Here is a 115,343-nt window from a genome sequence, read left to right as displayed (position 1 = left end):
GGACAGGATCAGCAAGGTCACACCTGCTTCATATGCCGCATCGGCCTTGTCGAACAGCGCTTCAAGTTCCTGTTCCATCGCTGCCGCTCCGCCTTCTTTTGCAAATAAAATCGGCAGCGTCACTGCCTTGAATTCCGGCAGCTGCTGCTGGCGCAGACGCTCCAATTGCCCGTTCGACAATACGGGCGACTCCAGCCGGATGTGGCGGCAGCAGTCAGGGTCCGGCTGCACCAGGTTCCCTTCTGCTCCGATGGTGGTCCGTGCCGCTGTGATGATATGCTCACGGATCGCATCGATCGGCGGATTCGTCACTTGCGCGAACAATTGCTTGAAATAGCTGTACAAGAGCTGCGGTTTTTTCGACAGTACGGCCAGCGGCGAATCATAGCCCATCGAACCGACCGGGTCTTTCCCTTCCACAGCAAGCGGCTTGATGATTTTCTGCACTTCTTCTGTCGTATAGCCGAAAGCTTTTTGCTGTTCAAACAGCTCTGCCGCATTCGTCGTATTTGGTGAAACTGCCGGTTCCGGGAGGTCCTCCAAATCAAGCATATTCGTTTCAATCCAGTCGCGGTATGGCAATTCCGCCGCAATCTGCAATTTGATTTCTTCATCCGGAATGATTTTGCCGGCTTCGAGATCAACCAGCAGCATCTTGCCCGGGTGCAGGCGCTCCTTGTAGACGATGTCATCCGCAAAAATATCCAGCGCCCCGACTTCCGATCCTAGGACAATCATGCCGCTTTTGGTCACATAATAACGCGCCGGGCGCAGCCCGTTGCGGTCAAGGCAAGCTGCAATCTGATTGCCGTCTGTGAAGACCAGCGCCGCCGGCCCATCCCAAGGCTCCATGAGCGTGCTGTGGTATTCGTAGAAATCCCGTTTCTCCTGTTTGATGGTCGGATCGTTCACCCAAGGCTCCGGGACCATCATCATGGCAGTATGTGCAAGCGAGCGGCCCGACAAATGCAGGAATTCAAAGCAATTGTCGAACATCGAGGAATCGCTGCCGCTTTCATCGATGACTGGAAGCACCTTCGCAAGCTCCTCTTCGTTGAAGTAAGGGGAGCTGCACATCTGCTGGCGCGCACGCATCCAGTTGACATTCCCTCTCAGCGTATTGAATTCGCCGTTATGGATGGAATAGCGGTTCGGGTGCGAACGCTGCCAGCTCGGGAACGTATTCGTGCTGAAGCGGGAATGGACGAGGGCAAGGGCCGATTTGAATTCGGGATGGTTGAGGTCGATGTAGAACGAATCCAGCTGTTCCGGGATGAGCATGCCTTTATAGACAATCGTCCCCGCAGACAGGCTGCTGAAATACACATCTTTAAACACCTCTTCCTTGCCCATCTCAAACTCGATGCGCTTGCGGATAATATATAATTTCCGCTCCACGTCCATACGGCCTGTCAAATCTTCTGAAGCTTCGATGAACACTTGGCGGATCACCGGCTTTGTTTTTGCGGCCACTTTGCCGACAAACGAATCGTTGACCGGCACCGGGCGCCAGCCCAGGCATTGCTGCCCTTCTTCCTGGACGATTTGTTGAATGATCTCCTTCACTTTCATGCGCAGGTCATAATCCTGCGGCATGAACATCATGCCGATGCCGTACCGGCCTTCCGCCGGGAGTTTTATACCTTCCTTTTCACATTGCTTGAGGAAAAAGCGATGGGGAATCTGCGTCAGAATGCCTGCTCCGTCTCCTGTGCTGGTATCGGACGATTGGCCGCCGCGGTGTTCAAGATTGCAAAGAATATTGACCGCATTCTGGACGATGGAATGCGATTTCTCGCCATTGATATTCGCGATCATTCCGATGCCGCATGCTTCATGCTCCTGATCCGGGTGGTAAAGCCCTTGTGGTAATGGATATTCTTTCTTTATCAATCAAACCGCCCCCTTTAATGTGCTAGAGTGTCATATTATCAGAAAATTATATCATAGACAATGAATATATATACATGTTTTATGCGGAAAAAAATTATTTTCTAACTTTTAAATATTTGGATTCTCTTGAAAACGCTTACAAATAGGCTTTATTCGCCACTAAGGTCATATAGTCTTATGAATAATTATGCATTTTAATAATACAAATAAAAAAGGCCAATAGAGAATTGGCCTTTTCGTCACTTCTTATTCACTTGGAAAATTGCGGATTGCTTCCAGGAAAGCTTCTCCGTATTTCTCGAGTTTGTTGGCGCCGACACCGTTCACTTCAAGGAATTCCTCTTCCGTCTGAGGCTTTCGTGCGCACATATCCTGCAAGGTTTTGTCCGAGAAGATGACAAACGGCGGTACACCGGCATCATCTGCCAGCTCCTTGCGGATTTTCCGAAGCTCCTCGAACAGCGGATCGTTCTGGGTGATCTGCTTGGTGACGACCGCGCCTTTGCGCAGCACTTTGCGCTTTCCAAGAAGCACATCGCGCCCGCCGTCCGGCACATAGATCGTCGGAAAAGAACCTTGTTCAACGGCCAGAAGTTCCTGAGAGATCATAAACTCGATCAAATTCGCCACTTCTTTCGCGTTCTGGTGCTTCAAAATGCCATACGTGGACAATTTGTCGAACCCGAAATCGAGCACTTTCTTGTTCCGTGAACCTGTCAGCACTTGGGCCGTCATCATCTTGCCGAATTTCTGGCCCATCCGAACGACGCATGACAACACCATCTGCACGTCCTGGGTCACGTCCTTGCTTTCCCGGTCATCGCTGCAGCTGCTGCAATGGCCGCAAGGTTCTGCGCCGGTATCGCCGAAATAATGGATGATGAACTGCTGCAGGCAATTTTCGGTATGGCAGTAATCGACCATTCCCTGCAATTTCGCCAGCTCGCCCGGAATCCGGCTCGGATCCTGCGCCTGGTCGATCAGAAAGCGCTGCGTCTGGACATCCTGCGATGCATACAGCACGATGCACTCACTCGGCAAGCCATCGCGCCCCGCACGGCCTGCTTCCTGGTAATAGCTTTCCATGTTTTTCGGCAGCTGGTAATGGATGACGTAGCGGATATTCGATTTATCAATCCCCATCCCGAATGCATTTGTCGCCACCATCACGGTCACTTCGTCGTTCAGAAAACGCTCCTGCCCGATTTTGCGTTCATGGTCCGGCATGCCTGCATGATACTTGGCAGCCTTGACGCCTTTTTTGATGAGCATCTCGTACACGGAATCCACCGTTTTCCGGGTCGCCGCGTAAATGATGCCCGCTTCTTTTTCGTTTTTCTGCACATATTCCTTCACGAACCGGTCGCGGTCCTGCCCCCGGATGACCGAGAACGTCAAATTGGCACGCTCAAAACCGGTCATGACGGAATGCTGCTCTTCGATATCAAGCAGGCGGCAGATGTCTTCCCGCACTTGCGGCGTTGCCGTCGCAGTCAAAGCGAGCACGGTCGGGTTATTCGGAAACAAGCCGGCCATCCGGCTGATGAGCCGGTAACTCGGGCGGAAATCATGGCCCCATTGGGAAATACAATGCGCTTCATCCACTGCAATCAACGGCACATGGACGCCTTGCAGTTCGTTCAGGAACATTTCCGAATCAAGCCGCTCCGGCGCAATATAAAGGAGCTTGATCGCACCGCGCTGTACGTCATGCAAGGTCTCACGCACTTCCTCAAAACCGAGCGAGCTGTTTATATACGCAGCCGGGATGCCGGCCGCCAAAAGCGAATCCACTTGGTCCTTCATCAAGGAAATCAGCGGAGAAACGACGATTGTCGTGCCTTCCATGACAAGGGCCGGAATTTGATAGCACATCGATTTCCCGCCGCCGGTCGGCATGACGCAAATGGTGTTTTGTCCGTCAAACACCTGGGATATCGCCTGCTCCTGCCCGGTCCGGAAGGACTCATAGCCAAAGTGCGACTGCAATAATTTTCTTGCTTCTTCCAACAAAATCAAACACTCCTAAGAATCGTATCGTACTAAACAGCTTATCACATCCGGACCCCCTTTTTCTTCTTGCGAAACCGAAGAAAAGGGCCAAAACAAAAAACAGTCCCAAAAGCTCATGCCTCTGGAACTGCCGCTGTTTTCTCCAATATAAAAAAGTAAGGGGCTATGTCGCCTTTTCTGTCCATCATGCCTAAAAGCACCCCTTCTCCCGCTTTGCGGAAATGATCGATGATCGGCAAATTATCGTATACCATGGCAGCACTGGCCTTTCCGCGGTGTTCGATGCGGCGCATGCGCGCTTTTCCGCCTGGCGCCTCCAGCAATTTCCCTTTCTCGTACACCGTTGCCGGATCGACCGCGGCGATTTTCCCGCCGAGGAGCTCGAAAAGAAGCGGGTCGACCCTTTCGGCATCATGGAACGCCTTTCCGTACCAATTCAGTTTTTTCATCACTCCATCGAGCGGGTGCCCGGTACGGAGTTCACGGCCCCGCCAAATACCGAGCAGTTCTTCGGGAGGGACCGCTTCCAGTTCATCGAACAGCCAGCAAGCGGTATAGGTATCGGTTTCGCCTGCTTCAGCAATTTTTAGGAATTCCGATTCCGCTCCCATCGCCGCCCTCCTTAAATGTCCATTTCCCAGCGCTGCGCTTCTTCTTCCTTCATCTGCTTCTCCGTCTCCGGCGGATATGCCGTGCGGAATTTATGCGAATCCTGTGGTATGATCTCCACCATTTTCGCAATCATATCGGCAGGGTCATACTGGTCCTCAAGCGCCTTGTCCGCCTCTTCCATGTCCGCTTTTTTGGTGAAATGGAGATCTTCGTCGTACCATTTCCATTTCGCTTCTGCACTGCGGTCATTAAACCCTGTATCATACGCGCCCGGATTGATGGTGGCCACCTGCACGCCGAATTCCTTCAATTCCTTTTGCATCGTCTGGGCGATGGCTTCGATTGTGTGTTTTGTGGCTGTATACGGACCGACGTACGGCGTCGCCATTATGCCGGCCATCGATGACATGAAGATAATTTTCCCTTTTCCTTTCGCCACGAACTTCTGCGCGGCAATCTGCGCCGTTTCGAGCGTACTGAAAACATTCACTTCAAAGAGCTTCCGGAAATTGGCCATCGGCACTTCTCCGAGCGGGCCGCCTTCATTGATCGCAGCGTTCGCAACAAATATGTCAAAATCATAATCCAGCATCTGCGCCAGATCCTGCGGATTCGTGATGTCCATCTTGAACACCTCAAGCTCCACCCCTTCGGCTTTTGCGGCTTCCCGCAATTCGGTCACCTGCGGCGCTATTTCCACCGGCGCGATGACACGGTGCCCCTCTTTCGCCAGTCCGAGCGCCGCCCCTTTTGCCAGGCCGCTGCCCGCTCCTGTGATAAAAATCGTTTTACTCATCCAATCATCCTCCTATTTTTCTGCTTACCCTTTGCTTTCCCTGCCGCGATGCGAGTAAACCCCAAAAAAGCCGGCCTCTTGGCCGGCTTTGATCCATTTCCTTCTATAATATACTCACGTCCCCCATTTATACATACTGAACTGTTCAGCATACTTCTCGTATTTCTGGAGCGCCCGTTGAAGGTCCAGTTCGTTTTTCGCAAGCATCCGCTCTCTTGTTTTCTTGCGTTTGAACCGAGTGCCGTAGGCTTCCTGTAAAGCATCATTCCGCTCCTTCAAAACACGGAATTCAACAGCCACGTCCTCGTCTGGGTCTGACAGCAGCGAAGCGAGCATCCCGGCTTTCATATACAATTCCGCCGTCTCGTACTGGTCTTGGCGCTGGGCAAGCATGCCGGCTACAATCGAGCTTGGCAGGCTTTGGTCGACGCCTCTTGCCAAATCGGTCAGCATTTCGATCATCGCGCGCCGGTTGCGGGTCAAGGACAGCACATAAAACGCATGCGGTATTTGGTTGACCGGAGTTTCCGTGATGAATGCATCCACTTTTCCAATCAGCTCTTCCGGGCGCACCAAATCGATCAGCATCGCCAAACGGTATGTTTCATATAAAATATACCTGTCCATAACCCATCGCCCGCCTTGCCCCAATGTCTTGATAGTCTGTTATTTTCATTTTACAGGAACCTCTTGAAGAGTTTCAATAATTCCGAATTTTTGAATTAATTATAGTTTTCTGTGGTAATAATTAACAAAAAAAGCCCATTCTTATCGAATGGACTTCTGAATGCTTTTGTAAAATAATGGTTGTTTAATTCGCTGCTCCATAACTTCCCATGCGTCGCTTCACTTGGATATACGAAGCAGCTTCCGCAATCTCTTGTTCGTCCAGCGGCTTATTATCAAGCATCAAATTATAATCATTTATCACAGAAGCATTTTGAAGGTCCAAATCGACAATTTTCTCCGTCCGGTCCAGCAGCCCGTCTACAGATACATCGAAAAAGTCAGCCAAGCGAGAAAGATGGCTTACTGTTATTTGTTTTTTCCCGCTTTCATACGCCCAGATCGCACTTTTAGCAAAGCCCACTTTTTCAGCCAATTGTTCCGGAGACAATTCTTTTGCTTCGCGCAGGTCTCTGATTTTCTTCCCCAAATCATTCATTATTTATTCTACTCCTTTGATTTATATTCTAACTATTTTAAATATACTGTATCTTGGAATATTCCACAATATATTTCTATAATATTCAGACATAAATATGTCTTTTTTATGACCCACTTCGACATTTTTCGCGATTTTTTCCATTATATAGGCAAATTGCTTTACTTTTTTTACTGGTCACTTCTTTAACCGCCAAACCATTTCAAATTCTTTTTTTCTTGCACAGAAAAATTACACTTTTTTAAATTCATTTATTATTTTAAAAAAATAATAAATTATACTAGCGTAAATTGAATCAGCTAGAAAACCTAGTATTTCTGCCTATTTTACTAATTTTCATATTTATTTTGATTTATTTAATTAAAAAAAGTATTATAGTAGCATACATTAAAAGGGGGTAATAAGATGTCTGACAAGTTAAGTCGCCAAGACATCGTGAACAGTGTCCCGCAAAAAGGGTTCTTCGGCCATCCAAAAGGGCTGTTCACTTTATTTTTCACTGAATTCTGGGAGCGTTTCTCTTATTATGGAATGAGAGCGATCCTTGTCTATTACATGTACTATGAACTTTCGCAGGGAGGACTTGGGCTCGACCAGACTGTCGCGCTTTCCATCATGTCCATCTACGGATCTCTCGTCTATATGTCAGGAATCATCGGCGGCTGGCTCGCCGACCGGATATTCGGAACCTCGAAAGCCGTCTTCTACGGCGGTATCCTGATTATGCTTGGGCATATTGCGCTTGCCATTCCAGGCAGCCTGTCCCTTTTCTTCGTATCCATGGTCTTGATCGTCCTGGGTACCGGTTTGTTGAAGCCGAACGTCTCGAGCGTTGTCGGTGAAATTTATGCAGAAAACGACGACCGCCGGGATGCCGGTTTCAGCATCTTCTATATGGGCATCAACTTGGGTGCATTCCTTGCACCATTGATCGTCGGAACAGTGGGCATGAAGATCAATTTCCACTTGGGCTTCAGCATCGCCGCTGTCGGCATGTTCCTTGGCTTGGTCGTTTTTATCGCAACGAAAAAGAAAAATCTTGGCTACGCCGGTACAGTGGTGCCGAATCCGCTTTCTCCTGCTGAACGGACAAAAACGTTCACTACCTTGGCAGTCGGCGCAATCGCCATTGCCGCAATCGTCTATTTCGGCCTGCAATTCGGATTCCTGACATTCGACAGCTTTATCGCGACCGTCGGTGTTCTGGGAATCTTGCTTCCTACCATTTATTTTGTGGTCATGTACCGCAGCAAGAAAACGACAGAAGTGGAACGTTCGCGCATCCTTGCGTATATTCCATTGTTCATCGCTTCTGTTATGTTCTGGGCCATCCAGGAGCAGGGGTCGACGATCCTTGCCGCTTACGCGGATACCCGCACGGATCTGGAATTCGCGGGAATCACCATCTCTCCTGCCTGGTTCCAGTCGTTGAATCCGCTGTTCATCATCACGTTGGCGCCGGTATTCGCGTGGATGTGGGTTAAACTTGGCAGCCGCCAGCCGTCCATCCCGCAAAAATTCTCGCTCGGCCTGCTGTTTGCCGGTATTTCATTCCTGGTGATCCTGCTGCCTGCGTATTTCGGCGGACCGGATACACTCGTGAATCCATTATGGCTTGTGCTGAGCTACCTGATCATCGTATTGGGCGAACTTGCCTTGTCGCCGGTCGGATTGTCAGCAACCACCAAGCTCGCCCCTGCCGCTTTCTCGGCGCAGACAATGAGCTTGTGGTTCCTGTCAAACGCTGCCGCACAAGCGATCAATGCTCAACTGGTGAAATTCTACTCAGCTGAAAACGAAATGATGTACTTCGGTTTGATCGGTGGAGCATCCATCGTCCTGAGTATCATCCTGTTCATGCTAGCTCCAACCATCCAGCGCTATATGCGCGGTGTACGCTAATAGAAAGAAGAAAATCCCGGAAGCAGACTCGCTTCCGGGATTTTTTGCATCAGTTTTCTTTTATGACGAGCCCCATTTGGCGGGCGAACGCCATCGCCTGCTCCGGAGAGACCGTACAGCCTGCCAGCTTTTCGACCGTGACCTGGATGTTCTCGAACGAATTGCCGCTGAGGTCGACGCCGCTGAGCCCCGTCTCTGCGAAATTCACATCATTCAGATCGCAGCGGCCGAATTCCGTGTTCTTCAGCTCTGCTTCGTAAAAGTCGGCATAGCGCATCGAACACCCTTCAAACCGGGACGTATTGCAAAGCGAGAAACCGAATGCCGCATAATTGAGCACACAATCTGCAAACAGCGTGTGGCGGATTCCTGCTTCGGCAAAATTGGTCCCGACCAGCTTCGAATTGCGGAATTCCGTCCGGTGAAAAACGGTGCGGCTGAAATCGGCATTCGACAGGTCGCAATTGATGAAGAGGGCATCGACGAATTCACTGCGCGGCCATATGGCTTCTGCAAAGTTGACGTTCTCGAACACTACCTGGTCTACACGCAGCCCTTCCTGTGCCTCGAAATCAATCGTTTCCTGCGAGATTTTGCATTTGCTTATGTAATGGTCGTCCATAGCGGACGAAAATGGCACCACTTCCAGTTCTTCCGGTATGGACGGTGCTGAACGCTTTGTTTTTTTCATGGGCTGCCCCTTCCTATAGAAACAAGCGGCCGCTTCGCAAGCGAAGCAGCCGCCGTTCCTTGATGCTGTTATTTCAGTGACGGCACTTTTTCAATGCATGAACGGACAACGCCCGGTTCTTCGATGCGATCATCCGTCACTTCCACCTGATACAACTTATTGTTGTGCATGAACTTGAAGATTCCATTGTTGAAATCGGTGCCGATCTCTTTGAAGAAGATGCCTTCATACTGGCATTCCTTGGTTTGGGAAAAGCTGATTTTATATGTGTCCGCATCCTTCACCAAATAACAGCGGACCCCTTTTTCAAATTCTTCGTGCTCGTCGCCTTTGATAGTCCGGTCGACCGATACCACATGAAAGTCCGCAAAAGGGATTTCCCGCAGCAGCGAATTCATAAACGAGCCTTTTGTGATTTCTTCCCAGCGGCTGCGTGCAGTCTGGCCGATGACGATTTGCGTGATATTCAAATCATGCGCCACTTCCGCGATGACTTTTGCAGAGGGCCGGCTCTCATTATCGCGGATGACGAATTCTTCTGCCCCGAATTCATCAGCCAGCTCTTTCCAGCGCTCGACATAAGCTGATTTCTCAGCATCGAATTCATCGAACGGCAAGGCATCCACTGTCAGTATATACAATGGGCAATCCAGCATTTCCGCCAGCTTGTTCCCTCGTTTGATCAAACGCTCGCCGTTCGGTCCGTAAAACACACAAACCAAAATGCTTTCGTCCATCCGTCCTCTGATTTTCTTCATTTGTATTCACCCTCCAGGGTTTGATATTTCCGGATCCATTTATTCAAAACTATGACATTGTACTGCGAATGCCGCCAAAAATCAAGAGGGCAAGGCTGCAATTCGAGCAGCTGTCCCAAGGAATCTTCTCCATTAACTGAACCATAGCTGAGCTGAGGCATGAAAGCAAGCTTTCTTTCCTGTATAATTTATACCGAATGCCTCAGCTGTGCAAAAGCTGTGTTTCGATATTCTTTTTTGGAGGTTTTGCTGTGCATGTTTTGATTCTCGCCATTTTATTTCCGTTCCTGGCAGCTGCCCTTGTCCCCGTCATCCACAGGCGCATCGGGCGCTTGAACATCGGCTGGCTGGCGCTTCTTGTGCCGCTGATGCTGTTCGGGCTTTTCGTTTTCCAGATCCCCTTCGTTTCTTCAGGGGAAACCGTCAATGCCACACTCGACTGGATCCCTTCCCTCGGCATTAACTTTTCCATTTACCTGGACGGCCTCAGTCTGATTCTGGCCCTGCTGATTTCCGGCATGGGTGCGCTTGTTGTACTCTATTCCATCTACTATCTATCTCCAGCGGATTCCTTGCCGCACTTCTATGCTTATTTGCTGCTTTTCATGGGCGCAATGCTCGGGGTCGTCCTATCCGACAACCTGCTCGTCCTCTATGTTTTCTGGGAATTGACGAGTATCTCCTCGTTCCTGCTGATCGCGTTCTGGTATCACAGAAAGAATTCGCGCGCCGGCGCGCAGAAATCCTTGCTCATCACCGTGTTCGGCGGATTCGCGATGCTTGCCGGCTTCCTGATGATCCATTCCATGACGGGCACCTACAGCATCCGTGAAATTGCCGCATCCATTCCGCAATACACGGAGCACGCCCTGTTTTATCCGGCACTGTTCCTGGTACTGCTGGGTGCGTTTACAAAATCCGCCCAGTTCCCTTTCCATATCTGGCTGCCGGATGCCATGGAAGCACCGACGCCGGTCAGTGCTTACTTGCATTCCGCAACCATGGTGAAAGCAGGCATCTACCTTGTTGCCCGTTTCACCCCGATATTCGGCGGGACTTCCGCCTGGTTCTGGACCGTTACGCTGGTCGGCCTCGTGACGCTTTTCTGGGGCTCATTCAACGCTGTCCGCCAAACCGACCTGAAAGCGCTCCTGGCGTATTCGACCGTCAGCCAGCTCGGGCTGATCATGAGCCTGTTCGGGATGGGTTCAGCGGCGATCCGCTTCGGGGCAGGACCGGAAGGCGCGCTTTATGGCCTTGCCACGTTCGCGGCGCTGTTCCACCTGGTCAACCACTCCACATTCAAAGGCGCCTTGTTCATGGTGGTCGGCATCATCGACCATCAAGTCGGGACGCGGGACATCCGCCGCCTCGGCGGGCTGGTTTCCTTTTTGCCGATCACCATGGTATTCGGCGTCATCGGCAGTTTCTCCATGGCTGGCCTGCCTTTTTTCAACGGATTCCTTAGCAAGGAGATGTTCTTCACCGCTTCGCTGAATGCCATGTCCATGCCGGTATTCTCCGCGGAAACGTGGGGCTGGCTGATTCCGGCCATCGCCTTGACGGCAAGCGTGTTGACCTTTGTTTATTCGATGGTCATCGTTTTCCAGACCTTCTTCGGCAATTACCATCCGAAGAAGCTGGATAAAAAGCCGAAAGAGGCGCCGTTGGGCATGCTGATTCCGCCTGCCATCCTGTCGTTGCTGATCATTGCGATTTTCTTCGCGCCGAATCTGCTCGGCGACCATTTGCTCGCGCCCGCACTTGCGGGCCTGTTGCCTGGCATCGATGCCGCACCGCACATTTCCGCTTGGCACGGCTTCAATGCGGAGCTATTGATGACAGCCGGAGTCGTCCTTTTTGGCGCCTTGCTGTATATTTTCCGCCACCGCTGGAAAAGGGTGTACGGGCTCATGCCTGACTCATGGACGTTCAACTCGCTCTACAGCCGGATGCTTTCCGGCATGGAGCGGAATGCTTCAGCGTTCACATCCGCATACATGACCGGACACCTGCCGCATTACTTCGCTTATATATTTGCATTTTTTGCGGCTGCGGCCGGCGGAACGCTCCTGTTTTCCAGGGCGTTGTCGCTCGATTTTGCAAACGACGCACCGGTTCCGGTCTATGAATTCCTGCTGGCGTTCGCCATGATGGCCGCCGCGGTTGCCATCCTGTTCGCCAAGTCCAGGCTGACCGCCACCCTATTGAACGGCGTGCTCGGCTATTCCATCGCAATCTTTTTCGTGCTGTTCCGGGCACCGGACCTGGCGCTGACGCAGCTGGTCATCGAAACGGTCACCACCGTGCTTTTCCTGCTCGTCTTCTACCAGCTGCCGGATTGGCAGCCTGAAACTTCTCCCAGACGGGTGAAGGTCCGCAATGCCATCATTGCAATCGCCGGCGGATTGACGGTCGTGCTGATCGGATTGACGGTCAACAGCACCCGGTTGTTCGAGACGATTTCGAGCTTCTACGAAAATTCCTATGAGCTGGCAGGCGGGAAAAACATCGTCAATGCCATTCTCGGGGATTTCCGCGGATTCGATACGATGCTTGAATCGCTGGTTCTTTTCATCGCCGGCCTCGGCGTATTTACATTGATCCGCTATAAAGGCAAAAAGGGGGCGAGAAAACATGAAAATCAATGATGTCATCCTTCAAACGGTCGTCAAAGCGGTCGTGTTGATCATTTTCACATTCGGCATCTATTTGTTCATGTCCGGCCATAACGAACCGGGCGGCGGCTTTATCGGCGGCCTCGTTCTCGCTTCCGCGTTTGTCCTGATGTTCCTGTCCTACGACTCCGAGACGGTCAGCGATGCCATTCCGTTCGACTTCAAGAAGCTGTCGGCGCTCGGCGTCCTGCTGGCGATGTCCAGCGCTACTGTGCCGATGTTCTTCGGCCAGCCGTTCCTCAGCCAGTCGTTCGGCTATTTCGATCTGCCGCTTTTCGGCAAGACCGAGCTCGCAACGGTGACCATTTTCGAAGCCGGAATCGCTCTCACGGTTGTCGGGGTCGTCGTCAACATAATCTTAAGCATAAGTGAGGATGAATAGCCCATGGAATCTTTGATCATCATATTGGTCGGCGTCCTTACGGCTGTCGCCATCTACTTAGTCCTGTCCCGCAATGTCATCCGCGTCATCCTCGGGACGGCCATCCTGTCCCATGCTGTCCATTTGCTGATCCTGGCAATGGGCGGCTTGAAAAAAGGCACTGTTCCGCTTCTCGGCGAAGAATCCGAGAGTTATGTGGATGCACTTCCGCAAGCCCTGATCCTGACCGCCATCGTCATCAGTTTCGCCGTCACTGCGTTTATCCTCGTGCTCGCTTACCGCGCATACCAGGAACTCGGCAGCGACGACCTCGGTGATATGAGGGGGGCAAACGATGAATAATCTTATCCTGCTGCCGATGCTGCTGCCGATTTTGGCGGGCGTCACGCTGATTTTCCTGCGTACGTTCGGCCGGCTACAGGCTTGGTTCAGCATTGCGGTGATGGTTTCTGTCGCTGCCATATCCACCTTCCTGCTGCACACCATCCAGACCGAAGGCATCCTCCGGCTCGATTTCGGCGGTTGGGCACCGCCATTCGGCATCCTGTTCGTCGCCGATTCGTTTTCGCTGCTGCTCGTCCTGACGACGAGCGTGGTCGCGCTGGTCTGCCTGCTGTATGCCCTGTTCACTACAGGCAAACTGCTTGAATCGATGTACTTCTACCCCACTGTGCTGTTTCTCATCGCCGGGGTCAATGGTTCATTCCTAACCGGCGATTTGTTCAATCTGTTCGTCTGCTTCGAAGTGATGCTCCTGTCATCCTATGTGCTGCTGACGCTCGGCGGCTCGAAGCGCCAATTGCGCGAAGCCGTCAAATACGTGGCCATCAATATCGTGTCTTCCTGGTTTTTCCTGGTTGCACTGGCGTACTTGTACGGAACGGTCGGCACGTTGAACATGGCCCACATCGCCATTCGGGTTGCAGAAGCCGGACAAGGTCCGCTGCTGACGACAATCAGCATCGTCTTCCTGACCGTCTTCAGCCTGAAAGCCGGCCTGCTTCTTTATTTCTGGCTGCCAGGCTCCTACAGCACTCCGCCGACAGTGGTTTCCGCTTTGTTCGGAGCGCTGCTTACGAAAGTCGGCATCTATGCACTATTCCGGGTATTTTCCCTGATTTTCAATCATCATCCCGACATCACCCACACCATCATCGGCGTCATGGCGGCCTTGACGCTGATCGGCGGAAGCCTTGGTGCCATCGCCTATAACGACATCCGGAAAATCGCCGCCTACAACATCGTCATCTCGGTCGGCTTCCTGCTTGTCGGCCTGGCCGTCTTTACACCGGAAGCCATCGAAGGCGCTGTCTATTACCTGATCCACGACATGGTCGCCAAAGCGCTCCTGTTCCTGCTGATCGGCACGATGATTTCCATGACCGACACCACCCAGCTGAGCCAGATGAGCGGCCTCATGAAAAACTACCCGCTTCTCGGCTGGTCGTTCTTCATCGCCATGCTGTCGCTTGCGGGAATCCCGCCGCTCAGCGGATTCATCGGAAAAGTCCTGATTTCCCAGGGAGCTATCGCAGGAGGCAATTACGTCCTTCTGGCGTTGGCGCTGTTGTCGAGCCTCTTTGTCCTGTACTCGCTGCTGCGCATCTTCAAAAGCAGTTTCTGGGGCGAGACCATCATCAGCAAAGAGGACCAGGTGCCGCTTCAAAACCGCTTCCTTGTCCCAACGCTGATCCTGGTCCTGCTGACGTTCGGCATCGGTTTCGGGACAGAATCGCTTTCCGTTTACGTGACGGATGCGGCTGATACGCTGATGAACCCGGACGTTTATACCGATGCCATATTGGAAGGGGATGGCCAATGATGCCTCTGCACCGCCCTTCCCGAAAAACCGATGAAAGGAGTGGCTGCTGATGCCGGCCCAATTTCTGCTGAATATACTGATTGCTGTGCTGTGGACGCTGTTGATGGATGAAGATGCGTTCCACTTATCGACTTTCATCGCCGGCTACCTCGCCGGCATTGGCATCCTGTTTTTCATGCACCGCTTTTTCGGCACCAAATTTTATCTTTTGCGCGTCTATTCGACGGTTAAGCTGCTGTTCATCTTCATCTCGGAACTTGCTCAGTCCAGCTTGCTGATCATGAAGCAGATCCTGAGCCCGAAACTGAAAATAAAACCCGGCATCTTCACCTATGAACACAGCATGGTCGGCCCTTATGAATTGACGACGCTCGCTTTGCTGCTGACCTTGACGCCGGGTTCGGTCGTCATGGAAGTGTCGCCGGACGGCAAGACCTTCTATATCCATGCGATGGACGTCGAAGAGTCGCGCGACGATGTCCTGCGGTCCATCAAAGTTTTTGAAAAAGCTATTATGGAGGTGACCAGAGGATGATCCAAATTATGCTTACCGTGGCGTTATCGCTGTTCATCCTGGCCATCCTGCTTGCGCTCTACCGCATCATCCGCGGGCCATCGATGCCGGACCGGGTGGTTGCACTCGATATGATCGGCGTCAACTTGATTTCAGCAGTGGCGGTTTTTTCCGTCGCCCTTGAGACACGCGCCTTTCTGGAAGTCATTCTGATAGTCGGCATCCTGGCATTTATCAGCACCATCGCCTTGGCCAGGTTCGTGGAAAGGGGAGATATCGTTGAGCACAAACGGAAGCTTTGAATACCTTGGCGCTTTCCTGATTCTGATCGGTTCAATTATGGCCGTCATCAGTGCAATCGGAATACTCCGCCTTCCCGACGTCTATACCCGGTCGCACGCCGCCACCAAAAGCTCGACGCTTGCGGTATTGCTGTCGCTGACCGGCACATTCATCTATTTCTGGGCTGCAGAGAACTTCATCAGCGTCCGGCTGCTGCTGGGTATCGCGTTCGTTTTCCTGACAGCACCGGTCGCAGGCCACCTCATCACACGGGCGGCATACCGGTCGCACGTCAAACTCTCGGATTCCTCGACAGAAGACGCCTTGAAAGAAGTGCTCCATCCGGAGAAGACAGAAAAATGACAGGCAGCCTTTTCAGGCTGCCTGTCATTTTTTTGCGCTTATCGACAAGTTTATATTGATAGGCAGAGGGAAAAGGAAGGGAAAAAGCGGTAGAAGGGGATGCATGATGCAAAATGTCAAAGACACATTCAAAGAAGTCGCCGCTGCTATCCTGCCCGTGACAATCGTTGTCTTGATCCTGCAAGTCACCCTCATTCGCCTGCCGCTCGAAGCATTCCTGCAATTCTTGATCGGAGCGGCATTTGTCAGCATCGGCTTTTTCCTGTTCCTGCTCGGCGTGACTGCCGGGCTCCTGCCCGTTGGCGAATTGATCGGAAAACGGCTGCCGAGGACGAAGAAAAAGTCTCTTATCATTGGTACCGGATTCCTTCTCGGGCTGGTTGTCACAATCGCAGAGCCCGATGTCCGCGTGCTGGCCCGGCAGATCGACGGAGTCTCCCATGGCGAGATTCCCTCAGGTGTTCTGGTGCTATCCGTTGCTCTCGGCCTCGCCATATTTGTTGCACTGGCGATGGTGCGCACTATTTTCAGCATCCCTCTCCATTATTTCCTGGTGGGCGGATACGCCTTAGTATTTGCATTAGCCTCTTTCGTGCCGGACGAATACGTAGCAATATCATTCGATTCAGGCGGGGTCACCACCGGCCCCATGGCTGTCCCGTTCATCATGGCACTTGGCGTCGGCGTTGCAAGCGTCCTGCGCAGCGGCTCGCCGGCTTCGAGTGAAGGATTCGGGCTGATCGGCCTCGCTTCCATAGGCCCCATTCTGGCCCTTATGGTGCTGGGGGTGCTATTCCAGTGAATTTCCATGTATTTGAGGGTTTTGACGAAATCCTCAAAGAAGTAAGCCTGGCCCTGGTCCCGCTCATCCTGTTTTTCACGCTTTTCCAAGTGTTGTTGCTCCATCTCCCCAGACAGCGCATTTTTCAGATCATCCTCGGATTCGTGCTTACGTTCTTTGGAATGGCTTTTTTCCTGCAAGGTGTCCACATCGGTTTTTTCCCGATTGGCGATATGATGGGACAGGCCCTCGGGAAAAGCGATCGCATCTGGCTGGTCATTCCGATCGGCTTTGTCCTCGGATTCGCGGCAACTTTCGCCGAACCCGCCGTCAGCATCGTCAATGGAGAAGTCGACCGGGTGACCGGCGGCTATATATCGGAAAAAATGATGCTGTATACGGTATCGACCGGGGTCGGCATCTCCATCGCCCTTTCGATGGTCCGCATCCTGTATGGCATTTCCCTTTGGTATTTTCTCGTTCCCGGTTATATACTGGCTTTAATATTGATCTTTTTCTCAAGCAAGACCTTCATCGCCATCGCGTTCGATTCCGGCGGAGTGGCGACCGGCCCTATGACCGTGACATTCATCTCTGCCATGTCGGTCGGAATTGCTACCGCAACCGAAGGGCGCGACCCTCTGACAGACGGATTCGGGCTGATTGCCCTCGTGGCCCTGACGCCGATTATCGCCGTGCTCATCGTCGGGTTGATCTTTACAAGGAAAGGAGGCGCCGGCCAAGATGAATCTTAACCACAGACTGATGGTCGCCATCGTAAAACGCGGATACTCAAGGGCCGTAATTGCCGAAGCAAAGAAGGCAGGCGCAGACGGCGCAACAATCCTTTACGGCGAAGGAATCGGACGGAATGAAAAACCGACATTCCTCGGCCTCCCTGCAACCCATGAAAAAGACATCATCTTCATCGCAGTGGACGGAAGCATAGAAATGGCTGTAGCGGAAGCTGTAGCGAGCTGCGCGAAGCTCGGGCTACCAGGCAACGGACTCGGGTTCACAGTCCATTTGAACCAGCTTCTCGGGGTGCCTCACCTGTCCGACCGCATCAAATTCGTGAAACCGAAGAAAGGGGAACGCCAATTGAATTCGACCCAGGAACAATTTCAATTGATTGTCACCATCGTCAACAGCGGAGATTCCCAGAAAGTGGTGGCCGCTGCTGCAGAAGCCGGCGCAGAAGGCGGCACAATCCTCACCGGACGCGGCACCGGCGTGAATGAGCAGAAGAAATTCATGAACTTCTCCATCGATCCGGAAAAAGATATTGTTCTGACATTGGTCCCGGAAAGCTATGCACATGCTGTAGTGAAAAGCATCGAAAATGCCATCGATCTCTATTCTCCTGGGCAAGGCATCGCTTTTTTGATTGATGTCGAAGAAGTCTTCGGAGTCAACCATTCTTCACTGAACAAACCAAGCACTCCGTAAAATGGAAAAAGGGATGGAATCCTGTGGATTCCATCCCTTTGAGTTTTTAAACAAAAGATTAATTTTTCAATTAGATAAATAAAACAAATGGAAGCTGTACTGGATCCTCCACTTCAGGCGGACGCTTTCCGCGGGCTCGCGCCGAACTAACTCGGACTGGCGTCCGAGTGGATTTCGGCACTTCGCTATCCCGCAGGAGACGCCGCCTTCCGTTGCGGATCCTGAAGCCAACGGCTTGTACTTAGCGAATTAAAATTGAATCTATTTCTTCTGCCTCTTCGATTTGATACAAGTGACGCTCCCGAGCGGGCTGGCCACGAGACCACGGAAAGCGAAGTGGCCAGCCCGCTCGGGCTTATAAATCTCTATTCATTTAAATCAGACTTCGTCTGCAGCCTGAAAGGAAAGAAATCCTCTAGATTCCATCCCTTTTATTTCCGCAGGTGAAGAAATGTCAGCAGGACGATCCAGTATGGCGGGCGCGTTTCTTTTTTCGCGCGCTCCGCTTCGCTTTTCATTCGCCCTTTTTCGACTTGCTGCTTGATCGCCTGCATATGCTCGTACATTTCGGTTTCTTCGATTCGGAACATAAAGCTCTCCTCCTTTATTGGCTCTATTGGATTTCAATGTTGAATTCAAATGCCCATGGCTGGTTTGCGGAATATCAACAAGGAAACTGCCCAGAGCCTTTCTTAAAGAGCCAGTTCGCCAATATTCTGCAACTGCGTTTGTTTGGATGCAGCATCTCCGCCTTTGCCGGCAATCTCCCCTTCACTGACGCGGAGTTTGCTGCGCAGCACACCTTTCAGTTCCGGATTTGCTGCGCGGATGCTGCCGAACAGGTCGATTGCTGCCACCTTCTCTTTCAAGGTCTCTGCCGTTACGTCATCGTTCAGAATCAGCTGCCCTTCCACAATGAAGTTCAGTGTTCCGTCTGATTCCAGCAGCTCGCTCTCGGACCATTCTTCCTCCCCTTCGATGTAGACGAACCGGTCTGCATAAGACAGCACTTCCGTTTCCATCCGGTCGAGACGCTCGTAGACCAAGTCCTCAATTTCCTCACTGCAGACAATGAATGATTTGGAATCGATTTTTTCAAATGCACTTTCGAACATTTCCCGGGAAATACCGTCTTCTAAAATCAGCGGCTTTTTCGTTTTCAGCTTTCTGCTTTTAAAACTCCGGATCGAACGGGAATTAAGGCGAAGCATTTTCCGTGCGTTTTCATAGCCCGCAGGAATAATGTCGATTGCTCCGTTAGGCCCGGCATTCATTTTCTGGTAAAGGGTAACGGCCTGCTCTTCATGGACGACCGCCATCCCGTTAATGTCAATGTTCTGTATGTTTCTGCTGAACAATTCCATGTCCAACTCCTTCGGCAACGTCAGCAAACCGTTGACAATCAAATTGAGCGGGGCATCAGCAGCCTGCAGATAGGCATCGCTCAAAACGAGGTGGCCGTTTTCAAAGCGGGGCAAAGCGCCAGTGTAACTCTTAACCGAAAAACTGCCTTCAGTGAAAACCCGGCTTGCGGTTCCTGCCAGTCCGGGCGGTGCATATACATCGCCATTGATATTCAATTGCAGCCGGCCGTTCGCCAGCTTTTCCGAATCGACATCCGGCGCAAGGATCACCAGCCCATTGATGACCATCCTTACTTCTTGATCAATCGCGTCCAGATAAGCTGCATCAATTGTCAAATCGCCGTTATAATAGCCATAGCCTTCCGGCACTTCAATGGCACGGCCCAAGTTCCCGATGTTCAGCAGGGACAGCAGATGCGCTTGGCCGGTCCGGTAAAGCACCGCCCCCACGTTGCCGATTTCCTCATACGCTTGGACGCTTTCAGGTGTTGCGTTCAATAAATTCAGTAGCCCCACATTGCCGATTCGTTGTCCCATCAAAGATCACCCTCCAAATGTTTTCTTAGCCTTTTGATGGCCTGGTGCAGCTTGTACCTGACAGTGGCCGCTGGAATTCCCAGCCCTTCCCCGATCTCCTGGCTGGTCATGCCGAGCCAGTACCGCTTGAATACAAGATCGCTCAGTTCAGGCGGAAGCTTGCCGAGCAGCTCCGCCATTTCAATGCCGCTTGCAGCGTACCGCGGGTCCTGGAAGTCCATTTCCGTCTCCCAAGCCGACAGCCGGTGGTCCCTTCGCCGGTCGTCGATTAGCCGGTTTTTCATCACCCGGAAAAACCAGGCCCGCTGCTTGTGGAGAGGCAGATCCTGAAGCGTGCTTTCCTTCAAGGATTTCTCCCACGCATCCTGCACCAGGTCAAAGGCTTCCTGTTCATGCCGGGAAATGGAACGGGCAAATCGGATCAAGTCATCTTTCAAATTTTCAAGCATCGTATTTGCTTCCATTCCATTCCCCGCTTTCTGTTTTGCTGCCTCTTTCAATAAGATAACGGATGAACCGGGCAAAGTGTTTGAAAAAAATAAAAAAAATACCGGCAAGCTTTTCAGCTCGCCGGTATCTGGAATTTCTATTAATATGGATCTGCTTCGTGCCCTTTGGAAGCTGCAGCTTGCGCTACTTTGCTCGCTGCCGGCTTACCATAGACTTTCGGTCCATTTTCTTTCATTTCCTTGTTGTACTGGATTTTCTGCTCCATGTTTTCACGGACGCGGCGGCCATATTCTTCATCCGCCTGCGTGAAGTGATGGATCATTTCTTCCTGGATCCGTGGATCGCATACCGACAACGCATCACCCAGGTTATTGATCAGCTCTTCGCGCTCCCAGTCCTCAAAGCTGCGGTACGTCTCGCCCGCCTGGCCATAATTGTTTGTGCGGTCGATTGGCTGGCTGACCACCTTGCCGCTGTATTCCGGTTCATGAGGTGCTTTCGGCTCATCGACTTCCTTCACGCCGCCAAGCACTGACGGTTCGTAATTGATGTGCGGGTTTGGTACATGTTCGCTTGGCCGGTCCATCTGGCCGCCGTACTGATTCGTCGCCACACGCTTTTTCGGTGCGTTGACTGGCAGCTGCAGGTAGTTCGCCCCAATGCGGTAGCGCTGCGTATCGGAGTAAGAGAAGGTGCGCCCTTGCAGCATTTTATCGTCCGAGAAATCCATTCCGTCCACAAGGACTCCTGTACCAAATGCAGCCTGCTCAATCTCGGCATGGTAGTTTTCCGGGTTGCGGTTCAATACCATCTTGCCGACAGGAAGGAACGGGAATTTGTCCTGCGGCCATAGTTTGGTGTCGTCCAGCGGATCGAAATCCAGTTCCGGATGCTCATCATCGCTCATGATTTGAACGAACAGCTCCCATTCCGGATAATCGCCGCGTTCAATCGATTCGAACAAGTCTTCCGTCGCGTGGCCGACGTTCTCTGCCTGGATTTCATTGGCTTCTGCCTGCGTCAAGTTGCGGATGCCTTGCTTCGGCTCCCAATGGTATTTGACAAGGACTGCTTCGCCTTTGTCGTTGACCCATTTGTATGTGTTGACGCCGGAACCTTGCATATGGCGATATGTCGCCGGGATGCCCCATGGCGAGAACAGGAATGTGATCATATGCGTCGCTTCCGGGGTACGCGCAACAAAATCGAACATGCGCTGCGGATCCGGCACGTTGGAGACCGGATCGTTCTTGAAAGCGTGGATCATATCCGGGAATTTCATCGCATCGCGGATAAAGAAGATTTTTAAGTTGTTGCCGACCAGATCCCAGTTGCCGTCTTCCGTGTACATTTTCACGGCAAATCCGCGCGGGTCGCGTGCAGTTTCCGGGGAGTGCCGGGAGCCTGCCACTGTAGAGAAGCGCACCAAGAGCGGCGTCTGTTTGCCTGCGCCTGAGAACACTTTTGCGCGTGTGTATTTTTCCACCGGCTCGTCGCCAACTTTGCCGTAAGTTTCAAAGTAGCCAAACGCACCGGCACCGCGTGCGTGTACAATCCGTTCCGGAATTTCTTCCCGGTCAAAATGTGAGATTTTTTCGATGAAATGGTAGTTTTCAAGTGTAGCCGGTCCGCGATTGCCCACCGTCCGGATATTCTGGTTGTCCTTCACCGGATGGCCTTGGCGGGTCGTCAATGTTTCTTCGCTTTCGCCGGTGCCTTTCCGGTTCTTGAAATCTTCATTCTTCTCCTTCATGAAAATCCTCCTCCACATTAGTCTATCACCCTATAATCTTCCCTTTTCCCTTGCAAATAAACATGCGCATTTCCGCAAATTAATAGTTTATTTCTTCCAGATAGACAAAACGGCAGGAATATGAAAAACTTGAAGGAGAACGTTAGAGAGAAAGCAGGGTTGGAAATGAGTGTTGTATTAAAAGAAAAAGGGAGATGGGATCCCTTGAAGGTAGCAGCAAAAGTAACGGCCGCCTATCTGGCTTCCTTTTTCGCCCCACGGAAAGACAAGAAGAAAATCGTATTGATCGGCGGAAACCTGGGAGAAAAATATGAGGATAACGCAGCCGTCTTCCATAAGTACCTGGTGAACAACCACGGAGACCAAGTGACAGCCTATTGGATGTATGACCCGAAAACCTCCTACGCCCTGGACGGCAATATCCAGAATTCCGTTCCCCTGGGAAGCTTCCGGAATTACCTGCTGTTTTTCCAAGCCGATTACACCTTCCACGGACATTCTCTGCTCTATGATATCGCGCCTTCCGTTGATAAGTTTCTGTTCCTCAACCGAAAAACCATCATTACGCATGTCAGCCACGGCATAGAAGGATTCAAGAAGATTCTCATCCAAAAAGAGGATGTTCCTCTCCTGAAGCGTACCAATTACTTTAATTGCGCCTCGGAGTATGAAAAAGAGCTGAAATTGACGAAGTGGAACATTCCTGAACGCAAGCTCATCGTCACCGGCCTGCCGCGTTTTGACCGTTACGAACTGCACAAGCCCGCCAAGGAGGTAAAGAACATCCTCATGATGATGACTTGGCGCGAATGGCTTTTCGACCTGACCGAAGAAGAATTTATTGAAAGCGCTTATTTCCGGAATACGATGGGGCTGATCGGCCACCCTGGCATCCGGAAGCTGATTGCCGAAAACGGCCTCCATATGCAGGTAGCCCTCCACCCGTTCATGAAGAAATTCGAAAAGCATTTCAGCGGGCTGGAAAACAGCGATGCCGGCATCCAGTTCCTCGATGCCAAATACCACACCATCGAAAAAGCCATCGAAGAGAATGACCTGCTGCTGACCGACATCACCAGCGTGTCATGGGATTTCCTGTATCTGAATAAACCCATCATCTTCAATATGTTCGACCGCGATGAATACATCGCAAAGCGCGGAAGCTACCTCGATTTGGAAAAAGACCTGTACGGCTATAAAGCCGATACGATCGAAGAAGTCTACGGCTATCTGAAAAAAATCGTCGAAGAAAAGATCAGCACCAACGATTGGCATCCCTTGGCCACGCAGTACATCGATTTCTTCGACCATCAGAACTGCAAGCGCCTCGCCCAAAGAGTACTTGGCGTGGAATAAAAAACAGAAATCCCGGACGATCTTCGTCCGGGATTTTTTGGTTTGAGCGCTCTTTGCATTTTATGCTATAGTCGTAAAAAACTTATCTGCCATAAAAATCCGCGGAGAGGATGAGCGCCATGACAGAGGAATTGTTTCTAAAGGACAGTTACATAAAGGAATGCGAAACGGAAATCACCGCCATTGAAGGAAACCGGGTGGCCCTTAGCCGCACCCCTTTCTATCCCGGAGGCGGCGGCCAGGAAAACGATACCGGTGTCCTGATCCAGAACGGCAGCCAGACGGCAGTCACCAAAGTCAAAAAGGAAAGCGGAAAGATCTGGCACACCGTCACCGAACCGGAGCAGCTGGTTCTCGGAAAGGCCGTGGCAAAGATCGATTGGCAGCGGAGAGAAAACCTGATGAAGCACCATACCCTCCTCCATGTCATCGCCGCTGTTTTTAATGGGGAACGCGATTCCTTGTGCACCGGCAACCAGATCTATCCCGACAAAGCCCGCATTGACCTGACCGGCATATCAGATTTGGACCAGGAAGAAATCGGCCAATTGGCGGCCAGGGTGAACCAGGAAATCGCCCGCAACCATCCCGTTTCCACCAGGACGCTCCCACGGGAAGAGGCGGAAGGAGTTTCAGGTGCGATCAAGACAGTCGTCAACCTTATCCCCGAATCCGTCAAAGAAGTCCGGCTGGTGAAGATCGGCGACATCGATGAACAGGCCTGCGGCGGCACCCACGTCCGGGAAACCGGGGAAATCGGCCGGTTTGTACTCGATTCAACGAAAAACAAAGGCAAAGGCATCACCCGCCTTGAAGTCCATATCGTTTAACGAAAAAATCCCTCACGCAGCGTGAGGGATTTTTTATAGATCAATAGCCAGCTCCACCGGGCAATGGTCGGAGCCGAGTACATCGCTATGGATTGCCGCTCCCTGGAGTTTTGGGGCGAGCCGTTCCGAAACGATAAAATAGTCGATGCGCCAGCCGATGTTCCGCTCGCGGCAATTCGTCCGGTACGACCACCAGGAATAGCTGTCCGCTTGGTCCGGATAAAAATAGCGGAACGAGTCGACAAAGCCGCTGGCCAAAAACCGGCTCATTTTGTCCCGCTCCTCCGGCGTGAAGCCGGAGTTCTTCAAATTCGCTTTCGGGTTGCGCAAATCGATTTCAGCGTGGGCGACGTTCAAATCCCCGCACAGGATGACCGGCTTTTGCCGGTCGAGCGCTCTGACATAGGACAAAATGGCATCTTCCCAGCCAAGCCGGTAATCGAGCCGCAACAAGCCGTGCTGGGAATTCGGTGTATAGACATTCACCACGAAATACTCCTCGAATTCGAGCGTGATGATGCGCCCTTCCCGGTCGTGTTCATCGATGCCGAGCCCGTATTGCACCGAAAGCGCCTTCTGCTTTGTAAAGATGGCGGTTCCGGAATAGCCTTTCTTCTCTGCATAATTCCAATATGTATGGTAACCCGGAAGGTCCATCTCGATTTGCCCTTCCTGCAATTTGATTTCCTGCAGGCAGAATACGTCTGCATCTGCCGTTTCAAAAAAATCCATAAATCCTTTTTTCATTACAGCCCGAAGGCCGTTGACATTCCATGACACCAGTTTCAATGCCGCACCTTCTCTCAATCTCTTCTTTCCAGTGTACCGAAAAAAGAGCCCCTTCTCAAACTGTGTGTTTTATTGCCATTCGGAGTAAAATTCTGTAAAAATCCAGTAAATTCTTTGAATAATGCATCTTTTTTACGGACCTTCTTGTACAATGGACTTATCTATCACGCAAGGGGAATGAGCTATGAAGAAATTCACAAAAGAAGAGAAAAGCTGGGCGCTTTATGACTGGGGAAGCTCCGCCTATTCCATCATCATCACGACTGCGGTGTTTCCGCTTTACTACAAGGCTGCCGCAACCGAAGCGGGTGTTCCGTTGGCCGACTCCACCGCATACCTGGGCTATACCATCGCCATCTTCACGTTCATCCTGGCCATGATCGGCCCGATCCTCGGCACCATCGCCGACTATGAAGGGCTGAAAAAGAAGTTTTTTACTGCGTTCTTCCTGCTCGGAACCGTCTCCACCGCGCTCCTCGCATTCGTGCCGAGCGATAACTGGCTGATGCTGCTTATTTGTTATACGTTTGCAGCATTGGGGGCAACCGGCGCAAACGTATTTTATGATGCCTTTATTGTCGACGTCACCACTGCGAAACGCATGAACAATGTTTCCGCATTCGGCTACGGGCTTGGCTATATCGGTTCGACCATCCCGTTCATCCTATCGATCGCCATCATCCTTTTGGCATCAAGGGACATGATTCCGGTATCGACGATCAATGCCAGCCGCATCGCATTTCTGATCACCGCCGTTTGGTGGTTCGCATTTTCCATTCCGCTGTTCCGCCGCGTCCATCAGCGCCACTTTATCGAGCGTGAACCAAGCCCCGTCCGCCAGAGCATGAAGCGCCTCGGCAAGACCATCCGGGAAATCCGCCAATACCGCGCATTGTTCCTGTTCCTATTGGCGTACTTCTTCTACATTGACGGCGTCGGCACCATTATTGCGCTGTCCACCGCCTACGGCACGGACCTCGGCCTCTCGTCGACCAGCCTGCTGATCGTCCTGTTCGCCACCCAGGTCGTCGCAGCCCCGTTCGCGATTCTGTATGGCCGCCTGTCCGAACGCTTCACGGGAAAAAAGATGCTGTATGTCGGCATCTGCGTCTATATCGTCGTCTGCATCTACGCGTATTTCTTGGAGACCATCACCGACTTCTGGATTTTGGCGATGCTGGTCGCCACCAGCCAAGGTGGCATCCAGGCACTCAGCCGCTCGTACTTCGCGAAACTGGTCCCGAAAGAAAACTCGAATGAATTTTTCGGCTTCTACAACATCTTCGGCAAATTTGCAGCAATCCTCGGTCCGCTGCTGGTTGCCGTCACTTCCCAGGTCACCGGCAATTCCAGCATGGGCGTCTTCAGCCTTGTCGTGCTGTTCGTCATCGGGCTTGCAATCCTGTCGCGTGTGCCGGAACCCGAAGAGCACCCATCCGTCGAGGAGGCCGTCGCAGAATGAAAAAAACTGTCCAGGGCATGCGCCCTGGACAGTTTTTCATTTTGCCTTTATTTTTTATTCGTATCTTTTGGTGTAATCGTTGCGCTGCCGGAACCGGTAGTTGTTACATCAGAAGCGCCGAATTCCACAACTTCGATGCCGCCTTTTTCCTGTGCCGCTTCTTTTTCAGCTTTCTTAATTTCTTTTTCAGCCTTTTTTTCAGCTTTTTCATGCTCTTTTTGTGCTTTTTCTTCAGCTTTTATTTCTTTTTCAACTTCTTTTTCCTGCTTTTTCAGTTCTTTCTCTTCTTTCTTGTCTTCGCGTTTCGCTTTCAATTCATCGACTTTGCCTTTGGCTTTGTCGGTCACATCGCTGGTTTTATCTTTCACTTTGTCCGTTACGCCGCTGGTCTTGCCTTTTACCTGCTCCACGGTGCCGCTCAGTTTTTCCTTCGAGCCGGACGTCTTCTCTTTCAACGTTGCCTGCATCTCTTTGCCGCTCTTCGGAGTCAGAAGCAATCCTGCTGCAGCCCCGACAATAGCGCCAGTCACAGCGCCTTTGATGAATCCGCTGCCGCCGTTGCCGCTTTCTTCATAAATTTGAGGAGCTGGAATCTTGCCGCTGCGCACAAGGCGCTCTTCGACTTCTTCCACGATTTCATATAATGTACGGCCGTGCGCTTCCACTAACGGCACGTTCATGTGGAAATCCGATAAGCTTTCCTGGTCTCTGACAACGACGCAGTCATAATCCACCGCATCGGTTTTGTCCTTCAGCATCTCGGCATTATATCCTTTTTTCTCAAGTGCATCTTTTACTGAAACAAACGGTTCTTCTACTGCTACTTTGACCATTTTTTCTCCACTCCCTTTTCCGGTAATTGTGTATACTCCTTTATTTCCCCTGATTTACACGGCTATAAACACACCAATGTAAATGAAATATTTTTAATATAACCGCAACTCTTAACAATTCCGCGTTTGAGGGACCCCAAAAACGGCTATAGAAAAAAAGCTGCTTTCCTATAAGGAAAGCAGCTGGAGAGAATTATTGGACAGAAGCAGGCGTTTCCGCCAAACGGTCTGAACTACCTGATTTGATGCGTTCGCCGGTTTTCGGGTCGAAGAAATGCACATGCGACATATCGAAAGCGAGACGTGCAGTATGCCCCGGTTCAATCGAAGTGTTGGCGTCGACGCGGGCGATGAATTCCTGCTCCGCATAGACAGCATAGATGATCGTTTCCGCACCTGTCAGCTCCGACACGGTAATCGTCGCATCAAATTCGCTGACCGGCAGCCGCGACAAGTCCTCGCTGTTGACGTGGATATGCTCAGGTCGGATGCCGAGCGTCAGATCCGCTCCGTCGTAGCCTTGGCTCTTCAGAAGTTCAAGCTGTTCCGTCAGGATGTCCACTGCTTTGTCGCCGAGCTTGAACGTGCCGTTTTCGAGATGCCCTTCAAAGAAGTTCATCGCCGGTGAACCGATAAAGCCGCCGACAAACCGGTTTGCCGGATAGTCATAGACTTCCTTCGGGCTGCCGACCTGCTGGATAAAGCCGTCTTTCATGATGACAATCCGCGACGCCATCGTCATTGCTTCTGTCTGGTCATGCGTTACATAAATAGTAGTCGTCTTCAGACGGTGGTGGAGCTTCGCGATTTCGGCGCGCATCTGGACGCGCAGCTTGGCATCCAGATTGGAAAGCGGCTCATCCATGAGGAACACTTTCGCATCCCGGACAATCGCCCGTCCCAAAGCGACACGTTGGCGCTGGCCGCCCGAAAGCGCTTTCGGTTTGCGGTCCAAGTATTCCTCGAGCCCAAGGATCGCCGCCGCTTCGTTGACGCGCCGCTTGATTTCATCTTTTTTGAACTTGCGCAGCTTCAGACCGAACGCCATGTTTTCATATACGGTCATGTGCGGGTAAAGCGCATAGTTCTGGAACACCATTGCAATGTCGCGCTCTTTCGGCTGGACGTCGTTCATCCGTTTGCCGTCTATGTAAAACTCGCCTTCGGTGATTTCTTCGAGGCCGGCAATCATCCGCAAAGTTGTGGATTTTCCGCAGCCGGACGGACCGACGAAAACGATAAACTCTTCGTTTTTAATATCAAGATTAAAATCGGTAACGGCAACTGCGCCATTATCGTAAGTCTTGCCCAGGTTTTGAATCAGAATCTCTGCCATTTTGTCTGGTCCCCTTTGGTTTTTTCTTTTAATTATAAACGCTTCTCAGTATATTACAAATTCTATCATTTTTTGAAAAGGGCCAGCACTTGGTATATACTTCTAATTAGGTTTGCGAAAAGCAGAATATTCAGTTCTTAACAGTTTTACATTCGGTCGCTGGAGAAGCAACAAGAACTCGAGAGGCTATTTACTTCGTAAGCCGAAGTGGATTTATTTTTTTCAGCATTTATTTATCATATCAACAGAAGGAGTGGAAGAAGAATGAACAAACTAAAAGCATTCGGCATCTTGATCGTCGGGCTGGTTCTGCTGCTCAGCGGCTGTTCCGGCTTCCAGACCAGCAACAACGAGGAACCCGCCACCAACGAAGAAGGCAAGACCGTCATCGATTTTTGGACTTTCTGGGGTTCTGAAATCCGCCGTCCGATCATCGAGCAGATCATCACTGACTTCAATGAGTCGCAGGATGAAATTGAAGTGAAGCACACTTACCTTCCGTTCGGTGATATCTGGACGAAAGAACTGGCTGCTATCGCAGCAGGCAATCCGCCGGATGTCGTAATCAACGACATCAACGCGACCGCTCTCCGCGGGGAAAAGAACCAGGCTATGAACCTGGCGGACCTCCTGAAAGAAGACGACATTTCTGAGCGCTTCTATCCGGAATTGTGGAAAGCGACTTTGCATGAAGGCGATTCCTACGGCATTCCGTTCAATACGGACACACGCATTCTTTTCTACAATAAAGACGCTTTCAAAGAAGCCGGCCTGGATCCGGAAAAGCCGCCTACTACCTGGGCGGAGCTTGAGGAATATGCACAAAAGCTGGATAAGAAATCCGGCGAGGACTACGAGCGCATCGGATTCTATCCGCTATGGGGAATCGGCTATGACGTCTGGCTGCTGAATGCCAACGGCCAGAACTACTTCGATGAGCAGAACAATTTCGAAATCGATACAGCGAAAAACGAACAGGTTTTGAACTGGCTTAAGACTTGGAAAGACCGCTATGGCGAAAACGTCATCAACTCCTACCAGGCACAAATCGACAGCCAGCAGGGCCACCCGTTCTTCAGCGGCGACTTGGCCATGATTGCACAGACACCGACTTTCTACACGCAGATCCGCGATTACGCAAAGGATTTGAATTTCGGCGTTGCGACACTTCCAGAATATGAGGAAGGCAATGGCAATACGAGCTGGGGCGGCGGATTTGTCGCTGAAATCCCGGCAGGCGCCAAAAACCCTGAAGCTTCATGGGAGTTCATCAAATATTTGACCGACGTTGAAGCCCAAAAGTACTGGGCAGTGAAGAACTTTGACAACGTCGCTAACATTGAAGCGGCCGAAGAAGCGGCCAACTCGGATGAATTCACCGAGGACGGGAAAATGGTCTATGAAATGGCACTTGAGAACATGGAACATACGCTGTTGACGCCGGTTCCGGTCATCGCGCCTGATTTCAGCAGCTTGATCAACCCTAACGTGGATGAATTCATGCTCGGCTCCATGACCGCTAAGCAGGCGCTCGAGAAGTCGCAGGCGGATGTGGAAAACCTGATCCAGAAAAACCAGTAAGCAAGGAGGGACCGTCTTGGGGAAGAAAAGACTGACCATGCGGCGCAAAGAAAGCATTTACGGCTACATTTTCGTGTTGCCATGGATCATCGGATTTCTCGCATTTACTGCGGGACCTTTGGTATTTTCTTTTGTGGCAAGTTTTACAAACTATAATATTACATCTCAGATGGACTTTGTCGGCGCAGAGAATTATCAAGGACTCTTTACAGAGGACAGTCTTTTTTGGACCTCACTTTGGAACACCTTGTATTTCGTCATCTTTTCTGTACCGCTGACCACGATGGGCGCGATTTTCCTTTCCGCCCTGCTCAATCAAGACATTCCCGGCATGCGTTTCTTCCGGACGCTGTACTACCTGCCGGCTGTCCTGTCGGGCGTCGGCGTTTACATGCTATGGATGCAGCTTCTGGATCCCGGTACCGGAATGGTCAATCTGGTGCTGGGCTGGTTCGGCATCGACGGCCCGAACTGGCTGTTCGACCCGGATTGGACAAAGCCTTCCATCATTTTCATGAAATTATGGAGCGTCGGAGGTTCAATGCTCCTATACCTGGCCAGCATGCAGGGCGTCTCCAAATCGCTTTATGAAGCGGCCGAAATCGATGGCGCAAACACGTGGAAGAAATTTTTCCATATCACGATCCCGATGATTACGCCGGTCATCTTCTTCGATGTCGTTACGAGCCTGATTGGCGGATTCCAGATTTTCCAGGAAGCATATGTCATGTCGAATAACGGCGAAGGCGGACCCGCCAATTCATTGTTGTTCTATAACCTGTACATGTGGAAGCAGGCATTCACCAACTTCAATATGGGCTATGCCATGGCAATGTCCTGGATCCTGTTCGTCATCGTGTTCATCATGACGATTTTCAACCTGAAACTTGCTCCCCGCTGGGTGCATTACGAAGGGGAGGAGAAGTAGATGGATAAGCCGACAGATAACCTGGATTACCTTGACCGTGCGGATGATCTGAAGAGCATCGAGAAAAGCAATGAGAACCCGAGCTTCTTTGAACACCGCGGAAACCGGAAGAACTTTCTGGTCATTTTCAACTTCATTTTGCTGGCAATCGGGAGCCTGTTGATTCTCTCCCCTCTCTGGTGGATGTTTGCGACTTCCTTGAAGACGATGGCGGAAGTCATGTCTTTCCCGCCTTCTTTCTTCCCGGAAGACTGGCTGTTCAGCAACTATATCCGCACGTGGGAAGCAGCGCCGTTCACCCGCTATACCATCAATACGCTGGTGATCACGACGTTCGTAGTAGTCGGAAACGTGCTGTCCAATTCATTCATCGCCTACGGATTCGCCAAGATCCCCTTTAAGGGCAAGAACGTTTTGTTCGCCATCGTCCTCGCGACGATGATGATTCCGGGGTTTGTTACATTGATTCCGCAATACGTCCTATTCGCCAATCTCGGCTGGATCAATACGTACTACCCGCTGATCGTGCCGGCGTTTTTCGGCAGCGCGTTCAATATCTTCCTGCTGCGCCAGTTCTATATGACGATTCCGACCGAATTGATCGAAGCAGCGAAGATCGAAGGCGCGAGCCATTTCTACATCTGGTGGAAGATCGGATTGCCGCTCACGAAACCGGCCATCGCGACAGTCGCCATCTTCTCGTTCAACGGTGCCTGGAACGACTTCCTCGGGCCATTGCTTTATTTGAACGACGAGAATTTGTACACGCTGCAGATCGGCCTGCAAGTTTTCAAAGGCCAATTGAGCACGCAGTGGAATTACCTGATGGCCGGCTCGCTGCTCGTGCTGCTGCCTGTCATCGTGATTTTCTTCATCTTCCAGAAGTACTTTATCCAAGGCATCAACTTGCAGTCCGGCGGAAAATAAAGCCCGGCTTGCGATACACCCTCTGCGCACTGGGCGCGGAGGGTGTTTTTTTGTTGTCTCAGGCTTTTAAAGTACTGTTGAGCGCGAGATTCTCCATTGGCTTTTCGATTTCGGCTCTCCGTTAAAGAGAAAAGCTTACCGTCGGCGAAAAGCAAAGAAGGTTTTTTAGTGTTTTTCCGTTTTATTTGCGCTCAGGAGAATTTATTTGCGTTCAGAAACTTTTATTTGCGTTCATGCAGATTTATTTGCGTTTAAAAATCTTTATTTGCGTTCAACAGGATTTATTTGCGTTCAACAAAATTCGACACGAAAAAAGGCATCCCCGAAAGGATACCCTGAATGCGCAGATTGCTTACACTGCTGCTGTTTTCTCTTTTTTGATCTGCTTGCTGCGGAGTTGTCCGCAAGCTGCGTCGATGTCCGCGCCTTGTTCGTGGCGGACGCCGCAGTTGATGCCTTTCTTCTTCAAAGCGTCGTAGAAAGCGCTGATCGCTTCCGGCGTGCTCTGCTGGTACTGATCGTGTTCGCTGACCGAGTTGTATGGAATCAGGTTGACGTACGACAGATGGCGCTTGTCTTCGAGCAGCTTCGCGAGCTTGTTCGCTTCTTCGACATGGTCGTTGACGTCGCGCAATAAAATATACTCGAATGTGATGCGGCGGTTGGATTTCTCCAAGTAGTAATCGATTGCATCCATCAATTTCTCGATCGGATACGCTTTGTTGATTTTCATGATACGCGAACGCAATTCGTTCGTCGGCGCATGGATGGAAATCGCCAAGTTGACTTGCAGGCCTTCGTCCGCATAATCGTAGATTTTCGGTACGATGCCGCTTGTTGATACAGTGATGTGGCGCGCCCCGATCGCCAGTCCTTTTTGGGAGTTGACGACTGTCAGGAAGTCCATCAAGTTCGAATAGTTGTCAAATGGTTCGCCGATGCCCATGACCACGATGTGGCTCACGCGCTCGTCTTTTTGCTGCGCATCGAAATGCGCCTGCACTTGCATGATCTGCTCGACGATTTCGCCCGCGTTCAAATCGCGGCTCTTTTTCAAAAGTCCGCTTGCACAGAAACTGCAGCCGATGTTGCAGCCGACCTGTGTCGTAACACAGACCGAGTTGCCGTATTTAAAACGCATCAAGACCGTTTCGATCAAGTTGCCGTCCTGCAGGCGGAAAAGGAATTTGATCGTGCCGTCGGCAGATTCCTGTTTGACTGCTTCTTCCAATGTCCGGATGGCAAAGTTCTCTTCCAAAAGCGCGATGACCTCTTTGCTGAGGTTGTTCATCTGCGAGAATTCAGTGACGCGTTTGATATATAGCCAGTCCCATACTTGTTCAGCACGGTACTTCTTCTGGCCGTTTTCTAAAAACCATTCTTTTAGTTGATCTACTGTCAATCCATAGATGGAATTTTTCATTATTAGTACCCTCATTTCGGAATTTCACAATTGCTTATTATAATACTAAATTTAGAGCTTGACAACAACTATTTTCGTTTAGACTGAAAACTCTGCTTTTATTGCCGGATTAAAGGGGTGGAAATAGGGTAAAAGCTTTATACAGAGGAGGCGATCAAATGGCGGAAATTACACATATCGGCTTGGCTGTTCCCGACCTTGACCGCGCAGCGGAATGGTATTGCAAAGTCCTGGGCTTTTACATATTGTCAGGCCCGTTCGAATTCGATGCGGCCACCGAAGAACCGGACCACATGACACTGGATCTGCAGGGGCCGGAGATCACCAAAATGCGGAACATCCACCTCATGTCGCTCGGCGGAGTCGGCATTGAATTGTTCGAGTTCCAGGAAGCGGACATCAAAGGCGAACAGCTTTTCCCTCACCGGGGCTTTTTCCATGTCTGCCTGATCGTGGAGAACCTGATCGAGACGATCGAGCGGATCGTCCTGCACGGCGGCCGACAGCGCAGCAAAATCCACCAGACGACCAAGGACAAGAACCATTACCTGGTTTACATGGAAGACCCGTTCGGCAATATCCTGGAACTGTCGAGCCGCAACACATCCGAAATGTACGGCAATAAATAAGAAAAGCGCAAGCGCCCGTTTAGGCCCGACAAGCGCTGGAGGATTTGGCGGGCATGGCGTTCTCTGCCATGACTGCCAGAACCGAAGCGACTCGAGGGGCTGGGCGCTGGAGTCTGGACAATAAGAAAAGCGCAAGCGCCCGTTTAGCCCTGAAAAACGCTGAAAAGTTAATTTTTATTGAGCATGTAAAAAGCCAGCCGTCCTCATGGGGACCGGCTGGCTTTTATCATATTTCTATACCGTCTGTTCTTTTTTCACGAGCATCGAGCCGTGTTCGGCCAAATTCGTGTGCCAAGAAAAGGCTTTTTCCAGCACATGCGGTGTCTGTCCGCCGCGTGTCAAGGCTTCCGCGTAGTATTCACGCAGCGCTTCGCGGTACATCGGATGCACGCAGTTTTCGATGATAACGACGACCCGCTCGCGCGGCGCCAGGCCGCGGAGGTCCGCATAGCCCTGCTCCGTGACGACGACATCGACGTCGTGCTCGGTGTGGTCGACGTGCGAAACGAACGGCACGACGCTTGAAATCCGCCCTTCTTTCGCAATCGATTTCGTGACGAATACCGCGAGCCGCGCATTGCGCGCAAAGTCGCCGGACCCGCCGATGCCGTTCATCATCTTCGAACCGGACACATGCGTCGAATTGACGTTGCCGTAGATGTCGAACTCCAAAGCCGTGTTGATCGAAATGAGACCTAAACGGCGGATGAGTTCCGGATGGTTTGAAATCTCCTGCGGACGCATAACGATTTTATTGCGGTAGTTATCGAAGTTGCCGAAGACCTGCTTCATTTTCGGTTCCGACAGGGTGATCGAGCAGCAGGAAGCAAACTCGACTTTGCCGGCATCGATCAAGTCGAATACCGCGTCCTGCAGCACTTCCGAATAGACTTCAAGGCCTTCGAATTCCGAGTCGATCATGCCGTGCAGCACGGCGTTCGCCACAGACCCAATGCCTGACTGCAGCGGCGCAAGCGTCTCGGTCAGGCGGCCGGCACGGATCTCCGAGCGGAAAAATTCCAGCAGGTGGTCCGCCATGATTTTCGTTTCTTCGTCCGGCGCGACGATGTTCGACGGTGAATCCAGTTGTTCGGTGAAAACGATGCCGCGCACTTTGTCCATATCGATCGGAATGCCAATCGTGCCGATGCGCTGGTCGACGGTCGTCAACGGGATCGGCATCCGCTCCCCTTGTTTGCCGGTATCATAGATGTCGTGCAGCCCTTCAAACAGCTCCGGCTGCGCTGTGTTGATTTCAACAATAATGTTTTTGGCGTGCTTCACGAAAACGGAAGAGTTGCCGACGGAAGTCGTCGGAATGATCATGCCGTCCTCCGTAATCGACAGCGCCTCCACGATTGCGAAATCGATCGGTTCAATGACGTTCGAGCGGATCCATTCCGCAGTATGGGATAGGTGGTGGTCCACAAACAGCATTTCGCCTTCGTTGATTTTCTTGCGCATCGCAGGCTCTGCCTGGAAAGGCAAGCGTTTATTGACAATGCCGGCCTCCGCAAACAAACGGTCAATATCCGACCCCAGCGAGGCTCCGGTAAAGACGTTCACTTTGAAGCTTTCCGTTTCTGCGCGTTTGACCAGCGCAAAAGGAACCGCTTTCACATCGCCCGCCCGCGTAAATCCGCTAAGCCCCAATGTCATGCCGTCGCCGATCCACGATGCGGCTTCTTCCGGAGTCACGACCCGGTCCTGCAATTCAGCTGCTCTGATCCGTCCAAGATTGTTTTCCATATCCATCACTCTCTTTCGAAGTTAATAAGTAAACCTTTTCAAAATAAAGCGTTTTCATAAGCGTCCGCTCAATTGAGCGCCGCCGCTTTCCCTGAAAAGGGTATAGGTTGTCATTATCTAATGGAGGTTAATTATTAGATAATTTTAACTTATCTTCTTTCGAAAGAGCATTTCACTGCGCGGAAAAGCGTTATTCGCGCCGAACCAGCGAAACCGGCGGATAGAGCAGCAGATTTTTCAGAAACCAAGCAGTTTCCGGAAATAGCTCGAATAGGACTGGCTGACCGGGATGCGTTCGCCGTTGTCCATGGCGAGGACAAATGTTGAATGGGTATCCGGATGGATTTCTTCTATATGATGGACATTGACGATATACGAGCGGTGGCAGCGGATAAAGGAATCGCGCGGCAGCAAGAATTCGAATTCCTGCAGCGAGTTTTTATTCGTTCCCCAAAAGCCGTCGGCGTGCACATAGGTTTTGCGATCTTTCGCTTCCAGGTATTTCACGTCGCCGAACGGGATCGGCTTCCAGCCGTCGGCGCTTTTCACGGTCACGACCGATTTGCCTTCGGTGAATGCCGGGTAGATCGCCATGACTACGCCCTGAACGATGCCGTCCTGCTCAAAGGGGACTGCCATGCCGTGGTATGGCACCCCGAAAACTTCCTTGTCGATAAACTCCGAAGCTTTCTGCTTCGTTTCGAGCGCCTTGAACGCGATCGTTCCCGGCTTTACCGGATCCCCGATTTGGATTTTCAGGTCGATCCGCTTGCTTGGCCGGTAATAGACATACCTTTCCGTATCCGATACCGCAATTGAAATTTCGTCCGAGAACAATTCGCCGATGACGTCCAGCAGCGAATCGAGTGTCAGCTTTTCCATAATGTGCCCCCTGTTTTTTCTATCATATGTAAATGAACGAATGAGTGTCGTTATCTATCGCTTCGCACGCAGACCCGCCGGCGGTGATTATTTCATTAATATAGAAAATCGTACTTTTAAAACGATTAAGCCAACTTACATTCTACAAATTTTACTGCAGCTCTGCACCTGTTTCCTCCAAATAAAAACAGCCGCCCTCAGTGGGCAGCTGTCCGGTATTCAACTTGCGGTTTACAGCATCGTGCCGGTCTGTGCGAGTTTCGCATGCCACGAGAAGGCTTTCTCCAGCATATGCGGCGTCTGGCCGCCGCGCGCCAAGGCTTCTGCGTAATACGCACGCATCTTTTCCTTATACATCGGATGCACGCATTGCTCGATGATCAGCGTCGCGCGCTCCCGCGGGGCCAGCCCGCGCAGGTCCGCATAGCCTTGTTCCGTCACGACGATGTCGACGTCGTGCTCCGTATGGTCGACATGCGTCACAAACGGCACGACGCTCGAGATGCGCCCGCCTTTGGCAATCGACTTGGTGACGAAGATGGAGAGCCGTGCATTGCGTGCGAAATCCCCGGATCCGCCGATGCCGTTCATCATTTTTGTTCCTGACACATGGGTCGAGTTAACGTTGCCGTAGATATCGAATTCGAGCGCCGTGTTGATCGAAATCAGCCCCAAGCGACGGATGATTTCCGGATGGTTGGAAATCTCCTGCGGCCGCAGGATGAGCTTGTCGCGATAGCGGCCGAAATTGCCGAATACCTGCTTCATCTTCCCTTCCGAAAGCGTGATGGACGAAGCCGAGGCAAACCGCACTTTCCCGGCATCGATCAGCTCGAACACCGCGTCCTGCAGCACTTCGGAATATACCTCGAGGCCGTCGAATTCGGAATCGAGCATCCCGTGGAGCACCGAATTCGCTACCGTCCCGATGCCCGACTGCAGCGGCGCCAGTTTATTGGTCAAGCGGCCCGCCCGCACTTCGGAGCGCAGGAATTCCAGGAGATGGTCCGCGATCCGGTCCGTCTCTTCATCCGCCGGGTCGATCGTCGACGGCGAATCGGCCTGGTGCGTGAACACGATGCCGCGCACCTTCTCCAGATCCACCGGCATGCCCGGAACACCGATGCGGTCATCGACATGGGTCAGCGGAATCGGCACACGCTCGCCCTGCTTGCCCGTGTCGTAGATGTCGTGGATCCCTTCGAACAATTCCGGCTGGGCGGTATTGATTTCCACAATGACGTGTTTTGCATACTGCACAAAAAGAGCTGAGTTTCCGACCGACGTCGTCGGGATGATGAGGCCGTCTTCCGTGATGCCGAGCGCTTCTACGATGGCAAAATCGATCGGAGAGATGACGTCTGCTTTGATCCATTCCGCAGTCTGCGACAAATGGTCGTCGACAAACAGCATTTTGCCTTCATTGATCTTTTTCCGCATAGCGGGATCGGCCTGGAATGGCAGCCGCTTGCCCACAATTCCTGCTTCGGCAAACAATTTATCGATATCCGAGCCCAGCGAGGCCCCGGTGAATACGTTCACTTTAAAGCTTTCCGTCTCTGCCCGCTTCACAAGCGCGAGCGGCACCGCTTTTGCGTCCCCGGCACGTGTAAATCCGCTGAGGCCAAGTGTCATTCCGTCCTGGATCCACGAAGCTGCGGTTTCCGCTTCGATGACCCGGTCCTGCAATTGAATGGCTTTGATGCGTTCCATGGTTTTTTCCATCACTTTCACCTTTCATAGCCTGAATGTCTTCCTTGTATGCTTCCATTATACCTTACCTCCGCCGGCCCCGAATAAACCCCTGCTCTCCATTCCGCCTATACGGAAAGAACCATTCACACCGTTGTAACAAATAGCAGGGAAAATGCGCCGTATGCAGGCGGCTCAATTGACTCCCTTTGCAAGGGTTTACATTCCTTTACTGGCAGGTATCAAGGAAAGCTGCGCGCCGAAGTTTTTAGACTATTCCTATTATAAAATAATAAATAACAACAAAATTGTACTATTTATATCGGATTTACACCTTGACTTTGCCTTTTATCCATCATAATATAGGAAAGTTGTTAATTTCAGAAGAAATAATAATATAATTTTTAGCATGTCATAGTTTGTCTTCCGCTTCTTTTGTTTCTGCCTTGTTCCGCCTTTCTCCCGTCGCTTTGCTCCTGCCAACAAAACCCACGATATAGAAATAGAAATGAGGATTTACCTGTGTCTCCCCAACAAAGAAAGAAAATCACCTTGCTTATGGTGAATATGTTTATTGCCATCGCGAGCTTCGGGATCATCGTCCCGATCATGCCCGCTTACCTTGTGTCCATCAACCAGGGCGGTACAGCCGCCGGATTGATGATCGCCATCTTTGCAGGCGCCCAACTCCTGTTCTCCCCTCTCGGCGGAAAATGGGCGGACCTCTATGGCCGCCGCAATATGATCATCCTCGGACTCAGCCTGCTCGCTGTGTCGATGGGGATGTTCTATGCAACCGACTCCATCTGGGTGCTGTATACTTCCCGCATTATCGGCGGCATCGGCGACGCATTCCTGGTGCCGGCAATCTTCGCTTACATCGCGGACATCACGACGCCTTCACAGCGGGCGAAAGGGACCGGCATGGTGACCGCGTCGATGTCGCTCGGCTTGGTCATCGGACCCGGCATCGGCGGATTTCTCGCAGAGTTCGACTTGAAGCTGCCGTTTCTGGTTTCCGCCATTGTCACGCTCGCCGCCGTGTTGTTCTCGGTTCTCCTGTTGAAAGAAAGCGATGAAACCCGCGCGGCCAATAAAGCCGGCGTCACATTCGACGACGACGAATCGATGCTTGAAGGGATCGGCCGCTCGGCGAGAATGCCGTATTTCGTGCCGCTCATCATTACGTTCGTCATGAGCTTCGGCCTTGTGGCGTACGAATCGGTCATCGGCCTTTATTTGACGGAGCAATACGCGTCCACGTCGAAAGACATCGCCTTGATGATCACCGCAACCGGCACGATCAGCGTTATCGTCCAACTGTTCGTGGTCGACCGCCTCGTGCGCCGCTTCGGCGAAGTGCCGGTCATCATCGCGTTCCTCGGCCTTGCCACCGCCGGCTTCCTGCTGTCGTTCATTGCCGGCAGCTATGTAATGTTCTTCGGCGTCACCACCGTCATCTTCATGGCGATGGCCATTCTCCGGCCTGTGTTGAACATCTTGATTTCCAAGATGGCCAAAGGGGAAGTCGGGTTCGCGATGGGCATGAACACCGCCTATATGAGCCTCGGCAATGTGCTCGGACCGTTGTCCGCCGGCCTGCTGTACGATTTCAACATCAATTATCCGTTCATGCTCGGCCTCGGCCTCCTGCTTGTGACACTGACGATTGCCACCGCTTGGCGCTCGTCGCACGCAGCGAAAGCCGCCGCCCGCATGCGCACAGAACTCCCAGAAGCTGAACCGCTCGTATGACGGTTCAGCTTTTGCTGTTAAGTTTGACAAGATGTGGAAGCTCCTCTAATATGGAAAAGTTGAGCAAATAAATCATTCGTATCACGAAAAGAAAAGAGGCACTTCATGACTGCAGACCAACGCAAGAAAATATATATCCTGATGATCAATATGTTCATCGCCATCGGCAGCTTCGGCATCGTCATCCCGATTTTGCCCGCATACCTGGAATCGATCGGCGAAGGCGGCATGGCGGCCGGCTTGATGATTGCCATTTTCGCAGCCGCGCAATTCCTGTTCTCGCCGATTTCCGGCAGATGGGCGGACCAATACGGCCGCCGCAAAATGATCATCTACGGCCTCCTCGGCCTCACCATTTCGATGTTCGTCTTTTACTTGTCGGACGGCATATGGGTGCTGTACTTGTCACGCGTCATCGGCGGTATCGGCGCGGCTATGCTCATTCCGGCGATTTTCGCCTATATCGCCGACATCACGACATTCGACCAGCGCGCTAAAGGCACGAGCCTGGTGTCCGCGGCCATGTCCCTCGGCATCGTCGTTGGGCCCGGCATCGGCGGATTTCTCGCCGACTACAGCCTGAAGCTGCCGTTCCTCGTATCTGCGCTCGTCTCGCTTGCAGCGGTCCTGTTTTCCGTCGCTCTCCTGAAAGAGCAGGACGCCGTCGAAGCGGATCCGGCCACCGCCATGGACATGACGCAGCAGGAAGCGATGCTCGCCAAAATCGCCCGCTCGGTCAAAATGCCGTATTTCATTCCTTTGGTCATTACGCTCGTCATGAGCTTCGGCCTGCTTGCCTATGAATCGGTCATCGGCCTTTACCTCGACAACCAGTTCAACTCGACCGCGAAAGACATCGCGTTCATGATCACCGCGACCGGCGTCGTCAGCGTCATCGTCCAGCTGTTCGTAGTCGACCGCATCGTCCGCCGGTTCGGTGAAGTGGTGATCCTGCTCGCGTTCATCGGCGTTGCTGCATTCGGCTTCCTGCTGTCGCTGTTTGCGGGCAGCTACGCGATGTTCTTCAGCGTATCGCTCATCATCTTCCTGGCGACTTCGATCCTCCGGCCGGTGCTGAATACCTTGATCTCCAAGATGGCCGAAGGCGAAGTCGGCTTCGCGATGGGTATGAACAATGCCTATATGAGTGTCGGCAATATCCTGGGGCCGCTGCTCGCCGGTGCGCTCTACGACATCAACATCGTTTTCCCGTTCATCCTGGGGCTGATCATGCTGATCATCACCTGGACCATCACAATCGTCTGGCACCGATCCCGGACCGCCAAAACAGCTGCACTCCAATAAAACATAGAACCGGAGCCCTTTCAGTGAAAAGGGCTCCGGTTTTTTCGTGCAAAATCTTGTATAGGTTTTTATTTTTTCGCAAATCCAAGGGAAAAACAACTTTCTGCCGATTCTCCCTTTCGGAGGGGCATCTTTTTACAGCAAGCCTCCGATTTTTATCATGAAACTGAAAACCGCTTCCCCCATTTCCCGGGAGGATGCGCTTTTTAAAGCCTCCCAGCTTTACGGGAACCAAAAGCTAGTTGTATAATTATTATACAAAATCTAAAGGAATGTGGGTAATGCTATGTACAACATCAAAGCAGCTGCCAAAATCTTAGATATGCCAAAAGTGACGATCCGTTCCTGGGAGACCCGCTACAATGCCATCACCCCTGCCCGCACCGAAACCGGGCACCGGCTGTACTCGGACCAGAACCTCGAGGACCTCAAATGGTTGAAGATACAGGTGCAGGAGAACGGCGTCAAAATCAGCGAAGCGGTAAAGCAATTGCATGCGTCAAAGCGGATGCCGGCTGAGAAAAAGGAATTGCCGGAGCACTTCGGCAATGAGGCTTATGAAAAGCAGATCCAGGAGCTCTTTTTGGCGGCGGCGGAAATGGATACAGAGCGTTTCAATTATTTGCTCGATATGAACTTTTCCATGTTCCATTACCGTACGGTGTTCTTTTCCATCATCGTCCCGCTGATGGTGCAGATTGGCAAAGAGTGGGAAAACGGCACGCTGACCGTGGCGCATGAACACATGATCAGCCATATCGTCGAGCAGCGCTTCACGCAGTTTTTCCGCGTGTTTCCGACTTCCCCGGATCTGCCGAAGGTCATGGCGCTGTGCCCGAGCGGCGAACAGCATTACCTCGGCCTTATGCTTTTCACGCTGTTCCTGCGCGAGAACGCATTCCCCGTCATGTTCATCGGTGCGGACACGCCGATCGACGGCCTGCCGGAAGCTGCACTCCAGCAGGATGTCCAGATTGTCTGCATGGCCATCTCGGACCCGGAGCTCCGGCCACTTGCGGAAAAGTACATCGACCAGCTTACGGAGGCAAATCCCCACATGCGCTTCCTTGTCGGCGGCCAAGGCGTGACCGAAGCGCTGGATGCCGGCAGTACCCTGTTCCTCGGCCCAATGTACGAATCCTGGCAGGAACGCCTCAACGACTTCAAAGAAAAACTCCCGTTAAGCAGGGCTTAACGGGAGTTTTTGCGTCTTTATCAGAAAAGCGCAGGCGCTTCGCCAGTCCCTCCAAGACTGAAGCGTCTCGAGGAACTAGGCGCCGGAGTCTAGACAGAAAAGCGAAACCCGGGACTCTCTACTCGTTCTCTGCTTAAAGCAGGTCCAGGTCCTGGTAATCTTTCTGGTACGGGCCATTATCAGTGACTTCGGAATGGTACAACGCTTTGAGCGCAAAGCTCTTCTCGAGGTCCATGTCCTTCATCAAGGTTTTCAAACGCTTTTTAAGTTCCGGATGATCGCTGACCAGCTGTTCCATTTTCGATTTCGTATATTTCATAGGAAATGCAACTCCTTTCCGGTCTCTTTGGTTTTATTATAGCATCGTTCCATCAAAAAACGCATTTGCACAGGCAAATGCGTTTTCGGGTTAGTTGAAAGAGATAAAAATTCCTTATTATCAATAATAATAAACCAAGTTGATAACATGAACTTTTCAATTATAAAGAGCTGATCTAGCGCCGGCGCGTCTATGGGCTGGGCGAAGCTATGAGACGAGTGTCCTTCTCGGCTCATGGAGTAAGCCATGCCCGAAGCGGTTTTAAAAACCTTAGATTCTTTTATTAATATATTTGCAAAGATTTCTCGCCACTTAAAAAAACGCATTTGCACAGGCAAATGCGTTTTCGGGTTTTACATATAATGCAGCACGAAGTTCATGAGGAACAGCCCCGAGATGATGTAGAGCGGAACCGATACTTCGCGCCATTTGCCGATGCCGATCTTGAGGATCGGATACAGGATAAAGCCGATGGCGATGCCGTCAGCAATGCTGTACGTAAACGGAATGAGCGCGATGATCAGGAGCGCCGGGAATGTCTCGCTCATGTCTTTCATGTCGATGTTGCGGATCGTCTGCAGCATCAGCCCGCCGATGATAATCAGGATCGGCGCAATCGCGCTGTCCGGGATCAGTTTGATGACGGGAATGAAAAATGCCGATGCCAGGAACAGGAAGCCAGCCGTGACTGCGGTCAGGCCGGTGCGGCCGCCTGCCGTCATGGCTGCGGCGCTTTCGACCGAAGCGACGGTCGGGCTCGTGCCAAACATCGCTGACGCCATGGCGCCCAGGGAAGTTGCCTGGAACGCGCGCCCGAATTTCTCCGGCTGCCCGATCAAGTTGACCTGTCCGTGGACAAGGCCGATGTTCTCGAACACCATGACCATCGTCAGCGAGAAGACTGCCACCCAGAACGTCATCGACAGGAAGCTGTCGAAGGACAGCGCGCCGAATCCGGCAAACGCCGCTTGCATATTCAGCGACGGCTCGTCCAGGACGCTCGTGTCGATCAAGCCGAAAAACGAAGCGATCAGCGTACCTGCCACAATCGTGATGAGGAAATTCCCCGGCACGTTGCGGACAAACAGGACGATCGCGACGATCAACGTCAGCGCTGTCGCCAGCACTTGCGGCTCTGCCAGCGAACCCAGCGCCAGAATCGACGCTTCGCCGCGGATGACAAGCCCGCCTTTTTCAAGGCCGAGCAGCATCAGGAAAAGCCCGAGTCCGACGGTGATCGCTTCTTTCAGCGAATGTGGCACAGCTGAGCTGATGACTTTCGCAAACCGCGTGAATGCCACGGCGACGAAAATCACGCCGGTGACAAAGACGACGGCGAGCGCTTCCTGCCACGACAAGCCCATCGACTGGACCAGCGTGTAGGAAAACAGCGCGTTGATGCCCATGCCCGGAACGAGCAGGATCGGCGCGTTGCCCCAGAATCCCATAACGAACGCCCCGAATACTGATGCCCCGATGGTTGCGACAATCGCCGCTTCAAGCGGCATGCCGCCTTCTGACAAGATCAGCGAGTTGACCGCGATGATGTAGACAACCGTAAAGAAGCCGATCAAGCCGGCGGTCATCTCGCGTTTCACAGTCGTGCCGTTTTTTTGAAGACCGAAAAACCGGTCCATCCAATGTTTCATTTTTACGACCTTCTATTAAATTAGCCCTCTCCCTACCCGCTTTTCCTATGGAAACCATAGGCAAGCCAAGTCAAAATTGTAATCCCAAAACACCGCCATGTCAAGGACTGGCGCTTGTCACACCTGCTGGTCCAAACTTTTCGGCGGTGGTATAATTCAATTAATTTCCCTGTAGGTGATGGATTGGAATTGTTGAATAAAACCGAAGCGCTCGAAGGGCTTTTATTGCGCCTGGCGGAAAGACATCCGCAGCGTGAGTTTCTGGATAAGCAGCTGTACCGGGCGTCGGGCGGCAAGCGCGGCGAAGGACGGCTGAAGGCGCGTTTCAAGGAATTCTGGATCGAGGAGGCGTTCACTGCATTGTGGGATATCAGCCTGACGCTCGGCGACTGGCCCGTCCAGATTGACGGCCTTTTGCTGACCGAACGCTGCGCGGTGGTCATCGAATCGAAGAACATCAGCGACGAAATCCATTTCGATGAAGCGACCGGCGAATTTTTCCGCATCGCTCCGGATGGCAATAAAACCACTCTGGAAGACCCGCGCGTCCAGCTCGCCAAGCATGTCCGCTTCCTGGAACGCTGGTTCCGGCTGCAGAAGATTCCGCTGCCGGTCACTGGACTCTCCGTCTTCACCGCGAAGCAATGCGAATTCGCTTCGAAGCCGCGCGGCGCACCCATCTGCAAAGCTTATCAAATGCCCGACTACTTGCTGAACATCTGGCAGTCGTATCCCCCAACGCTGCGAGCCCCAAACTCCCGAAAATCAGCAAGCTGCTTCTCAGCCATCAAACCCCTTTTAGACGGAACCCCCTTTGCCAACGCTACTCAATCGATGCCGCCGACCTCAAAACCGGCGTCTTGTGCCGCGAATGCCGCACACTTACCATGAAACGCATGAAGCGCGGCTGGAGCTGCAGCCGATGCGGCGCACGCGACCCGCTCGCACACGAGTTCGCGGTGCGTGAGTATTTCTCGCTCGTCGGCAGCGTCATGACGAACCAGGAATTCCGGCGGTTTTGCGGAGTGGAATCGGTTTTCGTCGCATCCCGCTTGCTAAGCCAGCTTGATTTGAAAACGAGCGGCGAACGAAAATCCAGAAAGTACGAGTTGAAGAACAATGATTAAGCTTCTGCTTAGGCAAGAAGCTTTTTCTTTGTCGAATTTTGTTGAACGCAAATAAAGTGCTTGCGAGCGCAAATAAATTTTTTTGAGCGCAAATAAAAAATCTTGAACGCAAATAAAATCTTCCGAACGCAAATAAATTCCGATAAGCGCAAATAAACCGCCACGCCTCCTATCCCTTTCGCATTTCGCCTGCGAAATGCCGGCATTTCCTCCCTTTTCTGGCACAGCTCCTTCTCTGCTTCACGCCCCCACTCTCCGAACCGCCTTCAAAAGTGTATTCCTCTGGAAAAAACCATCCAAAACCACCCCCGCCCCCAAAACCCCGAACGCCTAAAGCAACCGCTGCCGCGCTTGCTCCTAAAAGCAGGGCGCTTCCCGTAAGCGGAAAGCACCCGACCACCCCCTTCGCATCTGGGATCCGCTTGGAATTTCTCCATAAGAAAACCGCCCGCGGAATCCTCCGCAGGCGGTTGATGAAACGTATTCTTTCCTTACATAAACATCCCGGCAATTGCTGCACTCAGGAGTGAGGCAAGCATACCGGCCGCAACAGCACGGATGCCGAGGCGAGCGATGTCCGGGCGGCGGCTTGGCGCCATCGCACCAAGCCCGCCAAGGAGGATTGCAAGTGAGCTCAAGTTTGCGAAGCCGCAAAGCGCAAAGCTGACAACGAGAACCGTCTTAGGCGACAAGTCTTCGATTTGCGGGGCAAACGAAGTGTAAGCGACAAATTCATTGAGCACCAATTTTTGCCCGATGAAGCTGCCGGCCCGCACTGCTTCTTCCCACGGTACGCCGATGGCGAATGCAAGCGGCGCGAAGATGACGCCGAGAATGCTTTGTATGGTCAGGTCGTCATTGCCGAACCAGCCGCCGATGCCGCCGAGCATGCCGTTCAGAAGCGCGATCAAAGCGATGAACGCCAAGAGCATTGCGCCGACATTCAGCGCCAGCTGCAAGCCGTCAGATGCGCCGCGTGCGGCAGCGTCGACGACGTTGACCGATGTCTGGTCTTTTTCCATGACAAAGTCTTTCTCGATGACTTCTTCCGTTTCCGGAATCATGATTTTCGCCAGGATCAAACCTGCCGGTGCTGCCATGAAGCTCGCAGCGAGCAGGTATTCCAGCGGCACACCGAGAAGTGCGTAACCCGCAAGCGTCGAACCGGCTACTGAGGCCAGTCCTCCTGTCATGACCGCAAACAGCTCAGAGCGGGTCATGCCTGCGATGAACGGGCGGATGACCAGCGGCGCTTCCGTCTGGCCGACGAAGATGTTCGCCGCAGCTGAAATCGATTCCGCTTTGCTTGTTCCCAGAAGTTTGGACAGCGCCCCTCCGAGAATTTTGATGATAAACTGCATAACGCCTAAATAGTAAAGCACCGAAATCAAAGAAGAAAAGAAGATGATGATCGTCAACACTTGGAACGCGAAGACAAAGCCGAAGCCCTGTACGTCAGCCGCCGGGCCGAATACGAAGGAAATCCCTTCACCCGCATAGTTGATGACGTTCTGGACGAGGTTCGAGAGGCCCAAAAGCGCCTTTCTTCCCAGATCCCATTCCAGTACCATGAATGCGAACGTGATCTGGATGGCCAGACCGCCGAGAATCGTCCGCGGCTTGATGGCTTTTTTGCCGCTTGATAATAAGAAGGCGATTCCGAGAACCACGAATACGCCAAAGATGCCCCATAATAAATTCACAACTTCACCTCATTATTTTCTCCGGTTTGAAACGCTTTCATTCCATCCCGATATTTGCCGAAACTAGTCTTCCGTCGTCTGACATCTTACCAAAACCCTGCAAAGAAGTAAATGTACATCATGTGACAAATTCTTATCCAAAAAAGTTGCAATCTCAGGAACATTTCGACTACTGAAAACTCAGCCCTCCTCTTCCGGCTTTTTGAGGAAGAAGGCCAAGATGATTCCGATGCCGCTCAGTACGCCCGCGACCATGAACGAAATGTTGACGCCGCGCACCAAACCCTGCATGCCGTACTCGCTCGCATCCAGTGCGGTCCCTGTCATGATGGTCACAAGCAGCGCAGTCCCGATCGAGCCGGAAACCTGGCGCATCGTATTGCTCATCGCGGTCCCATGGGGAATGAGGTGTTCCGGCAATTGGTTGAGCCCCGCGGTCGTCACGGGCATCATGACCATCGCGACGCCAAGCATACGCACAGCGTGGCTGATGGCGAGATAAGCGAACGGCGTCTCGGTCGTCAGCACCGTGAACTGGAATGTGCTCGCCGTCACGAGGGACAGGCCGACCACCGCGAGCCATTTGCCGCCGACCGCATCAAAGATGCGCCCGGTGACCGGGTTCATCACGCCCATGACAATCGCCCCCGGCAGCAGCATCAAGCCCGACTCAAACGCGGTGAAGCCGTGCATATTCTGCATGTAGATCGGCAGGATCGTCGCGCTCCCCATCATGGAAATGAACACAATGACGCTGAGTGCAGTCGAAAGGGTGAAAATGCCGTAGCTGAACACTTTGAACTCAAGGAGCGGCTCTTTCAGCCGCAATTGGCGGCGGATGAACAGCACGAGCGCAATGGCGCCGATGGCGATCGACAGAAGGAACGGTGCGCTCCCCCAGCCGATCGATCCGGCACTGGAGAAGGCATAGAGGATCCCGCCGAACCCTGCAGTCGATAGGATGACCGAAAGGATATCGAGTGTCGGGAATGTCTGCTTCGTGACATTCCGCAAAAAGAAATAGGCCAGCAAAAGATCGATCAACGCAATCGGGATGACGATATAGAACAGCGCGCGCCACGGATACTGGCCTACGATCCAGCCCGATAGCGTCGGGCCGAGCGCCGGCGCGAATGAAATGACCAGCCCGTAGATGCCCATTGCCTGCCCCCGCTTCTCAACCGGGAAGATGACAAACAGCACAGTCTGCGTCAACGGCATCATAATGCCCGCACCGGACGCCTGGATAATGCGACCGGCAAGCAGCACCGAAAATCCCGGCGCGAGCGCACAGATGATCGTGCCGGCTGCGAACAGGCCGATTGCCGCCATGAACAGCGTGCGTGTGGAAAACTTGCCGATCAGGAACGCCGTCACCGGGATCATCACGCCGTTGACCAGCATGAAAACCGTCGTCAGCCACTGGGCAGTGTTGGCGTTGATCCGGAGATCCTCCATGATATGCGGCAAGGCGGTGGCGAGGAGCGTCTGGTTAAGGATGGCGACAAACACGCCCGCCATCAGCACCCCAAGAAGCGGCCCTTTTCTTATACCCTCGCCTCGCGGGACTTCCTGGATATTCGCCAAAGACACCACCTCCCTTTCTGCCGGGTACCCGTTTCCTGCCGAAACCGCTTTCTATTACCCTACTTACCCGGGCAAAGTCCGATTATGCCGATTTTATTCGCATAGCTGAAAAAAACGCGCAGCCGGGAATGGCTGCGCGTCAGGAGGTCAAGCGGCTTTCTCTTTGCGGTGCGTGAAGCGGTAGTACACCAAATACAAAGCCGGAATCATCACCAGCGTGAACAGGCCAGAGAATGTCAGCCCGGCAATGATCGTGATCGCCAGCGCTTCAAACAGCGGATCCCCCGACAAGGCGACCGGAATCAATGCGACGATCGATGTGATCGACGTCAGTACGATCGGCTTGATGCGGGCATAGCCCGATTCGATGATCGCTTCCTGGATGTTGAAATTGCCGGACAAACGGCGCGTCTCGACAAAGTCGATCAGGACGACCGCGTTCCGGACGACGATCCCGGTCAGTGACACGATCCCCATCACCCCGAGGAAGCTGAGCGGCGTCTGCGTCAGGAACAGGCCGAGGATGGCGCCTGAAATGCCGAGGTACACCGCAATCAGCACAAGGAACGGCAAGCCGAACGATTTGAACTGGAATGCGATGACCAGGTACACCAGCAGGATGACGACAAGGAACAGGACGCCGATCTCGGCAAAGAACGCTTCCTGGTCCGAGTTCTCGCCGCCGGTCGAAATCTCGAAGCCTTCCGCCAGCTCCGCTTTTTCAGCGTCCGCGACGGCAAGCATGCTGTTCTCGAAATCTTCCGCTTCGCCGAACGCTTTCAGCGTGATGGCGCGTTCCGCCGATTGGTGCGGAATCTGCGCGACCACTTCGGCTTCTTCAGCCGTCAGCAATTCTTCGAGGCTGACAAAGGACGGCGGGCCTTCAGTGGACGCTTCCGGCACTTGGAACGCGGAAAGGTCGATCGGCTGGCCTTCCTCGATTCCGCTCTGCTTCAGCGTCACTCCTAAAGGCGTCGCGCCTTCATAGATGCTGTAGAGCGGGACGCCTTGCGTCAACAGCTGGAGCTGGTTGGTCACCGTGCTGAGCGCGATGCTGTTTTCCTGCAGCGCTGCCTCATTCGGCACGTATTCGATGGCCGGAACCGGATCGCCCAGGTTGTCGGTCACCACGTCAGCGCCTTCTGCAAGCATGTTTTCTTTCAGGCGGTCGCGGATCGCTTCCAGTTCAGAAAGTTCCGGCCCGGTGACCGTCACCGTCACCGGTGCGCCAACTGGCGGCCCCTGGACAATCGTATCTAGGAAAATCTCAGCTTCCGGGTAGCGCTCGCGCAGCTCCGGCTGCCATTTCTCGATAAAGTCCGCAGCAGTCGTCGCCTCGCGGTCGATGCGGATCGCCGCCTGCCCCGTATTGGCGCCGGTGTTGTCCATCGACGCTGCGAACAGGCTCGGCAAGCCTTCGCCGGTAAAGACGGCGATTTCATCGATGTTTCCATCTTCATTGCGCAGCTCTTCCGTTACGTCAGCCATGAACGCATCGGTTTCTTCGATGGTCGTCCCTTCCGCCAAGCGGATATCCATCGTCACTTCCCGGCGGTCAGCTGCCGGGAAAAACTCGAATGGCGTAAAGAAGGCAAGCGCAAGGAAGGCGGTCGCAACCACCAGCCCGCCGATGCCGACGAGGAGCGGGCGCTTCATGACGCCGCGCAGGACCCTATTGGAATAAAACCCTGCCAGCTTTTCAAGCGGCTTTCCAAGGAACCCCGGCGTATCGGAAATCGGTTTCCGCCGGCGCTTCGTTTTCAGGTATTGCATCATCGGCACAAGCGTAATCGACAGAACCGTCGAGGCGATGATTGTCGTGATCAAAATACTCGGCAGCGCCTTGATGAACGCCCCATTGCCGCCGGAAAGAAGCAGGAGCGGCGAGAACGTCACGACGATGGCGAGACTGGATGAAATGATTGATGAATACACTTCTTTGACGCCGTTGATGGCGCCGTCTTTCGGCGAATCGCCCAGCTTGTAGCGCCGCTGGATATTGTCGTTGACAACGATGCTGTCATCGACAAGGATCCCGATGGCGATGATCAAGCCGATGACGGAAATCTGGTTCAAGTCGACGCCCATGAACGGGATCGGGATGAGCCCGGCAAGCACTGTAACCAAGACGGTAAGCGCCACGGTCAATGCCCCGAACAGCGTCAGTCCGGCTGTGGTGACGACGAGCACGGCAAGCACGGCGATCAGCAGCGCTTCGTAAAGCCCCTCGAAGATCGTCGTAACATTTTCCGCCTGGGATTCGTAGCGTTCTGCTTCGACACCTGCCGGCAGCCCTTCCGTAAACTCTTCGATCAGTTCCGAAACACCTTTATCGACGCCCGGAACGTCCTGCCCGGTCTGCAGAAAGACCGTATAGGAAATCGCCCGTTCGCCTTCGAACGTCACGATGTCCGTGGTGGCTTCATCGACCCTTTCGATGGTGGCAATGTCTTCGAGCGGAACTGCAGCCGACCCGACTTGGAGCGCCTGCAGTTTTTCGATGCCTTCGCCCTGTTCGACTGTCAGCACTACTTGTTCGTTGCCGTTGTCATGTGTGCCAAGCGACAAGGGCTGATTCGCCCCTTGCAGCGACTGCAGCACTTCAAACGGCTGGAGCCGGTTTTCAGCGAGCGCATCGGAATCGAGCTCGATCAGCACCTGCTGGCTGTTCAAGCCTTTGACCGTCGTGCCCGCAACCCCGTTGACCGCTTCCACTTCTTCGGACAATGCGGCAAGCTCCTCACTCATGCCTGCCAGTTCCGCTTCATCTCCGTAGAACATATAAGAGACGAGCGGGAATGTCAGATCCAGCTTTTCGACGGTCGGCGCCTGCGCGCCTTCCGGGAACCCTCCCGATGCACGCTGCACTTGCTGCTGCATCTCCGTCACCAGGCTGTCCGGATCGAATCCGTCTTCCAGCTCAAGCGTGATGATGGATGCGGAATTGGCGGAAACGGACTGCATCGACGAAATGCCGTCCACTTTCTGCAATTCCCGCTCCAAAGGATTGGTCAGGGAAGTTTCGACTTCCTCCGGCCCGGCTCCTGGCAAAATCGCCGATACGAGCACAAGATTCGGCGGCGTCTCCGGAATTTCCCGCTGCGGCAGTGTCGTAAAGACGTACGCTCCAATCAGCATGAGAATAAAGAATAGGAAAAGGAATAGTTTGCTCCGTTCCAGTAAATAGTTCATATTGCGCCTCCCCACTTTTGTATAACTATTGTATAACTAATTTCCGGAAGACGCCAATGCCAACTCTCCGAAAAAATAAAAAAACGGCCGGTGGATTCCGGCCGTCAACGCTACAAGGAATGGGCTTTACGGTGCTTCATCAAATACGCGGCGGCAAAAATCAGCAACGGCGGCACTATGCTCAATTTGAACCAGAGGCTTCCGCTTCCATCAAATGCAATCAGCCCCATCGGAACCAGGAGTGCCGCCCCGCTCCAAAGCAACGCTTTCCAGGAACGTTTCCATAATCCGTAAACCAGCAGCACGACCGATGCGATGACGAGTGACCAGAGCAGAATCCCCATCAGGAATAAGCCCATGATATTGTTCCTCCCCAACCGTATTTTACTGTCTATCTACTTCTCTATACCCGCTCTGAAATCCTTTCAGCAGAAGGGAAAAAGAAAAATTTCCCTGTGATCGGGACAAAAAAAATACTGCAGGCGCCTCCGGATGGGAGGCCGCCTGCAGCGGACATATTGGCTTATAGGTTTTTCAGGAACAGCCGGATGACATCAGCGCCGCCGATCAGGTTGCCGGCGGAAGTCCCGAGGTTTGTCAGCACGACGACCAGCAGGACGCGCGTGACTTTATTGTCCCAGAAGCCCTTCAAGGTGAAGACGTCCTGGGAAAGCGTTTCGAAATCGCCGACGTTCGGGCGGCGCACCCATGCCTGCATGAGGCCGGAGAACCAGCCTGCTGCGAGCAGCGGGTGGAGCGCTCCGACCGGCCCGCCTACAAATGCCGTCAGGATGGCAAGCGGATGGCCGAATGCAAGGGCTGCACCGATTGCACCGAGCGACGCGGTCCACAGCACCCAGCTGATCGTGCCGTTGATGCCGGCGGCCGGGTTGTTGTAGAATGTGATGGCGAGAAGCACGACCAAAAGAATCGGCAATGCCCAGCCGAGGATCTTCGGCCATTTCGACTTGGGCGGCACCTGTGCGAGCGCTTCGAGGTCATGTTCATTATGGATCTCTTTCGTGATGCCGGGCACATGGGCCGCCCCAAGGACTGCCACCACTTTCTGGCCAGGCGCATCTTTGATCTTCTGCGCGAGGTACTGGTCGCGTTCGTCGATGAGCGGTTTTTTGAGTTTCGGGAACGATAGGGTAAAATCGTTCAGCACGGCGTTCAGCGTATCCTGCGATTTCATCTTCTCGAGGTCCTCTTCGGAGATCGTCTCTTTGCTGAAGATGCTGAAGAATACGGACGTCAGCAGCTGGGATTTCCCCATGAAGCCGATATTGCTCCAGATGCGCGCGAATGTCACCTGGATATTGCGGTCGGCAAGGACCAGTTCAGCGCCCGTCTCTTTCGCCGATTCAATGCCCTGGATCATTTCCTGCCCCGGTTTGATGCCGAACTGGTCGGCCAGCCGGTTCTGGAACGAGGAGATCGCGAGGTTCATCAGCAGCAGGCTCGATTTCTTTTCCTTGATGACTTTGAAAATATCCGTCTCTTTCCATTTGCTGTTTTCGGTCACCGACTGGTAGCGCTGTGCGTCGAGCTCGATGCACACCGAGTCCGGGCGCTCGGCCTCGATGACTTCCTTGACTTGCACGGCGCTTTGCCGCGAGACGTGCGCGGTTCCGATCAGGATGAACTCGCGCCCGTCGATATGGAGGCGCGTAATATTATCTTCATGCATGAGGTAACTTCCTTCATTAGAGTTAAATTTCTTTCCGCGACACCGCGAAAAGACTGTCTATTTCAATAATGAATCACCGGAGGGAAAATATCAACGCCCGGCCCTTCATTTTTGCAGATTTCATAATTGTTCCGTTTACAGATTGCGTACGTTGAACGTATTGCCGTTTTGGATGTCGCCGTATTCAAACCCGCGGTAGAACCAGCGCTGGCGCTGTTCGGAAGTGCCGTGAGTGAAGCTTTCCGGCACGACATAGCCGCGTGAACGCTTCTGGATCGTGTCATCGCCGACCGCGCTCGCTGCACGCAGCGCTTCCTGCAAGTCGCCTTCTTCAAGCACGTCCATGCCTTCCGCATGGTGCGCCCAGACGCCGGCATAATAATCCGCCTGAAGCTCAAGCCGTACTTGCAGCTTGTTGTATTCTTCCTCGCTCAGCTGATTGCGCATCGGCTGGACTTTTTCCATGACGCCAAGCAAATTCTGCACATGATGCCCCACTTCATGGGCGATGACATAGGCCATCGCAAAATCACCGGGCGCCTGGAACTGACGCTGCAGCTCTTCATAGAAACTCAGATCGATGTAAAGCTTCTGGTCTCCCGGGCAATAGAACGGCCCGACCGCCGATCCCGCTGTCCCGCAGGCCGATTCGACGCTATTGGTGTACAGGACGAGCGTCGGCTCGACATATTCAAGCCCCTCTTCCGCAAACACCTGCGACCAGACCGCCTCCGTATCCGCGAGGACGACCGACACGAAATCCGCCAGTTCCTCTTCCTGTTCCGTGGCCACATACGGCTCACCCGATTGCGCCGGCGCTCCGCCGCCCATGCCGTTCAGGACGGCGCCCGGGTCTCCGCCGAGAAACGCCACCAGCAGGAAGATCAGCAAACCGCCGATCCCGCCGCCTGCGGCAATTGTTCCGCCGCCCACTCCTCTTCCCCTTCTGTCTTCGACATTTCCGCTCCCTGCTCTGCCTTTCCATTTCATCGCGCTTCTCTCCTCGCCTGTTAGCCTTTTTTCTTAAGCCTATACCCCGTTCCGTACCTCCCTTAACCCTCAAGCGAGCCGGTAGACCAAAAACCGTTCCCGGAAATCGGCTTCCGACCCGGGCAAAGCGATTTCCTGCACCCGCTCGAAGCCCGTGCGGTACTCCAGAAACTCGATGTAATCCTCAGACGGGAAGAACAGGATCAGCTCGACAGGCCGCGGGGTTTTCTCCACGGACTTCAGCACATTCTGCACCACTTTCATGAAAATCTGGACAGAAAACGGATTGAAGAAATAAAACCGGTTGTCCTGCGGCTGCACGCGGTAGTTCTCCGCAAATTCACATTGGAAGCGGATGCGCCCTTTTGCGCGGGGCGCTCTTTTTTCATAGCGGATCAAATTCTGCATCGCTCCGGCGAACAGGCCAGGGTCCATTTCAACGCCCACGGCTTCCACCCCGAACAGGTGATGGGCATAAAAGGCGAGCCTCCCTTTTCCGCAGCCGAAATCCACAAGGCGGTCCCCCGGCGCTAGGCGGTAGGCCGCAAAAAGGTCGGCAAGCAAAGCGTAAGGGGTCGGCTCATAGCGGTTGTGGTGGAGCGAGTCATGGAATCCCTGTTGGATGCCTTCGGTCCGGATGTTCAAATCGGCGTCTTGCTGTCGTTCATTCATCATCATTTCCCCTTTCCCTGCAAATTCCGGTGCGCTGCTATTGCAATTTTCGGCGGAATTTGGTAAAGTCTAGCTAATTCAATAATTTCTTGCTCCGGTCTTCCGGAGTGAGGATAGAGGTGCAAAGACCATCAGTAGACAGCCCGAGGACGATGAGGTCCGGCGACGGCTGCTGAAAGGGGTTTTTGCCGAAGTGGAGAGGCGCTCATCGCCGAATCCGCTGGGCCTGCATTCAATAGATGCAGGACTGTCATATAGGAAACTATATGGAGGGCTATCTGATGCAAGAGCTGGGCGGTATACACACCGGCTCTATGGCAGCAACGAGACCCTCGTTGCTGTTTTTTTGTTTTTTTCGATAGACTCATCACCTCTGATTTTACTAAAAAAATGAGAAAAGGGTGGTATTTATGAATTTCGGACAAGTAGTAACAGCAATGGTGACACCATTTGACGCTAACGGTGACATCGACTTCCCGGCAACGGCCGCATTGGTCGAGCACCTGATCCAAAACGGCTCGGACGCACTTGTTGTCGCCGGCACCACCGGTGAATCGCCAACCCTGTCAGCGGATGAAAAAATCGAGCTTTTCAAGTTTGTCGTTGAAACGGGCCATGGCCGCATCCCGGTCATCGCCGGAACCGGTTCGAACAATACGCGCGCATCGATCACTATGACGCAAGGCGCCGAAGAGGCGGGCGTCGACGGCATCATGCTCGTGACGCCCTATTACAATAAACCTTCGCAGGAAGGCATGTTCCAGCATTTCCAGGCCATTGCTACTTCAACCCACCTGCCGGTCATGCTCTACAACATCCCGGGCCGCAGCGTCGTCAATTTGTCTGTCGACACGGTCGTGCGCCTGTCAGCGATTCCGAACATCGTCTCGATTAAAGAAGCGAGCGGCAACCTCGATGCTGCCGCTGAAATCATCGAACGCACGCCCGAAAGCTTCACGCTCTACAGCGGCGATGACGGCTTGACGCTGCCGCTTCTCTCAATCGGCGGAACTGGCATCGTCTCCGTTGCCGCCCACGTGATCGGCCGTGAAATGCAGGAAATGATTTCAAGCTTCAAAACAGGTGATACTCAGAAAGCGGCCAAGATCCACCGGAAACTTCTCCCGGCGATGAATGCACTGTTCGCTGCGCCGAATCCGGTGCCGGTAAAAACCGCACTCAACTTGACCGGCGTACCGGTTGGCGGAGTCCGCTTACCAATGGTGCCGCTCACAGAGCAGGAAACCCTGACCCTACAGGAAGCTTTGGCTCCTGTAGTACCCTTGAAAGCCAAGCAGTCTTAATGAAAAATGAAACCCGCTGAAGCGATGCTTCAGCGGGTTTTTTGGTTTTATTCGGATTCAGCGGACAGTTTTTTGAATGCCTGCTTGAGGCTGCCGCCAAGGGCAAGCCCTCTGACGTCAACGCCAAGATTCGTGATGGTCTGGGCGATTTCCGGACGAATGCCAGTCAAGATGCCGCGGATGCCGACAAGCTTCAAGGATTCTGTCAGTTTGATGATCTGCTGCGCTACGATGGCATCGACTTTGACGACACCGGACAAATCGATGATAAGTATCGAGACCTGAAGGCGGGATACAGCAATCAGCGTTTTCTCCAACAGGTAATGGGCACGGTCCATTTCGATATCGCCGACAATCGGCAGAATAGCGATTTCATCGTTCACCGGGACAACCGGCGAAGATAACTCAAGAAATTGCTTCCGCGCATCGCTTAAGTTCTTCTGATAGGCATGGATATAGGAAAAGCTATAGGAATGGGCTGCATGGTCAAGGAGCGAGTGAAAAAACTCCAGAACATCCAGCAGCTTTTCAAGGTCCATGCCTTCATGGACCGCTTCCGATTTCAGCACCTTGGCGATGTGCTTCCGGTAGATATGGGTTTCCGCAAGCGCCTGGTCAAGCATCATTCCCTGCTCCAGGAAATAATTCCCGGTCACTTTCCCCCACTCCGAAATTTCTGCAAATGCTGTTTTCGAATCGAAATAATTCGAAATTGATTTACCAAGGAGGCCGATGAGGCTTGCGCGGAACTCGATCACGGTTTCCAAAAGCGCTTCATAGCCTTCTATGTCTGACGGAGCGGCATCTTTCAGCGCCTCTTCCTGAATCAGGCCGGCGATTAAATATCTATCTGCTTCTACTCGTTCTCCGAGCAATTGGACTTCTTTTTCCATGGTTACCTCCGCTAATAACATTAGTTATAGTCTGAATTCATTATAACCATCAACGGCACCAGAGCGATAGCTTTATATTTTGTTCAAGCTAAATGTTTTTCAGCCTACCGCCACGCGGTTTCGGCCAGCGCTTTTCGCCTCATAGAGCGCTTTGTCCGCCCGCTCGAACAGCGTGCCGGCATCATCCCCGGGCATAAAGGCAGCTACGCCAATGCTTACAGTTATGCTGACATTGAGCCATTCTGCCTTTTCGAGGCCAAAGCGCACGCCTTCTGCAAGCTGCAATGCCGCGGTCTTCCCTATTTGCGGCAGCACGATGACAAATTCCTCGCCGCCCAGCCGGGCCACAATGCCTCTATCCCCGATTTCCGCTTCCAGTTTCCATGCCAATTCCTGCAGCACTGCATCGCCCATCTGATGCCCGTATGTATCATTGACCTGTTTGAAGAAATCGATGTCGACTGCGAGAAGCGACAACTCCACTCCATCCTCCGCTTTCATAGTCAACTCTTCAAGCAGCGTTTCCAAGCTGCGCCGGTTTTTAAGGCCGGTCAGCGGATCGAGCGCTGCGAGCTGGTAGAGGCTTTCATTGAGTTCCTCGAGTTCCCCTTGCTTGCACTCGACTTCCGCCAGCAGCGCTTTCAATTTATTAAATGCATCCGCTGTTTCCCGGTTGATCCTTTCCGCTTCGCGTTTGGCCAACAGCAATTCCTTCTCGTATTCGTCCCGGACAGTCATCCCGATCATGGCGCATTCAAAAAGGCCGTTCCGCTCTGCTGCATTCATCAGCACCGGAACCGGCCCATCCGCGCTTTTCAGCGTCAGGAACATTTCGTTCACTTTGCCGTGCAAGGTGATCGAGGGCATGAAATACGTCTGGAAATAAACCCTCGAAGCGACCGTCAGCAGGTCATGGACATGCACCGGCGCACGCACCGTGCCCACCATCTCCTGCATCGCCTGGTTCATTTCGATGATGCGGTTGTTGCGGTCGATGACCAGATAGCCAAATGGCGCCAGATTCAATTGTTCATCCACGTCCATCCCCTCCGATCATCTGTCCAGAAACGCCTGGATATGTGCGATTGTTTCTTCCGCGTCGCTAATATGCGGATTGTGGCCCATGGCCTCCATGACAATCAGTTCGCTGCCGTCGATCCGGCTATGGACGAAGCGGCCCACTTCCGGCGGCGCAATGGCGTCGAATTGCGGCTGCAAAATAAGCGTCGGAACGGAGACTTTCTCCAGCTCCTCGCGCACATCCGAAGTGAATGTCACTTCCGCAAATTGCCGGGCAATCACCGGATCATTCGAGCAGAGGATCTGCTCAAACTCCTGCGCCAGTTCCGGGCGGTCTTCGTTCTGCATGACGACAGGCGCCAGGTATTTCGCCCATTCTTTATAATTAAGCTCCATCATATCGAGCAATTCGTTGATATCCGTCCGTTCAAACCCGCCGTAGTAGCCGTCTTCGTTCATATAGAACGGCGACGGGCCAATCATTACCAACTTGTCCATAAGTTCCGGCCGTTCGATTGAAGCCAGCATGCCGATCATGCTTGAGACCGAATGGCCGACGAAGACGATGTTCTCGAATTCGAGCGCGTCGCACAGCTCAAGCAAATCCTGCTTATAACCGTGCAAGGTTCCGTAGCGTTCCGTCGAATAGGCAGATTTATCGCTTTTCCCTGACCCCACATAATCGAACAGCACTACCCGGTATTTGTCTTCGAAAGCTGGCGCAATTTCGCTCCAGACATACTGGTCGCAGCCGAAACCGTGGCCGAAAACCAGTACTTGGCGACCATGGCCAAGCAATTTGACGTTATTGCGTTTGACGATCTGTTCAAGCATGAAACTCTCTCCCTTGTATGTAAAAACGTACTTTTTTAATGGAAATCCAATACTAACAACCAACTTTTATCATAGCACTTGTTGAAAAAAGTACCAATACATACGCGATTTTTCCTACATCACCTGAATTGAAGAATCAGTATAAAATCTGCGCCGCCGCGAAGAAAGTTCCAATATGGGACAATGCGACGGCCTCTTGGGAAAAACCGGCCGTTTGATTTTAATAATTTTTGCGCGATGCCTTTGCCGAATCCGCTGGAGTCACCCCTCTTGGTCATCGTCAAACCGTATCATAGGATGTTTTGTCCATCCACTTCCCCTCCTGTACGCAAAAAAATAAAATCGGATACTTGCAAAATACCCCTATCTCATCCGAAAAAACGCATTTCTTTCGCCCAGTCCCCTTTTTCGGCCAAATAAGCCTCCCTTTAATGAAGAAACGGGTTTTTATTGCCATTGCGCTTCTGAAAAGCCAGAGTGCGAAAGGCCTAAAATCAAAAGAAGATGTTTATAAAACAGTTTGCCCCGGGTACACTACCCATACCTTAACTTTCAGGTGAAGCATCAAAACTTAGGAGGAATATAACATGAAAAAACATGGTGATAAACTGATCGGAGCATTTGATGTACAGGCTGAAGTATTAAACAAGATTACGGAATTAAAGCAGCAAGGATATAGCGAGGACCATATCTATGTAATTGCACAGGACCACGACCAGCTGTCGATGGTGGAGCGCCAGACGGATGTTCATGTAGATACCGACTCTACAGGTTCAACTGGTTCAACTGGTTCAACTGGAAGCTCCCAGAAAGAGGAAGGCTTCATGGGCAAATTCATGAACCTGCTCGCAGGCGAAGAAGCTTCAAATGAAGCATACAACCGCATGGGATTGGATGATGAGTACCGCCAGCACCTGGAATCCGGCAAACTGCTGGTTTATGTGGACAGCGATTACGACTCGTCATACCGTGAATACAATGAGCGCCGCGGCACGACAACAGGCACCACTTCAACGAATGAAGAGGAGCACCTGCGCCTTCACGAAGAACGCTTGAATGTCGGCAAAGAGCGCGTGAAGACGGGCGAAGTGAACGTCGGCAAACATGTCGTGGAAGAAGAGCAGACAATCGAAGTGCCGGTTGAGCGCGAGGAAGTATTTGTTGAGCGCCGTCCGGTCAATGAAGATTCTGCAACTTATACGGACCGCGACGGAACGTTTGATTCGAAAGACGCTTTCACAGAAGGCGAAACGATCCGCGTACCGCTGACAGAAGAGCGCGTGGACGTAACGAAAAGAGACGTCGTCTCGGAAGAGATCGTCGTCGGCAAGCGCAAAGTCCAGGACACCGAGCATGTCAATGAAACCGTCCGCAAAGAAGTGGCGGACATCGACGGCGATGTGACGGACAACGACCGCGGCATTCTAGACAACGACCGCAAAGACCGTGACCGTTTCTAATAAGGAACTAGTGTTAAAAGCAGCCCTCGGGCTGCTTTTTTTACGTCTGCTTGCAGTGCAACGACCGACATAAAAAATCCGTTTTTTCCGAATACTGTATCACCGAAAGTAAATCCTGGGTAAATCCATTTTAAGTTTTTTGAATATTTAGGTATTTAGTTGACTCGAATCTTTTTTGCTGATACATTTGGCATAGACCAAGCGTATCGAGAGTTGCTTATCGACATTAATGTTAAGGAGGCTATAACTTGGAACAGTTTAAAAGAAAAAAGATTCTAATCCTCAGCGGAATTGCGCATATGGTGAATGTCGTGGAAACCGCCAAAAAGATGGGATTCTATACAATTGTGACCGACAAGGCGCCAGGTTCCCCGGCCAAAGCGGTCGCCGACAAGCATTACGATATCAGCACCTCGGATATTGAACAGCTCGCGGAAATCGCCCGGACCGAAGGCGTTCATGGCGTTTTCAACGGATTTGACGACCTCAACACGTGGAATGCACTTGCATTATGCGAACGGCTGAACCTGCCTTATTACGCCACGAAAGAACAGCTGGAAATCTGCTCCAACAAAGACCAATTCAAAGCGCATTGCCGCAAATTCGGGGTGCCTGTCATCGAGGAATACGCGTTGGACAGCCGGCTGGCTGAAGAAGACATCGTCCGACTCAACTTCCCTGTCATCGTCAAGCCGGTCGACAGCTACGCGAGCCAGGGAATCACCATCTGCTACAGCGAAGACGAACTGAAAGACGGCTACATAAAAGCGGCGGAGCAATCGAAATCCGGCGGCGTCATCGTGGAACGGTTCATCGACAACAGCTACGGAACGATGATGTACTACACGGTCCAAAACGGCGAAGTGTATTTGTCGGCTGTCACGGACCGCCACGTCCACCAGCATTTCAAGGATCTGCCGCCGCTGCCCATTGCCGTGGCATTCCCTTCCGTCCACCGGGAGCTTTACCTGGAGGCCGTCGATCCGCAAGTGCGCGCCATGCTGAAAGGCATGGACATCCGGAATGGCGTGCTCATGATCCAGGCCCTTTACGACAATGGCGAGTTTTTCATCTACGAAATGGGCTTCCGCATCAGCGGATCCCAGCATTATACGATCGTCGAAAAGCAGACCGGCATCAACCTGCTCGAAATGATGCTCGATCATGCAGTCGGAGAAGAACTCGGAAAATACGACATTTCCGCATTCGATGACAGCTATATCCCATATCCGTCCTGCAACCTGCCGATCCTGCTGGACAATGGCACCATCGCTGAAATTAGGGGACTCGAGGACGTGCTGGCGATGCCGGAAGTGCTGTCGTTCGTTTCCAGCCGGCATGTGGGCGATGTCGTCCAGCATACCGGCTCCTACTCCCCGATGTTCGGACGCTTCAACCTTGTCGCCGGATCGCTCGAAGAACTGCACGATGCCATCGAGAAAATTTACCAAACGCTCCAAGTCGTTTCTGATCAAGGAGAGGACATGATTCTCGTCCGCTACCGCCCCGCTGAAACACTGAGCCAAAAATAAAAGCAAAAGACCGCCTGGCATGCAGCGGTCTTTTGCTTTTTCTATTGGACCGCTTCGAAAAGCGGCTTTATAAACTCGAACTTAGGACGATGTCCCCTTCAGGCAATTCGTTGCCGGATTCCGGCTCTTTGGTGACGGCAATCGTATCCCAGCCTTCGATGTCTTCTTCAAGGGTGAAGTAAGTGCTTCCGCCTCCGGCTTCCCCCGGCGTGAATGCACCTGCGGGAATTGGCTGGCCGTCTTTCAGCAGCCAGACCTGATAGACTTCATTGCCTTCAAGTGCTTCAAGGCCTTCCGCCTGCACTACGAGCTCCAGCGAAGCTTCATCGCGGATGATGGCCGCTTTGCCCGCTCCCGGGAATTGCTCGCTCGGCTGTAGGTCGACCGACTGGAAAGCCGTTTCGGCTGCAGGTTCTTCCTGTTCCGCCAGCTGCAGAAACGCATAAGCGTTGCCCAGCAGCGAGAACAGCAGCACAGCGGCGAGAATTGGCCGCCACCAGATGCGCTCTCTGGGCGCCCGCGCTTGCGCTTCCAATTCAAAATCCTCTTCATGTACAGGCACTGCCTTCAGCCCGTACCGCCCGTCCTTCGCTTCTTCTTCAGCGAAGACATTGCCGAGGATCCGTTCTTTCATGCCGGCAGGCGGTTCGGCGGCTTCCGCAAGATAAGGGAGCTCGCCGGCTGCGGCCAGGATTTCCCGGCAGTCTTCACAGCCCGCCAGATGCTCTTCGAATTCTCGAGCCTCATCCGCCGTCAATGAACCATTCAAATAATCCACCACATGTTCGCAATCCATTCTAGTCATCGATAGCCCCCCTTTCCTGCACATCGTGCAATGATTTCTTCAATTTCCCGAGCGCCAGGCGGATCCGGCTTTTCACGGTCCCAAGCGGGATGCCGCACCTTTCCGCAATGACCTCGTGGGTATAGCCTTTGAAATAAAACAGCTGGATCATTTTCTGCTGCTCCGCGGACAAGCTTTGCACCGCGGCCTGGATCTGTGTTTTCTCTTCTTGCCATTCCGCCTGGTGTTCAACGGTCGAATCCGTATCCACCAGATCCCCGATCTCATCGAGCGGCACCGACGGCTTTTTCCGTTTGCGGATCAAATCGATCGCCACGTTGCGCGACATTGTAAACAGCCAGGAAGTGAACTTCCCTTTGCTTTCATTGTACTCCCCTTTGCCCCGCCACAGCTTGATGAAGACTTCCTGCAAAGCTTCTTCGGCCAAGTCCCGATCTTCCGTCATTTTCAGGATGAACGAGAACAGGATCTTCTCGTAGCGGTCGTACAATTGTTCAAGCGCGTCTTTGTCTTTATCCTGTATGCGAGTATAAAGCGTAAAGTCTGAACTTCTCTCCATCGACTTGCCCCTTTTTAAACTGTCATGCTTCAAGCTTACTACAACTAAGTGGTGGAGGAAAACAGCAGCATGCAGAAAATTCGGGATCCCCCTGCAGACCGGCCAGCCTGGAGGCAGGCCTTCTCTTTATTGAGCCGATTCTGCATTTGCTGATAAAACGTCGCCAACGGCTTTTCAGTTCACTTTTCGCCGAATTATTTTTTGCCCGCTTCCTTGGACTGGCGTGAAGCTCAGTTTTCATCAATGTCTGTGCAGATTCCTCCTGTCTATGAATGCCGCTGCGTTGCCGCTTGAAGAGAATTCTCTTCCAAAGACATTTTTCTGTATCATTTCGCTCAATTCTTCTTATACAAGAGGAATATCTCTAGTCCAACAGTCTTAAGGAATTGTTTATAAAAATAGGATAGGGGAAAAGAACAGAAGAGAATAAATCTGAAAAATCCGAGGAGGAATCTGATTGGGACATTATATTGAGGTAGAATCAGGCGTGAACGTTTATGCAGAAGACATCGGAATCGGACAGCCAGTGGTTTTCATCCATGGCTGGCCACTGAACCACAAAGCATTTGAATCGCAAATCGGAGAACTGGCTGCCAATGGCTTCCGCTTTATCGGTATCGACCTGCGCGGTTACGGAAAATCTGGCAAACCGTGGTCCGGCTACGACTACGATACGGCAGCTAGCGACGTGAAAGCGGTCGTGGACTATCTGGAACTGGAGGATTTCGTGCTGGCCGGCTTCTCGATGGGCGGCCCGATCGCCATCCGCTATCTGACGAAGTACGGTGAAGAAGGCATCGACAAGCTCCTGCTGATGGGCGCGGCAGCCCCTTCTTTTACGCAGCGTGAAGGTTTCGCCTTGAACATGAAGCCGAAAGAAGTCGATCAAATCATTGCCCAGGTCAAAGCGGACCGTCCGGCGTTCCTCGCAGATTTTGCGAATATGTTTTTTGAACAGAAGAAATCGCCCCAATTCCTGCGTTGGTTCGAATCGCTCGGCCTTGAAGCCGGTGCCCATTCAACCGTGAATTCCGCCATTTCCTTAAGAGACGAAGATCTGCGGGATGAACTTGCCGGCATTTCCTTGCCGACCGCCATCTTCCACGGCAAGAAAGACCAGATCTGCGCTTATGGGCTTGCTGAAGAGCTGAAAAAAGGAATCCCGAACTCAGTCCTCGTGCCTTTCGAAAAAAGCGGGCACGGCATGAACGGCGATGAACCGGAAAAGTTCAATACCGAAATGATCCGCTTCCTGAAAAGCTCAGGCGTGAAAACGAAATAACTCAGCGAAACCCGTCCAGCAGATTCAGCTGGACGGGTTTTCCTTTCATTTCATTAAATATGCACAGCGAAAGTTAAAATACGCTCAACGAAGGTTAAAATACGCACAGCAAATGTTAAATTACGCACAGCTAGCCAAGAAATACGATTCTGCACAAGAAAAGTGCCAGCGTCTGAACCCCAAATCCAGCGTTGGATAGCAACTCTTTCTTCAAAGCCAAAGAACACCAGCGAAAAGCGGTTCTTTTTTTAAAAAAATCGCAAAAAAGTGATCTATCTCCCCTCTCTCTCCGTTAGGTAGGCAAGAACAACAAACGCGAGGAGTGTGGAGAGATGAAATGGAAAAAATTATTGGCGCCGGTCCTTGGTGCAGCACTTTTGGTACCGGGCTTCGGAACAACCGCATTGGCAGATGAACTGCCGAAGACAGATACGACAGGTGTGGAACTCCGGGCAACTTTGGATTCCCTGCTGTCGGAACATTATGCGTTGGCGATCGATTCCATGATGAAAACTTATGACGGGGACAAAGGCGCAGAGGCTGCCGCTGCAGCGCTTGCCGAAAATGCCGCAGACATGGAGCCTGTGATCGCTTCTGTCTACGGCGAAGAAGGCGGAGCCGCCTTTGGAGCGATTTTCGATGAACATAATATGGGCACCGAAGATTATGCGTTAGCTGTCAAAGAAGGAAACGATGACTTGAAACAGCAGTCCTTGGAAGAAATCCAATCGTTTACGGAAGAAATGGCTGCTTTCTTAGCCACAGCTACGGAAGGCAAACTGCCGGAGGAAGGCGCGCAGCAGGCATTGCGGACGCATGAAGATTTTGTCCAGAACACATTCGACCTGTATGCGGCCGGTGATTATGTCGCAGCCTATACCACTTACCTGGAAGGGTTCAAGCAGATATTCGGAGCCGGCAGTGCCATCAGTGGCGCAATCGCTGCCCAGTTCCCGGAGAAATTCACTGATCCGAACACGGCTGCCGGCGATTTCCGCGCTGACGTGAACCGGATTGCGGCTGAGCATTTCGCTTTGTCTCAACTCAGCATGACCAAAGGATTTAACGGTGCGGAAGATTTCGATTTCGCCGACTGGGCACAGGACCAGAATACGGAAGAGTTCCGGGCAGCCATTGCTTCGATTTATGGCGAGGAAGCCGGAACCGAGTTCGTCCGCATCTGGAATAATGAACACATTTCCGTGCAAGGCGACCTGGCAACAGCCGCCGCTTCAGATGACGGTTCCGCCGCAGAAGAAGCCGCCAATACGCTGAAAAACACTTTTGCGGAAGAGCTGGGAACTTTCCTGAGCACCGCGACGGAAGAGCGCATGCCGCTCCAAGCGACCATCGACGGGATCACCGCTCATGAAACCACGGTCGTGGATGCATTTACCCAATACACTTCAGGCGATTATGACGCTTCCTACGCGACCTACCGCGAAGGCTATGCCATCATGTTCGGCATCGGCAAAGGATTGAGCGCCGCTGTCACGGATCAATTCCCTGAAAAGTTCCAGACTGCCGCACCCGAAAAAATGCCGAAAACCGGCTTTGGCGGCACAGCAGATTCGTCCAACGAATTGATGATTTGGTCGGCGCTGAGCTTGCTGTTCATTGCCGCAGCCGGAACTGTAACGTATCGTCAAAGAAAGCAAGATTAAAATAAAGGAGAGGGCCGTGTACTCTCTCTATTCCTGTTGAAAGGGAGGATGGATCATGAAGCAATGGATTCCGATGGGGATTGCGCTGCTGCTTTCAGTGGCGCTGTTCTTTATTATGAAACCGCTCGAAAACAATACCCTTCTCAAAGAAGAAGCGGCCGTCCAGCCGCCTTCTGACGTCAAAACTGCATCTGCAGCTACCGGAAACACTATCGAGAAAGAAGACAAAATTGCCGAATTCCCCATCCTGCCTGCTCAGCGGGAAAAGCTGCAAATGCTCCAAAAGGAACGCCAGGAAAGCATCAAAGGCATGGAACCAGCTAAGATTGAGATTCCTTCCATCGGTGTCGAAGCGGCTATCGAACCGACCGGCATCCTTGAAAACGGTGAAATGGGCGTGCCCGAGGACGTCAACCAGGTTGGCTGGTTCGAGCCCGGTTTCAAAACCGGCGCTAAAGGCAATTCGGTGCTTGCAGGCCATGTCGACAGCCTGACAGGTCCGGCTATCTTCTATGATTTAAAGAAAGTGAAGATCGGCGATGGAGTGGCCGTGACCGACGCCGATGGCCGCAAGATGGTTTTTGAAGTGAAGGAAATCACGAGCTATATCACGGACGAGGCACCGATCGAAGAGATTTTCGGCGCCTCCGACAAACGGATGATCAACTTGATCACTTGTACCGGCGACTTCAATCGCTCCATCGGCTCCCATGAAGAACGTCTTGTGGTTTCAGCCGAACTGATCTCCGATACCGATATGCAGCAGCAACCCCCTGCCCCGCCGACGGATGTGGCCGCGACGTCATTCAACCTGTCATGGCATGCGGTGCGGGACGATGCCATCATCGGCTACCGGGTCTATGAAGAAGACCTGGCGACCGGTGATATGAAGAAAATTGCGACCGTCTCGCTGTTCGACCGCAAGAAGATCGAAATCGAACCTGATGACAATAAACGCTATTACGTTGCGTCAGTCGATGTCGACTTGAACGAATCCAAGAAGGCGGAAGCCCAGAAATCTGAATAAAAGATAAGATACCCTGATTCGATCTCTCCCATAGAGATTTTGGATCAGGGTTTTATTTGCCTAATGCCCTCTTCCCACAGGAATACAGCAGCCGCATAGCGAACATACCAGGATAGTCTTCTGGCTGGAACACATTCTGAAGGAGCGATGAATATGAATAAAACCTGTTGGTTATGTATCCTGCTGTGCTGTCCGCTCCTTCTGGCAGCGTGCGGCTTGCCGTCCGGAACACTTTCCGATCTGTATAAAGAAAATCTTTCCGACGTATCGGAAATTTCAATTGTCGACGGGCGGACAGGTGAAAAAACCAATATTGCTGATGCTCGCACAATTGAGGCATTTCTCAAAGACATGGAAGGCGTCACTTTCACCCCGCTCCAAGACCAGTCAGCCCGGGAAGGTTATATTTACTCGGTTCACTTGTTTGAAGATGGGGATGAAACGTTCTCGTTCACATCTAATACCATAGGGGAACATTATTACGCCTCCGAACCCGATTTCCATCCGATCGTTGAAGGATATACAAAGTAAAATGGATGTTGCCTGGCAGCAAATGGAGACCGAAAATCTTTTCAAGCTGATCCATACAGCAGAAGCCGTCCAACGATAAATTTTAAAGAGCTTTAAAGCAAAAAAGCCAAACGATAGGACGGGATTTTTCAAAGCCACTCCCTGGTGAAAATAATCGACCTTGAAAATGATGCTGAAATATTCATTGACATAATCTAAGCTGGCCCACCGCCGCTTCCAGGAATATTTGGGCTTGGTCCGTTCCGCTCAGTTCTCAAAAGCATACCAAGAGAGAAGACAGGTTCTGCCCAATGTCTTCTCTCTTTTTGTATTTAAGGAACTCTTGTCCCTTAATCATATATAATTAATTTAAAATAGCAGAAAAACCGCTTAAAGTGACGGCAACGCAATTGCTTATCACTCACGCATGGCTTCTTCGTCCGGCCAGCTGGATCATTCGAACAAGCTTTACGATGAATAAATTCTAAGATTGCTGCTTTAGCTGCAGCGCTTGCAATAATGCCGGGCAATGCATTAAAAACCAGGAGGAATTACGATGAGTCGAATGAATGTAGTATTTGCAGGATTCATGCTCTTTTCTTTATTTTTCGGCGCGGGCAACCTAATCTTCCCCCCGCTTCTCGGGCTGGAATCGGGAAGCAATTTCGGACCGGCGATTGCGGGCTTTCTGATTACAGGGGTCTTATTGCCGTTCCTGGCCATCATGGCCGTGGCGATGTCGGACAATGGCCTGATTTCCATGGGGAGCCGGGTGCATCCCCTCTTCGGCCTGGTCTTTGCCATCATCATTTACCTCTCCATCGGCGCTTTCTACGGCATACCGAGAGCTTCCAACGTTGCCTATGAATTGGGATTTAAACAAGTTTTCAATATGGATGGCGGACTTGCGCTCGCTCTGTTCTCATTGGTGTTTTTCGGCATCACCTATTTTCTAAGCCTGAACCCGAAAAAAATCGTGGACCGGATCGGCCAATACCTGACGCCGCTTTTACTGCTTGTTTTGGCCACGCTCGTCATCCGGGCTTTTCTCACATTCGAGAACGCCTCTTCGCCTGCTGCCGGGAAGTTCGCTACCGCCCCGCTGGCCAGCGGGATCTTGGAAGGTTATTTCACGATGGATGCAGTCGCCGCCTTGGCATTCGGAATCGTGGTGATCAATGCTTTAAAAGATAAGGGGGCATCATCTCAAAAAGAGCTGGTGCAAGGCACACTGGGAGCCGCACTCATAGCCGGCATGGGATTGGCCGTTGTCTATTTCTCACTCGGCTGGATCGGCCGGGTTATTCCAAACGGGAGCGGATTTGAAAACGGAGCTGAAATTTTGACGGCAGCCGCCAGTCTTTTGTTCGCTGGCGGCGGAGGCCTGCTGTTCGGTTTGATCGTTATCCTTGCTTGCCTCACGACAGCGATCGGTCTGATCAATGCCTGCTCCAGATTCTTCAACGAAATTTACCCAAGGATAACTTATACGGCCTATGTCGCCATTTTCTCGGTAATCGGCTTGTTGGTGTCCAATCTGGGCTTGAATTCCATTCTGGAGCTGGCCGTTCCTTTATTGGTGTTTATCTATCCGATTGCGATTGTCTTGATCTCCCTCTCTTTATTCGAGCATGTCGGCGGAAAAAGCCGGATGATGTACCGCTTCTCAGTCGCGGTAACATCTGTTTACGCATTTCACCAGGTTCTGGACAGCCTCGGCTACCAGCTTGACTCGTTAGGCAAATGGCTGGGCTGGGCCCCGTTTTTCACCCAAGGACTGGGCTGGGTACTGCCGGCGTTTCTAGCAGCCCTGGTTGGTTACGGGATTGATAAGTTCAGGGGCAGGCCCGGTGATGAAATGAAAGGGCATTCATCGCTGTAACTGTTCCGGTCTGCTTCAACTCATAATAAAAAACCAGCCGGTTAAGGCTGGTTTTTGTCATTTGAAAACTTCACTTTGACTTCCAATTCCTTCACTTCTTGCCCGAAGGAAGCGAGAATCACTGCTTCTAGTTCTTCTTTGGTCATATCGGGTGACAAGTTCCACTGTGTCAGATAACCCTGTATAAACGCCACAGCTTCGCTGCCTTGGTATTCAACCTTTTCATCATCGCTCTTACTTTCAAACTTCACTTTTTCTTTTCCCTTGATACATTGCACAAATCCCCAAAAGGATAGTTTAAGCGGGATATTCCTCGTTTGCATTTTTCATCCCTCCTCTCATGTGCTATAATTTATTTAGCCTACTAAATAAATTCTTGGCAAGGAACTAAGCTTTTGAGAATAAATCTATTTGATGAAGTTCCATCGCCCTGATTCAATCATGCAAGTTTTCTTTACAGTTTATGAAGAACGCAATGTAAATGCACTAAGGACACCTTTAGCACCATAGAAAGGAGCAGATCCATTTAAAGTTTGCAGAAAGAACTACTATATAAATAAAATCACACGAGGAGGAAAAGTTATGAAATTTGGAATTATAGGGGCAGGCCCCATTGGAGCAAGCATTTCTAGAAAGTTAGTTGAAAATGGACATGAGGTTAAAATTGCCGATGCCCGGGACATTAAACACCTGGAAGGAAAAGATATCGCGGGAACACCCGTCCAGGTTGAAGAGGAGATCACCAATATTGATGTTCTTTTACTTTCGCTCCCCCTTCATGTCATGCCGAGCATTCGTCCCATCATCGATCAAGTCGGGGATGACGTCCTCATTGCAGACACGTCCAATTATTATCCATTCAGAGACAATGAAATCGAGGAAATTGACAACGGAATGGTCGAAAGTGTGTGGGTTGCAAACCAGTTAGGAAGACCGGTGATCAAAGCTTTCAACAATCTATTAGCGTTTACGCTAGAAAATAAAGGTACTCCTGAAGGGACGAAAGGCCGTATTGCCATGGCAATTGCCGGTGATGATCCTGCACAAAAACAAGTAATGATCGATGTCGTGAATGAACTTGGCTTCGACGCAGTGGATGGCGGCTCGTTGAATGATTCTTGGAGAGAGCAGCCGGGAACTCCTGCCTACTGCACCGAACTGACAAAAGAAGAACTGACCGAAGCATTGAAAAAGGCCGATAAAGAAAAAGCACCCCTTCAGCGGGATAAGGTCATGGAGAAATTTTCAGCTGGAATGACACATGAAGATATTGTGAGAATCAACCGGGAGACCTATAATTCCTAACCTAAGAAATCTTGCTGTTCATGGCCACGAACTGCTTTTCTACACCCATATAGACACTAAAAACTGAAGCCCGGCAGCTATCTTTTAAGCTGCCGGGCTTCAGTTTTGTGGTTTTCATTCCGCTTCTTCCCATGCCAGGTGAACTGTTCCCTAACGGGCTTCATCTTCTAATGTGTCACCGATCCTATTTCCCCTTAAATAAGCTGCGTGTCTATAGCATTAATGAGGCGAATTTATTACTTCGCGCCGGACTGTGACCCGGCGGATAAAGAACCCCAGGATCAGGCCCATGACCGCGATCCCCACTGTAAATATAAAGACGTTCTGCAATCCTGAAGCCATCGCATGGGCAACTTCAGACGGCTGGGTCGGTGCGGAAGATCCAAGTAAATAGTTTTCCATACCGCCTGTCAAAATGCTGACAGCTACTGCAGTCCCGATTGCACCAATCACCTGCTGCAATGTGTTCATGACCGCCGTGCCGTGCGGATACAATTCCGGCGGCAGCTGATTCAAGCCATTCGTTTGAGACGGCATCCAAATCATTGCGATCCCAACCATCAGACCAATGTGCAGCGCTACGATAAACGCCACTGAAGAGGCAGTGGTGAGCGTGCTGAAAAACCATAACATGGCCGTTACGACGATAAGTCCCGGAATGACCAGCCATTTCGGCCCGAATTTATCAAATAGCCGTCCAATAAGCGGCGAGAGGAGCCCGTTCAACGCACTGCCGGGCAATAGCATAAGTCCCGCAATAAAGACAGACAGTCCGGCACCTGTTTGCAGGAACATCGGCAGAATGATCATGCTCGACATAATAATCAACATCGACATCATCACCAGCAGCAGCCCGATGACGTACATCGGAAATTTGAAAACGCGTAAATTCAACATTGGGTCCTTCATTGAATTCTGGCGCAGCACGAAGAAGAACAAAGCAACTAGCCCAATGATGATGGACGTGACAACGACCATGCTGCCCCATCCCGCCTCTCCTTCACCGGCCTTACTGAATCCGAAGACCACTCCTCCAAAACCTGCAGTTGACAGCAGGACTGACAGCAGATCGATCCGCGGTTTCGTCACTTCGGTGACGTTTTCCAGATACTTCAGCCCGATTAGCAGTCCGATGACCAGGAATGGCAGCGAGAACCAGAAAATGAAATGCCACGTTAAGTATTCGATTAACAAACCACCGATGGTTGGTCCGGTTGCTGGCGCAAACATGATGACCAGTCCGACAAACCCCATGGCCGCCCCCCGCTTTTCAGGGGGATAGATGACCAGAATCGTATTGAACATCAGCGGAAGCAGCAAGCCCATGCCTGCGGCCTGCAGAACGCGGGCAACCATCAGCATCTCGAAATTGACCGCGAGCGCTGCAATCAATGTCCCTGTAATCAAACTGATAAGCGCTCCAATGAACATCTGTCTTGTCGTAAACATCTGCAGCAGCAAGCCGCTGATTGGCATCAAAATGCCGAGCGTCAGCAGGAATCCGGTCGTCAGCCATTGTGCGGTTGCCGCCGAAATTTGGAACACGTCCATTAAATTCACCATGGCAATGTTCAAGGCGGTCTCGCTGAACATGCCCACAAACCCGACGATAAGCAGCGACGCCAAAATCGCTTTTGTATTGTATTGTTTCTTCATTTTTTCTCTCCTAGTAACCTAATTAATTTAATAATGGTTTGTTATTTGCAAAGCTGCGTTTCCAAAATTCCATAAGCATGAGTTGCTGTTTACTTCTTTTTTGAAGAATCGCATTTCTTATAGTTATTTAAGGCAATGATTCAAATGAATATTTTCTTCTCTAAATTACTCGATTTCAGTAGTTCCATACTGATAAGAAACGCCCATATTTTCGCGCAGTGTATTTCCTTCGTACTCTTTGTGGAACAATCCGCGCTCCTGCAGAATCGGGACGACCTGTTCCACGAAATCGGCTACGCCGTCGTAAGCGATATCCGGAACAACCGAAAAACCGTCCGCCGTGCCTGCCAAAAACCATTCTTCCAGGAAGTCTGCCACTTGCACAGCGGTACCGGCAACCACCGGGTGATAGTTAATGACGCCGTGCGCCAGAACATCCCGAATAGAAATCCCTTGTTTTAGCAGCTCCAACGCTCTGGGAGAACGGGGATCCTGAGGACTAGCATAAGCACGAGCCAGCAGGTCAGCCGGCAAGGGCTGATCGATATCTATTGTGTGCACCGATAACCGTAACCCCACCATGGAACCCAAGTAGCTCACTCGGCTTGGAATCTCTTCAGGATTGAAACTCATCAACTGTCTCCGCCGCTCCAAGCCTTCTTCTTCCGTCGCGCCGATCGAGAACATAAAGCCGGCATACATCTTGATATCATCCGGGTTTCTGCCAAAACGGGCCGCACTTTGCCGGAGCGCTTGCCGGTGTTGCCGGGCCGACTCAATATCATAAGGGTTCGCATAGACGCCGGATGCGTATCTCCCCGCTAGTTCCAGCCCTTCAGCTCCGCCGCCTGCTTGGAATAGTACCGGCTGGCCTTGTTCTGAAGGCGGAATTGGCAACGGTCCTCGGGATGCATAATACTGTCCTTGAAGGTTGATCGGCTGAATTTTATCCATGTCGGCAAATGTGCCGCCTTCAGTATCCAACGTCCATGCGTCCGGTTCCCAGCTGCCCCACAGCGCCTGGACAATTTGAATCGATTCATGCGCCATGGCGTATCGTTCTTTCCGGCCGGCAACCTGCATGCCGAAGTTCGCAGCTGCTGCCGGAGTGGATGAAGTGACCGCATTCCAGCCGACACGCCCGCGGCTGATGACGTCCAGCGCTTTGAACTGGCGCGCAATATTATAGGGATGACTGAACGTTGTGGAGTGGGTTGCCACAAGTCCGATATGTTCTGTTTCCCTGGCTACAGCCATAAGGGCCAGCATTGGGTCCATCGGAAAACTTGGCGTCTGGTGTCCCAAGTCGACGGTTAATGCCGGTGTATCTGCAATGAAAATCATCTGGAATTTCCCTTTTTCCGCTATTTTCGCCCGTTCCACATAATTGTCCATATTTGTATAGGCTGCGGGATCAGTGCCAGGCACTCTCCAGGCACTGAATTCACCCCCGTAGCCGGAAACCATTTGTAATGCCAGTTGCATCTCTTTTCTTTTTGTCATGTCTCTCTTCTCCTCCGTTTTCAATAGTATCCAGTTAACCAGAAACCTCTTAAGGATCTTTATTCAATCAGTTTTATCAAATAAAGAAGCCGCATATAATTAGCCTACTAAGTATTTTCGTGTGATTCAATCGCATATGCTCTTTCTATCCCAATAAATAATCACCGATTGCCGAAGCTGTTAATTACCTATTTACAAAGTATTTTCTTTGTCTATAAAGTTTAAAAGGTTTTTTGCCTATTCAGTGCGATTTAGTATATACCAGCGAGCTCCTCTATTATGGACATTCCCATTTCTTTTTAATCTGCGCAATTGCTTATAAATCGAAAATCGGGAGGCCGTTTCTTCAGCAATGGGCGGCTGGCTAGCGGTTGAATCCATACACGAAACAATCTTCTTTGCACTTATTCCCGGATGTTCCTTTATACATACGAGAATATTTTTATCGATTTCCATCGGTTGCACCTCACACTTTTTAAAGCCGATTTCAAAGGAATTTTAAGGTTTTAGAAAGCACTTCTATTTAGCAGGCTAAGTAAATAATTGAAGAGAACTTAAAATAAGTTTCTCTCCATCCGCTTCATCAAATCCCTTAATACGATGCGTTCCTCAGGCGAAAAGGAATGCAGTAGTTTTTCTTGCTGCTGTTTCCATTTGAAATCAACCGGTTTTTCTATCTCTTTTCCTTTTTCAGTCAAATAAATTCGCATCACCCTGCCATCGATTTCATCGCGCTTGCGGATTATAAAGCCGTTTTGCTCCAACGATTTAACCATATTGGTGATAGTGGGCGGTTCGCACTTCAAATGATCAGCTAATTGCATTTGAGTGATTCCATCCCCTTCCCATAAACGGGCGAGCAAATTGTCTTGCCCAACATAAAGGTTAATTTCTCTTAAACTTTCACTATAATCCCGACGCATTTTGGATGATACTTTATCTAAAGACTCACGGATATCGCAATCTACGGAAGCTTTCATAGATTTCCCTCCACTTGCTATAATGTTTAGCCCACTAAATATATCACCATGTAATTTCCCTGTCAACAATAACTTAGCCGCCTAACTAAATATTTTATTCTTTCTCCTAAATTACTCGTTCTCCCTTCAAAAACCCCGCTTTTTTCACTGAGCACTTTTTCATCTCCAAGGTATTCCATCATCCTTCAATTCCATTCAGCCATTCCTTACTTATTGAAACCACAAAAAAACCAGCCGGTTAAGGCTGGTTTTCATCATTTCGCTTAGTTCTGACGGCGAGTGCGCAGGCCGATTGTTGTCAGTAGTCCCGCAAGCATCAAGCCACCCACCAACCACATGAATTCCATGGATGATGTTTCAGTGCCGCCCATGCCTGTTTTCGGCATTTCAGATGGCATTTCCGTTCCTTTGAACTGTTCAGGGAATTGGTCAACAATCGCTGCTGAAAGTCCAGCGGCCGGCATTGTCATATGCGCATAAGCTTCGCGCATTGAGCTGTACGCTGCGTCATAGTCGCCTGCCACATACGAATCGAACGAGGCGATCAACTGGCTTACGTGCGCTGTCAATCCTTCTTCAAGTGCGTCAGCCGGTACGCGGCCTTCTGTTGCTGCGTCAAGAAGTGCTGCTTGTTCTACGATATAAGCATCCAGGTCCGCTTTCGCTTTTTCCTGTGCTTCTGCGTTGCCTTCACCTGTCGCGACTACGTAATCGACAAAGTAGCCGATATGCGACTTCCAGATCTCTTCGAACTGTACTCCCGCTTCTTCACCGTAGACAGATGCGACTGCAGCTGTCAGGTCGTCAGCGTTTGCCAAAAGTGCAGCAGAAGCCTGGTCGAAGCTTTCCGCTCCGTCAGCGCCGTCTTGCATTGCCATGACCGCAAGTCCTGCGTGCTCAGTGAACGTCGTGTTCAATGAAGCGCGAAGGTCGATTGCCGGAGTGTCCGGGCTTGTGTTTTCGAATTTATCCGGGAACTGGTCCGTGATGGCGATCGACAAGCTTTCCGCGAACATGCTCATATGTTTGATCGACTCGCGCTCCAGCGCATATGATGTTTCAAAGTCTCCCGCAACGTAAGCGTCGAACGATTTGATCAGCTGGTCAACGTGCATGTCCAACCCTTCTTGGACGGCTGCTGCAGGCAAGCGCCCTTCAGTCGCTGTGTCGAAGAAAGCGGCTTGGGTTTTCTTGTATTCTTCCAGGTCAGCAAGTGCCTTGTCTTTGCCGGCTTGGTCGTCATTCGCGGTTGCTGTTACGTAATCCACGAAATAGCCGATATGCGATTTCCAGATTTCATCGAATTGCGCTGCGCCTTCATCGCCGTATACAGAAGCGACTGCCGCTTTCAAGTCATCCGCATTCGCCAGCAAGGCCCCTGATGCCTGGTCGAAATCTTCTGCGCCGTCAACGCCTTTTCTCATCGCTTCCACTGCCAGGAATGCGTGCTCGTTCAAGACGGTATCAAGCGCGATCCGAAGTTCTGCAGCCGGTGTTGCCGTGTTTGCCGCTTCGCTTGAAGCACTTGCGGTTGTCGAGTGTGATCCGTGGCTGTCCGCGAGTGCCGCCGTCGGCACCAATAGCGATAGTGTTAATGGAAGAGCGACCAATAGTTTGTTGAGTTTCATAAATGAACATCTCCTTTTTCCTGTTTGTTTTTTGTTCTGACTACTAAACGCAGACGGATTTCTTTTAGATCACATTTTTTAAAAAGAATTTTGAAAACTTTTTCAGATGGCCGCTGAATAACTTGCGCCATTGTCAGCGGAGACTTGGAAGGACAATAAAACAAAGGCAACCGAAAAGTTCAGGCGGTTTTATTTCTATGAGCGGTCATCGGTGTCTTATGAGCGCTCGAGCAGCGCCTATGAGCGTTAAAACGAGTTCTATGAGCACTCAAAACCCGAATCACCGATCTTCTCATCAAAAAAAGCCGCCCCACACCGGGACGGCCGTTTTCCTTCTATATAAAGAAGTTTTATTTCTTCGTGTATTTCCGGATCGCCGGCAGAATTTCTGTTGCGATCAATTCGATATTGCGCTCGAGCCGTCCGAACGGTACGCCGCCGAAGTCCATCTGCGCGATATAGCGCTGATGGCCGAACATTTCGTGCTGGTAAAGAATCTTTTCAATGATTTGCTGCGGACTGCCGATGTTCATGACGCTTTCCTTCTCGGCGCCGTGCATGAACGCGGATTGTGGATAGCCGCGGCCATTCGTGCGCATCATGCCTTTATCCACATGTGGATAAACTTCCGCGAGCGCTTCCTGGGTCGTTTCCGCGGCATTGAAGAATCCCGCCGTCGCCACCGGGAAGGCCGCCGGGTCGAATCCGCCTTCTTCAAGCGCTTCCCGGTAAGCATTAATTGTGTATTTGAATGTCTCCGCCGGTCCGCCGAGCGTCGCGAGCATCATCGGCACGCCCGCATGCCCCGCTTTCACCGCACTCGCCGGATGGCCGCCGACTGCACGCCAGATCGGCAAGGAACCGTTCTGCGGGCGCGGAATCACTTGCGCATCTTTCAGCGGCGCGCGGAAGCGGCCGTTCCAATTGACGGTCTCCTGCTGGTTGATCTGTAGCAAAAGATCGAATTTCTCTTCGTACAGCTCTTCGTAATAGCGGACATCATAGCCGAGCAGTTCGAACAGGCCGATGCGCGACGCGCGCCCGGCGATGATTTCCGCCCGCCCTTCCGAAATCAGGTCGATCGTCGCAAAATCCTCATAGACCCGCACAGGATCCGAGGTGCTGATGATCGTCGACGAACTCGCAATCTTGATATTCTTCGTCGCCTGCGCAATCGCGCTGAGGACGACAGTATGCGCCTGAGTGGCAAAAAATTCCTGGTGGCTCTCGCCGACGCTGAAGAAATCCAGCCCCGCTTCATCCGCCAGTTTTGCAAATGCGATGATTTCCCGTATGCGCTCACCAGCCGAGATGCGGTCGCCTGTCCGCGGGTCCGGCAAATGGTCGCCAAGCGTGTAGATGCCGAACTCCATGCCTTTGGCCGGGTCGATCCGGTAGTTCTCCATTTTCATCCATCCCTTCGTATGTACAATAAATGCCCTGACATCAGTATATCTTTTATCCGGCTACGGTGTTACGGATCCGCTCACCCCTCCCTTTGACATAGCAAAGGGGTGCAGAAGGTCTTAGCAGCCGAAGATTTTATTATGTAAAAGGTTGTTCCAATTTCAGGAATAATTAACTATAATAAGGAAAAAGAACAACTTTTCAATAAAACGATGATTTTTTATTTTTATGCCGACTTAGCCACAGCCCTGGGATTCTCCAATAAAAGAGGTGAACCGCCATCGCCATCCTATCCGCCAAAAAAGTTTTCGCAATCTATATCGTCCTGTACATCAGCGCCTATTATGCGCTGATTTTCAAAGGCGGCAATCCTACGCTGTCTGCAAACCTGGTTTCCGCACTGGCGCCGCTCATTGCTGCGGCTGTCTTGTTCGCGGTGTACCGGAAAATCTTCGGCAAGGAGAAGATGTTCTGGCTGCTCATCGCCCTCGGCTGCCTCAGCTATCTAATCGCGGAAGGATTGTGGATCTATGCCGAGAACGTGCTCGGAAAAGAAGTCCCCTATCCCAGCTGGGCCGACCTGTTCTATTTTCTCCAAGTCGCCTTTTACCTCGCAGCACTCCTGTACCATGGCTGGCAGGTAAGGCGGGATCTGCAGCCATTGAGGTTGGCTTTTGATGTGACGATCATCATGGCCGTCTTTTCGGCGCTCAGCTGGCATTTTATCATCAAGGATTTGATCGGCGGGACCGCTTCGCCCCTGACGCTTGCCGTTTCGGCAGGCTACCCCGTCGGCAGCCTGCTGCTGCTGTTTGGACTGGCCAGTTTCTACATCAGCAAAGTGCCCTTGTTTTCCCGCAGCGTGCTCCATCTGATTGCTGCGAGCCTGCTGCTGCAGATTGTCGCCGACAGCATCTATCTGTACGAGACCGCAACCGGCATTTATAGCTCCGGCAGTTTCTATGACCCGCTCTGGTCGCTTTCGCTGCTGCTGATGGCGCTTGCCGGGCTCTTTGCGCTCGACGAACAAATCGCTCCCATTCCGCATCTTGCGCCGGCAAAACCCGATACCAGCGTGGGACTGCTGCCTTATCTGAGCATGGCGCTGCTGTTCGTCGTCATGATCTTCGAACAGAAGAACGACATGAACGGCTTGATTGCCGGAGCAGGCGTCTCGGTGCTGCTCATCTTCGTACGCCAGATCATGGCGCTCACCGAAAACCGCAAGCTCCTCGAGCAGTACCATGGCCTCAACGAAGTGCTCGAGCAGAAAATCGGCCAGCGCACGCGGGAGCTCAGTGCGAAGAACGAGCAATTGACCGAAGCGATGCACCAGATGCAGCACATGGCTTACCACGATGTGCTGAGCGGCCTGCCAAACCGGCGGCTGTTCCTCGACAAACTGACGGCCGCCATGGCCGAAGCCCGGCTCCATTCGCATAAAGTGGCGGTCGTCTTTGTCGATCTCGACCGCTTCAAGAACATCAACGATACGTACGGACATGAATTCGGCGACCTGCTGCTGAAAGGCTTTTCCCGCAAAATGGCGGAAAACCTGCGCAAAGACGATACCGTCTCGCGCCAGGGGGGCGACGAATTCGCCCTGATCCTTAATAAAATCTCGGAAGAAGAGGACATCGTTCCGCTGATCCAGCGCATCCAAGCCGTGCTCGAGCAGCCGGTTACCGTCAACGGACAGGAACTCGACATCTCCATGAGCATCGGCGTCGCCATCTATCCAGGCGACGGTGCCACCACCGAAGAGCTGATGAAGCATGCGGACATCGCAATGTACCACGCCAAAGAGCACGGCCGCAACAATTACCAGTTCTTCTCGGAAGACATGAACGCCACGCTCACCCGCAAGGTACAGCTCGAAAGCGGCTTGCGCAGCGCGTTGGCCAACGAGGAATTCCTCCTCCATTACCAGCCGCAGGTCGATTCGGCGTCCGGTGAAGTGACCGGCATGGAAACGCTGATCCGCTGGCGCACGGCAGACGGCACGCTGGTCTCTCCGGCCGAATTCATCCCGCTCGCCGAAGAAACCCGGCTGATCCTGCCAATCGGCGAGTGGGTGCTCACGACTGCCTGCCGCCAGGCAAAGAGATGGCACGATGAAGGCCACCGCCACTTGAAGCTGGCCGTGAACCTGTCGCCTTTGCAGTTTCTTGACGCAAGCCTGATGGAGATTGTCCGCGGCGCGCTCGAAAAAACTGCCTTCCCGGCTTCTTCACTGGAGCTAGAGATCACAGAAGGGGTCGCCGTCTACGATGCCGAGCTCGCCATCGCCCGGATGGAAGCACTTCGGGACCTAGGCATCGGCATCGCGATCGACGACTTCGGCACCGGCTATTCTTCGATGATGTACCTGAAGCGCTTTCCGGTCACCAACCTGAAAATCGCGCAGCCGTTCGTGCAGGACATGGAGACGAGCCCGGCCGACAAGGCGCTCGTTGCGACGATGGTTTCCATGGCCCACAGCATGGGCATGTCCGTCATTGCAGAAGGCGTCGAGACGCTCGGGCAGCTTGAATCCCTGCAGGCGCTGGGATGCGACGAAATCCAGGGCTACCTATTCAGCCGGCCATTGCCAGCGGAACAGTTCACCTCGATGCTGAAAAACGGCCTGCCGCATCCAAGCCGCGCATAAAACCTGAAATCCTCCGACCGTCAAGACGGCTGGGGGATTTTTGCATTCTACGATATGGTTCACGCATGCTGCCGGGCGACGATGGCGTAATAAGTGCCGGGTTCCGTGGAATAGTCGACGCGTTCAAATACCGCTTCGAATCCAGCTTCCTGAAGCAGCGCTTCCCATTCCGGCATCGGGAACAGGCCGGAACGCGCGCTGTCATGCTCACGCGTAATGGTGCCGTCCCGATCTCGCAGGATGTAGAGGTATTCCGTCTCGGTCATGTGGTCATCGGGGTCGCTGTCGAATGTCCATTCCAGGTAGCGCATGCCGCGCCCGCCGCCGTCCGCACCGCCGTGGTTCGTGGCGGGCTGGAAGGTTTCCGTGAACTGGTCGGTCATGACCAGAAGGATGCCGGTTTCATTGAGGTGCCTTTTGGCATTCTGCATGACCGCGAGCAAATCCTGCTTGTCGATGAAATACGTGATGGCGTCGTGGATGAACACGAGGTCGAAGTCCGCGCCGGCATCTATCGTGCGCATATCTCCCTCTAAGTGGCGGCAGTCCGGGTTCAGCGCCTTGCTCACCCGCAGCATGTCCGGCGACAGATCGGTCAGCGTCATCCCAAACGCCCGCTTCAAGTAGAAGGCGTTGCTGCCGCCGCCCGAGCCAAACTCCACCGCGCTTTGGACATTCGGATGATGGCGCCGGATAATGTCCAGATAGAGCCCGGCCTCTTCTTCGTATTCCGTATGCGGCGACAACAGCGGCCACCAATCCGCCAGTTCCTTGTACAGTTTCATGCGTTCCGTCTCCTTTCGTTTCCGATTCGGCGAACTCAGCAATCTCCTCGGTCTATTTCCGATAGCCCAGCTGTTTCGAGACGATCCGCATGAACTCGTCGAACGACGCTGAATAGCGGGTCCAGTGGTGGTACCATTTCCGGATCGTGTCGAGCAGCCAGAACGGCACCGGTTTGCCGTCGAATACCGGGTAGTATTCCTCGTATGCCTTCTTCAAATGCTCCCAGCGGAAATCGTTGCCGGGCTTGATGTATTCGGAGACGTCGAGCAGCTTCGCCCTGCCGTCCTGCAGGAGGATGTTCTTCAAGTGGATGTCACGCGGATTCAAGCCTTTTGCACGGACCACTTTCCGTGCGGCTTCCACGTCCAGCACCGCCGCTTCCGGCACCCGGATGCCCTGCAGCAGGCAGTCGAACAGCGTCGGCCCCTCCTCGTATTTCAGTACGAGAAAGCGGTCCGCCTCCCCGTAGCATTCCGTGAAAAAAGAAGATTCCCCGAGCTGCCGGTAGACTTCCGCTTCCGCGCGCAGCTTGTCTTCCTTGCCTTCTGCATACAGCTTGAAAGCGAATTCCGGCGCATCAAGCGCTTGGAATACTGCCGCGTCCGTGCCGACGCCGATGCAGCGCAACCCTTCCGCCATACCTTCGATCGTTACCGGCTCGTTGTCCGGGTGCGCCGTGACCCGGATCCCTTCCAATGCTTTCGCCGCCTTTTCCCAACGCTGTTCCATCGAACCTCTCCCCTGTCCGTTGTGTCCTGAAGGCCATCATCGTACCTTCTTTCCGCTTATTATAAGGAATTCCCGGGTGAATAAACAGCATCCGCCCTTTGCAGCTCCCCACTTTTTCAGCCGTTCCCCAAATCCCTGTCCAGACGTCCAAAAGCGCCCGCTGCCCGGCATGCATGCCAAATAAAATAAGGCCCCGCTTCGTCCCGGACTATCGGATTGCCGGATTTTCCTTTATAATCAGTTAGTATAAATTAGAAATTTTATATCTTATATGGTTTTATTTAACATAAATATTTTTTATTAATTCTTACGGCTTTTGCATGTCAGCGCAGAGGCAATTCAACGACCACAGGAGGTGTGAGCCATGAAATCGACCAACCGAAACAAACCCGAAGTCTCCGGTCCCGGCGCTTATCATAAGGAAATGTTCGACACCATGATCCAGAACTCGCCTGCTGCGATGTACATCCTGGAAGGCACGACCTTTTTATATGTCAACCGGCAGATGTGCGAACTCACCGGCTACACAGAAGATGAGTTCATCAGCGGACACGTCACGATGCCCGACCTGATCTGTGCAGAAGACCTGCCCATCGTTCGGGCGAGCGTCAATGACCGGCTCGAAGGGCGTACCGCGGAAGCCCGCTACCGGGTCCGCGTATGCAAGAAGGACGGAAGTCTCCACCACATCGAAGTGCACGCATCCAAAATGGTGCAGGACGGCAAAGCAGTTACGTGCGGTACCATTATCGACGTCACCGAACAGGTCATGGCAGACATTCAGCTCCAGGAAAACCAGGAGCGGTTCGAGTCCCTTTTCTACAACAACCCGGATGCCATTTTCAAGTTCGACCTCGAGGGCAAGTTCACCGCAGTCAATCCCGCTTGCACCGACCTGGTCGGCTACAGTGCAGAGAAATTGCTGGACATGTCGTTTGCGCCCCTCATCGTTTCAGAGGACCTCGGAACCGCGTTCACCCATTTCCAGATGGCGGCGGAAGGCATCCATTCCCGCTACGAATTGTCGGCCATGCACGAGGACGGCGAGCTGCGCAGACTCGAAGTCACGGCCTTCCCGGTGAAACAGCGCGGAGAAATCACCGGCGTCTACGGCATCGCCAAGGACATTACGGAAAAACGGGCACACCAGAAACTGTTGGAGGAAATGGTCTATTTCGACCCATTGACCAAACTCCCAAACCGCAAGCTGTTCGAAGACCGGCTGAGCCAGGTGCTGCACCTGTCCAAAACGAACCAAAAACCGCTCGCCGTACTGTTCCTGGATGTGGACCGCTTCAAGTTCATCAACGACTCCCTCGGCCACCACATGGGCGACGAATTCCTGAAAATCACGGCGCAGCGCCTTTCCGCAGAGGTGCGGAAAACGGATACCGTCGCCCGGTTCGCCGGCGATGAATTCGCCGTCCTCCTGCCGGGCGCCACCGAAGAAGAAGCTGTTGCTTTAGCCAAACGGCTTAATGCCGCCCTGTCGGAGCCATTCGATGTGCTTGGCCACTCGCTGTCGGTTTCCGCAAGCATCGGCATCGCTTACAGCTGTTCGGCGGAAGAAAGCGTCGACAGCCTCGTCAAAAAAGCGGACGTCGCGATGTACTTCACCAAAAGGTCCGGCAAGAACAACCATACCGTCTATACGCCGGAACTCGACCAGGGCAGCGCCTTCAAGCTGCTCGTCGAACAAGGGCTGAAGGCCGCCATCCCGAACAATGAATTCGTCCTGCATTACCAGCCGATCATGGACTTGAAAAACGGCAAAGTCAGCTCGATGGAAGCGCTGATCCGCTGGCACCATCCGGAACTCGGCCTGGTGCCGCCGGACCGCTTTATCCCGGTTTCCGAGGAAAGCGGCCAGATCGTCGCGATCGGCGAATGGGTGCTGCGCACCGCCTGCAGCCAGAACAAAGCGTGGCAAGAAGCGGGTTATGGCCCGTTCAAAATCAGCGTCAATGTCTCGACGATCCAGCTGCAGCGCCCGGATTTCCCCGAAAAGGTCAAAGCGATCCTTGAAGAGACGGGGCTCGACGGGAAATGGGTGGAGCTTGAAGTGACTGAGAGCATCCTGCTGGAAGACACCGAACGGCTGAAGTGCTGCTTCAAGAACCTGAAGGCGCTCGGCCTCTCCATCGCCATCGATGATTTCGGCACCGGCTACACATCACTCAGCTACCTGCGCGAGTTCGAATTCGACCGCGTCAAAATCGACCGCAGCTTTATCGGCGACATCAACAGCGGATCCAACGGCAAAGCGATCACGTCAACGATCATTGCGCTCGCCCATAAATTGAACATGGGCGTTATCGCCGAAGGCATCGAAGACGACACCCAGCTGTCGTTCCTGTCGGATGAGCTGTGCGATGAAGGGCAAGGGTATTATTTCAGCCGCCCGATGCCGGCAGAACTGCAGCAATTCCCGGCACTTCCGGAAAAACCCGGGGGACGCGGATAGGCAATCGACCTATTTCTCCAACCTAAAAAAGCCCGTTTCCTCTAGTCGAGGAAACGGGCTTTTCAATTCGGTTTGGCGGTGGAATGAAACATTATTACAAAGTGATAGTTTCTTCAGCCGGTGCTTCCGGCATTTCTGGAGCTTCAGGCACTTCTGGCGTTTCCACTTCCGGCTCTTCCACGGTCACTTCGATGGAGTCGAGCAATGCCTGCACTTGCACCAAGGTGCTGAATGCTTCGTTGATCTCCGCTTTGGCTTCCGCCACTTCAGCGGAATCCTCGCCGAACTTCTTCGTTACGGCCATCAGCTGGTTCGTCGATGCCCCCACCTGGCCGAACAAGGCGTTCAACCCTTCCTGGTAATAGACCCATTCTTCATAGCTGAGGGATTCCTTGGCTTCGAGCTCCGCAGTCAATGCCGCGACATCAAAATCCACTGACGAGATGCGCTTTTCAATCGGAAGCAGGCGATGCGACAAGTCCGCTCCGTTCACTTTCGCGCTTTGTTCCACTTTCACTTGAGCTTTCACATTGGCATGCGCATCAGGTCCGGCTGCAAGTGCACCGCCTGTTCCGGAGAATGCCAGACCTGCTGCTAAAGCTGGTGCAGTCAATTGGATTAGCGTTTTCTTCATCTTGGTAGTTCCTCCCTTGATGGAAAAATAGTCTTGCAGGGTGTGTTTACCACCACTCCAGAGAGTTAAGCGCTTTTTGTTTATATTTAACATTTATAAATTACTAATGTAATAAATATAATGAAAGTAATTTTTACTTCATATTTGGGATTCAAGATGAGCTGTGACGAATAAATACGCGGAATTTCAATAAGCGGATCGTCCTCTTCAAGGACAATCCGCTTCCGCTTCAAGCTATTCAATACAATGCTTCGCTTATTTGCTTGCCACCACAAGCGTTTCGGCATACTGGTCGTGCGGGAAAGCGATGCCGCCGTTTGCATCAAACGCTTTGCGGTTCTTCAAATAAGGGATGGCGCTCACCGAATCGCGGTGCATGGAGCGCTTCAGGATCTGCCCTGCTTCCGGCTTTCCGCCGTCTTCCCTAATGATTTTGATGCCCACGGCCTTTTGCCCGAGCGTCTGCCCGAAAAGGCTGATCTGCGCCGCTTCAAGCCCCCACAAAACGACAGACGGCAGGATGACAATCGGGACAAAGCTGCCCTTTACCTTCTTTTTCACCAGGGGTTCCAAAGCCGATGACACCATAGATGACATCACCGTATCGATTCCCATGGCCATCACGCGTTTTTTCGTCAATTCATTCATGTTTCATTCCTCCTCTTTCGGAATTTTCGGCGCGGATATGCCGCGCGGTTTTCCTTTTCGTCCTGTATGATGGAAGAAAAGGGGTGACGCATTTTGATCTTCTTTGTAATCTGGGTTCTGTTGATCGGCTATGCCGTATTTCTCGCACCCGGCGGCGATGCCGATCCGGTCTTCTCGAAAATCCTCAGCATGGAGTGGGGCGACATCGACCCGCTCGTCTTTGCGGTGTTCAACTCACTCGGCCTGTTCCCGGCGGTCTTTTTGACGCTGCTGGGTTTGAATGACCGGCAGCGCTGGCCGGCTTGGCCATTCACCCTTGCGTCGTTTGGTGTCGGCGCATTCGCCTTGCTGCCGTATTTCGCGTTCGGCCAGAAGCCCGCCGAACGGAAGCTCCGCACGCCGAAATGGCTCGTTCGCTTCCTGGCGTCGCCCATTTGGCTCATCGCATTGATCGCGCTTTCAATCGGCAACCTATTGACGCTGCTCCAGGGTTTTTCCCTGTCCGCCTACCGGGAAGCGTTCTTTGCATCCAGCCTGGTCTCCGTCATGACAGTGGACTGGTTCGTGCTATGGGGCCTGTCCGTCTATACGGTCCGCCGGTTCTATCCGGAAGCCCGGCACCGAGCGCTCGCCTGGATTCCGGTCATCGGGCCGGTGCTCGTGCTGCTGCTCAACCGGGAACTCCGGACGCCGCTCAAAAGAAATAAAACCGGATGAACAGGAGCGCAGCGAGCCCGACCGGCAGCATGCTTAGCGTCACAAGATGCTCCCGCGACTCCCGTATGTACTTCCATTGCAGGAACGCCTGGACCAGATGGAGCCCCGTCAAGTAGACGATCCAGAACCAGATCAGCCGGTCGCCCGTTTCCGTTACCACGAACGGGATGAAGGCGAGTGCCGCAACCAGGATGATGCCCCGGCTCCAGGCGTCCGCCTTTTTCCCCGGACTGTCCGACAGCCGCTTTTTCTCGACCTTGAACCCTTTCCGCAAACCTTTGTCGACTGCCAGAAACAGCACGAGCAATACGGCGAGGATGATGAAAAACTCCATCCGGTTCCCCTCCCTTCATTTATACACTGTCTACGATGCTTCGGTGAGGGGCTTCTAAAAATCGTTTTTCAAAACAATAAAAGTCCGATGCCGAGCAGCATTCCGAGCCCCAGCGGATACATGACTAGCGTTGCGAGGTGTTCCCGCGTTTCCGGGATGTATTTCCACTGCAAGAAAGCTTCTACGAAGGAGAAAGACGTCAGGTAGACAAGCCAGAAAAACATCATCCCCTCCCACCAGTCTTCTGCTGCAAACGGAATGATCAAGAGGGACAGAAAAATGGTGATGCCTTGGCTCCAGGCATTTATCTTGGCTCCCGGCGTCCCTTCCAGACTGCCTTTCTCGACTTTCAAGATTTTCCGCACCACTCTTTCGGCTACAAAAAACCATAAAAGAAGCAGGATGAGAACAATGATAAATTCCATTCCGTTCTCCCCCTTTCCATTCTCTTCCTATTCATACGCATGAACTGCCCGAAAGTTCCAATAAAAGACGCCTTTGAACCTTTTCAATCGGTTCAAGGGCGTTTTTCCTTTCGTTCGTCCTCTTCAGCGTTATCCAAAAATCGCTTTCCCGTCCTCCGTGCTGATTGGCAGCGAAGAATGTTCGTGGGTAATGCGCCACGATCCGTCGACTTTTTCGAGCAGGAACGTGAAGCGGTTTGTGACACTTCGGAATTCCTTGCCCTCTTCATCGATTCCGGCAAATTTGATGGCGCCGTGCACATGAGCGAGCCCCTCGTTTTCCATGACCACTTCCTCCATCAGTTCCGCGCGGAGCCCTACGCCTTCCTCTTCCACGCCGTCGAACCATTCCGTTACGGCAGTCTTCCATTCCCCAATCCCGTTGTGCTCCCATTTTCCCCAGCAATCAAACAGATGGACATTTGGTGCATAGCCCGCCAAAAACTTTTCAACGTCTTTTTCGGATACCGCTTCTTCGTAATTCTTGAATACGTCCTGGACTTCGCTGAACATAGGGATCCTCCTTATATAACTTTCTATTTGATATCTTTCTCCTTTACTCATAGGAATTCCTCCATATTTCAAACCTTTTCTCCATTTACAGATTAGCGTACTTTTTATATAAATTTAATGAGTTTATAAAGTGAGAAATAAAATTTTAAATGACATTCATTAAGAAAAGCTATGCGATTGGGGTAATAGCCCCTTAATCGCATAGCTCTTTTCTATTTCTTAATAAATATAGTTTTAATCGAGGTGAAAAATTCAATAGCCGCACGTCCCTGTTCACGTGAATGCGAGCTCGATTGTTTCATACCACCGAAAGGCGCCTGCAATTCCACACCTGCACTTTCTGCGTTGACACGAACCAAACCTGCCTCCATATCATTGATAAATTCCAGCATATTGCCGATATTCGTTGTGAAAATGGAAGCGCTCAATCCATATTCGGAATCATTGGCAAGTTCGATTGCCTGTTCCAAGGTCTCTACTTTCATCAACGCCAGAACCGGTCCAAAAATCTCTTCACGTGCAATAGTCATTTCTGCAGTGACTTGATCAAATACGGTCGGTTCGATAAAGTAGCCATCGCCGAGCCCATTGGATGTTACCCGATTTCCGCCATGCACCAATTCAGCTCCTTCTGCTTTGCCTTTCTCGATGTAGGAAAGGACATTCTCCAGCTGGTTTTTGCTCGCAACTGGCCCCATCCAACTGCCTTCTTCCATCCCGTTGCCTACCGTAATTTCTGCTACTTTCTGTAAAAGCTTTTCTCGAAACTTTTCATATACGCCTTGTTGAACGATGACCCGACTAGTAGCCGTACATTTCTGACCGGTTGATTTCAAACCACCACTGATGGTCGCCGCTACAGCCAAATCTAAATCTGCGTCATCTGCGACAATCACAGGGTTTTTACCGCCCATTTCTAGCTGATACTTGATGCCACGGTCAAGAGCCGCCCGGCCAATCTGCTTTCCGACTGCATTAGATCCTGTAAAGGTGATGCCGTCCACTCCCGGATGTTCTGCTAATCCTTGACCAATGACTGATCCAGAACCCGTTACCATATTCAAGACACCGGCGGGCAGGCCGGCTTCGTGAAAACACTCAACTACTCGCGCCGCGGTGACTGCTGTGTCACTTGCAGGCTTTAAAACGACTGCATTTCCATAGATGAGAGCGGGCGCCATTTTCCAAATTGGAATGGCGACCGGAAAATTCCATGGCGTGATGACGCCGACTACGCCAAGCGGGGTACGGTTTGTGAACATCAGGGCTTCACTGTCAGATGAAGGGATGACATCACCGACCGGACGCATGCCTTCTCCTGCATAATAACGGAGAATCGCTATACCACGTGCCGTTTCACCTTTCGCTTCCGCAAAAGTCTTGCCCATCTCCTTGGTCATCGCTTCTGCCACGTATGCTGTTTTTTCTTCCAGGACGGCAGCCACTTTGAACAGGAAATCCCCTCTTGCCGCGCCAGAAAGTTTGCGCCATGTTTTTTGAGCTTCCTTCGCCGCATTGACTGCCTCATCCAGGTCGTTGGCTGAAGACATCTGGAAAGATCCAAGTATTTCCTGGCTATTGGAAGGGTTGAAGCTGTCACTCGTTTTCCCTGTATCGGATGCTTTCCATTCACCGTTTATATAATTCAAATAAGTTTTCGTCTCCGTCTGGATTGTCATTAAAGATCCCTCCTGGATTTTATTCCTTTGCGCTATTGCTTATCACTTCACTTGTGCAGTGCGGTCCTGCAGTTGATGCACCGTCACTTCGCCCCAGCTTAAATCTTTCATTCTGTATTTCTCGATCAAATCCCAATCCAACTCAACGCCCAATCCAGGTATATCTCTATTCGGAACATGCAGATATCCGTTCACGTATTGGATTTTATTTTTTACGACATCCCCGACATACAGTTCGGGCCCTGTCGGATCAGAGGTATAATTGAGGTTCAGCAATGTGCTGCCTAAATGCGCCATTGCCGCAGTACCGATCGAAAGCTCTTGCGTCGTACCTAAAAGAACACTTTTCCCTACGACCTCTGCAGCCGATGCCGCCTTTTTTGCAGCTGTGAGGCCCCCGATAAAGATAGGTGAGATATTGAAAATATCAACTGAGTCGCGTTTGATCATCTCGTATTGCTGCCGATTGCTCCAGACATGCTCACTGATTGGCTGATCTATGCGGGTACGGATGTGATACAGCCCATCAAAATCATTTCGGACAGCCGGGCTTTCAACCATTTCAAAATCATATTTCGATAATCTTTTAACAATTTTCAAGGATTCCTTCCAATCCAATAAATGACTGAAATCAAGCGATTTTATTTTGACTTTAGAGCCGAATTCCTGTTGGATAGCATCTAAAAACGCTTCATCTGCATCCACATTCTTCCCGGCATATAAACGGAATACATCAAACCCTTGCGCGTAGCGCTGCCGAACCACTTCCACATTCTCTTCTACTTCTTCCATGAAGCGATGACGGAATATCGGGTAGCAGACCTTGATCTTCTCCTGGTACCTGCCGCCGAGCATTTCTGCGACAGAGATATTCAAGTACTTTCCGCAAAGGTCGTACAACGCTGCGTCAATACCGTTTCGGATAAAGCTCCCTTTTTCGTAGTAGTACATGGCTTCTGGAAAATTATCCAGAAGTTCCTTGTTGATCAACGAGATATCAAAAGGATTTTTGCCCACCAGCATGGATTTTAAAACATTGGTTAAGTCGTTTATATCTATGGCATACCGGGGTAAATGCGAGAAATCAGACATCTCGCCTATCCCTGTGACTCCCTCATTTGTAAACAGTTCCACAATCACATGTTTATTGACAAAACCCGTATGCCTTGGAATCCCCACTACAGTAAGCCTTAGATCCGTTATTTTCATCATTGTTTTTCCCCCTTCTCCAGTTCTTCCGAGTCAGATTACTACTTTTTTCGGCTCTTCAGCCTTAAGAAATCACATTTTCACCCTTCAATTCAAAGCCCCATACCTTCAGCAAGTCCATAACTTCCTGCCTGTCGGATGCATTCAGCGGACCTACCGGCTCTCTAGTTACTCCTGCTCTTAATCCTGCCAACTCCATCGCTTCTTTTATCACGACCACGTTATTGCCGTTATTGTATTTAGCGCGTAAATCTTCAAACGGCAGCACTTCTTTCCATACTTTCCAAATCGTCTCCTGATTACCTTCCTGCAATGCAGTCAGAAGCTCGAATGACTTTTGCGGGTAGATATTGACGAGTCCGGAAGTAAATCCTTTAGCACCCGCATTGTAAAAGAATGGTGCCCATTTTTCGGCTGTTCCACATATCCAGGTGAGGTTATTTTTATCTGCTGGAACTTCAGTTACGATTTTTGCAAAACGCGGCAAGTCATTGATTGCGTATTTAATCCCCACTAATTTGTCTATGGAAGCCAATTGCTTGATAACATCATCACTGACAGAGGGATCCTTAAAGTAAATCAGAGAAGGGATATGAAGGGCTTCGATTATTCCGCTGAAATAATCAATCAATCCTCCATCTGTGATATAAGGATGGACAGGCATATGTATCATGACTGCATCTGCCCCTGCCTGTTCGGCATCTTTCCCCAGCTCTATCGCAGTCTTCATCGAATAGCCGATGCCTGCCACAACTTTTGCCCGCCCATCAACGATTTCTACTACTTTTTTCACTTCTTCTTTTGCCTCTTCAATGGTCAAAGCATAGAATTCACTTGTATTTCCGCATGGGACAATCACTTCAACCCCGTTCCCAATTAGAAACTCTATATTCTCCTTTACCGCATCCCAGTCGATTTCTTTTGTCTCTTCCTTAAACGGGGTCAAGCTGATCCCTGAAATGGTTTCCAGCTCTTTGCTGAACTTTGAATAATCCATATAAAAACCTCCTTCATTGTTTTTATTCATACTCCTTGATTTCATCCGGTTGTTTCTCAAAGACTTCAATGGACCGATTTAAAAATTCACCTATGTCACGAAAAACTTTTTTCGACTCCTCCAATTCATAAAACCGATTTAAAAAGCCATGATTTACTCCCGGTACCCTTTTATAGATTGCATAGGTTCCTTCATACTTCAACCGTCCAGCATAATGCTCCCCTTCATCTCGCAGCACATCATATTCTGCCGTGATAATCAGGCACGGCGGCAAGTTGCGGAGACTTTCAGCCTTTATAGGCGAAGCATATGGATGGTTTTGGGCTTCCCGCACCTTTACATAATGCTGCCAGAACATGCCCATTCTCATGCGAGTCAATCCATACCGATCAAACGCAGCATATGATCCATAGACCGTCTCTTCTTCCGCCTGAAAATGGTCAATGACGGGATAAAGCAACACTTGCTTCGACACCATGTCTTTCTGCCGGTCTCGGGCCATTAAACAGACAGCCGCCGCCAGATTCCCTCCTGCACTGTCTCCCCCAATGCTAATTCTGGACCGGTCTCCGTTAAGCTGATCGCCATTTAGCCACAACCACTCCAACACTTCATAACCGTCCTCGAGCGCTGCTGGAAATGGAGATTCCGGCGCCAGCCGATAATCTACCGACACAACTTGATGCTGGCTGTAATTAGCTATTTCCCGGCAAATCACGTCATGCGTATCCAAGTTCCCCAAAACGAACCCACCACCATGAAAATAGATAAAAAGCGGGTGGGGCCCTTCCCCTTCAGGTGTGTAAACCCGGATATTAATGGCTCTCTTCTCCAGTAAAATCTGCATATCCTCAACAGAAAAGACAGGAGGACGCTGCTCAATGGGAACCGTCAACTCCTTGTTTCTCATTCGAAGTTCTTCAACAGTCGGAATATGTTCAGCTGCCGGCATTGGTTGAGCTTCCAGGAATTTTTGGATTTCGGGATGCAGAGGCATACAGCTCTCCTTTCTGGCATTTCGGCAAGGCATCCATTGGAAACAGGAATTCATAGCCGTTCAAGCTTGCCCATTCGCAACAGTCTTCTATCCTCTTTTTAATGATTCGGGAATTTAGCTTTTCCTCATGTGTAAAAATGCATTGGAAATGTCCCTGCTCTTGGTAACCGTTTTTTCTGGCCTCCAGTTTTTCTACGGGGGCTGATTCATTTTCAAGGCGCAAATTTGTTTTAATAAAATAAAGGCTCTCAACAGAGTCGAAAAGATGTCCCTTTCTCATCAGGTTCTCCCTTTGAATCTCATCTAGATAATAGACTTCGTTTCTGTCATCATCTGCAGTGAGCAGTCCCTCGATTCCATTCTTCGCATCTCTCCAGACCTTGATTTTCTCCCTGGTTCCCAAATAGAAATGGATTCTTGGTACGGTGTCGATCGCCTGGGTACCGGCAAATCTGCAAATTGACTCCGTTATCAAGGAGTAATGCTTGAATGCTTCCTGCGCCGACAAATTTTTATTAGATAAGCCATACTTGCTTTCATGATGATAGGAATGAAACCCGAACCGCATCCATTTGGAGGATTGTTCAAATTCTGCTTTGAAGTGGTCGGGCATTTGGTCTAAATTCCAGCGGCCATCATAGCTGAAATAAAAACAGTACAAGGAGAAAACCGCTCCATACTGCTCATTTAGCTCCTTGAAAAACGAAAAGACCGGATGATCCCATACCGATTTATGCTTTTGCTGCTCCAGCTCCCTAAGAATCTCTATTACATCATCAATTGAGATATGAAGATATTTGCTATGGATAAAAGTTTGCATCGCCTTCCTCCTATTCCAAGGTATAAGTCAGTGCATTCCTCCCTCCATCCACAACCATTGCCTCTCCATTGATGAACGATGCTTTCTCAGATGCCAGAAAAGCCACCGCATAAGCGATATCTTCCGGCTGGCCGATGCGCCCTGCAGGGTGATAAGGCAAAACCTTTTTCAAATAATCGCTTTCTTCATAAAGCTCCGGATCCATGATAGCAGTCTGTATAAAACCGGGACAAACTGCATTCACCCTAATCCCGTATTTGCTCAAGTCGATCGCCATTCCTTTTGTCATGCTGATAATGCCTCCTTTGGTGGCATTATAGGGAAAAAAATTTGGCTGGGTACGAATCGCATGGGTTGAAGCAATATTCACGATGTTTGAACCCTGTTCTTTTTTCAACAAAGGAATTGCATGCTTTGAACACAAATAATGTCCTTTTAAATTGATTGCGATACAGTGGTCAAACTCATCCGGCGGGCAATCTTCAACACTATATTGAAAGTTCACTCCTGCATTGTTCACCAGCAAGTCGATTTTTCCGGTCCATACCACCGTCTTTTCAATCATATGGACAATGGATTCTTCATCTGCAATGTCCACAAGCATTGCACGGGCTTCCCCTCCGCTATTATTGATTTCCTCTGCGACAAGGGCTGCATTCTCCTCGTTCCGATCTCCTACAGCTACGCGGTAACCTTCGCGGGCCAATTCTCTTGCAATGGCTTTTCCAATACCAGAGCCGCCTCCTGTTACAATCGCTGTTTTCATACCTGCACCTTCCTAACTTCTTCTTCTCCAAACAATTCCTTCAGGGTTTTCTTCGGGCATCATAACCCCTTTTCGGGCCAGCTCCTCCAGCCCGCCTTGCAGGCAGTAAAACAAATCAAAGTTTCTTTCTTCCGGCCAATCCCCTAGCTTCTGTCCCACATGAAGAATCAAATCACTTACAGAAACAGCATCAGCTTTTTCTGCTTCCTCCAAAATATATGCTTCTACCATGGAGACAAACTCTCTGCTTTGGGCTATGAATTTATCGATATCTTCTTTTCCCGAAATAAGCGGGAAGTGGCTTGTCAGAAGATGATCAATATCCAGTGCTTCTATTTTTTCAATGGTTTCAAGATACATCCCTGTATAGCGGTTAGTGGGACAAAGAGCCATTCCTCCTTGTCTTGCCGGAACCCCTTTTCCAAGAATGGCGTCTGCAATGATCGCCATACGATGACGCGGATCATATACCATCATGTGCCCTTTTGTATGTCCGGGAGAATGCAGTAAATGCACTTTCCAGTCAGCTGATAAACGGAAAGTCTCCCCTCCGCTCAAGGCCAAATCCACACCGCATTTGTCTCCCATATTCTTTAACGACTGCTTGTTCTTTTCTTCGCTATTGGCTATCCCTAAATATGCCAGCTCGTTATACCGGTTCTTCAATAGCTGGTTTGGATCTTCAATATTTTCGCTGTCGAATCGGTGGGCCATTATTGTCAGTTGTGGGAATAACTCATTCAGTGCGGAATTTCCCCCGCTATGATCCGAATCCCCATGGGTGACCAATAGAAAGGGTGATTGTCCTTTCAGTATTTTTTCCTTGTCAACGTAGGGTCCGATCGCCTCCGCCGGTGTTGAAGCAACTCCAGAATCAATAAAAAGAAGGTTCTCCTCTCCGACTAGAATATGCTGAAACAGATAGCGGTTATGATAATGCACTTCGATTCTATGGACACCTGGAAAGAGTTCCACTTGCTTATACGCCTCCTGTCACCAATACTTCAAAAGGATTTTCCAACTCGTATTCTTCCGATTCCACATATGAGTTCTCGCATATCGAAAGAACAGCTTGCTCTGTCAATGCCATCGTTCCATGCCAAATGTTTTTCCGGATATAGATTGGCCTGTCCAGCAAGAAAGCATCAACTTCTCCCGGGACTTCGGAATCGGCTACACAAAAGACTGAAACTCCTTGAAGCGGGGAGAAGCTTTCCACTGTATTCGGATGACGCGCCAGTTTCTTTATTGTTGTATTTTCAAATGTAGACACAGCCAATCTCCAACCGACTTTTTCGTCTTCATCGAAAAAGACCTTAAACCCGGTTTCTCCGCCTTCTCCTAAGACGCCGCCGTATTTGGAGAAGTTTTCAACAGTAATTCTTTTAATCGGACTCTTCATATTTCTCCTCCCATCTATTCATTTTTTACTTATCGCTTAATAAATTCGGCAAGAACAGGACAATATCGGGAATAAACGTGATAATTAGCAATGTCACTATCATTACTCCGTAAAAAGGCAGCATGGCAATCGATAATCTTTCGATACTGACTTTCCCGATGGCACTGCCGATGAATAAGGTCGAACCTACTGGCGGCGTCACTAAACCGACTCCTAGTGCCAAGATCATAATGACACCGAAATGAACGGGGTCTACTCCTACTTGCACAACAATCGGCAAAAGAATTGGAGTCATAATCAAGATCAGTGAAGCCATGTCCATGAACATGCCGAGTATCAAAAGTAAAACCAGCACAATCAGCATGACGATGAACTTACTATCCGAAAAACCAAGAATGCTCATTGAAATGAAAGCAGGAATTTTGAGATAAGAAATCAACCAGCCAAAAGCGCTGGATACCCCGACCAAAATCATGACAATGGATAAGGTCATGATGCTTCTTCCTAAAATTCCATTGATTTCTTTCAATGGAATTTCCCTGTAGACAAAAAACGTGATGATCAATGCATAAACAACTGCAATAGCTGCTGATTCAGTAGCGGTAAAAACACCAGAAACAACTCCGCCTACTACGATGAAAATCGTACCCAGCCCTAGAATTGACTTCCAAAAAGAGGCAATCGTGGCTTTCAGATTAAATTTTTCACCAACTGGATACTTCCGTTTAACTGCCAGGATGTATACATAAACCATCAGCGCCAACCCCAGAAGAACGCCTGGGACTAATCCCGCCAAAAACAATTCCCCTATTGAAACGCCACCTGCAACTAGTGCAAAAAGCACCATATTGTGGCTTGGCGGGATTAGGATCCCTTGAACCGAGCTTGTCATTGTAACCGATGTCGAAAATTCCGAGTCATATCCGGATTTTTTCATCATTGGGATTAACACAGAGCCGATTGAAGAAGTGTCTGCTGCAGAAGACCCGGAAATCCCTCCAAAAAACATACTGGCCACAATATTCACTTGTGCTAGTCCGCCTCTGGCCCATCCTACTAACGAGTTGGAGAATTCAATCAAGCGGTTTGAAATCCCTCCGGAACCCATTATTTCCCCGGCAATAATGAAAAACGGAACAGCCATTAACGCATAGACGTTAACTCCTTTAACCATGTTTTGAGCTACTGTCATCAATGGAATATCGATGTACACGGTAGTAGCAACCGTGGCAATTCCAATTGCAAAAACAATGTGAAAGCCCAAGACAATCAGCACAATGAAGGTTCCCAGAAGGATAGTGACTGCTATTGGATCTGTAATCATGCTACTCTCCTCGCTTTCCCAAATAAGACTACTAATATACAAACTCCTGTTACCATGACGGATGAATAGAGCCAAGCAGAAGAAATTTTCAATCCTGGAATCAGACTGTTAGATGTCAATTGAATCAATTCATAACCCGCTTTAATCATGAACAAGGCAAAGACTAACGTAAGAAGATAGTACATTCTTTGAAAAACCCTTAAACCTCTGCGAGGCAATATCAAGTCAATGACGCTCATTCTGATATGAGTGTTGTCTTTAAAAGCCAGTGCGCTGCTTAGAAGTGAAAACCAAACCATCAACATAAGAATTGCTGGTTCTCCCCATGGAGGCGTACTGTTTAAAACATATCTTCCAAATACAATGTAAGAGGTGATGACAACCTGCAGAGCAAGCATGATTTTACATAAAGTTAAAATGATCGAGAAAAATCCGTCATATATTCTTTTTAAATTAGGCATTGACTCTCCCGCCTTTCCTGTCAATATGAAAAGGAATTTCCCTCGATATATCATCTAGGAAAATTCCTCTCTACTGATTTCATCCCTAGATCGTGAAGTATCATGAAATCGACTTATTCATATACATTATTGAGTTGCTTGGATTTCTTCGATGACGTCCAAATATTCAGCACCGTATTTTTCATATAGCGGTTTTACAACTTCCACCCATTTTTCACGGTCTTCCAATTCGGAAATCGTCACTCCAGCTTCTTCCATAGCCTTCAGGGATTTCTCATCTTCCTCTTTTCCTAGTTTGTGCATGAAGTCTTCCGTTTCTTTCATCGTTTCTTTCATCAATTTCTGATCTTCTTCGCTCAAAGAATTCCAAGTTAGCTCGGAAACCAGAATGACGCTTGGTGCAAGTTCATGGCCATTCATCGTGTAGTAAGGCGCAACTTCCTGATAATTATTGGCATCATATCCAGCGATCGGCTGCTCAGCTCCATCGACGATTCCGGTCTGCAAGGCGCTGTATAGCTCCGAGAAAGCAATCGGTGTCGGGCTTGCACCAAACGATTCAACAATATCAAGATACATCTGGCTAGGCGGAACGCGTAGCTTCAGCCCTTTCATGTCTTCAAGTTTAGTAACCGGCTGATCACGGAAGAAAAAGTTACGTGGACTTTCCGCTAAATAACCCAAACCGACCATTTGTTGCCCTGAGTCATTGATAACATCCAGGAATTCCTGGCCAATCGGTGAATCGATGACGTTCCACGCATGGTCCACATCTCTGAAAAGAAATGGCAGATGCAGCACATTCATCTTCGCCATCCCCAAATCCGACAAGTAGGAAGGATTCGTTCTGTACAAATCCAAAGCACCCATTTGCAATGATTGGATCATTGTTTGCTGATCTCCCAATTGTCCTGAAGGAAAGACTTCAACCGTAATGCGACCATCCGTTTTTTCATCAATCAGTCGACCAAATTCGTAAATCGATTTTGTGACGATATGAGTATCGGGGTTGAGTTCTCCAAATTTAAGAACCACCTTTTCTTGCGCTTCTGCTGCGTCCGCTTTGTTTTCCGAATCTCCTCCAGCGGATGTACTGGCCGTTTCGTTGGTAGCTCCTCCACAAGCAGTCAAAACAAGAACCGTCATCATGACAAAAAGCGTTAGAATAATTTTTAATTTTTTACTCATCCCTGCATCTCCCCTTCCATGGATTTGTACATGCTAAATATTTTTTCTCTAATCCATTGTCTTCCGGGAATGTTAACGCTTACATACCTGTTTTGCATTGCCTCTCCCCCTTTTAGTTTCTGTCTAAAGGATATCACCAGAATATTCTGATAACTATGGTGATAAGTTGCCATACCTGCAATTTTTTGTCCTAGTTTTATTTTTTAAGGTTTTGCATATATTCTCTGGGGGAGAGCCCTGTGTATTTTCTAAAAGCTTTGCTAAAATAGTTCGGGTCTGTAAAGCCTGCTTCCAGCGCGATATCCTGAATGGTTTTCTTGCCCTCTTCCATATGGCGGATAGCTTCTCCCATTCTTGTTTTTGTAAGGAATTCCTTGAACGACATGCCTTCTTGTTTTTTAAATGAACGGCTGAGATAAAACGAACTAACTCCCATATGGTCAGCCATCTGATTAAGAGAAATATCATAGTTCTTATAGTTCTCTTTTAAATACTGCTTAACTTTCTCCGTCATGCGATTGGGCTGGTCTTGACGTTGCCCTTCAATATAAATAATAATATCCATCACAATTTCTTCCAAATAAAACTCCAGCTCTTTGATTCCTTCAATCTGCTCAATTTCTTCCAGAACATTTTCAACATTTTTTAACTTGAAGTTCCCCTCGTAAAACTGGATAACCCGCCTTTCGATTAATATACATAGTTGCTGCGCATAGCTTTTGACTTGTCTGAGTTCTCCTTTGCTTTTAATCTCCAGGAGTATCTCTTTTAAAAGCGACATAGATTCATTGATCTCTGTGTTCATTATTTTTTCGCAAAGCACATTCTCTTGCTTATACAAATTTGGCCTTTTAATATTCAGTTCTTGGCTTAACAGGGATAGATTGCGATGAAATTGTTTTTTTGCCTCTTTGTAAGAATCATTGATGTTTCCTAAATCCTGATAGACTGCACTTTCTCCCAGTAAGGTCGGCAAAGAATCCACTTGTTTCAGGTCTTCTTGCACTCTGTTATGAAGTTCTTTAAAAACCGGGCTTGTCGTTCTTTGTTCTATGTCATTGGAAAATAAAAAAAGGACGAATTCACTGAAAAATGAAAAGCAGATGATGTGGGGAGTTATTTCTTTATAATTTGTTATGACTTTTGATAAAACGGAGTCGCTGAATTTCCCTTCCAACGTTGACCGGTAAATTAAGCATTTGAATTTTTCATCCTGAATTTCCAAAAACTCTTTAAGCTGCAGCACTTTGTCCATCGAAATCTCTCTTGAGTGCACCATTTCCATAATCATTTCTCTTTCGATAAATAGAGACATTCGCTCTGTCCGCTTTTTCAATGAGTTTACATGGCTGCTTTCATTTTTCTTTTGGTTCACTTTAAGAATGATTCTTTCCAATGACTTGCAGAAATCCTCATTGGAATATGGTTTGACCAAATAATCAGTAATGCCAATCTCAATCGATTTCTTTGCATAATCAAATTGGCCATATGCCGTTAAAATAATAATTTCGCATTCCGGAAACTCTTTTTTCACTTCCGCCGAGGCCGTCAGACCGTCCATCTCCGGCATGTTGATATCCATTAGTATAATATCTGGCCGTATTTCCAGAGCTTTCTCCACAGCTTCGGCTCCGTTTGATGCTTCGCCGACGATATCTATTTTCTCACTAAAATACTTCTTTAAAATAAAATTGATGGACTTTCTTTCAATGACTTCATCTTCTGCGATCATCAGTTGCAGCATGGGATCATCTCACTTTCCTTGGTAATTTGATTTGTACGGTTGTTCCTTCGTTTAACGTACTCTTGATCTGCATAAGGTCTTCCTGATTAAAAGTAAGCTCCAATCTTTTTTTCACATTGGCTAGGCCGATGCTTTTTTTCTTCTCCTTTGGCAACTGTTCCTCTTCCTCAGAGTTCAATATCCAGTTCAATCTCTCTTTATCTATCCCTTTCCCGTTGTCTCGAATGGTAATTTCAGCGGCATCTTCTTTCCCACTTATTCTGATATTCACTTCTCCCCCTGATTTAATATCGTAGAGGCCATGTATCAGACAGTTTTCTACAATCGGCTGAAGACTTAAAGGAGGAATCAGAAATGGTTCCATATCCATTTCATTGTTCAAACAGATCGTAATCCTTTCTTGAAAACGCATACCTTGTATGAAAATATAAGCCTGCAAAGCGTTCAATTCATCTTCTAGCGGAACCATCTTCCCTTCGTTCTCCAAATTGAAGCGCAACATGACAGAAATCGATTCTATTAATTTGATAGTGGACTGATTATCCTCCAACATGGCAGTTCTCCCCACCATGTTCAACGTATTAAACAAAAAATGCGGATTCATCTGCATTTGCAGATTCAGCAATTGCGATTCCTTTAATAGTTTCTCCTTCTCAATGGTCAACAAGCTCTGCTTTTGAAGTTGAAGTTCAACTTCAGCTTTTTTATTCACTTCCGTAATGTAAATATTGATATCCTCTTTCATTTTGTTAAAGGCGTTTGCTACATGATCCAGTTCTTTATAATAGATTTGCGGAATATCAGGCATATGCCATTCTCCGTTAGCCAATAGCTTTGCATTTGTAGACAACTCCTTCAACGTCTTGAAAATATCCTTCGAAATCATGAATGCAAAGATCATGCTAAAGAAACCGAAAAGAACGAGCATGGAATTGATGCTTACTTCTTCTTTCCTGATTTCCTCCATGGCTTGTGCATAATTTTTGCTGCTGAATTGCTGATATGACATCATTAAAGACTGTGAAGAGCTATTCATATAGTTGTATAAGCTCTTGATATACACCACGTCTTTGTAGCTTTCACTGTCGTATTGCTGAACCAATATTATGTTTTTCACCTTTTCTTGCTGATATGTGTGCATATTGGATAAAGCTCTAAAGTACATTAGACTTTCCCTATCGTTTTTTATTGTCGGCTCAATCGAATCCAAAATAGAAGAAACTTCTCCGTTTAACAAACGAATCTGCGCAATTGTTTCTTTTCCTCTGTTTCTTGTTAAAATATCAAAGTTAGTCGCCAGTTCATTAATTAGTACAGGAAGTGTACTTAATTTGGTGTTTTTATCTAAATAAAGATTGTATTCATGTCTAATGTCATTGTTTGCATTATTAGATACCCAATTCCCAGCCAAGAATACGGAAGACAGAATGACTAAAATCAGTAATAGCCTAAATTTAATTGACTTGTTTTTTCCCATATTACAATCCCTTCTTTCCAGTCATGTCACTTTTACGGTGTTAGAAACTTCTTTACGATGTAGCGATGCTATTGTTATTAAAATTGATAAATAGCAAAAAAGATGAATAGATTTTGTCTATTCCATGTTGGTAACTTCGCCTTAAATGGCTAGGAAAAGTGCAGAGATTTAATAGGACTGTTCTTCATGCCATTACATAAATGGAAGAGGATAATTTTCCTAACAATATAATGTAATCTACTTTTGTCCTTTTAGATTCCATGTCTAATTATCCCTTACATAAGTGGAGTAAATCTATAATTATTTAAAAAATCAGAATATAACTCCAAGTATGTCTTGTTTTAGAAAAGCTAAGTAGTTTAGCTTAATTTGCTGAAAATAGTTCATGCATTTTTTAAAAAATCAGAGCTTAAATTAAAACTTAATTTTATATTTATAAGAAATCGTAAAAAAACCCGCCGGTATACGGTGGGTTTTGTCTGAAGATATTTTTTTCATAGCTATATCAAATGAATTAATTTTTAAGTGTCCAAAATTTTACTGCGCTGTCATTCCGCCATCCACCACAAACTCCGAGCCGGTCGAGTAGCTCGCCTCGTCCGATGCTAGGAACAGCACCATGTTCGATACTTCCTCCGACTGGGCGACGCGCTTCAGCGGGATGTGCTTCGAGAATTCCTCGACGGCTGCTTTCGTGTCTTCCTGCACGACCATCGGCGTCGCGATGACGCCCGGGTGCACGGAATTGACGCGGATGCCGTAGTTCGCGCATTCGATCGCCGCAGCTTTCGTCATGCCGCGCACGGCGAATTTCGTGTCGGTGTAGCCGATTGCGCCGGCCACGAGCCCGTTCATCGACGAGATGTTGACGATCGAGCCGCCGCCCGCTTTCTGCATTGACGGGATGACCGCTTTCATGCCCAGGAACACCGACACCTGGTTGATGTCGACGATGCGGCGGTACTCCTCTTCTGTCATCGACAGAATCGATTTGGCCATTGTGATGCCGGCGTTGTTGACGAGCACATCGACGGGCCCGAATGCCGCTTCGGCCTCGGCCACGACTGCTTCCCAGCCGGCCGCGCTCGTGACGTTGTGCTTGATGAACCGGGCGTTTGCGCCGAGATCCGCTGCCAATGCCTCTCCTTTTTCTTCATTCAAATCGGTCAGAACGACGTTTGCGCCTTCTTCAATGAACTTTTTCGCATGCGCGGCGCCCATGCCTTGTGCTGCGCCGGTGATGATGGCGGTTTTCCCTTTCAAACGTGCCATGTAAAATTCCTCCTCAGGATTTCCAAATTAAAATAAACTACACCTGTAAATTTACAGATAAATGATGAACTTGTCTACTCGTTCGAATGGATGTCATAATAAGTTCATAGATCCGTTCTTTTTCGGAAATCCAGGAGGCTCCCACATGACAATGAGCGAAGACCGGCGTATTCTGCGCACCCAGAAAAAACTGAAGGAAGCATTGCTCGCACTGCTGCAGGAAAAAGCGCTGCACGAGCTGTCGGTCACCCAAGTCACCCAGCGTGCCGAGTGCAACCGCGTGACGTTCTATTCGCATTTCACCGACTTGAATGCGCTGCTTTCCGCCATCGTTGCCGATTACCTGCAGGAACTGCAGGCTGATTTCCGCAAGAGCTTCGAAAACCGCGAGCGCTTCGCTTCCACCGACGTCGAGCGCCACTTGCCGATCTTCGAATTCCTTTACCGGAACCAGTTCCTCTCCGCACTCATCATCCGCGGCGAAGTACTGCTGGGCTCGCAAAACCAGTTCTGCGAAAGCCTGGTCGAGATCTCCGCGAACGAATTGCGTCTCGAAGAATCGAGCACCATCGAGATCCCCGCGCTCAATTACTTCATGGTCTACGGCAGCCTCGGCTTTTTCATCCACTGGGTCAAGGAGGATTTCCGCGAATCGCCCCGCGCCATGGCGGAAAAGCTGGCCGAACTGCATGGCCGGATGTACGGCGGCGCAGTTGTCATAGAAGAATGAGTTGGAAATGACCCCATAAAAAAACCGCCAATCTCATGATTGGCGGCTATTCATTTTCAATTAACGTGAAGTATAACCAGCATCCGCATGGATTGTGGTGCCGGTGACGTACGAAGACGCATCCGATGCGAGCCAAAGTGTCGCCTGTGCGATTTCGCGCGGCTGGCCGAAACGGTTCAGCAGGCTCAGTTGCGGTGCATATTCTTCGGCATCGAGGCCGAACTGCTCCAACGCGCCGCGCAACATCGGCGTATCGATCGCGCCCGGCGCCACGGAATTCACCCGGATATTCAGCGGACCGTTTTCCATCGCTGCCACTTTCGTCATGCCGACGACGCCGTGCTTCGCCGCTACGTATGCGATGTTGTTCGGCTGCGGACGGAATCCGCTGACCGAGGAAATGTTGATGATCGAGCCGCCGTTGCCTTGCTTCTGCATCTGCTGCAATTCATATTTCAGACACAGCGCAGTTCCGGTCAAATCGACCGATATCAAACGGTCCCAATAAGCTTCATCGAATTCCGCCGCCGGTTTGTCGTCCGGTGTTAGCGCTGCGTTATTGACCGCCACGTCCAGTTTCCCGAATGTATCGACCGCAAACTTCACCATTTGTTGAACGTCTTCGGATTTCGAAATGTCGACTTTGACGAATGCCGCCGTGCCGCCGCTTTGGTTGATTTCGTCCGTGACTGCTTGCCCTTTTTCTTCATTGAAATCGGCAATCACCACTTTCGCTTTCGCTTCAGCAAACAGCTTCGCTGTTGCTTCACCCATGCCCATTGCGGCACCTGTCACGATAGCCACTTTGTCCTCCAATATTGGAAATGTCATGTTCTATTCCTCCTTGTTTGTTCTTCCTCTTCAGGATACGCCGCGGCCGAATTCAGAACAATCCGCACACCTGCATCTTTTGTTCAGTACTAGACAAAAAGGGTGGATCTGTTCAGGAAAAGTTGCAGAACGGCCCTGCATTGCCGATACTGGAAAGAGAGGTGAATGTCCATGGCAACCTATCCCGATAAACGCGTTGAACGTTCGAAAGCCGCATTGAAAGAAGCATTTCTTGAGCTGCTCGAACAGAAAAGCTTCCCGCATATCACCGTCTCCGAAATTGTCGGAGCGGCCAATTACAACCGGGGGACGTTCTATGCACATTTCAAGACAAAAGAAGCGCTGCTGGAGGAAGTCATCGCTGATACTCTTGAAGAGATGATCCGCCAGATCAGGCACCCTTACCGGGTGGACACCGTTGTTGATCTGCACAACATGAAAGCAGAAGACATCTCGTTGTTCACCTATTTCATCCAGCAGGCCCGGCTCTACAAAATACTGCTCAGCCCACACGTCCAGGCTGATTTCCGTCACCGGATGGCGAGCGCCATTGAGGAACTGTTCATCACGGAGTACGACTACGCCTTGCCGGCTGAAAGTGCACTTGAGCCGAAATGGCTTTATGTCTACAGAGCCCATGGCATCGCCGGCCTCATCATCCGCTGGATTGAAGAGGACTTTCCGCAGCCGCCCCTCCATATGGCCAAGCAGGTAGTCGAACTGATGCTCGTCTCAACAGCGGTGTTCAAAGTGAAAAAGCGCAAATTGTGAATGGACATGAAAAACCCGCCGGTTTGCCGGCGGGTTCGTGCATATGTGGATGAAAAAGCCTGGAATCGGGGATAACTCTCCCTTACAACACTTATCCACAGGTGGGTAAGTCAACACACTCTTCTTTACTCTTATCCACAACTTCCAATAGGAAAGAGATTCACTTTTCCGCACAATAAAAGATGCCCTTTACTCCATCTCAAATGCCCGTCACTCCACGGCGCCTTCCCAAGAGCCCATGCCCTGGTCGACGTTGACGAATTCATAGCCCTCCTCAAGCAGGATGTCGCTCGCCTGTTTCGAACGGTTGCCCGACTGGCAGATCACGACGTATTTCGCATCTTCCTGCAGGCCTTCAAAATCCCCGCTTTGGAGTGCGGTAAGCGGTTTGTTTTCCGCTCCCGGGATATGCCCCTGCTCGAATTCATAAGGTTCGCGGACATCAAGCACGGTATAGCCCGCTTCCTGCTTGGCAGCCACTTCATCAATCCCGATCGTTTCGTAGCCGGCACCCTGTCCGCACGCCGACAGCAGCAAGACGCCGATGATTGCCAGCACCAGGAATAATGGCTTTTTCATCCTTCGACGTCGCCTTCCCATGCCATCATGCCGCCTTCGACATTGGTCACGTTGAAGCCTTGGTTGTCCAGGAACTGGCACGCGGAGCTGCTGCGTCCGCCGGAACGGCAGTTGATGTAGTATTCTTTCGATTTGTCCAATTCGTTCATTTTGAATTCGACCAAGCCTAACGGGATGTTGACAGCGCCCGGGATTTTCCCGCTTGCCACTTCCGCCGTTTCGCGCACGTCGATGATGTTCACTTCTTTGCCTTGTTCCAATAATGATTGCAATTCCTGAGTTGTAATAGATTTCATAATGATAATTCCTCCTAAATGGTTTGTGTTTATTCCGTTTTCATCAAAAGTTCGATCATTTTTTTGACCTTGATCTCGATCTCGTCTTCCGGCGCGCCGCTTTCCTGCAGGCAGCGCTCCAGGTTCTCGCTGACGATGACACCTAGTGCGCGGTCAAGCGCGTGGGTGACGGCGCTGAGCTGTGCGACAACGTCCTCGCAGCCGCGGCCGCCTTCGAGCATGCGGACAACACCGGCCAGCTGGCCATCCACGCGGGCGATCCGATGCTTCACCGATTTTGAATACCGCATGCCCCTCACCCCTTAGTTTTTCAGTAGGTCAGCGGCACGGTTCGGGTCGAACCCGAGCACCCATTGGCCGTTGATGTTCGTCTGCGGCACGCCCATCTGGCCGGTCGCCTGCACGAGGCGGTTGGCCGCTACCGGGTCACGCTGCACATTCACTTCCGTGTACGCGACATTGTTCTGGTCCAGGAAGTTTTTCATCATTGTGCAATACGGGCAAGTGTTCGTCGTATAAACTGTAACTTGGTTTGACATATTCGCTTCCTCCTCTAATTTATATGCCCCCGTGGGTAAATAAAATATACCATAGGGGGTATATAGATATCAAGCGAAGTGCTTGCGTGAATAAAAAATAATTTTCGAAGGATCCGGATTTCAAGAAACACCGGCCGGCATCCATAAAAATAGGCTGCCCGTAACCGGAAACTCCGGGGACATGCAGCCTGCAAGCGATATTTTCATTGCCCATGGAACACGCCAATCTCCCGGTGCTTCACCTCTCCTGCTCTTTCCAGCCGTGCTCCGCCCGTGCCCATCCGCCGATCGCTGCACCCAGCGCGGCCATCGGGCTGTCGAACTCGATGTCCTCCATCACCAGCAGCTGGGTATGCAAGGGCACGAGCAGCTTGGCGAGCATCAGCTCTTCCCGGCGGCGGATATACTTCTTCGGGCATTTCGCCGACACTGACGCGGCGAATTTCGAGCCTTTCTGCACCACGAACCCTTGCCCGCGGTGAAAGCCTCTTGCATCCGCCCCGCGCTTTGATTTCACGAAAAGCTGCGGAGGGCCTTCTTCCGGATATACCCCCCTCAGCAATCCCGCTTTGAACGGATTGACGCTTTTCTCCTCTCCTGTGTTCTTGTCCACCTCTAAAAACTGATACAGCTCCCCGTATCGTTCATGCAGAACCTTCTTGATAAAATAGTCCTTTTCCATCTCTTCACCTTCCTTCCGAGTGATCCGGATGTGTTGACCGGTCATCTTATAGATAGGGAAAAACGGCGGAAAAGGGGACGCCTTTTATAATTGATAGGCTTGTGACCGGAAAAGTGCAAAGGTTGAAATAAAAGCCAACGAAAAACGAGCTTGCATCGCTGCAGGCTCGTTTCTTTTGCGCGTTGGCTTCCTTCATTTCTGTGTTGCACCTTCGCCCTCCAGATACGGATCACAGCTGCTCACCATGCCGCTGTCGAACCCGGCCATGAACGCAGCTGCGCGCTCGGACGGCGCTGCTTCCCCCTCGTTTTCGGCTCCGTCAAATTGGCCGGCGCCGGCCAAGGTCTCCATCGTCCGCTCCACAGCACCGGTATCCAGCATGTCACTGCCGTACGCCGACTGCGCCCAGACTCCGGTCAGGCATTCCGCGTTCAGTTCCATCTCTTTAGCAGGCACGGGGCTTTCCTGTTCCGCCTCGGCGGGCAGCCAGCCCCATTCGCCTTGGAGTGAATGCGCATAGAGGTGGGCCATCGCAGCCGCTACCGCAAAATCCCCGGCTTTAGCGCCGGCTTCTGGACCTCCGTCCGCTTCCGCTGCGCTTCTCCAAATCTCCATCGCCAACTCGTTCACAAACACGATCAGGTCTTCCTCCGCGCAATAGAAGGCATCGCCGGGACCCGTCTCCCCGGAAGCGGTGCAGCCCGTCGCTTCCGTTTCCCCTTCATACGTCAGGATATAGTCGACGACCGGCATGCTGTAGCCTCCCTGCACCATCATCTCCGCCCACATGCTGTGGACGTCGTTGATCGCGAGCTCCAAAAAACTGGTCATCGCCCCGCTGCTTTCCTCTGCCGTAAACCCGTAGCCCAAGGTTTCACCGGCTCCAGCTGCAGGCGCCTTCGGCAGCTCGACCAATTCCAATTCCGTGCTTTCCTCAACCGCTCCTTCTTCGGCATCTCCATCAGTGGATGCTTCCTGTTCCGGCCCGCATGCGCCCAGCACTAAAACCAGCACCGCGGCCAACAGGATGTTTGCTGGCCATTTCATTACGGTAACTTCTCCTTTCCTGGGATTGGCCTTGCCCTGTTCCCCGTTCAGTTTCCACCTCCAATGTGTGTAGCCTGCATTTGAATAAAGTCGCAATACCGCTTCTTATTTGCCTGAGAAAACGCTTCTATGTAACAGCACCCATTTTCTTTCCAGTATACCATATTTATCTGATTATTCTGTTAAATTTATCTTGTTTACAATACTAACCCAATTCGCCAGCTGGAGAAATCCATTTATCCTCTCCTGGCTGACGATTCCGGCCATTGAAAGTCAAAAAAGCAGCGATTTCTCTTTTTGCGGAGAAATCGCTGCTTTTGTTATAGCCTATGCCTTCACTCTAAATCAGACAGAGTGTACAGTATTTGCCTGCTCCACTGTATCCGGGCTTTTTCTGGATTTAAAACTTACCGCAAACAGGATTCCAAGAATGAGGGTATAGGCCGCAAAAACCAGCCAGATGCTCTGCCAGTCTTTTATGCCGTCCACCGTTAAATAATCCACCACTTGACCGCTGATCACAGCCCCCAAATAAGCTCCGAGTCCGTTCACCATGGTCATGAACAAGCCCTGGGCACTACCGCGAATTCGGCGATCCACTTCTTTATCGACAAACATCGAGCCGGAAATATTAAAGAAGTCAAACGCTACACCGTACACGATCATCGATAGGAGCAATAAGATGAACCCCAATCCAGTCGGATCTCCAAAACCTAATAGAACAAAGCGCAATGTCCAAGCCGCCATACTCAAAAGCATGACCGTTTTGATCCCGAATTTACGCAAGAAAAATGGGATGGCAAGAATGAATATGACTTCTGCAAACTGTCCGATCGATAATAGAATCGATGGATATTTAACCGTCAGGCTTTCTTCATAAGCAGGATTCAGCGCAAAATCATGAAGAAACGGGTTAGCGAAAGCCAAATTGATCTGCAGTGCAGCTCCGATCAGCATGGCAAACAAGAAAAAGACAGCCATTCTCTTTTGTTTGAACAGGACAAATGCATCGAGCCCCAACCGGCTTGTCCATGACTTGTCATTGGTATCATTTGATGTCGGGCAATCAGGCAGAACCAGTGAAAAGAGTGCCAGTAAAACGGCAGCCCCCGCGGCAATGTACAACTGCAGATTGCTTAACTCGAAGCCACCCAAACTGATGAGCCACATGGCAAAAATGAAACTGACGGTGCCATATACACGAACGCCCGGAAATTCCTTTGTCGTATTAAGCCCTGCTTTTTCCAGCCCAATATAGGAAATGGTATAAGATAATGAAATCGTCGGCACGAAAAATACCGCGTTAAAAAACATGACCCAAAACATAACGGTCGGGTCCGAAACTTGTGCGGCTCCAAGCAAGAAAATCGCACCGATAAAGTGGAAGATGCCATACAACCGGTTCGCTTTGACCCACCGGTCAGCGATAATCCCGACCAGACTTGGCATGATAAGAGATGCTAGTCCAGATGCGCCATAAATCGCGCCAACTTGGGCACCGGAAAAATCTAAGGTATTGATCATATACGAGCCAAGGGTCACGAGCCAACTTCCCCAGATGAAAAACTGGAGAAAAATCATAATTTTGAGCCGAGATTTAATAGTCATTTCTTTTCCTCTTTCATATTAAGTCGTGTTCACGAGGCACTTTTCGAGTCGTTAAGCCTTTTTGGCCAGTTCCGTCATATAGTCAAAGAACGCGTCGCGGTTCACGTCATAAACGACATTCACAGGCCGCCCTTCCGCGGTTTCAACTGTACGGCCTTGGCTCGGGCCGTCTGTGTGAACGATGCTGTTTATGGTCTGTACTTTTACCAGATCTGGATTCCCGACGAATGCGGTGGTCAGCACATCCCATAAATAGTAAGTCGAGTTCGTTGAAAAGTGGACAAGCGGCGGCACCATTGCATAGCACTGCCCAAGAAAATCAACGCCCATGTACTTGCGGTCCTTCGCCCAGCGTTCCCGTACGTCCAACGTCAGCGGCACTTGGTTGGTGCTTTCAAGCGCCACCAGATCGATTTTAATGTTGCTGTCCCATACACGGGCAGCGGCCTCAGGATCCCAGAACACATTCCATTCCGCGGTCCCGTCATGTTCAGGTTCATGGACATTTCCGGCTTCACGGAAGGTGCCCCCCATCCAGACCAGCCGTTCGATTTTCTCTTCGATTTCAGGCGCTGCGTCCAATGCGCGCGCAAGATCCGTAAGCGGCCCCGTAAACAATAACGTCGTTTTTTCTTCCGTTGCCAAAACCGTCTCAGCCAAATGGAGATGTGCCGGCTGTTCAGCCACCGGCGCATTAACTGTTCCAGATTCGTTTAAAATCGGCAAGGCATCGACATAAAACGCATGCATGCGCCAATCTTTCGGAAAAGGATTTTTAGGGCGTGAATTTGACTCAGCCACGTCCAGGCCGCCGGTTCCAAAGCGGTCAATAATTTTCCGGCTCGCAAACATAGCCGGTTCCAAATAACAGTCTGCCGGAATGACGGAAACGCCCGTGAGCTCCACTGTGTCCATTTTCAGCAATAAAAACAGCGAAACCAGGTCATCCACGCCGCCGTCATGATTAAAGTAAATTTTTTCTTTCATTTTTTCCGTTCCCTTCTTGGTGAATGATTTTAAATTGTTCCTGCATCACTCAACCTTTTTCTTGTTAAGCCCCTCGAATAATGCCCTATGCGGCCACAAACCTCTCGTTATCAAAAGTTCCCTGCCATACCGACTTTCACAAAAATAAAAGCATTTTAAAATAAAAAAATGCTCCGGAGGCTACCGGAGCATTGACTAGAGCACGTATAAATAAAAGAAAGCACCAAACGCACTCTCCATTTATCACTTACCTCGTAGTCAAACCCTTTACGGCGGCTTGGTAGAAACTATCGGGCCATATCCCCAATCTTATACGACATTATTCGATTTTAAATTCGGTTTAATGATAGCAAGGATCTTTATAGAGGTCAACCTAAACACGAACATTAAAAGTTTTTTCATAACTATCATTCGTTTTTTTAAAGCGTTTTCATAGATTTTTTATTTAAAAATCGCTTATTTTTTAAAATATACGGATATATTAAAAATCTCTTCTTTTTCATTCATTGCCAGCTGGCAAAGCCCGGCCATTTCCCCGCTGCTTTTATACGCCTTAAAACTGGATATCAATGATTCTTCAGGTGCGGCAATGCAATGATCCGGAAATTTTTGCGGCCCATTGAAGATTGTCCTTCGGTATTTCGGGCAGAGGCGGTTTCCTGTTCCGTCCTCCAAGCTTCGAGCCGTAAAAGCAGAGGAGCATGGCTAGTTCAGGCACTCCCCAAAACGCCAAAGAAAAATGAGCCCACAACCGCGTGAGCCCATTTCCCGTGCCTGCCTCTTTTCCGAAGCATTTTTTATTCGTTTGCGGAAGAACCAAGCAATCCCTCGGAATCACTCGAACAGCGGCGTGACCGGTTTCTCATTATGCACATGCTCGATTGCTTCCGCCAGCAGCGGCGCGACCGACAGGATTGTCAGTTTCGGGATGCGCTTCTCCGGAGCGATGCGGACGGTGTTGGTGACCACCACTTCCGTGACAGCCGACTCTTGGATCCGCTGGATCGCCCCGCCGGACAACACGCCGTGCGTACAGCAGGCATAGACGGCTTTTGCGCCCCTTTCGACGAGGACATTGGCCGCCAAGGAGATGGTCGTTGCCGTATCGATGATGTCCACGATGATGATGACGTTCTTGCCTTGGATGTCCCCGACGATGTTCACCGTCTCAGGCTCGCCCGGGTTCATCCGGCGCTTGTCGATAAAGCCGATCGGCACGTCCAAGTCGCTTGCGAGCTTGCGCGCTCTCCCAAGTCCCCCGTTATCCGGCGCAACGACAATCGCATCTTCCAATCCCTTTTCCAGGAAATGCGCCGCTATGACCGTTTCGCCCAAGAGCTGGTCCACCGGCATATCGAAAAAGCCCTGGATCTGCGGCGCGTGGAGATCCATCGTGATGATGCGGGTTGCCCCTGCGGTTTCCAGCATGTTCGCCACGAGCTTCGCCGTGATCGGTTCGCGCGAACTCGCTTTCCGGTCCTGGCGCGCATAGCCGTAATACGGGATGACCACATTGATGGTTTCCGCGGATGCCCGCTTCAGCGCATCGATCATGATCAAGAGTTCCATGACGTGCTCATTTCCCGGCTGGCTTGTCGACTGGACCAGGAAGACTTCCGCCCCGCGCACACTTTCTTCCAGGTTGATCTGGACTTCCCCGTCGCTGAAGCGGGTGATGGAGCTTTTGCCCAGTTCGCAGCCGAGCAGCTCCGCGATTTCCTTGGTCAGTTCGGGATTTGAATTCAAAGAGAACAGCTTAAAGTTTTTTCTTAATTGGTATGGCAATTTCAGGTCCCCTTCCGCAAAGTTCTATTTTGTAAAACCGGATAGCCGATTCGCTCCGATGAAGCAAAGCAATCTTGCCTGCGGCCTCCCGCAGTTGCTTTCATGATACCTTTTTGGCAGCGCTTTAGCCAACTCCTAAGAGGCCCATCTTCCCTTCCGTGCCTAGAGCCTGCTGAATATCCCCTGTAATCACAAAAACGGTTCCAACACTCGTCAAATTAATAGTTCCATAGTAATTGGACTAAAGTCGTCCAAAGGCGGTACAATAAGGAAAATCATCTGAAAAAGGCAAACTTATCCGAAAGGTAAGGACGCAAAGCCATGAGCCTACACACTGTTTCCCAGTGCACGGTCGTCAGGTTGCCAGGCATCCATTCTGTGGGCCTCGGCTGACAGAATGGAGGAAAATAGAAAATGCTAAAAAAAGCGGTGGTGATTGTCATGGCATTATTTTCTTTGATGGCTTTGGCCAGCCCGGGACATGTGCAAGCAAACGAAGCGCCCCAACCCGTCCGTGCGACTTGGCTTTGGAATCCTTGGCTGTTCGTGAATGACGAAGCAGGCACATTGGCTTTCCTGGAAAGCAAAGGACTGAACAAAGTCTACGTCCAAATCGACGGAGACATTCCAAAAGCGGCCTATGGCAGTTTCATCGAGAAAGCGAAAGCGAGGGGCATCGACATCTATGCACTCGACGGAGCCCCTTCATGGGTAGCGCCAAAAGGCTACATCAATCAGGACCGTTTCCTGTCCTGGGTAGCCGATTATCAGGCGCAGGCCGCGGAAAACACCCGGTTCGCAGGTGTCCATCTGGACGTTGAGCCTTATTTGTACAGCGGCTGGAATACCAACCAGGCAGCAACCGTCAAATCGTTCCAAGCGCTTCTTAAACGAGCCCATACAAGCACAGCAAAAATCGGCCTTCCGCTGGAAGCCGACATGCCATTCTGGTTTGATGAGATCCCTTACAAAAACACATACGGCACGGGCCTGCTCGCAGAGTGGGTCATCGCCAATACGGCGGGTGTCGGCATCATGGCTTACCGTGATTCAGCGCCGATGATCATTGACATCGTCAAAAACGAAATGGCCATGGCCCAGCGCCTGGGCAAAAGCATCATCGTCGGCGTCGAAACCGATGTGACCGATGAAGGCA

At 50.9% G+C, this 115,343-nt stretch carries 108 protein-coding genes and 3 riboswitches (2 of these 111 cut by a window edge); of the genes, 38 read left to right on the top strand and 70 right to left on the bottom strand.

Going from position 1 to position 115,343, the window contains the following annotated elements; genetic code table 11:
* The 6 genes from gltB to ACFSDB_RS01570 form a co-directional block, all read right to left on the bottom strand.
* Positions 1-1,893, bottom strand: the 5' portion of a protein-coding gene (gltB, locus tag ACFSDB_RS01595; protein WP_204891393.1) for a glutamate synthase large subunit. The gene continues 2,694 nt to the left of window position 1, outside the view; 1,893 of the gene's 4,587 nt are visible here — the first part of the coding sequence; it begins with the start codon at positions 1,891-1,893; its stop codon lies beyond the left edge, outside the window.
* Positions 1,894-2,139: 246 nt separating this feature from the next.
* On the bottom strand, positions 2,140-3,906 hold the full coding sequence (recQ, locus tag ACFSDB_RS01590; RefSeq protein WP_204891394.1) for a DNA helicase RecQ: 1,767 nt from the start codon (positions 3,904-3,906) through the stop codon (positions 2,140-2,142).
* Positions 3,907-4,019: 113 nt separating this feature from the next.
* On the bottom strand, positions 4,020-4,517 hold the full coding sequence (locus ACFSDB_RS01585) for a DUF4334 domain-containing protein (RefSeq protein WP_204891395.1): 498 nt from the start codon (positions 4,515-4,517) through the stop codon (positions 4,020-4,022).
* An 11-nt stretch (positions 4,518-4,528) separates the two neighbouring features.
* On the bottom strand, positions 4,529-5,314 hold the full coding sequence (locus ACFSDB_RS01580; protein ID WP_204891396.1) for an SDR family oxidoreductase: 786 nt from the start codon (positions 5,312-5,314) through the stop codon (positions 4,529-4,531).
* A 114-nt stretch (positions 5,315-5,428) separates the two neighbouring features.
* Positions 5,429-5,941, bottom strand: a complete 513-nt coding sequence (locus ACFSDB_RS01575) for a hypothetical protein (RefSeq protein ID WP_204891397.1) — start codon at positions 5,939-5,941, stop codon at positions 5,429-5,431.
* Between the two features lie 184 nt (positions 5,942-6,125).
* Positions 6,126-6,479, bottom strand: a complete 354-nt coding sequence (locus ACFSDB_RS01570) for a helix-turn-helix domain-containing protein (RefSeq protein ID WP_204891398.1) — start codon at positions 6,477-6,479, stop codon at positions 6,126-6,128.
* Positions 6,480-6,884: 405 nt separating this feature from the next.
* Here ACFSDB_RS01570 and ACFSDB_RS01565 point away from each other — a divergent pair, with 405 nt between their 5' ends.
* Positions 6,885-8,381: a peptide MFS transporter gene (locus ACFSDB_RS01565; protein WP_204891399.1), complete on the top strand. Its 1,497-nt coding sequence runs from the start codon at positions 6,885-6,887 to the stop codon at positions 8,379-8,381.
* A 49-nt stretch (positions 8,382-8,430) separates the two neighbouring features.
* Here ACFSDB_RS01565 and ACFSDB_RS01560 read toward each other — a convergent pair whose 3' ends face one another.
* Both ACFSDB_RS01560 and ACFSDB_RS01555 read right to left on the bottom strand, forming a co-directional pair.
* On the bottom strand, positions 8,431-9,072 hold the full coding sequence (locus tag ACFSDB_RS01560; RefSeq protein WP_204891400.1) for a pentapeptide repeat-containing protein: 642 nt from the start codon (positions 9,070-9,072) through the stop codon (positions 8,431-8,433).
* 68 nt (positions 9,073-9,140) lie between these two features.
* A complete protein-coding gene (locus ACFSDB_RS01555) occupies positions 9,141-9,830 on the bottom strand; it encodes a universal stress protein (RefSeq protein ID WP_204891401.1) in 690 nt (229 codons plus the stop codon).
* Positions 9,831-10,081: 251 nt separating this feature from the next.
* Between ACFSDB_RS01555 and ACFSDB_RS01550 the strand changes: the two genes are divergently transcribed.
* From ACFSDB_RS01550 to ACFSDB_RS01505, 10 genes are all read left to right on the top strand, one after another.
* Positions 10,082-12,481: a Na+/H+ antiporter subunit A gene (locus ACFSDB_RS01550; RefSeq protein WP_204891402.1), complete on the top strand. Its 2,400-nt coding sequence runs from the start codon at positions 10,082-10,084 to the stop codon at positions 12,479-12,481.
* Positions 12,468-12,890, top strand: coding sequence for a Na(+)/H(+) antiporter subunit B (locus ACFSDB_RS01545; RefSeq protein WP_204891403.1), 423 nt, complete (start codon positions 12,468-12,470; stop codon positions 12,888-12,890). The genes ACFSDB_RS01550 and ACFSDB_RS01545 overlap by 14 nt, the downstream gene beginning before the upstream one ends.
* A 3-nt stretch (positions 12,891-12,893) precedes the next feature.
* Positions 12,894-13,232, top strand: a complete 339-nt coding sequence (locus ACFSDB_RS01540; protein WP_204891404.1) for a Na(+)/H(+) antiporter subunit C — start codon at positions 12,894-12,896, stop codon at positions 13,230-13,232.
* The gene (locus ACFSDB_RS01535) at positions 13,225-14,712 is read left to right on the top strand and encodes a Na+/H+ antiporter subunit D (protein WP_204891405.1); all 1,488 of its coding nucleotides are present in this window, start codon (positions 13,225-13,227) and stop codon (positions 14,710-14,712) included. Before ACFSDB_RS01540 ends, ACFSDB_RS01535 begins: the two co-directional genes overlap by 8 nt.
* A 49-nt stretch (positions 14,713-14,761) precedes the next feature.
* Entirely contained in the window at positions 14,762-15,247 is a 486-nt protein-coding gene (locus ACFSDB_RS01530) for a Na+/H+ antiporter subunit E (RefSeq protein ID WP_204891406.1), read from the top strand.
* A complete protein-coding gene (locus ACFSDB_RS01525) occupies positions 15,244-15,528 on the top strand; it encodes a Na(+)/H(+) antiporter subunit F1 (protein ID WP_204891407.1) in 285 nt (94 codons plus the stop codon). The genes ACFSDB_RS01530 and ACFSDB_RS01525 overlap by 4 nt, the downstream gene beginning before the upstream one ends.
* Complete coding sequence (locus ACFSDB_RS01520; protein WP_204891408.1) at positions 15,506-15,871, top strand: Na+/H+ antiporter subunit G; 366 nt, start codon at positions 15,506-15,508, stop codon at positions 15,869-15,871. The genes ACFSDB_RS01525 and ACFSDB_RS01520 overlap by 23 nt, the downstream gene beginning before the upstream one ends.
* Before the next feature lie 106 nt (positions 15,872-15,977).
* Entirely contained in the window at positions 15,978-16,673 is a 696-nt protein-coding gene (locus tag ACFSDB_RS01515; protein ID WP_204891694.1) for a DUF1538 domain-containing protein, read from the top strand.
* Positions 16,670-17,407: a DUF1538 domain-containing protein gene (locus ACFSDB_RS01510; protein WP_204891409.1), complete on the top strand. Its 738-nt coding sequence runs from the start codon at positions 16,670-16,672 to the stop codon at positions 17,405-17,407. The genes ACFSDB_RS01515 and ACFSDB_RS01510 overlap by 4 nt, the downstream gene beginning before the upstream one ends.
* Positions 17,397-18,101 (top strand): P-II family nitrogen regulator, encoded by a 705-nt coding sequence (locus ACFSDB_RS01505; RefSeq protein WP_204891410.1) that lies wholly within the window; start codon positions 17,397-17,399, stop codon positions 18,099-18,101. The genes ACFSDB_RS01510 and ACFSDB_RS01505 overlap by 11 nt, the downstream gene beginning before the upstream one ends.
* A gap of 431 nt (positions 18,102-18,532) precedes the next feature.
* On the opposite strand, the gene ACFSDB_RS01500 is transcribed toward ACFSDB_RS01505, so the two are convergent.
* From ACFSDB_RS01500 to ACFSDB_RS01485, 4 genes are all read right to left on the bottom strand, one after another.
* Positions 18,533-18,691, bottom strand: a complete 159-nt coding sequence (locus ACFSDB_RS01500) for a hypothetical protein (RefSeq protein ID WP_204891411.1) — start codon at positions 18,689-18,691, stop codon at positions 18,533-18,535.
* 102 nt (positions 18,692-18,793) lie between these two features.
* A complete protein-coding gene (locus ACFSDB_RS01495; protein ID WP_204891412.1) occupies positions 18,794-20,002 on the bottom strand; it encodes a hypothetical protein in 1,209 nt (402 codons plus the stop codon).
* Positions 20,002-20,502, bottom strand: coding sequence for an RNA polymerase sigma factor (locus tag ACFSDB_RS01490; RefSeq protein WP_377338999.1), 501 nt, complete (start codon positions 20,500-20,502; stop codon positions 20,002-20,004). The genes ACFSDB_RS01495 and ACFSDB_RS01490 overlap by 1 nt, the downstream gene beginning before the upstream one ends.
* A gap of 89 nt (positions 20,503-20,591) precedes the next feature.
* Positions 20,592-22,205, bottom strand: coding sequence for a catalase (locus tag ACFSDB_RS01485; RefSeq protein WP_204891414.1), 1,614 nt, complete (start codon positions 22,203-22,205; stop codon positions 20,592-20,594).
* A 165-nt stretch (positions 22,206-22,370) separates the two neighbouring features.
* Between ACFSDB_RS01485 and ACFSDB_RS01480 the strand changes: the two genes are divergently transcribed.
* On the top strand, positions 22,371-23,561 hold the full coding sequence (locus tag ACFSDB_RS01480) for a CDP-glycerol glycerophosphotransferase family protein (protein WP_204891415.1): 1,191 nt from the start codon (positions 22,371-22,373) through the stop codon (positions 23,559-23,561).
* 119 nt (positions 23,562-23,680) lie between these two features.
* Positions 23,681-24,391 (top strand): alanyl-tRNA editing protein, encoded by a 711-nt coding sequence (locus tag ACFSDB_RS01475; protein WP_204891416.1) that lies wholly within the window; start codon positions 23,681-23,683, stop codon positions 24,389-24,391.
* 33 nt (positions 24,392-24,424) lie between these two features.
* Here the strand turns inward: ACFSDB_RS01475 and ACFSDB_RS01470 are convergent, their stop codons facing one another.
* Positions 24,425-25,180, bottom strand: coding sequence for an exodeoxyribonuclease III (locus ACFSDB_RS01470; protein WP_204891417.1), 756 nt, complete (start codon positions 25,178-25,180; stop codon positions 24,425-24,427).
* Between the two features lie 184 nt (positions 25,181-25,364).
* Between ACFSDB_RS01470 and ACFSDB_RS01465 the strand changes: the two genes are divergently transcribed.
* On the top strand, positions 25,365-26,642 hold the full coding sequence (locus ACFSDB_RS01465; RefSeq protein WP_204891418.1) for an MFS transporter: 1,278 nt from the start codon (positions 25,365-25,367) through the stop codon (positions 26,640-26,642).
* A gap of 47 nt (positions 26,643-26,689) precedes the next feature.
* Here the strand turns inward: ACFSDB_RS01465 and ACFSDB_RS01460 are convergent, their stop codons facing one another.
* Positions 26,690-27,475, bottom strand: a complete 786-nt coding sequence (locus ACFSDB_RS01460; RefSeq protein ID WP_204891419.1) for a YkuS family protein — start codon at positions 27,473-27,475, stop codon at positions 26,690-26,692.
* A gap of 193 nt (positions 27,476-27,668) precedes the next feature.
* Positions 27,669-28,811, bottom strand: coding sequence for an ABC transporter ATP-binding protein (locus ACFSDB_RS01455; RefSeq protein ID WP_204891420.1), 1,143 nt, complete (start codon positions 28,809-28,811; stop codon positions 27,669-27,671).
* Between the two features lie 264 nt (positions 28,812-29,075).
* On the opposite strand from ACFSDB_RS01455, the gene ACFSDB_RS01450 reads away from it, so the two are divergent.
* Genes ACFSDB_RS01450 through ACFSDB_RS01440 form a run of 3 tightly spaced genes read left to right on the top strand, consistent with a single transcriptional unit; the run spans position 29,076 to position 32,247 of the window.
* Complete coding sequence (locus ACFSDB_RS01450; RefSeq protein ID WP_204891421.1) at positions 29,076-30,392, top strand: ABC transporter substrate-binding protein; 1,317 nt, start codon at positions 29,076-29,078, stop codon at positions 30,390-30,392.
* 16 nt (positions 30,393-30,408) lie between these two features.
* On the top strand, positions 30,409-31,320 hold the full coding sequence (locus ACFSDB_RS01445) for a carbohydrate ABC transporter permease (protein WP_377338881.1): 912 nt from the start codon (positions 30,409-30,411) through the stop codon (positions 31,318-31,320).
* Positions 31,321-32,247 (top strand): carbohydrate ABC transporter permease, encoded by a 927-nt coding sequence (locus tag ACFSDB_RS01440; protein WP_204891422.1) that lies wholly within the window; start codon positions 31,321-31,323, stop codon positions 32,245-32,247. It begins immediately after the preceding gene.
* 352 nt (positions 32,248-32,599) lie between these two features.
* Here the strand turns inward: ACFSDB_RS01440 and rlmN are convergent, their stop codons facing one another.
* The gene (rlmN, locus tag ACFSDB_RS01435; RefSeq protein WP_204891423.1) at positions 32,600-33,670 is read right to left on the bottom strand and encodes a dual-specificity RNA methyltransferase RlmN; all 1,071 of its coding nucleotides are present in this window, start codon (positions 33,668-33,670) and stop codon (positions 32,600-32,602) included.
* 158 nt (positions 33,671-33,828) lie between these two features.
* Here rlmN and ACFSDB_RS01430 point away from each other — a divergent pair, with 158 nt between their 5' ends.
* The gene (locus tag ACFSDB_RS01430; RefSeq protein ID WP_204891424.1) at positions 33,829-34,299 is read left to right on the top strand and encodes a VOC family protein; all 471 of its coding nucleotides are present in this window, start codon (positions 33,829-33,831) and stop codon (positions 34,297-34,299) included.
* A 234-nt stretch (positions 34,300-34,533) separates the two neighbouring features.
* Here the strand turns inward: ACFSDB_RS01430 and ACFSDB_RS01425 are convergent, their stop codons facing one another.
* From ACFSDB_RS01425 to ACFSDB_RS01415, 3 genes are all read right to left on the bottom strand, one after another.
* On the bottom strand, positions 34,534-36,048 hold the full coding sequence (locus ACFSDB_RS01425) for an acetyl-CoA hydrolase/transferase family protein (protein ID WP_204891425.1): 1,515 nt from the start codon (positions 36,046-36,048) through the stop codon (positions 34,534-34,536).
* A gap of 237 nt (positions 36,049-36,285) precedes the next feature.
* On the bottom strand, positions 36,286-36,930 hold the full coding sequence (locus ACFSDB_RS01420) for a LytTR family DNA-binding domain-containing protein (RefSeq protein ID WP_204891426.1): 645 nt from the start codon (positions 36,928-36,930) through the stop codon (positions 36,286-36,288).
* 231 nt (positions 36,931-37,161) lie between these two features.
* Positions 37,162-38,655: an acetyl-CoA hydrolase/transferase family protein gene (locus ACFSDB_RS01415; RefSeq protein ID WP_204891427.1), complete on the bottom strand. Its 1,494-nt coding sequence runs from the start codon at positions 38,653-38,655 to the stop codon at positions 37,162-37,164.
* A 489-nt stretch (positions 38,656-39,144) separates the two neighbouring features.
* Here ACFSDB_RS01415 and ACFSDB_RS01410 point away from each other — a divergent pair, with 489 nt between their 5' ends.
* The 3 genes from ACFSDB_RS01410 to ACFSDB_RS01400 all read left to right on the top strand — a co-directional run bounded on the left by ACFSDB_RS01410 (position 39,145) and on the right by ACFSDB_RS01400 (position 42,877).
* The gene (locus ACFSDB_RS01410) at positions 39,145-40,377 is read left to right on the top strand and encodes an MFS transporter (RefSeq protein ID WP_204891428.1); all 1,233 of its coding nucleotides are present in this window, start codon (positions 39,145-39,147) and stop codon (positions 40,375-40,377) included.
* Between the two features lie 105 nt (positions 40,378-40,482).
* Positions 40,483-41,682, top strand: a complete 1,200-nt coding sequence (locus ACFSDB_RS01405; protein WP_204891429.1) for an MFS transporter — start codon at positions 40,483-40,485, stop codon at positions 41,680-41,682.
* Positions 41,683-41,968: 286 nt separating this feature from the next.
* The gene (locus ACFSDB_RS01400) at positions 41,969-42,877 is read left to right on the top strand and encodes a MerR family transcriptional regulator (protein WP_204891430.1); all 909 of its coding nucleotides are present in this window, start codon (positions 41,969-41,971) and stop codon (positions 42,875-42,877) included.
* Positions 42,878-43,010: 133 nt separating this feature from the next.
* Here ACFSDB_RS01400 and ACFSDB_RS01395 read toward each other — a convergent pair whose 3' ends face one another.
* Both ACFSDB_RS01395 and ACFSDB_RS01390 read right to left on the bottom strand, forming a co-directional pair.
* Positions 43,011-43,196 carry a hypothetical protein gene (locus ACFSDB_RS01395; RefSeq protein WP_204891431.1) on the bottom strand — a complete coding sequence of 62 codons (186 nt, stop codon included), beginning with the start codon at positions 43,194-43,196 and terminating at the stop codon, positions 43,011-43,013.
* Between the two features lie 353 nt (positions 43,197-43,549).
* Positions 43,550-44,845: an NCS2 family permease gene (locus ACFSDB_RS01390; RefSeq protein ID WP_204891432.1), complete on the bottom strand. Its 1,296-nt coding sequence runs from the start codon at positions 44,843-44,845 to the stop codon at positions 43,550-43,552.
* 183 nt (positions 44,846-45,028) lie between these two features.
* Here ACFSDB_RS01390 and ACFSDB_RS01385 point away from each other — a divergent pair, with 183 nt between their 5' ends.
* Together ACFSDB_RS01385 and ACFSDB_RS01380 are read left to right on the top strand one after the other, a co-directional pair.
* On the top strand, positions 45,029-45,736 hold the full coding sequence (locus tag ACFSDB_RS01385; protein ID WP_377338873.1) for a nuclease-related domain-containing protein: 708 nt from the start codon (positions 45,029-45,031) through the stop codon (positions 45,734-45,736).
* Positions 45,733-45,972: a hypothetical protein gene (locus ACFSDB_RS01380; RefSeq protein WP_377338870.1), complete on the top strand. Its 240-nt coding sequence runs from the start codon at positions 45,733-45,735 to the stop codon at positions 45,970-45,972. The genes ACFSDB_RS01385 and ACFSDB_RS01380 overlap by 4 nt, the downstream gene beginning before the upstream one ends.
* A gap of 491 nt (positions 45,973-46,463) precedes the next feature.
* On the opposite strand, the gene ACFSDB_RS01375 is transcribed toward ACFSDB_RS01380, so the two are convergent.
* The 7 genes from ACFSDB_RS01375 to ACFSDB_RS01345 form a co-directional block, all read right to left on the bottom strand.
* Positions 46,464-47,675 (bottom strand): NupC/NupG family nucleoside CNT transporter, encoded by a 1,212-nt coding sequence (locus ACFSDB_RS01375; protein WP_204891433.1) that lies wholly within the window; start codon positions 47,673-47,675, stop codon positions 46,464-46,466.
* Between the two features lie 180 nt (positions 47,676-47,855).
* Complete coding sequence (locus ACFSDB_RS01370; RefSeq protein ID WP_377338867.1) at positions 47,856-49,262, bottom strand: DHA2 family efflux MFS transporter permease subunit; 1,407 nt, start codon at positions 49,260-49,262, stop codon at positions 47,856-47,858.
* Between the two features lie 147 nt (positions 49,263-49,409).
* Positions 49,410-52,454: an efflux RND transporter permease subunit gene (locus tag ACFSDB_RS01365; protein WP_204891434.1), complete on the bottom strand. Its 3,045-nt coding sequence runs from the start codon at positions 52,452-52,454 to the stop codon at positions 49,410-49,412.
* A 110-nt stretch (positions 52,455-52,564) separates the two neighbouring features.
* Entirely contained in the window at positions 52,565-52,813 is a 249-nt protein-coding gene (locus ACFSDB_RS01360; protein WP_204891435.1) for a hypothetical protein, read from the bottom strand.
* A 164-nt stretch (positions 52,814-52,977) separates the two neighbouring features.
* Positions 52,978-54,144, bottom strand: a complete 1,167-nt coding sequence (locus ACFSDB_RS01355) for a TraB/GumN family protein (RefSeq protein ID WP_204891436.1) — start codon at positions 54,142-54,144, stop codon at positions 52,978-52,980.
* A gap of 135 nt (positions 54,145-54,279) precedes the next feature.
* Positions 54,280-55,134 carry a KPN_02809 family neutral zinc metallopeptidase gene (ypfJ, locus tag ACFSDB_RS01350; protein ID WP_204891437.1) on the bottom strand — a complete coding sequence of 285 codons (855 nt, stop codon included), beginning with the start codon at positions 55,132-55,134 and terminating at the stop codon, positions 54,280-54,282.
* A 69-nt stretch (positions 55,135-55,203) separates the two neighbouring features.
* On the bottom strand, positions 55,204-55,806 hold the full coding sequence (locus ACFSDB_RS01345) for an SAM-dependent methyltransferase (RefSeq protein WP_204891438.1): 603 nt from the start codon (positions 55,804-55,806) through the stop codon (positions 55,204-55,206).
* Between the two features lie 106 nt (positions 55,807-55,912).
* Positions 55,913-56,091, top strand: a riboswitch (Lysine riboswitch).
* 125 nt (positions 56,092-56,216) lie between these two features.
* On the opposite strand from ACFSDB_RS01345, the gene dapA reads away from it, so the two are divergent.
* Complete coding sequence (gene dapA / locus ACFSDB_RS01340; RefSeq protein ID WP_204891439.1) at positions 56,217-57,110, top strand: 4-hydroxy-tetrahydrodipicolinate synthase; 894 nt, start codon at positions 56,217-56,219, stop codon at positions 57,108-57,110.
* Between the two features lie 47 nt (positions 57,111-57,157).
* On the opposite strand, the gene ACFSDB_RS01335 is transcribed toward dapA, so the two are convergent.
* The 3 genes from ACFSDB_RS01335 to ACFSDB_RS01325 all read right to left on the bottom strand — a co-directional run bounded on the left by ACFSDB_RS01335 (position 57,158) and on the right by ACFSDB_RS01325 (position 59,857).
* Positions 57,158-58,003 carry an STAS domain-containing protein gene (locus ACFSDB_RS01335; protein WP_204891440.1) on the bottom strand — a complete coding sequence of 282 codons (846 nt, stop codon included), beginning with the start codon at positions 58,001-58,003 and terminating at the stop codon, positions 57,158-57,160.
* A gap of 99 nt (positions 58,004-58,102) precedes the next feature.
* On the bottom strand, positions 58,103-59,041 hold the full coding sequence (locus ACFSDB_RS01330) for a diguanylate cyclase (RefSeq protein WP_377338860.1): 939 nt from the start codon (positions 59,039-59,041) through the stop codon (positions 58,103-58,105).
* A gap of 15 nt (positions 59,042-59,056) precedes the next feature.
* A complete protein-coding gene (locus tag ACFSDB_RS01325; RefSeq protein ID WP_204891442.1) occupies positions 59,057-59,857 on the bottom strand; it encodes an alpha/beta fold hydrolase in 801 nt (266 codons plus the stop codon).
* Between the two features lie 587 nt (positions 59,858-60,444).
* Between ACFSDB_RS01325 and ACFSDB_RS01320 the strand changes: the two genes are divergently transcribed.
* Together ACFSDB_RS01320 and ACFSDB_RS01315 are read left to right on the top strand one after the other, a co-directional pair.
* Complete coding sequence (locus tag ACFSDB_RS01320; RefSeq protein WP_204891443.1) at positions 60,445-61,317, top strand: DUF2382 domain-containing protein; 873 nt, start codon at positions 60,445-60,447, stop codon at positions 61,315-61,317.
* A 248-nt stretch (positions 61,318-61,565) separates the two neighbouring features.
* Positions 61,566-62,849, top strand: coding sequence for an ATP-binding protein (locus tag ACFSDB_RS01315; RefSeq protein WP_204891444.1), 1,284 nt, complete (start codon positions 61,566-61,568; stop codon positions 62,847-62,849).
* A gap of 67 nt (positions 62,850-62,916) precedes the next feature.
* On the opposite strand, the gene ACFSDB_RS01310 is transcribed toward ACFSDB_RS01315, so the two are convergent.
* Together ACFSDB_RS01310 and ACFSDB_RS01305 are read right to left on the bottom strand one after the other, a co-directional pair.
* The gene (locus ACFSDB_RS01310; RefSeq protein ID WP_204891445.1) at positions 62,917-63,654 is read right to left on the bottom strand and encodes an anti-sigma factor; all 738 of its coding nucleotides are present in this window, start codon (positions 63,652-63,654) and stop codon (positions 62,917-62,919) included.
* The gene (locus tag ACFSDB_RS01305) at positions 63,647-64,213 is read right to left on the bottom strand and encodes an RNA polymerase sigma factor (RefSeq protein ID WP_204891446.1); all 567 of its coding nucleotides are present in this window, start codon (positions 64,211-64,213) and stop codon (positions 63,647-63,649) included. The genes ACFSDB_RS01310 and ACFSDB_RS01305 overlap by 8 nt, the downstream gene beginning before the upstream one ends.
* Before the next feature lie 457 nt (positions 64,214-64,670).
* On the opposite strand from ACFSDB_RS01305, the gene ACFSDB_RS01300 reads away from it, so the two are divergent.
* The 5 genes from ACFSDB_RS01300 to brnQ all read left to right on the top strand — a co-directional run bounded on the left by ACFSDB_RS01300 (position 64,671) and on the right by brnQ (position 70,578).
* Complete coding sequence (locus ACFSDB_RS01300) at positions 64,671-65,495, top strand: alpha/beta fold hydrolase (RefSeq protein WP_204891447.1); 825 nt, start codon at positions 64,671-64,673, stop codon at positions 65,493-65,495.
* Between the two features lie 332 nt (positions 65,496-65,827).
* Positions 65,828-67,159 carry a hypothetical protein gene (locus tag ACFSDB_RS01295; protein WP_204891448.1) on the top strand — a complete coding sequence of 444 codons (1,332 nt, stop codon included), beginning with the start codon at positions 65,828-65,830 and terminating at the stop codon, positions 67,157-67,159.
* 55 nt (positions 67,160-67,214) lie between these two features.
* Positions 67,215-68,186 carry a class F sortase gene (locus tag ACFSDB_RS01290; protein ID WP_204891449.1) on the top strand — a complete coding sequence of 324 codons (972 nt, stop codon included), beginning with the start codon at positions 67,215-67,217 and terminating at the stop codon, positions 68,184-68,186.
* A gap of 153 nt (positions 68,187-68,339) precedes the next feature.
* Entirely contained in the window at positions 68,340-68,717 is a 378-nt protein-coding gene (locus ACFSDB_RS01285; RefSeq protein WP_204891450.1) for a hypothetical protein, read from the top strand.
* A 535-nt stretch (positions 68,718-69,252) separates the two neighbouring features.
* Positions 69,253-70,578 carry a branched-chain amino acid transport system II carrier protein gene (gene brnQ / locus ACFSDB_RS01280; protein ID WP_204891451.1) on the top strand — a complete coding sequence of 442 codons (1,326 nt, stop codon included), beginning with the start codon at positions 69,253-69,255 and terminating at the stop codon, positions 70,576-70,578.
* Positions 70,579-70,619: 41 nt separating this feature from the next.
* Here the strand turns inward: brnQ and ACFSDB_RS01275 are convergent, their stop codons facing one another.
* On the bottom strand, positions 70,620-70,901 hold the full coding sequence (locus tag ACFSDB_RS01275) for a YusW family protein (protein ID WP_204891452.1): 282 nt from the start codon (positions 70,899-70,901) through the stop codon (positions 70,620-70,622).
* 259 nt (positions 70,902-71,160) lie between these two features.
* Between ACFSDB_RS01275 and ACFSDB_RS01270 the strand changes: the two genes are divergently transcribed.
* On the top strand, positions 71,161-71,883 hold the full coding sequence (locus tag ACFSDB_RS01270; protein ID WP_204891453.1) for an NADPH-dependent F420 reductase: 723 nt from the start codon (positions 71,161-71,163) through the stop codon (positions 71,881-71,883).
* A gap of 219 nt (positions 71,884-72,102) precedes the next feature.
* On the opposite strand, the gene ACFSDB_RS01265 is transcribed toward ACFSDB_RS01270, so the two are convergent.
* The 5 genes from ACFSDB_RS01265 to ACFSDB_RS01245 all read right to left on the bottom strand — a co-directional run bounded on the left by ACFSDB_RS01265 (position 72,103) and on the right by ACFSDB_RS01245 (position 79,056).
* A complete protein-coding gene (locus ACFSDB_RS01265; RefSeq protein ID WP_204891454.1) occupies positions 72,103-73,539 on the bottom strand; it encodes a DHA2 family efflux MFS transporter permease subunit in 1,437 nt (478 codons plus the stop codon).
* Between the two features lie 165 nt (positions 73,540-73,704).
* The gene (locus ACFSDB_RS01260; RefSeq protein ID WP_204891455.1) at positions 73,705-75,042 is read right to left on the bottom strand and encodes an NtaA/DmoA family FMN-dependent monooxygenase; all 1,338 of its coding nucleotides are present in this window, start codon (positions 75,040-75,042) and stop codon (positions 73,705-73,707) included.
* Between the two features lie 554 nt (positions 75,043-75,596).
* Complete coding sequence (locus ACFSDB_RS01255; RefSeq protein ID WP_204891456.1) at positions 75,597-76,022, bottom strand: MarR family winged helix-turn-helix transcriptional regulator; 426 nt, start codon at positions 76,020-76,022, stop codon at positions 75,597-75,599.
* A gap of 263 nt (positions 76,023-76,285) precedes the next feature.
* Positions 76,286-77,650 (bottom strand): copper amine oxidase, encoded by a 1,365-nt coding sequence (locus tag ACFSDB_RS01250; RefSeq protein WP_204891457.1) that lies wholly within the window; start codon positions 77,648-77,650, stop codon positions 76,286-76,288.
* Positions 77,651-78,000: 350 nt separating this feature from the next.
* The gene (locus ACFSDB_RS01245) at positions 78,001-79,056 is read right to left on the bottom strand and encodes an LLM class flavin-dependent oxidoreductase (RefSeq protein WP_204891458.1); all 1,056 of its coding nucleotides are present in this window, start codon (positions 79,054-79,056) and stop codon (positions 78,001-78,003) included.
* 281 nt (positions 79,057-79,337) lie between these two features.
* Between ACFSDB_RS01245 and ACFSDB_RS01240 the strand changes: the two genes are divergently transcribed.
* On the top strand, positions 79,338-81,707 hold the full coding sequence (locus tag ACFSDB_RS01240) for a putative bifunctional diguanylate cyclase/phosphodiesterase (RefSeq protein WP_377338996.1): 2,370 nt from the start codon (positions 79,338-79,340) through the stop codon (positions 81,705-81,707).
* A gap of 59 nt (positions 81,708-81,766) precedes the next feature.
* Here ACFSDB_RS01240 and ACFSDB_RS01235 read toward each other — a convergent pair whose 3' ends face one another.
* Positions 81,767-82,492: a class I SAM-dependent methyltransferase gene (locus ACFSDB_RS01235; RefSeq protein WP_204891459.1), complete on the bottom strand. Its 726-nt coding sequence runs from the start codon at positions 82,490-82,492 to the stop codon at positions 81,767-81,769.
* A gap of 52 nt (positions 82,493-82,544) precedes the next feature.
* Complete coding sequence (locus ACFSDB_RS01230; RefSeq protein ID WP_204891460.1) at positions 82,545-83,222, bottom strand: serine/threonine protein kinase; 678 nt, start codon at positions 83,220-83,222, stop codon at positions 82,545-82,547.
* Between the two features lie 364 nt (positions 83,223-83,586).
* On the opposite strand from ACFSDB_RS01230, the gene ACFSDB_RS01225 reads away from it, so the two are divergent.
* Entirely contained in the window at positions 83,587-85,686 is a 2,100-nt protein-coding gene (locus tag ACFSDB_RS01225) for a putative bifunctional diguanylate cyclase/phosphodiesterase (protein ID WP_204891461.1), read from the top strand.
* Positions 85,687-85,780: 94 nt separating this feature from the next.
* On the opposite strand, the gene ACFSDB_RS01220 is transcribed toward ACFSDB_RS01225, so the two are convergent.
* On the bottom strand, positions 85,781-86,320 hold the full coding sequence (locus ACFSDB_RS01220) for a hypothetical protein (RefSeq protein ID WP_204891462.1): 540 nt from the start codon (positions 86,318-86,320) through the stop codon (positions 85,781-85,783).
* A gap of 255 nt (positions 86,321-86,575) precedes the next feature.
* Entirely contained in the window at positions 86,576-86,968 is a 393-nt protein-coding gene (locus tag ACFSDB_RS01215; RefSeq protein ID WP_204891463.1) for an RDD family protein, read from the bottom strand.
* A 93-nt stretch (positions 86,969-87,061) separates the two neighbouring features.
* Here ACFSDB_RS01215 and ACFSDB_RS01210 point away from each other — a divergent pair, with 93 nt between their 5' ends.
* Entirely contained in the window at positions 87,062-87,685 is a 624-nt protein-coding gene (locus ACFSDB_RS01210; RefSeq protein ID WP_204891464.1) for a hypothetical protein, read from the top strand.
* On the opposite strand, the gene ACFSDB_RS01205 is transcribed toward ACFSDB_RS01210, so the two are convergent.
* The 17 genes from ACFSDB_RS01205 to ACFSDB_RS01125 all read right to left on the bottom strand — a co-directional run bounded on the left by ACFSDB_RS01205 (position 87,663) and on the right by ACFSDB_RS01125 (position 104,332).
* The gene (locus ACFSDB_RS01205) at positions 87,663-88,019 is read right to left on the bottom strand and encodes a DUF4181 domain-containing protein (protein ID WP_204891465.1); all 357 of its coding nucleotides are present in this window, start codon (positions 88,017-88,019) and stop codon (positions 87,663-87,665) included. The two genes, ACFSDB_RS01210 and ACFSDB_RS01205, sit on opposite strands and share 23 nt — an antisense overlap.
* Positions 88,020-88,087: 68 nt before the next feature.
* Positions 88,088-88,444 carry a DUF4181 domain-containing protein gene (locus ACFSDB_RS01200; protein WP_204891466.1) on the bottom strand — a complete coding sequence of 119 codons (357 nt, stop codon included), beginning with the start codon at positions 88,442-88,444 and terminating at the stop codon, positions 88,088-88,090.
* A 129-nt stretch (positions 88,445-88,573) separates the two neighbouring features.
* Positions 88,574-88,996, bottom strand: a complete 423-nt coding sequence (locus ACFSDB_RS01195; RefSeq protein WP_204891467.1) for a YybH family protein — start codon at positions 88,994-88,996, stop codon at positions 88,574-88,576.
* A 212-nt stretch (positions 88,997-89,208) separates the two neighbouring features.
* Positions 89,209-90,675: an alpha-ketoglutaric semialdehyde dehydrogenase GucD gene (gucD, locus tag ACFSDB_RS01190; RefSeq protein ID WP_204891468.1), complete on the bottom strand. Its 1,467-nt coding sequence runs from the start codon at positions 90,673-90,675 to the stop codon at positions 89,209-89,211.
* Between the two features lie 42 nt (positions 90,676-90,717).
* Positions 90,718-91,884 carry a mandelate racemase/muconate lactonizing enzyme family protein gene (locus ACFSDB_RS01185; protein ID WP_204891698.1) on the bottom strand — a complete coding sequence of 389 codons (1,167 nt, stop codon included), beginning with the start codon at positions 91,882-91,884 and terminating at the stop codon, positions 90,718-90,720.
* Positions 91,885-91,948: 64 nt separating this feature from the next.
* Positions 91,949-92,881, bottom strand: coding sequence for a dihydrodipicolinate synthase family protein (locus ACFSDB_RS01180; RefSeq protein ID WP_204891469.1), 933 nt, complete (start codon positions 92,879-92,881; stop codon positions 91,949-91,951).
* Positions 92,882-92,903: 22 nt separating this feature from the next.
* Positions 92,904-93,833, bottom strand: coding sequence for an alpha/beta hydrolase (locus tag ACFSDB_RS01175; protein WP_204891470.1), 930 nt, complete (start codon positions 93,831-93,833; stop codon positions 92,904-92,906).
* The gene (locus tag ACFSDB_RS01170; RefSeq protein WP_204891471.1) at positions 93,820-94,698 is read right to left on the bottom strand and encodes a hypothetical protein; all 879 of its coding nucleotides are present in this window, start codon (positions 94,696-94,698) and stop codon (positions 93,820-93,822) included. Before ACFSDB_RS01170 ends, ACFSDB_RS01175 begins: the two co-directional genes overlap by 14 nt.
* 10 nt (positions 94,699-94,708) lie before the next feature.
* On the bottom strand, positions 94,709-95,464 hold the full coding sequence (locus ACFSDB_RS01165) for an SDR family NAD(P)-dependent oxidoreductase (RefSeq protein ID WP_204891472.1): 756 nt from the start codon (positions 95,462-95,464) through the stop codon (positions 94,709-94,711).
* Positions 95,465-95,476: 12 nt separating this feature from the next.
* Positions 95,477-96,439, bottom strand: a complete 963-nt coding sequence (locus ACFSDB_RS01160) for an MBL fold metallo-hydrolase (RefSeq protein ID WP_204891473.1) — start codon at positions 96,437-96,439, stop codon at positions 95,477-95,479.
* A 4-nt stretch (positions 96,440-96,443) separates the two neighbouring features.
* Positions 96,444-96,866, bottom strand: a complete 423-nt coding sequence (locus ACFSDB_RS01155) for an ureidoglycolate lyase (RefSeq protein ID WP_204891474.1) — start codon at positions 96,864-96,866, stop codon at positions 96,444-96,446.
* 25 nt (positions 96,867-96,891) lie between these two features.
* On the bottom strand, positions 96,892-98,190 hold the full coding sequence (locus ACFSDB_RS01150; protein ID WP_377338842.1) for a TRAP transporter large permease: 1,299 nt from the start codon (positions 98,188-98,190) through the stop codon (positions 96,892-96,894).
* On the bottom strand, positions 98,187-98,651 hold the full coding sequence (locus ACFSDB_RS01145) for a TRAP transporter small permease (RefSeq protein ID WP_204891475.1): 465 nt from the start codon (positions 98,649-98,651) through the stop codon (positions 98,187-98,189). The genes ACFSDB_RS01150 and ACFSDB_RS01145 overlap by 4 nt, the downstream gene beginning before the upstream one ends.
* Before the next feature lie 126 nt (positions 98,652-98,777).
* On the bottom strand, positions 98,778-99,839 hold the full coding sequence (locus tag ACFSDB_RS01140; protein WP_204891476.1) for a TRAP transporter substrate-binding protein: 1,062 nt from the start codon (positions 99,837-99,839) through the stop codon (positions 98,778-98,780).
* A 196-nt stretch (positions 99,840-100,035) separates the two neighbouring features.
* Positions 100,036-101,583 (bottom strand): response regulator transcription factor, encoded by a 1,548-nt coding sequence (locus ACFSDB_RS01135; RefSeq protein WP_204891477.1) that lies wholly within the window; start codon positions 101,581-101,583, stop codon positions 100,036-100,038.
* Between the two features lie 4 nt (positions 101,584-101,587).
* The gene (locus ACFSDB_RS01130; RefSeq protein WP_204891478.1) at positions 101,588-103,060 is read right to left on the bottom strand and encodes a sensor histidine kinase; all 1,473 of its coding nucleotides are present in this window, start codon (positions 103,058-103,060) and stop codon (positions 101,588-101,590) included.
* Positions 103,061-103,597: 537 nt separating this feature from the next.
* A complete protein-coding gene (locus ACFSDB_RS01125; RefSeq protein ID WP_204891479.1) occupies positions 103,598-104,332 on the bottom strand; it encodes a glucose 1-dehydrogenase in 735 nt (244 codons plus the stop codon).
* A 145-nt stretch (positions 104,333-104,477) separates the two neighbouring features.
* Here ACFSDB_RS01125 and ACFSDB_RS01120 point away from each other — a divergent pair, with 145 nt between their 5' ends.
* On the top strand, positions 104,478-105,062 hold the full coding sequence (locus ACFSDB_RS01120; protein ID WP_204891480.1) for a TetR/AcrR family transcriptional regulator: 585 nt from the start codon (positions 104,478-104,480) through the stop codon (positions 105,060-105,062).
* A gap of 60 nt (positions 105,063-105,122) precedes the next feature.
* Here the strand turns inward: ACFSDB_RS01120 and ACFSDB_RS01115 are convergent, their stop codons facing one another.
* On the bottom strand, positions 105,123-105,893 hold the full coding sequence (locus tag ACFSDB_RS01115) for an SDR family NAD(P)-dependent oxidoreductase (RefSeq protein ID WP_204891481.1): 771 nt from the start codon (positions 105,891-105,893) through the stop codon (positions 105,123-105,125).
* A 171-nt stretch (positions 105,894-106,064) separates the two neighbouring features.
* On the opposite strand from ACFSDB_RS01115, the gene ACFSDB_RS01110 reads away from it, so the two are divergent.
* Entirely contained in the window at positions 106,065-106,664 is a 600-nt protein-coding gene (locus tag ACFSDB_RS01110; protein WP_204891482.1) for a TetR/AcrR family transcriptional regulator, read from the top strand.
* Positions 106,665-106,874: 210 nt separating this feature from the next.
* Here ACFSDB_RS01110 and ACFSDB_RS01105 read toward each other — a convergent pair whose 3' ends face one another.
* The 9 genes from ACFSDB_RS01105 to ACFSDB_RS01065 form a co-directional block, all read right to left on the bottom strand.
* Positions 106,875-107,243: a rhodanese-like domain-containing protein gene (locus ACFSDB_RS01105; protein ID WP_204891483.1), complete on the bottom strand. Its 369-nt coding sequence runs from the start codon at positions 107,241-107,243 to the stop codon at positions 106,875-106,877.
* The gene (locus tag ACFSDB_RS01100) at positions 107,240-107,539 is read right to left on the bottom strand and encodes a rhodanese-like domain-containing protein (protein WP_204891484.1); all 300 of its coding nucleotides are present in this window, start codon (positions 107,537-107,539) and stop codon (positions 107,240-107,242) included. Before ACFSDB_RS01100 ends, ACFSDB_RS01105 begins: the two co-directional genes overlap by 4 nt.
* A 29-nt stretch (positions 107,540-107,568) precedes the next feature.
* On the bottom strand, positions 107,569-107,829 hold the full coding sequence (locus ACFSDB_RS01095; RefSeq protein WP_204891485.1) for a metal-sensing transcriptional repressor: 261 nt from the start codon (positions 107,827-107,829) through the stop codon (positions 107,569-107,571).
* Between the two features lie 12 nt (positions 107,830-107,841).
* Positions 107,842-108,078 carry a glutaredoxin family protein gene (locus tag ACFSDB_RS01090; RefSeq protein WP_204891486.1) on the bottom strand — a complete coding sequence of 79 codons (237 nt, stop codon included), beginning with the start codon at positions 108,076-108,078 and terminating at the stop codon, positions 107,842-107,844.
* A 238-nt stretch (positions 108,079-108,316) separates the two neighbouring features.
* The gene (locus ACFSDB_RS01085; protein ID WP_204891487.1) at positions 108,317-108,760 is read right to left on the bottom strand and encodes a DUF4357 domain-containing protein; all 444 of its coding nucleotides are present in this window, start codon (positions 108,758-108,760) and stop codon (positions 108,317-108,319) included.
* A 192-nt stretch (positions 108,761-108,952) separates the two neighbouring features.
* Entirely contained in the window at positions 108,953-109,807 is an 855-nt protein-coding gene (locus tag ACFSDB_RS01080) for a neutral zinc metallopeptidase (protein WP_204891488.1), read from the bottom strand.
* 345 nt (positions 109,808-110,152) lie between these two features.
* Positions 110,153-111,415: a nucleoside permease gene (locus ACFSDB_RS01075; RefSeq protein WP_204891489.1), complete on the bottom strand. Its 1,263-nt coding sequence runs from the start codon at positions 111,413-111,415 to the stop codon at positions 110,153-110,155.
* 51 nt (positions 111,416-111,466) lie between these two features.
* Entirely contained in the window at positions 111,467-112,402 is a 936-nt protein-coding gene (locus tag ACFSDB_RS01070; RefSeq protein ID WP_204891490.1) for a nucleoside hydrolase, read from the bottom strand.
* A gap of 235 nt (positions 112,403-112,637) precedes the next feature.
* Positions 112,638-112,739: riboswitch (purine riboswitch) on the bottom strand.
* Positions 112,740-113,236: 497 nt separating this feature from the next.
* A complete protein-coding gene (locus tag ACFSDB_RS01065) occupies positions 113,237-114,187 on the bottom strand; it encodes a ribose-phosphate diphosphokinase (protein WP_204891491.1) in 951 nt (316 codons plus the stop codon).
* A 277-nt stretch (positions 114,188-114,464) separates the two neighbouring features.
* A riboswitch (cyclic di-GMP riboswitch) is annotated at positions 114,465-114,555 on the top strand.
* A gap of 46 nt (positions 114,556-114,601) precedes the next feature.
* On the opposite strand from ACFSDB_RS01065, the gene ACFSDB_RS01060 reads away from it, so the two are divergent.
* Positions 114,602-115,343, top strand: the 5' portion of a protein-coding gene (locus ACFSDB_RS01060; RefSeq protein ID WP_204891492.1) for a glycoside hydrolase family protein. 140 nt of this gene lie beyond the right edge of the window; 742 of the gene's 882 nt are visible here — the first part of the coding sequence; it begins with the start codon at positions 114,602-114,604; the stop codon falls past the right edge of the window.

Source organism: Planococcus chinensis (assembly GCF_042681545.1).
GTDB lineage: Bacteria > Bacillota > Bacilli > Bacillales_A > Planococcaceae > Planococcus > Planococcus chinensis.
The sequence above is the reverse complement of the archived record's forward strand: the minus strand, read 5'-3'. Positions and strand labels throughout refer to the sequence as shown.

Bases quoted from the DNA above. Each gene is read 5' to 3' on its own strand.
- ACFSDB_RS01585 (WP_204891395.1), bottom strand. From the start codon at position 4,517: ATGGGAGCGGAATCGGAATTCCTAAAAATTGCTGAAGCAGGCGAAACC.
- ACFSDB_RS01580 (WP_204891396.1), bottom strand. From the start codon at position 5,314: ATGAGTAAAACGATTTTTATCACAGGAGCGGGCAGCGGCCTGGCAAAA.
- ACFSDB_RS01575 (WP_204891397.1), bottom strand. From the start codon at position 5,941: ATGGACAGGTATATTTTATATGAAACATACCGTTTGGCGATGCTGATC.
- ACFSDB_RS01570 (WP_204891398.1), bottom strand. From the start codon at position 6,479: ATGAATGATTTGGGGAAGAAAATCAGAGACCTGCGCGAAGCAAAAGAA.
- ACFSDB_RS01565 (WP_204891399.1), top strand. From the start codon at position 6,885: ATGTCTGACAAGTTAAGTCGCCAAGACATCGTGAACAGTGTCCCGCAA.
- ACFSDB_RS01560 (WP_204891400.1), bottom strand. From the start codon at position 9,072: ATGAAAAAAACAAAGCGTTCAGCACCGTCCATACCGGAAGAACTGGAA.
- ACFSDB_RS01555 (WP_204891401.1), bottom strand. From the start codon at position 9,830: ATGAAGAAAATCAGAGGACGGATGGACGAAAGCATTTTGGTTTGTGTG.
- ACFSDB_RS01545 (WP_204891403.1), top strand. From the start codon at position 12,468: ATGAAAATCAATGATGTCATCCTTCAAACGGTCGTCAAAGCGGTCGTG.
- ACFSDB_RS01540 (WP_204891404.1), top strand. From the start codon at position 12,894: ATGGAATCTTTGATCATCATATTGGTCGGCGTCCTTACGGCTGTCGCC.
- ACFSDB_RS01535 (WP_204891405.1), top strand. From the start codon at position 13,225: ATGAATAATCTTATCCTGCTGCCGATGCTGCTGCCGATTTTGGCGGGC.
- ACFSDB_RS01530 (WP_204891406.1), top strand. From the start codon at position 14,762: ATGCCGGCCCAATTTCTGCTGAATATACTGATTGCTGTGCTGTGGACG.
- ACFSDB_RS01525 (WP_204891407.1), top strand. From the start codon at position 15,244: ATGATCCAAATTATGCTTACCGTGGCGTTATCGCTGTTCATCCTGGCC.
- ACFSDB_RS01515 (WP_204891694.1), top strand. From the start codon at position 15,978: ATGCAAAATGTCAAAGACACATTCAAAGAAGTCGCCGCTGCTATCCTG.
- ACFSDB_RS01505 (WP_204891410.1), top strand. From the start codon at position 17,397: ATGAATCTTAACCACAGACTGATGGTCGCCATCGTAAAACGCGGATAC.
- ACFSDB_RS01500 (WP_204891411.1), bottom strand. From the start codon at position 18,691: ATGTTCCGAATCGAAGAAACCGAAATGTACGAGCATATGCAGGCGATC.
- ACFSDB_RS01495 (WP_204891412.1), bottom strand. From the start codon at position 20,002: ATGGGACAACGAATCGGCAATGTGGGGCTACTGAATTTATTGAACGCA.
- ACFSDB_RS01485 (WP_204891414.1), bottom strand. From the start codon at position 22,205: ATGAAGGAGAAGAATGAAGATTTCAAGAACCGGAAAGGCACCGGCGAA.
- ACFSDB_RS01480 (WP_204891415.1), top strand. From the start codon at position 22,371: ATGAGTGTTGTATTAAAAGAAAAAGGGAGATGGGATCCCTTGAAGGTA.
- ACFSDB_RS01475 (WP_204891416.1), top strand. From the start codon at position 23,681: ATGACAGAGGAATTGTTTCTAAAGGACAGTTACATAAAGGAATGCGAA.
- ACFSDB_RS01465 (WP_204891418.1), top strand. From the start codon at position 25,365: ATGAAGAAATTCACAAAAGAAGAGAAAAGCTGGGCGCTTTATGACTGG.
- ACFSDB_RS01460 (WP_204891419.1), bottom strand. From the start codon at position 27,475: ATGGTCAAAGTAGCAGTAGAAGAACCGTTTGTTTCAGTAAAAGATGCA.
- ACFSDB_RS01455 (WP_204891420.1), bottom strand. From the start codon at position 28,811: ATGGCAGAGATTCTGATTCAAAACCTGGGCAAGACTTACGATAATGGC.
- ACFSDB_RS01450 (WP_204891421.1), top strand. From the start codon at position 29,076: ATGAACAAACTAAAAGCATTCGGCATCTTGATCGTCGGGCTGGTTCTG.
- ACFSDB_RS01440 (WP_204891422.1), top strand. From the start codon at position 31,321: ATGGATAAGCCGACAGATAACCTGGATTACCTTGACCGTGCGGATGAT.
- rlmN (WP_204891423.1), bottom strand. From the start codon at position 33,670: ATGAAAAATTCCATCTATGGATTGACAGTAGATCAACTAAAAGAATGG.
- ACFSDB_RS01430 (WP_204891424.1), top strand. From the start codon at position 33,829: ATGGCGGAAATTACACATATCGGCTTGGCTGTTCCCGACCTTGACCGC.
- ACFSDB_RS01425 (WP_204891425.1), bottom strand. From the start codon at position 36,048: ATGGAAAACAATCTTGGACGGATCAGAGCAGCTGAATTGCAGGACCGG.
- ACFSDB_RS01420 (WP_204891426.1), bottom strand. From the start codon at position 36,930: ATGGAAAAGCTGACACTCGATTCGCTGCTGGACGTCATCGGCGAATTG.
- ACFSDB_RS01415 (WP_204891427.1), bottom strand. From the start codon at position 38,655: ATGGAAAAAACCATGGAACGCATCAAAGCCATTCAATTGCAGGACCGG.
- ACFSDB_RS01405 (WP_204891429.1), top strand. From the start codon at position 40,483: ATGACTGCAGACCAACGCAAGAAAATATATATCCTGATGATCAATATG.
- ACFSDB_RS01400 (WP_204891430.1), top strand. From the start codon at position 41,969: ATGTACAACATCAAAGCAGCTGCCAAAATCTTAGATATGCCAAAAGTG.
- ACFSDB_RS01395 (WP_204891431.1), bottom strand. From the start codon at position 43,196: ATGAAATATACGAAATCGAAAATGGAACAGCTGGTCAGCGATCATCCG.
- ACFSDB_RS01390 (WP_204891432.1), bottom strand. From the start codon at position 44,845: ATGAAACATTGGATGGACCGGTTTTTCGGTCTTCAAAAAAACGGCACG.
- ACFSDB_RS01380 (WP_377338870.1), top strand. From the start codon at position 45,733: ATGAAACGCATGAAGCGCGGCTGGAGCTGCAGCCGATGCGGCGCACGC.
- ACFSDB_RS01365 (WP_204891434.1), bottom strand. From the start codon at position 52,454: ATGAACTATTTACTGGAACGGAGCAAACTATTCCTTTTCCTATTCTTT.
- ACFSDB_RS01360 (WP_204891435.1), bottom strand. From the start codon at position 52,813: ATGGGCTTATTCCTGATGGGGATTCTGCTCTGGTCACTCGTCATCGCA.
- ACFSDB_RS01355 (WP_204891436.1), bottom strand. From the start codon at position 54,144: ATGCATGAAGATAATATTACGCGCCTCCATATCGACGGGCGCGAGTTC.
- ypfJ (WP_204891437.1), bottom strand. From the start codon at position 55,134: ATGAAATGGAAAGGCAGAGCAGGGAGCGGAAATGTCGAAGACAGAAGG.
- ACFSDB_RS01345 (WP_204891438.1), bottom strand. From the start codon at position 55,806: ATGAATGAACGACAGCAAGACGCCGATTTGAACATCCGGACCGAAGGC.
- dapA (WP_204891439.1), top strand. From the start codon at position 56,217: ATGAATTTCGGACAAGTAGTAACAGCAATGGTGACACCATTTGACGCT.
- ACFSDB_RS01335 (WP_204891440.1), bottom strand. From the start codon at position 58,003: ATGGAAAAAGAAGTCCAATTGCTCGGAGAACGAGTAGAAGCAGATAGA.
- ACFSDB_RS01325 (WP_204891442.1), bottom strand. From the start codon at position 59,857: ATGCTTGAACAGATCGTCAAACGCAATAACGTCAAATTGCTTGGCCAT.
- ACFSDB_RS01320 (WP_204891443.1), top strand. From the start codon at position 60,445: ATGAAAAAACATGGTGATAAACTGATCGGAGCATTTGATGTACAGGCT.
- ACFSDB_RS01310 (WP_204891445.1), bottom strand. From the start codon at position 63,654: ATGACTAGAATGGATTGCGAACATGTGGTGGATTATTTGAATGGTTCA.
- ACFSDB_RS01305 (WP_204891446.1), bottom strand. From the start codon at position 64,213: ATGGAGAGAAGTTCAGACTTTACGCTTTATACTCGCATACAGGATAAA.
- ACFSDB_RS01295 (WP_204891448.1), top strand. From the start codon at position 65,828: ATGAAATGGAAAAAATTATTGGCGCCGGTCCTTGGTGCAGCACTTTTG.
- ACFSDB_RS01290 (WP_204891449.1), top strand. From the start codon at position 67,215: ATGAAGCAATGGATTCCGATGGGGATTGCGCTGCTGCTTTCAGTGGCG.
- ACFSDB_RS01285 (WP_204891450.1), top strand. From the start codon at position 68,340: ATGAATAAAACCTGTTGGTTATGTATCCTGCTGTGCTGTCCGCTCCTT.
- brnQ (WP_204891451.1), top strand. From the start codon at position 69,253: ATGAGTCGAATGAATGTAGTATTTGCAGGATTCATGCTCTTTTCTTTA.
- ACFSDB_RS01275 (WP_204891452.1), bottom strand. From the start codon at position 70,901: ATGCAAACGAGGAATATCCCGCTTAAACTATCCTTTTGGGGATTTGTG.
- ACFSDB_RS01270 (WP_204891453.1), top strand. From the start codon at position 71,161: ATGAAATTTGGAATTATAGGGGCAGGCCCCATTGGAGCAAGCATTTCT.
- ACFSDB_RS01265 (WP_204891454.1), bottom strand. From the start codon at position 73,539: ATGAAGAAACAATACAATACAAAAGCGATTTTGGCGTCGCTGCTTATC.
- ACFSDB_RS01260 (WP_204891455.1), bottom strand. From the start codon at position 75,042: ATGACAAAAAGAAAAGAGATGCAACTGGCATTACAAATGGTTTCCGGC.
- ACFSDB_RS01255 (WP_204891456.1), bottom strand. From the start codon at position 76,022: ATGAAAGCTTCCGTAGATTGCGATATCCGTGAGTCTTTAGATAAAGTA.
- ACFSDB_RS01250 (WP_204891457.1), bottom strand. From the start codon at position 77,650: ATGAAACTCAACAAACTATTGGTCGCTCTTCCATTAACACTATCGCTA.
- ACFSDB_RS01245 (WP_204891458.1), bottom strand. From the start codon at position 79,056: ATGGAGAACTACCGGATCGACCCGGCCAAAGGCATGGAGTTCGGCATC.
- ACFSDB_RS01235 (WP_204891459.1), bottom strand. From the start codon at position 82,492: ATGAAACTGTACAAGGAACTGGCGGATTGGTGGCCGCTGTTGTCGCCG.
- ACFSDB_RS01230 (WP_204891460.1), bottom strand. From the start codon at position 83,222: ATGGAACAGCGTTGGGAAAAGGCGGCGAAAGCATTGGAAGGGATCCGG.
- ACFSDB_RS01225 (WP_204891461.1), top strand. From the start codon at position 83,587: ATGAAATCGACCAACCGAAACAAACCCGAAGTCTCCGGTCCCGGCGCT.
- ACFSDB_RS01220 (WP_204891462.1), bottom strand. From the start codon at position 86,320: ATGAAGAAAACGCTAATCCAATTGACTGCACCAGCTTTAGCAGCAGGT.
- ACFSDB_RS01215 (WP_204891463.1), bottom strand. From the start codon at position 86,968: ATGAATGAATTGACGAAAAAACGCGTGATGGCCATGGGAATCGATACG.
- ACFSDB_RS01205 (WP_204891465.1), bottom strand. From the start codon at position 88,019: ATGGAGTTTTTCATCATCCTCGCCGTATTGCTCGTGCTGTTTCTGGCA.
- ACFSDB_RS01200 (WP_204891466.1), bottom strand. From the start codon at position 88,444: ATGGAATTTATCATTGTTCTCATCCTGCTTCTTTTATGGTTTTTTGTA.
- ACFSDB_RS01195 (WP_204891467.1), bottom strand. From the start codon at position 88,996: ATGTTCAGCGAAGTCCAGGACGTATTCAAGAATTACGAAGAAGCGGTA.
- gucD (WP_204891468.1), bottom strand. From the start codon at position 90,675: ATGACAATCCAGACGGAGACGAAAACTTATTTGAATTATATAAACGGT.
- ACFSDB_RS01185 (WP_204891698.1), bottom strand. From the start codon at position 91,884: ATGAAAATAACGGATCTAAGGCTTACTGTAGTGGGGATTCCAAGGCAT.
- ACFSDB_RS01180 (WP_204891469.1), bottom strand. From the start codon at position 92,881: ATGGATTATTCAAAGTTCAGCAAAGAGCTGGAAACCATTTCAGGGATC.
- ACFSDB_RS01175 (WP_204891470.1), bottom strand. From the start codon at position 93,833: ATGCCGGCAGCTGAACATATTCCGACTGTTGAAGAACTTCGAATGAGA.
- ACFSDB_RS01170 (WP_204891471.1), bottom strand. From the start codon at position 94,698: ATGCAAACTTTTATCCATAGCAAATATCTTCATATCTCAATTGATGAT.
- ACFSDB_RS01165 (WP_204891472.1), bottom strand. From the start codon at position 95,464: ATGAAAACAGCGATTGTAACAGGAGGCGGCTCTGGTATTGGAAAAGCC.
- ACFSDB_RS01155 (WP_204891474.1), bottom strand. From the start codon at position 96,866: ATGAAGAGTCCGATTAAAAGAATTACTGTTGAAAACTTCTCCAAATAC.
- ACFSDB_RS01150 (WP_377338842.1), bottom strand. From the start codon at position 98,190: ATGATTACAGATCCAATAGCAGTCACTATCCTTCTGGGAACCTTCATT.
- ACFSDB_RS01145 (WP_204891475.1), bottom strand. From the start codon at position 98,651: ATGCCTAATTTAAAAAGAATATATGACGGATTTTTCTCGATCATTTTA.
- ACFSDB_RS01140 (WP_204891476.1), bottom strand. From the start codon at position 99,839: ATGAGTAAAAAATTAAAAATTATTCTAACGCTTTTTGTCATGATGACG.
- ACFSDB_RS01135 (WP_204891477.1), bottom strand. From the start codon at position 101,583: ATGCTGCAACTGATGATCGCAGAAGATGAAGTCATTGAAAGAAAGTCC.
- ACFSDB_RS01130 (WP_204891478.1), bottom strand. From the start codon at position 103,060: ATGGGAAAAAACAAGTCAATTAAATTTAGGCTATTACTGATTTTAGTC.
- ACFSDB_RS01125 (WP_204891479.1), bottom strand. From the start codon at position 104,332: ATGGCACGTTTGAAAGGGAAAACCGCCATCATCACCGGCGCAGCACAA.
- ACFSDB_RS01120 (WP_204891480.1), top strand. From the start codon at position 104,478: ATGACAATGAGCGAAGACCGGCGTATTCTGCGCACCCAGAAAAAACTG.
- ACFSDB_RS01115 (WP_204891481.1), bottom strand. From the start codon at position 105,893: ATGACATTTCCAATATTGGAGGACAAAGTGGCTATCGTGACAGGTGCC.
- ACFSDB_RS01110 (WP_204891482.1), top strand. From the start codon at position 106,065: ATGGCAACCTATCCCGATAAACGCGTTGAACGTTCGAAAGCCGCATTG.
- ACFSDB_RS01105 (WP_204891483.1), bottom strand. From the start codon at position 107,243: ATGAAAAAGCCATTATTCCTGGTGCTGGCAATCATCGGCGTCTTGCTG.
- ACFSDB_RS01100 (WP_204891484.1), bottom strand. From the start codon at position 107,539: ATGAAATCTATTACAACTCAGGAATTGCAATCATTATTGGAACAAGGC.
- ACFSDB_RS01095 (WP_204891485.1), bottom strand. From the start codon at position 107,829: ATGCGGTATTCAAAATCGGTGAAGCATCGGATCGCCCGCGTGGATGGC.
- ACFSDB_RS01090 (WP_204891486.1), bottom strand. From the start codon at position 108,078: ATGTCAAACCAAGTTACAGTTTATACGACGAACACTTGCCCGTATTGC.
- ACFSDB_RS01085 (WP_204891487.1), bottom strand. From the start codon at position 108,760: ATGGAAAAGGACTATTTTATCAAGAAGGTTCTGCATGAACGATACGGG.
- ACFSDB_RS01080 (WP_204891488.1), bottom strand. From the start codon at position 109,807: ATGAAATGGCCAGCAAACATCCTGTTGGCCGCGGTGCTGGTTTTAGTG.
- ACFSDB_RS01075 (WP_204891489.1), bottom strand. From the start codon at position 111,415: ATGACTATTAAATCTCGGCTCAAAATTATGATTTTTCTCCAGTTTTTC.
- ACFSDB_RS01070 (WP_204891490.1), bottom strand. From the start codon at position 112,402: ATGAAAGAAAAAATTTACTTTAATCATGACGGCGGCGTGGATGACCTG.